The sequence below is a fragment of the Rhodoferax sp. genome, assembly GCF_030653815.1.
In the GTDB taxonomy this organism is placed as follows: domain Bacteria; phylum Pseudomonadota; class Gammaproteobacteria; order Burkholderiales; family Burkholderiaceae_C; genus Rhodoferax.
Genome location: NZ_JAURYQ010000003.1, coordinates 1 through 114378, shown reverse-complemented (window position 1 = coordinate 114378; position 114378 = coordinate 1). Strand labels below are relative to the sequence as shown.

The following is a 114378-nucleotide window of genomic DNA, read 5'->3' as shown; positions in this document are numbered from 1 at the left end:
ACTCGCCAAGGTACTCGATAACGTGGCCGCCCTGTTCTCCCAGAAAACCACAGCCAAGGGACTGGAACTGGTTTTTGACGTTGACCAGCATGTGCCAAGCCAACTGATCGGCGATCCGATGCGCTTGGGACAGATTCTGATCAACTACTGCAACAATGCGGTCAAGTTCACCGAGCGGGGGGAAATCGACATCCTGATTCGGCTCAAGGAGCAGACCGACCATGATGTGTTGCTTTATGGCGCCGTGCGCGATACCGGCATCGGCCTGTCCCAGGAGCAGATGGGGCGCTTGTTTCAGCGGTTTTCGCAGGCCGACACCTCAACCACCCGCGAATTTGGCGGCACCGGCCTGGGACTGGTCATTGCAAAAAAACTGGCCGAACTGATGGGCGGCGAGGTCGGCGTGGAAAGCGAACTCGGCAAAGGCAGCACCTTCTGGTTTACGGTGCGCCTGGATAAAGGTATTGGCCAGCAACGCAGGCGGGTGTTGTCGGGCGATCTGCAGGGCAAACGCGTGCTGGTGGTGGACGACAACCAGAACGCCCGCCTGGTGTTGGATGACCTGCTTAGCACGATGAGTTTCAGGGTGGATCAGGCGGATTCGGGATTGGCGGCCATTGAGGCGGTGGCGCAGGCCGAAGTGCAGGGCACGCCTTATGAGATCGTTTTTCTCGACTGGCAGATGCCGGGCCTGGACGGCATCGAGACCGCAGTGCGACTCAGGGCGCTGGCACTTGGCCATCCGCCGCGCATGATGATGGTGACCGCTGACGGCAGTGAAGAAGTTTTCAAAAGCGCGCAGGCCACAGGCATTGATGAGGTGCTGATCAAGCCGGTCAGTGCTTCGGTGCTGTTCGAAGGTGTGGTGCGTCTGCTTGGCGTCGTTGCGGATGGCGCTCGAACCGGTGATGACACACCAAGCGATGCTTTTACGCAACTCACCGGCATCAAGGGAGCCCGCATCCTTTTGGTAGAAGACAACGAGCTCAACCAGGAGGTTGCCGTCGACCTCCTGACGTATGCCGGATTTACCGTCGATTTGGCCGCGAATGGTCAGATCGCGTTGGAAAAGGTGAAAGTGACTGATTACGACCTCGTGCTGATGGATATGCAGATGCCGGTGATGGACGGCATCACCGCGACCCGGGAGATGCGCAAGGAGCTGCGTTTGCAGGCGCTGCCGATCGTGGCGATGACCGCCAATGCCATGCAGGGCGACCGCGACCACTGCATCGCTGCGGGTATGAACGATCATGTGGGCAAGCCGATCGAGCCCGAAACCTTGTGGTTGGCGCTGCTGAAATGGATCAAGCCGCACAGCGTAAGGCCAGCCATGGCCGCGCCCAAGTTGCTGATGGGGCCCGCTATCGACCTGCCCTCCGGCATCGACGGGCTGGACATGGTCAATGGCCTGCGCCGGGTACTTGGCAAGAAGTCCCTCTATCTCTCAATGTTGCGCAAATTTCGCGACGGCCAGAGGTCCGTGCTGTCAGAAATCCTCGCGGCGCTGAGCGCTCAGGACTGGAGTACGGCGGAACGACTCGCCCACACGCTCAAAGGTGTTTGCGGCAATGTTGGCGCCAACGGCTTACAGCAGTTGGCGGCGCTGCTGGAAGGCGCGATCAAGGAGCGCCGTGCGCGCCCGGAAGTCGATGCCCGGCTTGAGGCCTTGAAGGCCCCGCTGACCACGTTGATGGCACAACTGGACCAGCAGTTGCCCGGGGCACAGCACAAGACCATCGTCACGATCGATCCTGTCATGCTGAAGGCGGTTTGTGACAAGCTTGAGCGTCTGCTGGCCGACGACGACGCGCAGGCCAGTGATGTGCTGGAGGCGAATTCTGACCTGCTCTATGCCGCCTTCCCCAATCACTACCGCAAGATTGAGGATGCCGTCCGGTCATTCGACTTTGAAGTCGCATTGACGGCATTAAGGGCCGTCACTGGCACATCCGCCTGAAAGTGATTGCCATGGATGAACTCAATGCCACCAAAAAAGCCACCATCCTGGTGGTTGATGACACACCGGACAATGTGACCTTGATGAGTCACCTTCTGGCGGGTCTCTACAAAGTAAAAGTCGCCAACGGTGGCGAAAAGGCGCTGAAGATCGCCATGTCTGACGCGCCGCCGGACCTGATCCTGCTCGACATCATGATGCCCGGCATGGACGGCTATGAGGTCTGCCAGCGGCTCAAGTGCGACCCCAGGACGTTGAACATTCCCATCATTTTCCTCACCGCCAAGGCGGGCCTGGAGGACGAAAGGAAAGGGCTCGAACTGGGCGCGGTGGACTACATCACCAAACCGATCAGCCCGCCCATCGTGCTGGCGCGGGTGAAGAACCATCTGGCGCTCAAGGTCATGGATGACTTTTTGCGCGACAAAAACAGCTTCCTTGAGCTTGAAGTGGACAAGCGCACGCGCGAAGTCATGGCGATCCAGGACGTGACCATTCTCGCGATGGCCTCGCTCGCCGAGACGCGCGACACCGAAACCGGCAACCACATCCGGCGCACGCAGTTCTACGTCAAGGCGCTGGCTGAGCGCTTGCGTGGTCATCCGCGTTTTGCCTGGTTTCTGAGCGACAGCAACATCACCATGCTTTTCAAGTCGGCACCGCTGCACGATCTTGGCAAGGTGGGTATTCCGGATCGGATCCTGCTCAAGCCGGGCCGCTTGGAACCGGAAGAGTTCGAGATCATGAAGACACACACCACGCTCGGATACAACGCGCTCGTGCATGCCGAGGAGGCGCTGGGCATAGAGGTCGATTTTCTCTCCTTCGCCAAGACCATTGCCCTGTCGCACCAGGAAAAATGGGATGGCAGCGGCTATCCGCAGGGGCTCGCTGGCGACGACATCCCGATAGCGGCGCGCCTGATGGCGGTGGCCGATGTTTACGATGCCCTCATCAGCCGGCGCGTGTACAAAGCAGGTATGTCACACGAAAAAGCGGTGTTGATCATGAGAGAAGGCCGGGGCACACACTTCGATGCCGACATACTCGATGCCTTCCTGGATATTCAAGAGGAGTTCCGGGTCATTGCCATGCGTTTTCTCGATTCAGATGTCGATATGCTCAAGAAACAGGATTATTTGGTGCCAGCCGACGCGGCACCACCCGGAACGGTGGATTGATTATTCGCAATGCGATGACGTAGCGCATGGCCAGGGCGAAAACCAAGGCCCCCTGCCTGCGCTCAGCCGTGCCAGTACTGGATGACGGCGTTCAGCAAGTACAGGGCCAGCAGCGCCAGGCTGGACCAACTGGCGACATGCGCCACGCGCCGTGTGGGGCGGCTGGCGAGGGACACCATCACGATGCCGGTCATCAGGCAGGCCGTGACGGCCGTGGCCGCATGGACCGGCGATACCTGCGCATACAGGGGGCCTTTCACGTAGGCCACATCATCGAGCGTCAGCAGCAGCACGTCAAACAGGTTGCTGCCCAGCAAATTGCCCACCGCCATGTCCAGGGCGCCAATGCGCACGGCACCCCAGGTGGTGGCCAGTTCGGGGACAGTGGTGGCGAGGGCAATGAACAGGGTGCCGACAAAGGAGTTGCTCCAACCCATCAGTCGGGCCAGTTCGACGCCGATGATGGGCAGCCAGATGCCCGCACCGACGATCACAATGGATGCCATGCCATAACCCATCAGGGCGGACTTGAGCGGCATACCGGGTGGCTCGGTGGTCTCGATGCGCGCCTGGTGACGTTGTTCCATCACGTAAAGCGTGCGCATGGCCGCAACATAAATGCCGAGCAGCAGCACGCTGGCGACACTGATGTGACCCACGGCGGGCATCATGCCGCGCGCGCCCAGCAGCACCGCCAACCCGGCACCCGCGAGCAAGATGACGCCAAATCCGGCAGACACCATATGGCCCTGGCCCAGCCGCTGGTACAGGCTGTCCTTGCGGTAGAGGATGTCGATCAGGGCGAGGATGGCCAGATTGAACACGCAGGCGCCCAGCACATCGCCCACCGCAATATCGGGTGCCTCAGCCACTGTGACCGCGCTCAAACCGGTCACCAGTTCGGGCAGTGAGGTCACCGTGGCCAACAGGATCAGGCCCACCCAGTTGCGCGACAGGCCGGTGCGCGCGGCAATGGCGTCACCGTAACGGCTCAAACGCACGCCAGCAAAGCCGATCGCGCCGGCACACAGCACGAATTGCAGCCAGATCAGGGTGATCGGGGTCATGTTCAGGCTGGAACGTTTGATGCCCGCTTGCGGCGCCAGAGTTTTTCCAGCTCCACCACCACGCCCACCAGCGCCGCCGCGCCCAGGCAAATGCCCAACTCAATCAGGCTCAGCGGCTGGGTCTTGAAGATGGGGTTGAGTGCCGGCACGTAAATGGTGGCCATCTGCAGCACGAAAGTGAGCAGCACGGCGCCCAGCAAGGGCTTGTTGCTGCCCAGGCCCAGTTGCCACAGCGATTCACCCTCGGAGCGGATCGTCATCACATGAACCATTTGCGCCAGCGTCAGCACGGTGAACACCATGGTTTGCCAGTGGGCATGGCCGGTGGCCAGCGCCCAGGCCTGCACACCGAGGCACAGGCCGGCAATCAGCAGGCCAACGCCCAGAATGTGCTGCCACATGCCGTTGGCAAACATGCTCTCGGTGTGGGCGCGCGGCGGGCGCTGCATGATGCCGCGTTCAGCCGGTTCGGCTGCCAGTGCCAGGCCCGGCAGTCCGTCGGTGACCAGGTTGATCCACAGGATGTGGATCGGCAACAGCGGGATCGGCAGAAAAACGAGTGGCGCCAGAAACAGCGTCCAGATTTCACCCGAGTTGCTGGTCATGGTGTAGCGCACAAACTTGCGGATGTTGTCGTAAATGCGCCGACCCTCGCGCACCGCTTTCACGATGCTGGCAAAGTTGTCATCCAGCAGAATCATGCTGGCGGCCTCGCGCGCCACGTCAGTGCCGCCCTTGCCCATGGCCACGCCAATGTCGGCACGTTTCAGGGCCGGGGCATCGTTGACGCCGTCGCCGGTCATGGCCACGATCTCGCCTTGTGCCTGCAATGCCGCCACAATGCGGATTTTTTGCGCCGGGTCCACCCGCGCATAGACCTGCACTTGCGCTACGCGCTGCAGCAAGGCGGCGTCGTCCAGCGCGCTCAGGTCCTGGCCGGTCAGCACCTCGGCATCCTGGTCGGCCACGATGCCCAGGCGTCGGGCAATGGCGCGAGCCGTGGCCGGGTGGTCGCCGGTGATCATCACCGGCATGATGCCCGCGGTGATGCAGTCGCGCACGGCAGCGGCGGCCTCGGCGCGGGGTGGGTCGATCAGTGCGATCAGGCCCAGAAACTGCAGATGCTGCTCGATGCTGTCGGCCTGCAACGGGTCGGGCAGGGCGGCGTGGTCACGCCGCGCCAGCGCCAGCACGCGCAGACCCTGGGCCGCCAACGCGTCGGCCTGGTCGATCACGGCTTGGGTGTCCAGCGCGAGCGCGCCCTCGGGTGTCCATTGCGACTCGCAGCACAGCAGCACCGATTCGGGGGCGCCTTTGGTGTAGCCGGTAACCCCCTCAGCACTGGCATGCAGTGTGGTCATGCGCTTGCGCTCGGAGTCAAAGGGCAGCTCCTTCAAGCGCGGCGATTGGGCCTCTTGCGCTGCCTTGTCAATGCCGGCGGCTTGCGCTGCCACCACCAGCGCGGTCTCGGTGGGGTCGCCCTGCCAGTCGGATGCGGGGCTGGTGCCTTCGCGGGGTTGATTGCGGTGCGCATCGTTGCACAGCGTGGCAGCACGCAGGGTTTCCAGCAGCACCGGCCCCGGGGGCTGGTCGCCTGGCAGCCAGGCCTGACCCTGCGCCCAGACCAGTTCGGCATGCATTTTGTTTTGCGTCAGGGTGCCGGTTTTGTCCGAGCAAATGGTGGTGACCGAGCCCAGCGTTTCGACCGAGGGCAGGCGCTTCACCAGTGCGTTGACCGCCACCATGCGCCGCGCACCCAGCGCCAGCAACACCGACACCACGGCCGGCAGGGCTTCGGGGATGGCGGCCACGGCCAGGCTGATGGCGGTGAGCGCCATCAGCAGGGCTTGTTCGCCGCGCCAGATACCGGCGACAAAAATCACCACACAAATGCCAATCACCACCAACGCCAGGCGCTTGCCGAAGGCGGCCAGGCGCCGCTGCAGCGGGGTGGTGCGGTCTTCCGGGTCGAGCAATTGCGCCACCTTGCCGAGTTCGGTGTTCGAACCCGTGGCCACCACCAGGCCGCGCGCACGGCCATGGGTGGCGGTGGTGCCCTTGAAGGCCATGTTGAGGCGGTCACCCAGGGCGCTGTCGGCACCGCTTGACAGGGCGGCCGTGTGTTTGGCCACCGTGACCGATTCGCCGGTGAGTGCCGACTCGTCCACCTGCAGTTGCGCGCTGTGGATCAGGCGCAGGTCGGCGGGTACCTTATTGCCGGCCTCCAGCAACACAATGTCGCCCGGCACCAGATTGCTGGCGGCAACCTCCTGGGTTTGCTGGCTGCGCAGCACGGTGGCGCGGGCGGCGGCCAGTACCTTGAGTGCCGCCATGGCGCGGTCGGCGCGCCAGCTCTGCATGAATCCGATCACGGCGTTGAGCACCACAATCACCAGAATGGCCACGGTGTCGATCAGGTCGCCAATCAGGCCCGATACGACGGCGGCGGCCAGCAGCACCAACACCATGAAGTCGGTGAACTGGGCCACCAGAATGGCCAGCGGGCCGCGTTGCGCCACGCTGGGGAGTTCGTTGGGGCCATGGAGCTCCAGGCGCCGCTCGACTTCGTGGGACGCCAGTCCCTGCGCAGGGTCGACGTCGTGCTCACTGGCCAGTTCGTGCACTTCGCGCTGGTGCCAGGGACGCGGGTCGGGGTTGGCTTGGGGTGGGACCGGTGATGTTTCCATGTGTCTTCAGCGGCTCAGGTTGCGAGGTTTGCCGTCAGGCGCTGCCGGCGCTCAAGTCTGCCGCAGGTGCGAGGGTAACAGCGCCCGCAACGCCTCCAGTTGGCGCTGCAGCAGTTCGATCTGCACCAGTTGGCCCAGCAGAATCGCCACGGTGAACAAATCCAGATCAAAGTCAAGGCGCATTTTGGAGGCCGAGCGCAAGGGCGCCACCCAGCGGGCGCTGAAGGCGCGCTCGGGCGCGGCATCGGGCAGCGGCACCAGGGCGTTGTAGTCCACCAATTCATCCAGCTCGGCCGGGCTCATGCCGCAGCACTGGGCGAGTTCGGGCAGGCTGATGATCTCGGTCGTGTCGAGAATGAAGCATTCAACGGGGTCTTGGCTCATGCGGGTTCTCCTTGGGCTTGACGGTGCGCGGTTGGAAGCTTGACACCTTGGCCAGCTCCTCAAACAGCTCGTGCTCACGCGCCGACAGGCTGGCGGGCACGTCGATGTGAACCAGGGCATACAGGTCGCTGTGCGCGGCCAGGCCGCGTCCGCGCAGGCGCAGCTTGCGCCCGCTGCGCGTGCCCGGCGGAATGGTCAGCAGCACCGGGTCGTCCAGTGTGGGGACTTCAACTTCAGCGCCCAGCGCGGCTTCCCAGGGGCTCAGCATCAGGTCAAAGTACAGGTCATGGCGGTCGGGCCGAAACACCGCGTGCGGTGCCAGTTTGATCTGCAGGTAAATGTCGCCATCGGGTCCGCCGTTGCGGCCCTTGCCGCCCTGGCCGCGCAAACGCAATTTCTGGTCCTGGCAGACGCCTGGCGGAATGGTGACTTGCAAGGTGCGCTCAGCCGCGCCATCGGCCAGGGTCAGGTTGACGGTGCTGCCGCGCCGGGCGTCTTCCAGTGGAATGGTCACCGCGGTCTCGAAGTCGTTGCCCTTGAGGGGCATGGCCTGGCGCGGACGCCCCCTTTGACCCTGTCCCATGGCGGCCAGCAGATCGGCCAGGTCCAAGTCTTCGAAGGACATGCCACCCGGTGCAAAACCAGGTGCAAAGTCTTCCTGCCATTGCGGTGGCGGTTTGAACTCGGCGCCGGCCTGCGGGTGCCCCAATTCATCGTAGGCGGCACGTTTGGCGCTGTCCTTGAGGGTCGCGTAGGCTTCTCCGATGTCCTTGAAACGAAGCTCGGCGTCCGGCGACTTGGAGAGGTCAGGGTGGTGGGTGCGCGCCAGCTTGCGGTAGGCCTTTTTGATGTCATCCAGACTGGCTGTGCGCGGTACGCCCAGCGTGTCGTAGTAGTCTTTGTATTTCATGGTGCATTCAGTTTGCAGGCCGGCTCACCGCACTGCGTTGCGTTTGCGCAAGAAATGTTATCGTGTCTCGCTGAAAATTTGCCAGGCTGACAAGAACATGGCCGCGATCAGCGGGCCCAAAATAAACCCGTTGATACCGAAGACGGCCATGCCGCCCACGGTGGTGATCATCACCACGTAGTCGGGCATGCGGGTGTCTTTGCCCACCAGGATCGGGCGTAGCAGGTTGTCCACCAGGCCAATCACCAGCACCCCGTAGGCCATGAGTGCCAGGCCCTGCCACAGTGCGCCGGTCACCAGGAAATACAGGGCCACCGGTCCCCAGACGAGCGCTGCACCAATGGCAGGCAAAAGCGAAAAAGCCGCCATCAACACCGCCCACAACAAGGCACCGCTGACGCCCAGGGCCCAGAATGCCAGGCCACCCAGGGCGCCCTGGATCAGCGCCACCAGCAAATTTCCCTTGACAGTGGCACGCACCACGGTGGCAAACTTGTGCCATAGTTTTTGCCGGTGCACCGGGGCCAGCGGAATCATGCGCCCGATGGCGCGCACGGTGCTGTCGCCGTCGCGGATCAAAAAGAAGGCGAGGTAGAGCGAAATGCCCAGGCTGATGACAAATTCGAAGGTGTTTTGCCCGATGTTGAACACCTGGGTGGCGGCAAATTGCGAACCTTGCGCCAGCGAAGCCGTCAATCGGCGTTGCAGCGTGGGAAAGTTGACCAGACCAAAGCGGTCAAGGATGGCGCCCACCCAGTCCGGTAGCCGGTTGAAAGCACGGTGGAAATACAGCGCCGGATTGATGTCGCCCGATTGCAGGCCCTGGTACAACCAGGCCGCTTCCCGCGCCAGCAGCACCATCACCAGGGTCAGCGGCAAAATGACCATCAGCACAATCACCGTCAGCGTTCCGATCGCGGCCAACGTGCGCCGGTGACCGATCCGAGGCAGCAGCCAGCGGTTGAATGGGGTGAACAACAACGACAAAATGAGCCCCCACATGATGGCCGCATAAAACGGCAGCAAGATGCTGCCCAGCGCCACCGAGACGGCGACGAGCAGCAACAAAAGCGCCCAGTTTTCCCGCGTCGTGGCGTGCTCGCTGGCGCTTGCGGGTTCAAAGTTGGCCATGGGGATTACGGTTTTTCCCGGACAGCGAGTGCCTTGACGAGGGGTGGCACCAGCGCGCCCAGCAGGGCCGACACCGGCACCCAGCGCCAGACCTTGATGCGCACCAGCAGGGCACCCACCAACGCGGTACCCACAACCGACGCCAAGGGTCGGTTTTGAGCCAGGGTGGTGACGACGCCATAAGCTGTTTTTGCCATCAGTCCGATGTGCGATCCGCCCACTGGGTGGCTGCCCTGGCCCAGGGCCTGACGCAATCGGTCGCGCGACTGCGTCAAGCGGTCACAGGCGGTTTGTGTGTTGTTCATGGTGCTCTGGCTGCGCGCAGCATGGCTTTGTCGGCACGGATTTGTGCGCGCATCAGGTCAAACAAGGGAGGGGTGCCATTTTTCTTCGCCAGCGGCCAGCACACCGCGGCCACCGCCAGCGGCACCATGGGTGTGACCAGCAATAGCCAGCTTGCCTGCATCGGGCTGGGCGGTAGCATGGCCCACAGCATGAGCGCCATGCCCGCCAGAATGGCTGCCGAAAATAAACTGCAGAGGGTGATGGCGCGCCAGATGGCCCAGCGTTGCAGGGCAGCGCGCGCTTCGCCCATCTCCTCGGTAAAAAGCGCGCCGTAGGCTTGCGCGTGGTCGGCCAGCAATTGCGGCCGGGCCAGCAACAGTTCAAGCAGGGGATGCATGGACGACCAATGCGGTTTTAGTGCTGGCTGCGCGAACGGCTGATCAGGTTGATCAATGCCATCAGGGCGGCCCCCGTGGCGGCTGCCATCAGCATGGCCTTGACCGGCTCGTGCTGGATGTAGTGCACGGTATTGTCGGAGGCATGCTCGGCCTTGACGCGCACTTGGTGCGAGGTGTGGCGCACGCCTTCCAGCGCGCTGCTGGCCAGTTGCTGGCCTGTTTTGGCGACCTGCTCTGCGGCGTGGGTGGCCTGGTCAATCAGGGCGTTGGTCATTTCAGCGGGTTTGTTGTTGAACATGGGAGTGCTTTCGAAGTTGATGAAGGTAAAGGTGACGGGGTTTCGGCCTGCAAGGCCATTCAGCGCTTTTTGATCACGCCAAAGAGAAAGCTGGCAATCGCCAGCACAAGAAAGATGAAGAAAAGCGTCTTGGCGATGCTGACGGCACCGGCAGCAATGCCGCCGAAGCCAAACAGGGCCGCAATCAAGGCGATGACAAAAAATACGACGGCGTAGTGCAGCATGAAAGGTTCCTGGTGAAAGGCCCTGTGGCCTTGATGAACCCCAATTTAAGGGCATCGGGGCAGCCGGGTCTGTTCGCCATCGCACATACCCGGGGCCCTGTGGCCAGGGCTTTCCACCGAACCTGTCACAGATGCTTTATCGGCCCCTGGCAGTGCCCCGTTTTTTTCCGAGCACCACCAGGGCAATGCCGCCCAGAATCGCCACCGAGGTCAGTGCCAGGCGCATGGTGATCGGTTCGTGCAGGAAGGCGACACCTGCCAGCGCGGCAAGCACGGGCACGCTCAATTGAACCGACGCTGCGCTTGTCATCGTCAAGCCACGCAAGGCCGTGTACCAGACCGCGTAGCCGACACCGGAGGCCAGCGCGCCAGACAACACTGCGTACCACAGGCCCGTGCCGTCCAGGTTTTGCCGCGCCAGCAGGACGACACCCAGCAGCACGGACAGCAAGGAGGCCCGCAAGAAATTGCCGGCTGTGGCGCTGGTGGGGTCACGCACGCCGCGCCCGCGCAATGAGTAAACGCCCCAGGCGACGCCGGAAGCCAGCATCAACAAGGCGCTGCCCAGTGGCGGGGCAGTCAAGCCGGGCAGCAGCACCGCAACGAGTCCGGCCACTGCCAGCAACAAGCCCAGCATCTGGCGCCCGCTGAGCCGTTCGCCAGACCAGAGTCCGGCCAAAATCATGGTGGCTTGAACGGCGCCGAACAGCAGCAAGGCACCGGTGCCGGTAGCAAGCTTCACGTAGGCAAATGAAAATGCGCCTGCATAAACAAACAAGGCCAATGCCGAGGTCCAATTGCCACCCAGCGCGGGTTGGGGGTCGCTTGTTTTGCCTGCCGCTGGCGTCAACAGTTGCCGAAAATAAACCAGCAATATCAGCATCAGGGCGCCCGACAACAAGCGTACGGCTGTGAAACTGGCCGCATCGATGCCGGTATGGCTCAGGGCAAGACGGCAAAGCACCGAATTGCCGGCAAAGGCCAGCATGGCCAGCAAGGTGAGCAGCGCCGTCATGGCATTCGGTTAAATTACTCCGTCAAACATCATGACGCTGACCTCATCGCCCACGGCCACGTTGCCTTGCGCGTGGTGCAGCACGATGAGGCCGTTGGCCTGCACCATGGAGCTGAGCACGCCCGAGCCCTGGTTGCCGGTGATGGCCACTTGCAGCGTGCCGTCGGATGCCGTGCTGACGATGCCGCGCTGGTATTCGGTGCGGCCGGGTTTCTTGCGGATGGCTTCGGTGCTTCGGGCTTTGAGCAGCGGCGGCGCGCTGCGGCTGCAGCCCATCATCTGAAGCAGGGCAGGGCGGACAAAGGCCAGAAAAGTCACCATCACAGCGACCGGGTTGCCGGGCAGGCCAAACAGCACGGTGGGTTTGGGGTCGAGAATGCGGCCCACGGCCATGGGCCGCCCCGGGCGCATGGCAATCTTCCAGAAAGCCACGTCACCGAGTTTCTTCATCATGGCCTTGGTGTAGTCGGCCTCGCCCACGCTGACACCCCCGCTGGTGATGATGGCGTCGGCTTGCAGGGCGGCTTGCACAAATGCGGCTTCAAGTACTTCGGGCTGGTCGCGCACCACGCCCATGTCGATCACTTCGCAGCCCAGGCGGGTCAGCAGGCCAAACACGGTATAGCGGTTGCTATCAAAGACCGCGCCTTCGCGCGGCGGCTCACCCAGGCTCAGGATTTCGTCTCCGGTCGAAAAATAAGCCACTTTGAGGCGACGCAGCACCGGGATGCTTGGGATGCCGAGGCTGGCCACCAGTCCCAGGGCAGCCGGGGTGAGCAGCTCACCCTTGTGCAGCGCCGGCTGGCCTTGCATCAGGTCTTCGCCCAGGCAGCGGCGGTTGTCGCCGGCTTGCAGCAGTTTGGCTGGAATGGTGACCTGGTCGCCGACCACCGTGGTGAACTCTTGCGGTACCACGGTGTCCAGACCGGCGGGCATGATGGCCCCGGTCATGATCTTGACACACTCACCCGGCTGCACCGTGCCGCCCCAGGCTTTGCCCGCCAGCGCGGTACCGATGACTTTCAGGCTCAGCGGTGCGTCAAGCGTGAGCTGGGCGCCGTCAAAGGCGTAACCGTCCATGGCTGAGTTGTCGTGCGGTGGCACGCTGATGGGGCTGATGAGGTCGGCCGCCAGCACGCGCCCGAGCGCATTGAAAATGTCAACCTGTTCAACGTCGGTGACCGGTTCCACCAACTGGGTCAAAAAACTGTTGACCATGTCGGCGCTCAGGGCCTGCGGGTCGTAGCCGGCGAGTTCGCTGGCAATTTGCTCCAGCGTTTTCATGTGGCACGGTTTTCCAGTTGTTGCAGTTCAGCCAGGGTGTTGGCGTTGAAAAAGGCCTGCGGGTCGTCGCCGGGCGCATCAAACGCCACCACGGCAGTCGGGTGCAGGGCGGTCCAGGCGTCGATCTTGCGGCCGCCGTCCTGGGTAAAGCGCACCAGACTCTCCAGCAGCTCGGTGCGCAGCAGGCAAAACACCGGCTGGGTGCGAACCTGGAGGGTGCCGTCCTTGCCGGCCTCGGGGGCCGCTGCCATGGCAATGTCGGCGTCCTCGGCCTCCAGCGCCGCCGCCAGGCGCTGCGCCAGGTCCAGCGGCAGCAGCGGCGTGTCGCAGGGCACGGTCAGCAGGTAAGGGGTTTCGCAGCGCTCCAGGCCGGTCAGAAAACCCGCCAGGGGGCCGGCGTAATCAGCCAGCACATCGGGCCAGACCGCCACGCCGAACGACTCGTAAGCGGCCAGGTTGCGGTTGGCGTTGATCATGATCTCGCCCACCCCACCGCTGATCTGCAGGCGCGTCAGGGTGTGCAGCGCCAGCGGCATGCCATTGAAATTTTGCAGGCCCTTGTCGACCCCGCCCATGCGCGAACCGCGCCCGCCCGCCAGGATGAGAGCGGTGATGTCTGATGCGTTGATCATTTAGCCTCCGATGTAGCTCATTTCCACCCGTTTGACCGGGGCGCCCGAATCAAAGGGCATCTTGCTGCGCTGTTCGGAATAATTGTCATCCCTGTCCTTCCAGATGTGGCCGATGGCGCTGGCCAACTCGGCGTCCGAGGCGGTGCCGCGCACCAGGCTGCGCAGGTCGTAGCCCTGGCTGGCAAACAGGCACAGGTACAACTGGCCCTCGGTCGACAGGCGCGCGCGGTTGCATTCGCCGCAAAAGGCCTGGGTCACGCTGCTGATCACGCCAATTTCACCGGCCGCCTTGTCGTGCCGGCCTTGTGCGTCGGCATAACCCCAGCGCGAGGCGGTTTCGCCCGGGTTGCTTGGCTCCAGGGGCACCAGCGGCAGCTCCGACTGGATCAGCCGCACCACCTCAGCAGACGGCATGACCTCGTTCATGCGCCAGCCATTGGTGGCGCCCACGTCCATGTACTCGATGAAGCGCAGCACCATGCCGCTGCCCTTGAAATAACGCGCCATCGGCAGAATTTCCTGCTCGTTGGTGCCGCGCTTGACCACCATGTTGATCTTGATCGGCCCCAAGCCGACGGCGCGTGCCGCTTCGATGCCTTCAAGCACGTCGGCCACCGGAAAATCGACATCGTTCATGCTGCGAAAGACCGCGTCGTCGAGGCCGTCCAGGCTCACCGTGACGCGTTGCAGCCCGGCATCTTTCAAAGCCCTGGCCTTGCGCGCCAACAGCGAGCCGTTGGTGGTCAGCGTCAGATCCAGTGGCTGACCCTCGGGCGTGCGCAAGGCGGCGAGTTGTTCAACCAGTTGTTCGAGGTTTTTGCGCAGCAGCGGCTCACCGCCGGTCAAGCGAATCTTTTGCACGCCATGCGCCACGAAGACCCGCGCCATGCGGGTGATTTCCTCAAAACTCAGCAGGTCGGCGTGTTTGAGGTAAGGGTAGTCGGTGCCAAAAATCTCTTTGGGCATGCAGTAGTTGCAGCGAAAGTTGCAGCGGTCGGTGACGCTGATGCGCAGATCGCGCAAGGAGCGTCCACGGGTGTCGGCCAGCAAGCCGTTGGCGTCCAGGCGCCTGGCAAGATCAAAGCTTGCAGCGGGCACGGCCAGGCCATGGGGCCGCACATCCATCAGCGGGATGACGCGGTGTGTGTCTCGATCAGTCATTGTGTTCATGCAGGCAGGGGCCTCAAGTGGTGACGAATTTTGGCATGAATCGGACTGCCGCAAAATCGCCCCGGTGTTGTTGTCCCTCTTTGACGTGCGTCTGTACTGCCTGGGTCAGAACGCTGGTTGAATCAATTTGGCGTAAGTCATGATGCGGGATTTGTCACGCTGCTGGACCGAACTTTGCAGGACCGATTGACGACACCCCTCAGCGCACGGTTTTTAACGGTTCTTTGTCAGCAACGCAGCTTTACCAGTCTTAGGATTTCAGACCATGGCTTCATCTTGATGGCCAGTTGCAGTCGGTCACGAGTGACCGTTTTGGAGTCACCAAAATTCAAGTAACCGAAGTGCCAGACAGCAGACGGGTACCGACACCCGCTTGGTGCCCGTTTCGGGCATCGACGATCAAGGCGCTATTTTCTGCATTGCATCGTTCAGTTGGCGTAGGTAAGACAGTCACTCGAACGGAAGATTGAAGTTCTTGACCTGAGCGCAATGGGTTGAATGACCATTCAGCCACGTGATGACTCAAAGCATCGTGACGGTGCCCAGTCAAACCAACGAAGTCCATGCCATAAACCTGCTGCGCCCAGGTGTCCGCCACAAAGCAAGGACAAGAAACACGTTGTAGGGCAAGGTCGCAAAATGCACCATGGCAGCGACCCAAAGTTCACCGCCTTGCGCAGCAATCATCAGTGCAATGAACCCGGTGAACAGGTTGATGACGCTGCCGACGATCATCATGTCACGCCAATAAAGCTGGTTCAAATTCACTTCGCCACGCCACCGACTTCCAAAATACCCGGCTGCCTGAGACGTCTCTACCACAAAACCTGGCGCTGTTGTCACGATCTGTCTGCCTTGTTGCTCAACACGGTTTCAATGCACATGCTGGTGATGCGCATCGGGCACATGGGCATGGCTGTGCCGCACTTCCTCGTGATGATGCAAGTGGGAATGCGTGCCGATGACCGTCGGGTTGTGGAGATGGTTATGGTGACCGTCCGAATGGTCATGGGCGTGCTCATGGTCCATGGTCTCATGAACGTGCGCATGTCCATGGATTTCGGCAAGGTGCAGTGCGACACCGCACAGCATCAACACGCCACCCACCATCATCAGTCCGCCTGCTGAGCGGTCCCCCAGCGCAAATGCGAAAACCGCGCCAATAAAGGGCGCAAAAGCAAATACAGATCCGGTACGGGCCGCGCCAAATGCACGCTGAGCCAACAAGTACAGTCTCAAGCTCACACCATACCCGGTTGCGCCCACTGCAAGCAAGCCCAATGCCGCCATCCAACTGGGCAAGGGTTCATTGCTAAACCAGGCTAAAAAGGTGGTCAAGGTCGCACCCAGCGCCGCCTTGAGCATCACCACCTGGCTGGGGTCGCGCTCGGCAAGCGCCCGCGACAGGGTGTTGTCCACACCCCAGGCTGCGGTGGCCAGCATGACGACCAGCAGGCCCATCAATTGCACACCGCCCGCCAGTCCTTGATCCAGTACCAAGGCCATGCCACCGGCCAGCAGCAACAGCATGGCGAGCCAGACCCGTCGGTCCATGCTTTCGCCGTAGAGGCGCCAGGCCAATAGGGCGGTAAAAAGCGCTTCCAGCGTGAGCATGAGGGAAGCACTGGCGCCACTGGTGCGTTGCAGTCCCCAGGCCAGGGCGACCGGCCCAATGACGGCGCCAAAGAGTGCCATGGCCAGCAGCCGACCCGTGTCAGAGCGCCGCACCCGCGCTTCTTGTTCCTTGGGGCGCAGTGAGAATGCGCCCACCAGCGCGGCGCCACCATAGAGCAAGGCCGCTGTACTGAATGCACCCAGACCCACACCAAGCCTTTGCACCAAGGGTGTGCTGATGCCAAAGAGGGCCGCCGCCATCAGGGCCAGCAGCCCACCTCGAATGGCCGGAGCGTTACTTGACACGTTTGATGGCGCTGTATTCACCGCGCGTGCGCAGCACAAGTTGCACATCAGCCTCGCCACGGTTGCGCCAGTACCAGCCATGGTTACCCGTGAATGCAGCGATCAGATCGCCGTCATCGGAAGAGACTGCGCGGCCTTTCTCGTAGCTGATCGATCGGCCGATGCTGTCGCCATGGGTGTCATAGTTGACCATGCCACCTTCCACAGCCCAGGCGAAGACGGTTTTTTCGCCTTCCTTCATGCGCATCTTGACTTCCATGCCTTCACCAGGTTTCAGGGTGAAGCTCATTTCATCACGCCAGGAAGATGGTTGCGCTGCGGCAGCAACAGGGGTAGCTTCAGGTGTGGCAGTCTGAAAGGTGGGGCTGGCGGGTTGCGGATTGCTGACTGTGATGCCTGCGATTGAAGGTTCAGCCGCGGGCTTTTGACCTGCGGTTTCGACGGCTGCTTCAGCCGCGAGTCTTGCTTTGATTTGGCCCATCTCTGTCAGTCGCAGTACACGGCCCACCCCAGTGGGATCAATGCCGTATTCGGCCGGCTGAACAACGGTCACCAGGATGACTGCGGCAGAAAGAGCCGCCAAAATGGTCGAGCGCATCAGCTTCCTGGAGGAAGGCAGTTCAGCGCGAAGCGTAGTTTCACTGTTGTACATGGTCAAAATTCCTTGGGTGTTCAGGACACAAAAAAACCGGTCAATTGGAGACCCACCAGCAAGAAGCCGGCGGACATCATGACCACATTGGCGGTGTAGGCATGTCGTAAAAAGCTGGCTGTGCGTCGCCAGTAGCTCATGCCGATCAAGATGACGGCCAAGGCCATCAACTGGCCGATTTCAACGCCCAGATTGAAGGCGAGCAGGTTAGGCACCAGGCCGTCGGGCGAAATCTCGTATTCAAGGATTTTGGTAGCCAGACCAAAACCATGGAACAGGCCAAACACCAGCGTGGCCATTTTGGTGTTGGGCTGGAAACCCAGCCAGCGCTGGAAGGCGCCGATGTTGTCGAGTGCCTTGTAGACTACCGAAAAACCGATGATCGCGTCGATCAGGTAGCTGCTGAACTGGACGTTGAAGTAGACGCCCAGGACCATGGTCGTGGAGTGGCCCAACGCAAAAAGGCTCACGTAGATGCCGATATGCGACAGTCGATAGAGGAAGAAGATCACCCCGAAGAGGAACAGGAGGTGGTCGTATCCCGTCATCATGTGTTTGGCACCCAGATACACGAAGGGCAGCAGGTTGACCCCCGATATTTCCTGGATATAGCCTTTGTCACCCTGAGTGACCGCATGGGCCAGGGCTTCGGTGGTGCCGAGCAGCAGCGATATAAAAATCGCTGCCAAGAAAAAGAGATGGTGGTGCCGAATCGCCCATGGCGGTCCCGGCAGCCTGCCGTAAGGTGAGCTGTTCATGAAGATTCCGGTGGATTGAGGGAGGCGCTACTTTGGGGAGCGCAGGACCAGAGGGAATCTCAAGCCATGGGAGGGCGTTCCAGCCGGAACGCCTCCACCAACTCGACCCACTGGCGAGCAGTGACTGGCCGGCTGGCTGCCATTGAAATGGCGATCGTCATCGCACTGAACGGTACGTGCGATTTGTCGTGGCTGTGGTCTGCACCATGGTGCGCATGATCAGCACCCGCATCTGAAAAGGAGGGCTTGGCGTCATCGTCGTCATGCGAGTGTCCGTGCGCATTGACCGAATTACCATCAACGTTGTGTTGGCCTGCTGCGAATTCGGCCAGGCCGTGAGACATCACGCCACCCATCGAAGAGATGAAGGCGCCGACGAGCATTCCCAATAGGATCAGCGCGCACACGCCCAGGGTAAACCTGGAGTGGCGCTGAACGGGAAAGGCGCTGCGTGGGTGCATTGAGGGGATGGGCTGCTTGAATAATTTTTGTGATTTTATCTGGATCATTGTTTTGATGGCTTGGCGGGGCTGCTTGGTAATGAACGGCGCCATGCCCTCGACGAATTCAAGGAAATTACGCACTGCCCGTGATAGTGCGTGTTTTTTTACCGCATTTAACTTATGTAATGCGGGGGGGGGGGGAGGGTTGAATGACAGTACATGAACGCCCCCTATGTCAAGCTCTCAATTCGTTCTGACTCAAAGGTAAAGATTGCACCAGTACATTCGGACTCTTAGTGTGACTTTTGGTCACGGTCCCTGATGGGATTCGCTGGTTGGTTCCCCATAGCTTTCGCGCACTTTGATGTGCTCTGACATTCTCGGGATTGTCCAACCACGGTCTTACCTGTCTTGCCATCACTTGATGATTGCTTGAGCAATCGGTAGTTCAGTTTCCCCCTGTCAATTCTCGTTGTCTTACTTTCCTTGCCGACCCGACTACACACCCACAGTCTCACGGGTGTAGTCAGGTCGGAACTCTCGATCATGTGTCAGCAACGCCCACACAATGCGGGCATTCTTGTTGGCCAGCGCCACGGCTGCCACGTTGTTATTACGTCGGCTCACGATTCCATTGATCCATTTGCACGTTGGATTGGTTTTATCTTTACCGTTGTAAATGACTGAGCGCGCCCCATGAATCAGAAGAGACCGCAGGTATGTGGCACCGCTCGATACGGTCTTTGTGCTGGCAATGCGAAGCCAGCGCGAATCAGGGTACAAAAATAACAGTTGAATAAAAAAACCCGCCGAGGCGGGTTCTTATCGGGCTGGCTTCCGCTTAGCCGCCGTGGATTTTCATCATCACCGGCACGATCAGCAGCGCCACGATGTTGATGATCTTGATCAGCGGGTTGATGGCCGGGCCGGCGGTGTCCTTGTAGGGGTCGCCCACGGTGTCGCCGGTCACGGCGGCCTTGTGCGCCTCCGATCCCTTGCCGCCAAAGTTGCCGTCTTCAATGTACTTCTTGGCATTGTCCCAGGCACCGCCGCCGGTGCACATGGAGATGGCCACAAACAGACCGGTCACGATGGTGCCCATCAGCAGGCCACCCAAAGCCGCCGGGCCGAGGATCAGGCCGACCAGGATCGGCACCACCACCGGCAACAGGCTCGGAATCATCATTTCCTTGATGGCCGCGGTGGTCAGCATGTCGACCGCGGTGTCGTATTCCGGCTTGCCGGTGCCGTCCATGATGCCCTTGATGTCGCGGAACTGGCGGCGCACTTCCACCACCACGGCGCCGGCTGCGCGGCCCACGGCTTCCATCGCCATGGCACCGAACAGGTAGGGAATCAGGCCGCCAATGAAGAGGCCGATGATGACCATCGGGTTGCTCAGGTCGAAGGTGATGTGGCTGCCATAGGCGTCGAGCTTGTGGGTGTAGTCGGCAAACAGCACCAGGGCCGCCAGGCCGGCCGAGCCAATCGCGTAACCCTTGGTGACAGCCTTGGTGGTGTTGCCCACCGCATCCAGCGGGTCGGTGATGTCGCGCACGCTCTTGGGCATCTCGCTCATTTCGGCAATGCCACCGGCGTTGTCGGTGATGGGGCCGTAGGCGTCGAGCGCCACCACAATACCCGCCATGCTGAGCATGGAGGTGGCGGCGATGGCAATGCCGTACAGGCCGGCCAGTGCGAAAGCGGTGTAAATGGCCACGCAGACAAACAGCACCGGCCAGGCGGTGGAGCGCATTGACACACCCAGGCCGGCAATGATGTTGGTGCCGTGGCCGGTGGTGGACGCTTCGGCGATGTGCTTCACCGGCGGGTACTGGGTGCCGGTGTAGTACTCGGTGATCACCACCAGCGCGGCCGTCAGCACCAGACCGACAGCGCAGGCGCCAAACAAGCGCATCTGGGTGCCGCTGGCCATGATGGCATCGTCTGGCATCAGCCATTGGGTGACGAAGAAGAAGGCAATCAGCGACAGGCCACCAGCCACAGCCAGGCCTTTGTACAGCGCCGGCATCACGTTCCTCATGCCGGGTGACGCCTTGACAAAGAAGCAGCCAATGATGGATGCCACGATCGACACCGCGCCAAGCGCCAGCGGGTACACCACGGCGTTCATGCTGGCGCCGGTGACCAGCAGGGCGCCCAGCACCATGGTGGCAATCAGCGTGACGGCGTAGGTTTCAAACAGGTCAGCGGCCATGCCGGCGCAGTCACCCACGTTGTCGCCCACGTTGTCGGCGATCACGGCCGGGTTGCGCGGGTCGTCTTCCGGAATGCCGGCTTCGACCTTGCCCACCAGGTCGGCGCCGACATCAGCGCCCTTGGTGAAAATGCCGCCGCCGAGCCGGGCGAAGATGGAGATCAGCGAGGAGCCGAAGGCAAAACCGATCAGCGGGTTGAGCAGTTGCGCCAGATTTTTGTCGGGCGTCAGGTTGCCGTTACCGACCAGGAACCAGAAGAACCCGGTGACGCCCAGCAGCCCCAGGCCCACCACCAGCATGCCGGTGATGGCGCCGCCGCGGAAGGCCACGTCCAGCGCCGGGCCAATGCCTTTGGTGGCGGCCTGCGCCGTGCGCACGTTGGCACGCACCGACACGTTCATGCCAATGAAGCCGCAGGCGCCGGAGAGCACCGCGCCGACCACAAAGCCGACCGCGCTTAAGGAGTCCAGAAATACCGCAATCAGCACCGCCAGAACCACGCCGACCATGGCAATGGTTTTGTACTGTCGTGCCAAATAGGCTGCCGCACCGGTCTGAATGGCGGCGGCGATTTCCTGCATGCGGGCGTTGCCCGCGTCCTGGGAAAGAATCCAGCTACGGGCCCAAAAGCCATAGCCGACGGCGATCAAGCCGCAGATGAGCGCCAAGATCAGCGCTGAGTTGCCTGTCATAGAAGAATCTCCAGTTTGTTGTTTCGCGAGATGGTGGTGCAACGCATGTCGGCATCACCGCTGCGTTGCTTCCTCACCGTGTGCCTCTTGGTGTGTGACAAGAGTGATTGGCCAACCGGGGCACTGTAACGCCAAAACATCGGCTTTTTTGAAATTCGCAAGTGGTGAGTAAGTAAAATCAGGGTTAATCCCGACAGTTTCTGACCCAACTCAAATCCCAAACCAACATAAGGCGACAAGCATGTCTTTAGATAACGTCACTCCCGGTAAAAATGCGCCCGAGCAATTCAACGTGATCATCGAAATCCCGATGAACGCCGACCCGGTGAAATACGAGGTCGATCATGAAACCCACGCCATTTTTGTCGATCGCTTCATGAGCACAGCGATGCATTACCCGACCAACTACGGCTATGTGCCGCAAACCATCAGCGGTGACGGCGACCCGGTGGATGTGCTGGTGATCACCCCCGTGCCGCTGATTCCCGGTGTCGTGGTGACTTGCCGCGCCATTGGCATTTTGAAGATGGAAGATGAAGCCGGCATGGACGGCAAGGTGCTGGCCGTGCCCATCGACAAGATTTTGTCGCTGTACACCCGCTGGCAAAAACCTGAAGATCTGCAACCGCTGCGCTTGAAGACCATCGCCCACTTCTTTGAGCACTACAAGGACCTCGAAGCCAACAAATGGGTCAAAATTTTGGGTTGGGAAGGTCCAGAGTCTGCCAAACAGGAAATTCTGGACGGCATTGCCAATTACCAGGCTTCGCTAAAGTAAGCAGCTTCGACCCCCCACAAAGGGCGCCTTGTGGGAGCGGCGCCCTCGCCGCGAATGAATTCCAGCAGCCATCGGCCCGAGGCGGGCCTTGTGCAAGGGGCGACTTCAATCCTCCCTGGCTGACGGGTCCGGCCGCAGGGGTTTTATCCCGGCAACACCGCTCGCACCGCGGCGACCAGGTTTGTGGCGAGTGTCTGGTCGCGGGAAAGGGCGGCGCTGAAGCGGGCATGGTCCAGAACCTCACCGCGCTTGCTGCTCACCAGAATCGCGGGAATGTGCTGGTTGCGCGTCTCGGTGGCTCGCAGGGCGGCCATCAGGGCCATGCCGTTGAGTACCCTGAGTTCACGTCCGACGATGACGAAATCAAAAGGTTCATGCAGCAGGCGCGCGAGCGCGGTCAGACCGTCGCCGACCACCGTCAGTTGCAGGGGCAAGGCCTCCAGCGTTTTTTGATAGAGACCGGTCATCACGGTCGAAGACTCTGCGATCAGGCCGCTCTTGCGGCGTTGCAGCGTCAACTGGCGCAGCCTCTCCAACCCGGTTTCGATGTCTGAATAGTCCGGCTTGTCCTGTTGCGCAACCGTCTCGACCCGGCGCATCAGGTCGACGTAGGCCAGCGCCCGGGTGGCAAAGGCGGTGCCAAATCCCTGCTGGGCATGGGTCTCGCTGAGGAGGTCCTCCATTTGCTGGCAGAGTGTCGTGATGATGGAGAGTCCATGGGTGCCACCCGAACCCTTCAGGCTGTGGACGCCCCGATACAGTTCGTTGAACGCGTCACGAACATCGGGTGAGGTCTCCAGGCTCAGAATCAAGGCCTCGAAGCGATCGCAGCGCTCCGGCAACTCGCTGAGAAACGCCAGACGCATTTCTTCAAGCAGTGCGTGAAAGGTATCCATATTCGCTGTCATGACGGACTTGCCTCCCGCACCTGATTGCGCCCGCCGCGCTTGGCGACATACAAGGCCTCGTCGGCGGCAACGAGCAGCGCCGCGCCATCGCTGTCCGGGTAGGCAAGAGAACAGGCCAGACCCACCGAAAGTGTGCAGCCAAAGTCTTTTCCTTCGTGGCTGAAGCGCAAAGAGGCAAATCGCTGGCGGATGTCCTCCATCAGCTCATGCGCGTACCCGGCATCGCATTCCGGCAACACTGCGACGAATTCCTCGCCGCCATAGCGGCCGACGATGTCGGACTGACGCAGGCGCTGGCGCAACAGCATGGCCACCGACGAGATAACGACGTCACCCACCGCATGCCCGTAGGTGTCGTTGACCGACTTGAAGTGATCAATATCGAGCATGGCCAGGCTGACGGGCTTGCCGCTGCGCCGCGCGCGGGTCACTTCGGTTCCAGCCGATTCCTTGATGCTGGCGTGCTTGAGCAGGCCAGTCAGGCTGTCGCGACTGATTTGCGCTTCCAACTGGCGGGCGCGCTCGACGCGCACACGCACGGCCGCAACGAGCTGGGCATCGGAAATCGGCTTGGTCAGGAAATCATCGGCACCGCGGCCCATGGCCTTGATCTGCAGGTCGAGATCGGTCTCGGCGGAAAGGTACACGATGGGCAGGCTCGACCAGTTGTCGTGCTGGCGGATCACCCCCGCCAGGTCCGGCCCCGAAAAACCCGGCATGTGCATGTCCATGAGCACCAGCTCCGGACGAAAAGCCGCAATCTTTTCCATGATGGCCGCAGGTTGCTCCAGCACGTCCGCCTCCATCCCGGCGGCCAGCAGGGCCAGCCGGTAATGCTCGGCCAGGTCCCTGTCGTCATCGACGATCAGCACCCGTTGTGACGGCGCGCGTTTCTGTTCGAAAATTTGCGACATCCGGCTCACCAGGCGGGGAATGTCCAGTGGCTTGAGAAAATAACCCAGGGCGCCCAGTTGCGCGGCGCGCACCCGCGACATGAAATCATCGTAGGAGGTGACAAACAGCAGCGGGCAGCCCAGCGCCCGCAGGTTGGGGTGCAGGGCAAACACCTCGGTGGCGTTTTCCCCTTCCTGCTCGAACATCACGTCCATCAACAGCATATCGGGGCATTCCGTTCGCGCGGCGCGCTCGGCATCGTCAATCCGCGTGAACCGACGCACCACATAGTTGAAGGACCCGAGCTGGCGCGCCAATTCCTCACCGAGCAGGATATCGTCTTCCACCAGCCACACCCGGATCGATTCGCCGGGTGCTGCCCTGGCGTCGCCAGCCTGGGTGACGCTCACCAGTGGGACATCGACCCCGCTCATGGTTGCGCCCAGTGCGGCCAGGTCCGCCGAAAAAGCCTGGCGCACCTGCGCGTCACCAAGCTCATCCAGTGAGTCGGCCAGCCAGCCCTTGACCCGCTGTTCCAGCGTATGTGCACCCGCACTCAGGGCAGCCAGGCCAAAGGTGCCGCCCGAGCCGGCCAGCTTGTGCAGGCGGTGGTGAAGTTCATCGAGACTGGCGCGATCGGGCTCGCCACCGCTCAGGCCTGCCCCCAGCGTCTGCAGCGCGGTCAGTTCCGCTGGCAGTCGCGCCAGATAATCATTGCGCAGTTGAGCCAGGCGCGCGGTCGCGGCCGCCTTGAGTTTGTCATCCATCCTACTGGCCCTCCCAGATCGCCCGCACCTGGCTGGCCAGGGTCATGGGGTCGAAGGGCTTGGGGATCACGTCGCGCGCGCCCAGTGTTTTGTAATGCGCCACTTCCGCCGTCTGCACCTTGGCAGTCATGAAGGCCACCGGCAATTCGGCCAGAGACGGCAATTCGCGCAGCGCCTTGAGCGTGCTGGGGCCGTCCATGCCCGGCATCATCACATCCAGCAGGATCATGTCGGGCGCGAAGGCCACCGCCTCGCGCAGCGCCTCCTCACCCGAGGAGCAGACCTTTACCGTGAAGCCGCCCACCATTTCCAGTGCCAGCTTGGCCACTGCCTGAATGTCAGGCTCATCTTCCACGTACAAAATGCGCTGCAAGGTGTTCATGAATGGATTCCTTTGGGTTTGGATGATTGAATACGGGTGTTGAGGGCATCAAGCAGTTCGCGCGGCGAGACCTGCGACTTGAGCAGCACCGCCTCCACCTTGCGTGCTTCGTCCGCCGTCATGTCGGCGCCGGACAGGATGACGACCCGTGTTTCCGGTTGTCGCTGCCGGATCTCCGGCAGCAGATCCCAGCCGGAACCGTCGGGCAGGCTGAGGTCGAGGATCACCACATCGAAGCGCTCCAGCGCCACGCGGGCGCGGGCCTCCTGCAGGGTGGTCGCCAGTTCGAAATCGAAACGCTTGCCGACCATGGCGCGGACGACCTGGTGCAGATCGGCATCATCCTCCACGTGCAGAACCCGCGGGTGCGGTGCGTTTGTCGTGGACAACTGGCGTTCGATCAGGGTCAGCAGGCGGTTCTCGTTGATCGGCTTGGCCAGCCAGTCGATGCCGGAAAAATCGCCGTTGATGGCCAGCCGCCCTTCTTCCATTTTGGCCGACACCACCACAATGGGGAGGTCGGCCGTTTCGGGACGCTGGCGCACCTGGCGAATGACCTCCAGGCCACTGATATCCGGCAACATCAGGTCCAGGCTCACGGCGGCGTAGGGCGTTTGTTGGAGGGCGGCCAGCGCCTCGGCGCCGCTGCCGACGACATCGACCTGATAGCCACCGCGGGTGAGCATCAGCCCCAGTACCTGCGCGACATCGGGTTCGTCCTCCACCACCAGGATGCGCGGCGCCCCGGCCTCTTCCGCGCCGAGGGCGCCCATCGCCGCACCCGTTGCGGCGGGATGCCACAAGGGCAGCTCGAAGAAAAAGCGCGCGCCGTCGCCTTGCACCGATTCAAAACCGATCGACCCGCCCATGCGTTCCACCAGTTCGCGGGTAATCGCCAGGCCCAGGCCGGTGCCGCCCTTCTGCCGGGTATCCGAGGCATCCGCCTGCGAGAATTTCTGAAAAATTCGGTCGCGGAATGCTGCGGGAATACCCGGGCCGTGATCGGCCACACTGACCGTGACCTTCTTCGCCGTCGTTTCCACGGTGACGTTCACCGTGCCGCCCTCGGGTGAAAACTTGATGGCATTGGACAGCAGGTTGGCCAGCACCTGCATCAGGCGCTGGCTGTCCACCCGCACCTCGGCGCTGGGGGCCGCGCCAGCCAGCACCAGTGTCACCCGGCGCTCGGCGCCATAGGCCCGGTTCGCTTCCAGCGCCTGTTCGATCAGCGGCATCAACGCCTGCGGCTGCATTTCGAAATGCAGCTTGCCGGCGGCGATCTTCTCCATGTCCAGCAGATCGTTGATGAGATGGGTGAGCCGCTGGCTGTTTTTCTGCGCGATCGCGATCATCTGCTGGGCCTGCGCGGGCAGCGCGCCGAGCGCGCCCCCCGCCACCAGGCCCAGCGCGCCGGAAATCGAGGTCAGCGGCGTGCGCAGCTCATGGCTGACCGTGGACACGAACTCGCTCTTCATGCGCTCCATGCGCTTGCGCTCGGTGATGTCGCGCACCATGCCCACATACAGGGGCTGCCCCTGACGGCTGACCTCCGAGATCGCCAGGTCCATCGGAAACAGATCGCCATCCTTGCGCTGCCCTTCCACCTCGCGGCCGATGCCGATGATGCGCGCCACCCCGGTGGCCCGGTAGTTGCGCAGGTAGCTGTCGTGGGCGTCGCGGTGCGGGTTGGGCATCAGCATGCGCACGTTGCGGCCCAGCACCTCGGCAGGCGTGTAGCCAAAAATCCGTTCGGCCGCCGGATTGAAGGAACCGATGATGCCCGCCTGGTCGATGGTGATAATGCCGTCCACCATGTTGTCGAGAACGGCCTGGGTGTGCTGCGCCTGCTCGCGCAGTGCAGTTTCAGCCTGCTTGCGCTCGGTGATGTCTTCGGCGATGCCGAGATAGCCTGTGATCTCGCCTGAATCGTCGCGCATGGTGGTCACCACCAGCGATACCGGAATGGGGCGACCATGCTTGTGAACGTAAGTCCATTCACGCGTTTCCGCGCCATCGTGCTCGGGTTTTTCGACAAAAACCCGGAACCCTTCGATAGGGCGGCCCAATTCGATGCTCAGCTCCGCCGCGCGTGCCATGGCTTCAGCGGGCACATGAAGAACAGCAGGCGTAAGCTTGCCCACCATTTCCCCCGCGCTATAGCCGAGCAGGCGCTCGGCGCCCTTGTTGAAGATCGTGATCAGCCCGTCGCGGTCGGTGGCGATGATGGCCACCTCGGATGCCGCCGCGAGCACGTCGGTGAGAAACTTCTGGGTTTTGCGAACGGCCAACTCTGCGGCCAGGGCCAGAGCCTGCTCGCGGCGGCCGAGCAGCGACAAAACCAGGGCGAACAGCAACAAGCTGATGCCTGTGCCCAGGCTGGGAATCAACCAGTCGATGGATGAGGCGAACTGCGCCTGGAAAGCCGGTCGACTGCGCAGCGAGAGCGTCCAGGTCTGGCCGAAGGCATCAATGCGCCGGGTCGACAGGTGCGAGGGCGGTACCGCGTATTCCTCTGTGTGTTCGGCGGCAGAGTCATACATCAGCGTATCCGCTAGCGTCGACTCACCGTTGTGGAGCGTAAAGTCGACGACCAGGTCGCGTCCGCCAAGAATGCCCTGCATCAGGTCATCCATCCGGTAAGGGCTGTAGACAAAGCCCAGCAATGCCTGCCAACGCGCCTCAACGCTGTTCAGGGGCATTCCCTGACGGTAGACAGGTACGTACATCAGAAATCCGGCCTGCTCCTTGCCATGGGTCTCCTGAACCAGCTTCACCCTGCCGCTGATGGCGGTTGTGTTGTTGTCCACGGACCGCTGCATGGCTTGGCGGCGGGTCGCGTCGGAGAACATGTCGTAGCCGAAGGCCGCAAGATTGCGGCCCATAAAGGGTTCCAGATAAATGATGGAGGTATGGAGCGCCCGGTCACCCTCGGGCCTGACCGTGTAATCAGGAAACCCCGTGGCACGCATGGCCGCGATATGGGGCGCCAGCGCATCCGGCGGGATTGCCTGGCTGAAGCCGACGCCCTGAATACCGGGGTAGCGCGCCTTCAGCGACAGGCGCTCAACATAGGTGCGCCACTGTGCCCGCGTGACCATGCCGTTGACATCGAAGAGGCCCGCCCCGCCGAGAAGAATCTGCTCATGGTCGAGCAGGCGCTTTTCGATTTCCGCCACCAGCTCCTTCACATGCAACTCGAATTGCTGATCGGCGCTGCGGGCGCGCTGTTCAGCCAAACCCATCGAGAGCAGCGCGGTCAGCAGCAAGCCCGCGAGCAGAACAATCCAGGCCAGGGTGCTCCGCCACGTGAAGAGTGCCGTTCCAAACAGGCTCATACCCGTTGCACCGCCGCCACCATGATCCATTGCGCTCATGCACCGTCTCCAGCGACTTGCCGAGACGGACAGAGCGGCAATTCGAAATAAAACGTGGCGCCTTCGCCAGCCACCGACTCGTAAGCGATTCGGCCGCCCATGCGCTCCACCAACTCGCGGCTGATCGCCAGCCCCAGCCCGCTGCCGCCTTTTTGCCGCGTGTCCGAGGCATCGGCTTGCGAGAATTTCTGGAAGATGCGGTCGCGGAATTCGGTCGGGATGCCGGGGCCATGGTCGGACACGGCGACACGCACGGTGTTTTCGACGCAGGTCGCGGTCACCGTCACTTCGCTTCCCGTGGGCGAGAACTTGGCGGCGTTGGAGAGCAGGTTGGCCAGCACCTGCTGCAGGCGCTGGGCGTCCACCTCGACCTGCACCGCGCCGGCGACGTGCGCCAGATGCAGCCGCACCCCGTGCCGAGCGGCGTAGGCCTGGTTGTCGCGCAGGGCGTGTTCGACCAGCGGCATCAGGGGCTGGATCTGCATGTCGAAGCGCAACTTGCCGGCCATGAGCTTTTCCATGTCGAGCAGGTCGTTGATGAGGAAGCCCAGGCGCTGGCTGTTCTTGAGCGCGATGGCGATCATCTGCTGCGCCTGCTCGGGCAGGGCCCCGAGCGCGCCCCCTGCCACCAGGCCCAGCGCGCCGGAAATCGAGGTCAGCGGCGTGCGCAGCTCATGGCTGACGGTGGACACGAACTCGCTCTTCATGCGCTCCATGCGCTTGCGCTCGGTGATGTCCTCGACGATCGACCAGATCAACTTTCTGCCTGAGGAATCGTATACGGTCATGCCGTTCAGCAGCACCGGATAGCGTGTGCCATCCTTGCGGACATACTCCTTTTCATAGTGGGTATAGCGACCGGTCTTTTCCAGGATTTCCAACTGCTGCAGTTCCTGGGGCTCGTATTCGTGGGGCGTAAGGTCCCAGTAGCTCAAGCCCATGAGTTCATCCCGGGTATAGCCGGTCGGAGTGAGCATCGCTTCGTTGACGTCGATGAAGGCCCCGGTCTCGTAGTCGCTGAGCGCGATCCCGACCGGTGACAATTCGAATAAACCGCGCAGGCGTGCTTCGCTTTGCTGCTGCGCCCACTCGGCCTGTTTGCGTTCGTCAATGTCGGACTGGATCGCCATGAAGCCTTGCAGTTCGCCATTCGCATCGCGCAGCGGATTGCAGCTGATGCGTATCCAGAAGGGCCTGCGCGATCGGGTGTAGTTGATGACGTCGACTTCGAAATACGCCTGGCGGGCCAGCGCATCGCGCATCAATTCGACCGTGGCCGGATCAGTCGCCTCGCCTTGCAATACCTCGCCGGGCTTGCGCCCAAGCACCTCGTCCAGCGTGTAGCCGGTGATGCGGACAAAGCCCTCGTTGACCCATTCCACCCGGCCGCCCGCGTCGGTGATCACCACCGCGTTGGTGGTCTGGCTGGCCACCCGCGACAATCGGGCCAGCTCAATCTGTCCTTCGCGGTGCTTTTTCTGGGCGCGCGCCACCTCGATCAGCTGGCCCAGGGTGACCAGCAGCGGATGCAGAAAATCGACCAGCGCCTGGTCGTAGCCGCCGGGCCGGTTGGCCATGCCCAGCATGGCCACCAGCTCACCGCCATGATGGATCGGAATCCCGAGGAAGGCATTCATCGCCGGGTGCCCCTCGGGCAGGCCGCCGCGACGCGGGTCGTGATAGGGATCGTTGGCGATCACCGGCCTGCCAGTGGTCATGGCCGCGCCGAACAGGGTGTTGAGATTGGTGAACGCCATGCCCTGCGGCGCATGGGCCTGGTAAAAGGCGCGGGTGGCATCATCCCAGGCGATGTTGGTAATGGCGTAGGTCTTGAGGTAGGGTGCGCCCTCGTCGCGATACAGCACCTCGCCGACAAAGCCGTATTCGCTCTCGGTCAGGGCGAGAATATCCGTCAGCAGCCCTTCAAAAGCTTTGCGTCGATCAGCCTCGCGGATGAATTGCGACTGGACCCGGGCGATCACCTCGCCGAGCTGGCGGGCCATTTCCAGGGCCTTGCTTTGCTGCTGCAGGTCGATCTGGTTGATTTCAGCCTCCACGCAGTCAGCAAGATCGCGCAGTGCGCTGCGCTGCGCTGCTGTCAGCGTTCTCGGCTGGCCATCGATGATGCACAGGGTACCGATACGGCTGCCATCGGCCGTGGCCAGCGGGGCGCCAGCGTAAAACCGGATATGCGGCGGCCCGCTGACCAGCGGGTTATCGGCAAAGCGCGGATCGAGTCGGGCATCGGTAATCTCGAAGATACCGTCCGCAAGAATGGCGTGCCCGCAGAACGAAATGTCCCGCGCGGTTTCGCAGGCGTCCAGTCCCTGGCGCGACTTGAACCATTGGCGTTCGGCATCCACCAGCGACACCAGGGCGATTTGGGTGCCGAACAGATGCCGGGCCAGCCGGGTCAGGCGGTCGAAGCGCTCCTCGTCCGGGGTATCCAGGATCGCGCGCGCGCGCAGCGCCCGCAGACGCTGTGCTTCATTGTCGGGAATGGCGGGCGCCTGCACAATCACATTCCCGGCTCGGCAAAACGCTCGCGGATGGCCACAATACCGGCCAGTTCCTGAAGCAGGACTTCAACCAGTTGCGGGTCGAAGTGCTGGCCGCTGTTTGCCTTGATCAGGTCCACTGCCGCCTCCACCGTCCAGGCCTTTTTGTAGGGCCGCACCGAGGTCAGCGCGTCGAACACGTCGGCCAGCGCCGCGATGCGCCCGGCCTGCGGAATCGCCTCGCCCGCCAAGCCATTGGGATAGCCGCTGCCGTCCCATTTCTCATGGTGGGTGACTGCAATCTCGCGTGCCATGCGCATGAGCGTGGAGTCGTCGCCGTCGAGCAATTTGGCACCGATGGTGGCATGGGTCTTCATGATGTCCCATTCGTGCGGCTCGAACTTGCCCGGCTTGAGCATGATGGCGTCGGGGATGCCGATCTTGCCGATGTCGTGCATCGGGCTGGCGCTGAGGATCAGATCGCAGTCAAGCTCGCTCCAGCCGACGGCGCGCGCCAGCAGCGCGCAGACATGGCTCATGCGCAGGATGTGGTAGCCAGTTTCCTCGTCGCGGTACTCCGCCGCCATGCCGAGTCGCTGCACCACCTGCAGGCGGGTGCGGTGCAGTTCCTCGGTACGCGCCCGAACCATCTCTTCAAGCACGGCCTTCTGGTCGTGCACCATGCGGTGGGCCAGTTGCGCGTCGAGCAGGTTGCGCACTCGCATCAGCAGTTCGTTGCGGTCAAAGGGCTTGCCGATGAAGTCACGCGCCCCGGCGGCCAGCGCCCGCAGCAGATAGTCCTTGCCGTGTTGGGCCGTGAGAATGACGATGGGCGGCAGCAGCGGATCGTTCAGCGCCTTCAGTTGCGCCATCACCTGGTAGCCGTCCAGATGCGGCATGTTGATGTCGAGCAGAATCAGATCAGGGCGTGCCGTCCGGTAACGGTCGATGACTTCGCGCGGATCGGCCACCAGAACCAGGTTCTGGTAACCCTGCCCGCCCAGCATCTTGTCGAGCAGTTTGAGGTTGGCCGGCTCGTCGTCGACGATGAGGATGCATTCAGTTCTCAGGTTTTGACCGTTCATCGCAGCGTCTCCGTGTTGTCTTTCATGGCGCGGTCAAGCAGATCGATAAACTTTCTCACATCCAGCGGCTTGGCGAGGTAGTCGAAAAAGCCTGCGGCCATGCCGCGCGCAATGTCGCGCGGCATGGCATTGGCGGCCACGGCCACCACCCGAATGTCGCGGGTGGCCGGGTTGGCCTTGAACTGGCGCAGCATTTGATTGCCGTCGATCCCCGGCAGGTCAATGTTCAGCAGGATCAGGTCGGGATGCGCCTGTATGGCCAGGTTCAGCCCGGCCTCGCCACTCGCGGCCGCGATGAAATCGATGTCCTGGCGCTTGGCAAGAATCTTCTCCACCAGGCGCAGGTTGGCCGGGTTGTCTTCCACATACAGCAGACGGCGGCGATCGCCAGCGACAGCCGGAGCGGCCGAAGTCGACGCGGCCGCTGGGGTGTCCTCGGGCGCATTTGGAGCCGATGCGCCGAGGGGCAACTCGAACCAGAAGGTGCTGCCCTCGCCAGGCACGCTGTGCAGGCCGATTTCGCCGTGCATCGCCTCGACCAGTTTCTTTGCCAGTGCCAGGCCGATGCCGGTGCCTTCGATGCCCTGGTAAGCCGACTCCAGGCGCTCGAAAGGCTTGAACAGCCGTGGCAGCGATTCGGCCGCAATGCCAAAACCGCTGTCCTGCACGCTGATGCGCACATGCTGGACCCCGGATGCGACGCAATGCAGCCGGACAGTGCCGCCTTCGCGGTTGTATTTGACGGCATTGGAAAGCAGGTTGAGCAACACCTGCTGGAGCCGTGTGAAATCGGCCTGCACCGTGCAGGGCGTGTGTGTTTCAAGCGTCATGCTGATGCCACGTTGCACGGCCAGCGGCCTGATCTGCGCCATGCAGGCCTCGATGAGCGGCTCGACCGCCACCGTTTCCATGCTGACGTCGAGCCGTCCGCTCTCGATGCGGGCCAGGTCCAGCACTTCGTTGACCAGTGCCAGCAGGTGCTTGCCGCCATGCAGAATCTCATGGACATGGTCGGCTTGCATCGCCGTCAGCGGATGCGCCGGATCGGTTTCCAGCAATTTTCCAAAACCGAGAATGGCGTTGAGCGGCGTGCGCAGTTCGTGGCTCATGCGCGACAGAAACTCCGACTTGGCGGCATTGGCGCGTTCGGCCTCTTCGCGCGCCGCGCTGAGTTCGGCCGTGCGCGCATCCACGCGGGCCTCGAGCGATTCATTGAGCGCCTTCAGTTCCCGCTCGCTGCGCTGCAGCGCTTCCAGCGATTCAAGGCGCTCGCTGATATCCCGGCCGACACCGGCCATACCGATGATCTTGCCCTGGGCATCATGCACAAGCACCCCGTTATAGTGGTAACCGACGGGGCCGTTGCGCGTGATCAGGCGTGCCTCGGTTTCGCCGTAACCGCTGACAAGGGCCTGGCCCAGGGCGTGCGCCACGACTGCGCGGTCCGCCTCGACAAAGAATTCAACCCCGGGCATGCCTTTGAGAATATCCGGCCCCAATCCCGTGATCGTCTCCAACTGCTGGTTCCACCAGATCAATCGCCCCGACTCGTCGAGCATGTACAGAATGTCATGAACGGCCTGGGTCACCGCCTGGTTTTCGCCATAAGCCTGACGCAGCTCCACTTCCATTTTCCGCTGCCCGGTCACGTCCAGCCCGATGGCGAGTAGCCCCGTGATCGCTCCCTTCGCATCGCGCAGAGGCTGGTCATTCCACTCGATCTCGCGTTCCTCGCCACTGCGGATGACGATGGGATTGACGTTGCCGCGCACCGGCGTTTCATGGGTGGACTGCTGGAACAGGGCACGGATGCGCTCCTGGTCGCGCGCGGGGATGAAGGTGGCAAACCATTCCTTGCCTTGTATCTCAGCCAGCGCGTAACCGGTGAGCCGCTCGAAATAGGGATTGACGTGCTGGATCATGCCGCGGGTGTCGAGCAGCAGGATGATCACCGGCGCGGTATCCACCAGACCGGTGGCGAAGTCGCGCTCGCGTTCCACCGCTTGGTTCAACTGCTTGATCTGGGAGAAAGGCTCGCGAATGGCCTCGGCGAAAATGGCGCGGCAAAGAAAGCCATAGGCAATCACCTTGTACACATGCCCCAGCAGATTGGCGGTGCTGGAGACCTGCACGTACAGGGTAAAGAACAACTCGCCCGCCGCCATGATCAGCAGCCCCAGCATCAGGCTTCTGGCATCGAAATGGGCGATGTCGTGGCGGCGTCGGTAGATCAAGGCTGCGGCCACAAGGTACAGGCCGACAATCCCCCACTCGAAGGCGACCTTGAGCGTGGTCAGCCCTTGCCAGGCAACATACATCGCGGGCAGGCTTGACGCGTGAAAGACAATCACCCAGGCCACCAGCGCAACCACGGCCAACGCGCCCGCCAGCAGGCTGAACCGCCACAGCGCCGTGACCGGGCGGGTATGCGGCCAGATGGCATAGGCCAGCAAGCCGAGTCCGGCACTGATGCGCGCCACCAGCCAGAAACCAATCATTTTGTCGGGCGTATTCGGGCTGATCAGGTCCGGCATCCCGCCATACGACAAGGTATGGAGGGTATCGAGGATCGCGGTCGCCAGGAAGAAGCACCCCAGGATCACAACCCGAATCGAGCGTTCGGTGTCCCGGGTGCCAAACGCAATGAAGAAAATCAGTCCGGATATGACAACGGAGATCATCTCCAGCACCGAATGCATCGACAGAAAAGCCGGCAGGGGAATTTCAATCTGATTGACCGGCGAGCCCTGCCACAGCAGCAAAGGCAGGCAAAGCAGCAACAAGGCCCCGGTGAGGAAATCCAGCTGGCGGGAGACGGGCTCAGGCATTGTTTTTTCCGGTGAGTGCCAGGCAGGCATCGACCATCGCATGAAAACGTGCGACATCCAGCGGCTTGGTGAGGTAGTCGGTAAAGCCCGCTGCCAGGCCGCGCTCGATGTCGCGCGTCATGGCGTTGGCGGTGACCGCCACCACCGGTATGGCTTTCAACCGCGCGTCGGCCTTGAATATCTCCAGCACCTGGTAGCCATCCATTCCCGGCATGCTGATGTCGAGCAGGATCAGCTCGGGGTGGTGCCCCAGCGCCAGTTCGATACCCAGCTCCGGGGTGTGCGCGGTGAGCAGCTGGATGTGTTTGCGACGGCCGAGGATCTGTGCCACCAGCTTGATGTTGGACGGGTTGTCCTCGATGTAGAGCACGGTCTGCTGCGGCATCTGCAAATGCCGCTCTGGTGCACCATCGGGCGTCCCTTCGTCGGGCTCACGCTGTGGCTGGCCAAGCTCTGGGTTGGGTGCGGACTCAAGCGGCAACTCAATCCAGAAGGTGCTGCCCACGCCGACCTCGCTCCTGACATCGACCGAACCGCCCATCATCTCGACAATGCGACGGGTGATGGTGAGCCCAATGCCGGTGCCTTCGGTGTTGCTGTTTTCGGCACCGAGGCGGTTGAACGGCTGGAACAGTTCGTTCAGGCGCGCGGCGGGAATTCCCGGGCCGGTGTCGGTGACCCGGATGCGCAGCCGGTCATCACCTTCGGTTTGCACATCGAGCAGCACACTGCCACCTTCGCGGTTGTATTTGATGGCATTGCCGAGCAAGTTGAGCAGCGCTTGTTTGAGTCGTGTGCGGTCAGCCCGCAGCATGGCCCCTGCCAGCCCGATCTGGCTCACCTGGATCCCCCGCTTGGCGGCCAGGGGGCCAACCAGGTCGAGGCATTCGGCGACCACCGGGCACACTTCCACCGGCTCCAGCGACAGGTCGATCTGGCCGGACTCAACCTTGACCAGGTCGAGCACCTCGTTGATCAGTTCGAGCAGGTGGTGACCCGCCTTGAGGATTTCACGCACGCTGTCCAGATGTTCGGCCGGCAGGGTGTTGTCGTATTCCATGAGTTGACCGAAGCCGAGCACGGCATTCATCGGCGTGCGCAACTCGTGGCTCATGCTGGAGAGAAAATCCGACTTGGCCTGGTTGGCGCGATCAGCCTCGTCGCGTGCAGCGACCATCGCCTGTTCGATCTCCACTTGGGCCGTGACGTCCTGCACGGTGCCGGTCAGGAACACCGGGCGGCCCGCTGCGTCGGCTTCCATCTGCGCCAGTTCGTGCACATGGCGCACCGTGCCGTCAGGCCGGACGATGCGGTGCACCACATCGTGGCGGCCGGTCTGCTCGGCCCGTTTTTCGCTTTCGCGAACCAGCGCCAGGTCATCGGGGTGCACCGCCGCACGAAAGGCGTCGACACTGGGCGCGAAGCTGCCTGGGGCGTAGCCGAAAATGCGGTAGATCTCGTCCGACCAGGTCAGCGTGCCGCTGCTCAGGTCGGCGGACCAGTTACCGATACAGGCCAGCGTCTGCGCCTCGCGCAACTGCCGCTCACGCTCGGCCAGCGCCATCTCGGCACGCTTGCGGTCGTCGATGTCCTGCACCACGCCCAGCATCTGCAGCGGCTTGCCGTCGGCATCGTAGGCGACGGCACCGCGCTCCAGCAGCCAGCGCACGGTTCCGTCCGGCCACACCACACGGTGTTCGAGCTCGTAAGGCCTGTCGCGCTCGATACAGGCCGCTACGGCATCGATCACCGCCTGCCGGTCGTCCGGGTGGATGGCGGCGAGGAAGTTGTCGTAAGACGTCTCAAGTTCCCCCACCGGATAGCCGAACAGCGGCGCAATGCGCTCGGTCCAGAATAATTCTCCGGTCTGGATGTTCCAGTCCCAGGTGCCGATGTTGGCGAACAACTGGCCGCGCCGCAGTCTTTCCTTGTGGGATTCGGCTGCGTGCTCGATGCGCTTGCGCTCGGTGATGTCCATCCAGTAGCCGATGATCTCGGACGGCTTGCCGGATTCGTCACGCACCAGCAGCAACTCGTCGTGCATCCAGCGGTAGCTGCCATCGTTCATGCGGAAGCGGTACTCGTGCTGGTGCTTGCCATGCTCGAACAACTGCGGCAACGCATCTAAAACCCGCTGCCGATCGTCGGGGTGAATGTTGTCCGCCCAGAAAGCGGGGTTGTCCGTGAACTGCTCAGGCTCGAATCCCATGAACTTCTTGACGTTCGGGCTGATATAGCTCGCGTCGAACGGCGGCGTCGCCGCAGAGGTGAAGATGGTGACCGGGCTGGACGACACCAGAAAACTCAGGCGGGCTTCGCTCGCCCGCAACGCCGCCTCGGCCGACTTCATGTGGGTGATGTCGGTCCGCATCGAGACATACTGGTAGGGAATGCCCTCGCCATCGAGGAAGGGCGTGATGGTGGATTCCACCCAGTAGAAGCTGCCGTCCTTGCGCCGGTTGCAGGTCTCGCCCTGCCAGACCATGCCACTGGTAATGGTGTGCCACAGGTTCTGGAAAAACTCAGGCGGGTGTTCGCCCGATTTGACGATGCGGTGGTCATGCCCCAGCAGCTCGCCGCGCGTGTAACCGCTGATGTCGCAGAATTTGTCGTTGACGTAGGTGATGCGGCCGGTCGCATCGGCAACGCTGACGATGGCATGGTGATCCAGCGCCAGGTGTTCGCGCTCGCGTTCGTAAAGTGTGGTCTGCAGCCGCTGCCGGATCGCGGCGTTTTGCCGCGCCCGCCGCGCCCGCGCGGTCACCGCGGACACCAGGTGGTCGGGTTGCACAGGTTTGACCAGAAAATCGTCGCCACCGAGATTGAGCGCCAGCAGTTGCTGCGCCATGTCGGATTCGGCGGAGAGAAACAGGATGGGCAGATGCAGATGCTCGTCGTGCTCGCGCAGCACCGCGGCCAGTTCGGGGCCGCTTGCCTCGGGCATGTAGACGTCGAGCACCAGCACATCAGGCGTCAGGCGGTTCAGCGCGTCCATGATCTGAAGTGGTTGCGACAGCGTATGCACCACCATGCCGGTGGCACGCAGCACGGCGGCATGGGCTTCGAGCATGAGCGGATCGTCGTCCACCAGCAGCACGCGGTAGGGCTGCTGCGGCTGACGACCGCTGAGCGCGTTCAGCAGGCTGATCAGGCGGGCGGGGTCCACCGGCTTGACCATGTAGCGGCAAGCGCCGGCGCGGTAGGCGGCCAGGCGTGCCGCCAGGTCATCGCGCACCGAAACGAACACCGCGGGCGGGCAGCGTGCCTGACCGGCGATAAATTCCGCCATCAGTTCGGCGCCGGCGGCGTCGCCCTCGGGAAAAACCATGTCCACCACCACAGCGGCCGGGCGTTCCGCATCCGTCACAGCGTACGCGGCGCGAAAATCGGACGGGGTGGTGAATACCTGTACCCGGTAGCCATCATCGCGCAGGATCCGGCTCAGGTGTTCAGCCTGGGTCGGATCGTCTTCGACCAGGTGGATAAGCGGGGAACGAGTGAAGCGCGGCACCTCTGCGGGTGGCGTCAGGCTGGGCGCATCGGATCTCAGTCGCATGCGCGCCAGACGATCGAGGCGCTCAAGTCCGGAATCAATGGCCTGCCAGGGCGCCTCATCGGGGGCAGTGCCGGCCTGGATCAGGGCTGCCAGCCGGATCTCCAACTGGCGCGCGGCGTCCGAAAGCGACTGCAAGCCGAATGTTCCGGCCGACCCGGTCAGGCCATGCAGCAGCCGGTGCAAGGCCTCAGCCTGCGCGGGTTGCCAGGCTGACAGGGACAGTTGCTGGTAATGAAAGCGCAACGCATCCAGCCGCACCGGGAGTTGGTCAAGATACTGCTGGCGCAGCTCGGCCAGGGGATTGAAAAGGGGGTGCATGCGGGCTGGAATGTAATATTTGCAGGTGTCGATCTAGCTTATCGGCAATTTTGCAGATTTCTTGAGGTCCCGCCCGAAGGCCTGCGTGTGCCACAGGCAGTGAGCCCGGGATCGGCGGGCAGGGCCTTGTCTTGCCTGAATGCCATAATCATTTGCCCTGTCAGTTGTTTTCTTGTTGTTCATTTTGCTGTACTTTCCATGACTCTCAAAATTTCCGTGGCCCAACTCAATCTGGTGGTGGGTGACATGGCTGGCAATGCCGAAAAAATTGTGGTGGCCGCCCGGACGGCCTACCAGCAGGGTGCTCGCCTGGTGCTGACCCCCGAGTTGTCTATTTGCGGCTATGCCGCCGAGGACCTGTTTTTGCGCCAGGCCTTCACCGATGCCTGCGATGAAGCTGTGACGGCGTTGGCCGCTGCGCTGGCCGATCTGAAAGACCTCAGTGTGGTGGTGGGGCACCCGACCGGGGGTGACCAGCGCACGCGCTCGGTGGCGGTGCAAAGCCGTTTTAACGCGGCCAGCGTGCTGTGCGAGGGCCGGGTGGTGGCGACCTATGCCAAGCGAGAGCTGCCCAATTACCAGGTGTTTGATGAACGACGTTATTTCGCACCGGGGCAGGGCACCTGTGTGTTCGAGGCGGGTGCGCCCGGTGCGCGGGTCAAGGTTGGGCTGCTGATTTGCGAGGATGCCTGGTTTGAACGCCCGGCATTGGATGCGGCGCGGGCCGGCGCCGAGTTGCTGGTGGTCGTCAACGCCTCGCCTTTTCATGTCGGCAAAGGCAATGAGCGTGAACAGATGATGCGCGAGCGGGTGCTGGCCTGCGGGCTGCCGCTGGTCTATGCCCACCTGGTGGGCGGGCAGGATGAGGTGGTCTTTGAAGGCCATTCATTTGCGCTCAATGCCGATGGTTCGCTGGCGGCGCGGGCGCCGAGCTTTGTCGAGGATTGCTTGCTGGTGCGGGTGCAGCGCACGCCAGCGGCGCTGCAAATGGCAGGTGCCGTGGCACCCGAGCGGTCCCTGGATGCCGATTTGTGGGACGCCCTGGTGTTGGGGGTGCGGGATTACATTGACAAAAATGGCTTTCCCAGCGTGCTGCTGGGTTTGTCAGGCGGGATTGACTCGGCGCTGGTGCTGGCCATTGCGGTGGATGCGCTGGGCCGGGACCGGGTGCGCGCGGTGATGATGCCGTCACCCTACACCGCCGACATCAGCTGGATTGATGCGCGCGACATGGCTGCGCGTTTGGGGGTGCGCTACGACGAGTTGTCGATCGTGCCGCAGTTTGATGCCTTCAAAGCCACGCTGTCAGAAGAGTTCAAGGGGCTGGCCGAGGACGCCACCGAAGAGAACATCCAGGCGCGTATTCGCGGCACCCTGCTGATGGCACTCTCCAACAAGTTCGGCAGCATTGTGCTGACTACCGGCAACAAGTCCGAGATGGCCACGGGCTACTGCACCCTGTATGGCGACATGGCGGGTGGCTTTGCCGTCATCAAGGACCTGGCCAAGACCACGGTGTTTCGCCTGGCGCGCTGGCGCAATGCCCATGACCCGTACGGCACCGGGCAGGCACCCATACCCGAGCGCATCATCACGCGCCCGCCCAGCGCCGAGCTGCGCCCTGACCAGACCGACCAGGACAGTCTGCCGCCCTACGAGGTGCTGGATGCGATTGTGGAGCGCTACATGGAAAACGACGAAAGCATCGAGCAGATCGTCGCGGCAGGTTTTGCCAGCGCTGACGTGGAGCGCGTGACGCGCCTGATCAAGATCAACGAGTACAAGCGGCGCCAGTCGCCGGTAGGGATTCGTGTGACGCACCGCAGTTTTGGCAAGGATTGGCGTTATCCTATTACCAACCGTTTTCGGGCGTGAGGCGTTGAAGCTTTTTGACTGCCGACCCTTCCCATTTTTAATTGAGGACCTCCATGAAACAAATCACCGCCATCGTCAAGCCTTTCAAGTTGGAAGAAGTGCGTGAAGCCCTGGCCGAATGCGGCGTGACCGGTCTGACGGTCACCGAAGTCAAGGGTTTTGGGCGCCAGAAAGGCCACACCGAACTTTACCGCGGCGCCGAATATGTGGTCGATTTCCTGCCCAAGGTCAAGATTGAGGTGGTGGTGAAGACCGACGATGTGGACCGTTGCGTTGACGCCATCGTCAAGGCCGCCCACACCGGCAAGATCGGCGACGGCAAGATTTTTGTCACGGCGGTCGAGCGTGTGGTGCGCATCCGCACCGGCGAGCTTGACGAAACCGCGATTTGAGCCTCGTGCGCTGACCGCGCTGGTTCAGGGCTTGGCCGGGCGCTCGTCCACCAGCTGCGTGCCGGCCAGCGCGTCATGCCAGAACTGTTGCCGGGGGTGAAAGCGGCTCAGGATAGCCCAGATGGCGATCCATCCGACGAAGATCACCAAGGCTTCACCGCCCTTGAGTTCGAAATACCAGGACGCCAGCAAGGGTGGCAGGAACCACAGCCAGCTGCACAGGTAGCGCACCATGGCCCGGCCTTGGCTCAGGGGTTGTCCCAAGCGATCGAGCACCCGGATGTGCCAGGTTTTCATCGCCAGGGTCTGGCCTTTGGACCAGAGCCAGACAAAATAAATGCCAAAAATCACAAACAGGAACGCTTGCAGCGCGTGGCGGTTGTCCATGGCGTTCCTGGTCTGGCTCAGGGCGCCAAACAGGTAGCCCGCAATAAACACCACACCAAAGAGCAGCATGCCTTCATAGAGCCAGCAGGCCATGCGCCGCAGGAGGCTGGGAGTGGTGGGGGGCAAGGGCATGGTGTTGGGAATTTGAGAGCAGTTGAAGCCAGTTTTCTGGGCGAAAAACGTTGGATTATTGCATTGCCATGTAGCGGGGCAAAAGAGAGGCGTGACAAGTGCGATAATGCCGCTTGCAAATTAACGCAAACGGGTCAAGGTCCGGCGCAAAAATCAATGCGCCCATGGTTTTGGCCTTAAGTTTCAATGTGACACCACAAGTGTTTGCAAAGAAGCACCCAAGGTATTTCGTTAGAGAAATTCACAAAGGTTCATCATGGAAATCGCAAAAGCCGAAGTCGCTTCGGTATCAAACACTACAAATCCGCATTCTTCTGCCAAAGCCAAGCCAGCGGCTGCTGAGCACGAGCTCCGGGGCGCAGAGATCCTGGTCAAGGCCTTGCAGGCCGAGGGCGTCAAGTACATCTGGGGTTACCCGGGTGGTGCTGTGCTGCACATTTACGACGCTTTTTTCAAGCAGGACACCATCCAGCATGTGCTGGTGCGCCACGAGCAAGCGGCTGTGCATGCGGCCGACGGCTACGCCCGCGCCACCGGTGACGTGGGTGTGGCGCTGGTCACCTCCGGCCCGGGCGTGACCAATGCCGTGACCGGCATTGCCACGGCCTACATGGACAGCATCCCGATGGTCATCGTGTGCGGCCAGGTGCCGACCCACGCCATCGGCATGGACGCTTTCCAGGAATGCGACACGGTGGGCATCACCCGCCCCATCGTCAAGCACAACTTTCTGGTCAAGGACGCGCGCGACCTGGCCGAAACCATGAAAAAGGCTTTCCACATTGCCCGCAGCGGCCGCCCCGGCCCGGTGGTGGTGGACATCCCCAAAGACGTGTCGTTCAAGAAGGTGCCCTACCACGGTTACCCGCAGACGGTGGAAATGCGCTCTTACAACCCGGTGCGCAAAGGCCACGGCGGCCAGATCCGCAAGGCGCTGCAGTTGCTGCTGGCCGCCAAGCGGCCCTACATCTACACCGGCGGTGGCGTGCTGCTGAGCAACGCCTCCGCCGAATTGCGCCAATTGGTCGACATGCTGGGCTACCCCTGCACCAACACCCTGATGGGCCTGGGCGCCTACCCCGCCAGCGACCGCAAGTTCCTCGGCATGCTCGGCATGCACGGCACGGTCGAAGCCAACAACGCCATGCAAAATTGCGATGTGCTGCTGGCCGTCGGCGCACGCTTCGATGACCGCGTCATTGGTAACCCCAAGCACTTTGCCCAGAACGAGCGCAAGATCATCCACATCGACATCGACCCTTCGAGCATTTCCAAGCGGGTCAAGGTGGACATCCCGATCGTGGGTGACGTCAAGGACGTGTTGACCGAGATGATCGCCATGATCAAGGAAGGCGCCATCAAGCCCGATGCCAATGCGCTGGGTGCCTGGTGGGACACCATCGAGGGCTGGCGCAAGCGCGATTGCCTGAAGTACAACCCGGGTCAAAACGACATCATCAAGCCGCAGTATGTGGTGGAGACGCTTTGGAACATGACCAAGGACGCCGACACCTACATCACCTCGGACGTGGGCCAGCACCAGATGTGGGCCGCGCAGTACTACCGCTTTGACGAACCCCGCCGCTGGATCAACTCCGGCGGTTTGGGCACCATGGGCGTGGGTATTCCCTACGCAATGGGCATCAAGCTGGCCAAGCCTGACAGCGAGGTCTATTGCGTGACCGGTGAGGGCTCGGTGCAGATGTGCATCCAGGAGCTGTCCACCTGCCTGCAGTACAACACGCCCATCAAGATTGTGGCGCTCAACAACCGCTACCTGGGCATGGTGCGGCAGTGGCAAGAGGTGGAATACGAAGGCCGCTACAGCCACAGTTACATGGACGCGCTGCCCAACTTTGTCAAGCTGGCCGAGGCCTATGGCCACGTCGGCATGCTGATCGAGCGGGCCTCGGATGTGGAGGGGGCGCTACGCGAGGCGCGCAAGCTGAAAGACCGCACGGTATTCATGGACTTCCGCACCGATCCCACTGAAAACGTGTTCCCGATGGTGCAAGCCGGCAAGGGCATCACTGAAATGCTGTTGAGCGCGGAGGACCTCTGATCATGAAACACATCATTGCTGTATTGCTGGAAAACGAAGCTGGTGCCCTGTCCCGTGTGGTGGGCCTGTTCTCGGCGCGTGGTTACAACATCGAGTCGCTCACCGTGGCGCCCACCGAAGACCCCAGTCTGTCGCGCATGACGATCCAGACCACCGGTTCTGACGAAGTCATCGAGCAGATCACCAAGCACCTGAACCGCCTGATCGAGGTGGTCAAGGTGGTGGACCTGACCGAAGGTGCCTATACCGAGCGTGAACTGATGATGGTCAAGGTGCGCGCGGTCGGCAAGGAGCGCGAGGAAATGAAACGCATGGCGGATATTTTCCGGGGTCGCATCATCGATGTGACCGAGAAAAGCTACACCATCGAACTGACCGGTGACCAGACCAAGAACGATGCGTTTCTGGACGCCATTGAGCGTGGCGCCATCCTGGAAACGGTGCGTACCGGCTCCAGCGGCATTGGTCGGGGTGAACGGATTTTGCGGGTCTAGTCAGTTGGGGACAGAACTAAAGATCTGTCCCGCAAAGTTGTTAGTTAGTTAGTTAGTTGGGGACAGAGCTAAAGATCTGTCCCGCAAGTTTTAGTCAGTTGAGGGCAGAGCAAATTTGCTGCGCAAATCTTGGTCTGTCCCGCAAGATTGTTAATTTTTTAAACGGAGTGAGCGATGAAAGTTTTTTACGATAAAGATTGTGATTTGAGCCTGATCAAGGGCAAGACGGTAGCCATCATTGGTTACGGCAGCCAGGGCCACGCCCATGCACAAAACCTGAACGACAGCGGCGTCAAGGTGGTGGTGGGGCTGCGCAAGGGTGGCGCGTCCTGGGACAAGGTTGGCAAGGCCGGTCTCAATGTGATGGAAGTCAATGACGCCGTCAAGAGCGCCGACGTGGTCATGATCCTGTTGCCCGACGAGCAAATCGCCGACGTTTACAACAACAATGTGGCCCCGAATATCAAGCAGGGTGCCTCACTGGTTTTTGCCCACGGCTTCAACGTGCATTACAACCAGGTCATTCCCCGTGCCGACCTGGACGTGTGGATGGTGGCGCCCAAGGCCCCCGGCCACACGGTGCGCAACACCTACACCCAGGGTGGCGGCGTGCCCCACCTGGTCGCCATCCACCAGGACAAGAGCGGCAAGGCGCGCGACCTGGCGCTGTCTTATGCCATGGCCAATGGTGGCGGCAAGGCCGGCATCATCGAGACCAACTTCAAGGAAGAGACCGAGACCGACCTGTTCGGCGAGCAGGCCGTGTTGTGCGGTGGTGCCGTTGAACTGATCAAGATGGGTTACGAGACCCTGGTCGAAGCCGGCTACGCCCCCGAGATGGCCTACTTCGAGTGCCTGCATGAGCTCAAGCTGATCGTCGATTTGATCTATGAAGGCGGCATCGCCAACATGAACTACTCGATCTCCAACAATGCCGAGTACGGCGAGTACGTGACCGGCCCCGAAGTCATCAACGCCCAAAGCCGCGAAGCCATGCGCAACGCACTCAAGCGCATCCAGAACGGCGACTACGCCAAGATGTTCATTCTGGAAGGCCGCACCAACTACCCCAGCATGACGGCGCGCCGTCGCAACACCGCCGATCACAGCATCGAGGTGGTGGGTGCCCAGTTGCGCGCCATGATGCCCTGGATTGCGAAGAACAAGCTGGTGGACCAGACCCGCAACTAAACACTGCGTTTTTTCCTGAACAAAGGCCACTTCTGTGGCCTTTGTTATTATGGGTGCCACCCCTGGACCACACGATTGGAAGAAGTGAACACACCCAACACAGACCACGTAGATGGCGTGATGCTGAAGAAGCGTCGCAAAGGCATTTACATCCTGCCCAACCTTTTTACGCTGGCAGCACTTTTTGGCGGCTTTTACGCCATTGTGATGGCGATCAACGGCCGTTTTGACCTGGCCGCGGTCGGCGTTTTTAGCGCGATGGTGCTCGACAGCCTGGACGGGCGCGTGGCCCGCATGACCAACACCCAGAGCGCCTTTGGCGAGCAAATGGACTCGCTGTCCGACATGGTGTCGTTTGGCGCGGCGCCCGCCCTGATTGCCTATGTGTGGGCGCTCAAGGGCCTGGGCCGCTGGGGCTGGATTGCCGCGTTTGTGTATTGCGCCTGCGCAGCCTTGCGGCTGGCCCGCTTCAACGTCAACACCGCAGTGGTCGACAAGCGCTATTTCCAGGGTTTGCCGTCACCCGCGGCCGCCGCCCTGGTGGCCGGTTTTATCTGGGTCATGACCGACCTGGGCAGCGCCGGCCCGCAATGGGCCTGGCCCATGTTTGCCGTGTGCCTGTATGCCGGGTTGACCATGGTGACCAATGTGCCGTTTTACAGCTTCAAGGATGTCCAGATGAAGCGCAGCGTGCCTTTTGTGGTGATTGTGCTCATCGCTATCGGCATTGCCATCATCAACATTGACCCGCCGATCGTGATGTTTGGCTTGTTTGTGCTGTATGGCCTGAGTGGTTATGTGATTTATTTCTGGCGCAAGGCCAAGGGCATTCCCACCAGCGTCATCAGCACCTCAACCGATGAACCCGACGAGCGCGGCCTGCATCAATGAGGCGGAGCTGTGGTATATTGAAGCCATGCACACTTCTTCACTACTGCTAATCCTGACGTCCTACGGGCGGAGTGGTTAGCGCGTGATCGCATCAACCCCAAAAGCCCGTCAGCATTCGCGACGGGCTTTTTTGTTGCCCCGACCTTCTTAATTGCCTTTGTAAATAGCCCAGGAGAAATGACATGTCAGACAAATTAATCATTTTTGACACCACCTTGCGTGATGGCGAGCAGTCGCCTGGTGCCTCCATGACCCGCGATGAAAAATTGCGCATTGCCCGGCAACTGGAACGGCTGAAAGTCGATGTCATCGAAGCCGGTTTTGCGGCCAGTTCCAACGGTGATTTCGAGGCCATCAAGGCCATTGCCCATGCCATCAAGGACTCTACCGTGTGTTCCCTGTCGCGCGCCAACGACCGCGACATCACGCTGGCAGCCGACGCGGTGCAAGGTGCCAACCGGGCGCGCATCCACACCTTCATTGCAACCTCGCCGGTGCACATGGAAAAGAAACTCCGCATGAGCCCCGAGCAAGTGCTGGAGCAGGCCAAACAGGCGGTGCGTTTTGCCCGCAACCGGGTGGCCGACATTGAATTCAGCGCTGAAGACGCTTACCGCAGCGAAGAGGACTTTTTGTGCCGGGTGATCGAAGCCGTGATCAAGGAAGGCGCCACCACCATCAACGTGCCCGATACCGTGGGGTATGCCATTCCCGAGTTGTACGGCAACTTCATCAAGCGCCTGCGTGAACGTGTGCCCAATGCTGACAAAGCCATCTGGTCAGTGCATTGCCACAACGACCTGGGTATGGCGGTGGCCAACTCGCTGGCCGGTGTCATGATTGGCGGCGCACGCCAGGTGGAATGCACCATCAATGGTCTGGGTGAGCGCGCCGGCAATTGCAGTCTGGAAGAGGTGGTGATGGCCTTGCGCACGCGGCGTGACTATTTTGACCTCGACGTCGGCGTGGACTCCACCCAGATTCTGGCGGCCAGCCGCATGGTGAGCCAAACCACAGGTTTTGTGGTGCAGCCCAACAAGGCCATTGTGGGCGCCAACGCTTTTGCCCATGCCTCGGGCATTCATCAGGACGGCATGATGAAAGCGCGCGACACCTACGAGATCATGCGCGCCGAAGACGTGGGCTGGACCGCCAACAAGATCGTGTTGGGCAAGCTGAGTGGCCGCAATGCGTTCAAGCAGCGCCTGTTGGAGCTCGGTGTGCAAATGGACAGCGAAGCTGACGTCAACCTGGCCTTTGCCAAATTCAAGGAGCTCGCCGATCGCAAGAGCGAAATTTTTGATGAGGACATTTTGGCCTTGGTGAGCGAGGAAAACGTGGCGCAAAGCCATGACCAGTACGGTTTTGTCTCCCTGTCGCAGCACAGCGAGACTGGCGAAATCCCGCAAGCCACGGTGGTGATGACCATCGGCGGCAAGGAAGTGACGGGGACTGCCAACGGCAACGGGCCGGTGGACGCCTCGCTCAAGGCCATTGAATCCAACGTCAAGAGCGGCGCCGAGATGGTGCTGTATTCGGTGAATGCCATCAGCGGCTCGACTGAGAGCCAGGGTGAGGTGACCGTGCGCCTGCAAAGCAGTGGCCGCATTGTCAATGGTGTGGGCGCCGACCCGGACATCGTGGTGGCGTCGGCCAAAGCCTACCTGAGTGCCCTGAACAAGCTCCAGAGCCAGGCGGAGCGGGTGTCAGCCCAGGTCTGATGGATGCAAAAAGGTTTAACAAAGTTCAGTAAGTACTTGCTACGGCTAGACTTTTGTGGGTAAACTGTGTCCTCGCTATTTGGTTTCAAGGAGAGACATTCATGACCACCGATCTAAACCGCTTGTTGGGCAGAAAAGTTCGTGGTTTGATTTGTCTTTTAGGCCTGTTGAGCTGGTTTGCCTGGACCCCCGTGCTGCATGCTGCGCCTGCGAAAACGCAGGTCAGCAAGCACAAGAAAGCCCAGGTCGTGGCCAAGCACCGCGTGAAGAAACAGTTCGCTGTGGTCAAGCGCAAAGAGGTGCCGGTCAGACAAGCCAAGGCTGTCAAACGCAAGGCAGCCCCTGTCAGACAAGCCTATGTTGTCAAGCCGTCGGTGGGTCAAATGGCCGGCTTGCATCAGGCCAGCGACGATCTCAACCTCAAATCCAGCGTGGCCTACGTCATTGACCAGGACACCCATGAAGTCCTGATCAGCAAAAATGACAAGGCGGTGCTGCCTATTGCGTCACTCACCAAGTTGATGACCGGTTTGATCGTCAGCGAAGCCAATTTACCGATGGACGAAACCATCGCCATCACCCAGCAGGATGTCGACACCGAAAAGGGTAGCAGTTCCCGCCTGCGGGTCGGTGCCGAACTGAGCCGCGGCGAGTTGTTGCATCTGGCGCTGATGTCCAGTGAAAACCGTGCAGCCCATGCGTTGGGTCGGACTTACCCGGGTGGCCTGGCCGTCTTTACCCGGCTGATGAACGGCAAAGCCCTGATGCTGGGCATGAAAGACACCCGCTTTGTCGAGCCCACGGGTTTGTCCAGCAGCAACGTGTCCAGCGCGCGTGACCTGGCCAAGCTGGTGGACGTGGCTCACCAGCATCCGCTGTTGCGCGAGTTGAGCACCTCGACCGGCCACCAGGTGGCGGTGGGCAACCGGGTGTTGCAATACAACAATACCAACCGGCTGGTCAAAAACCCGAGCTGGGACATCGGTCTGCAAAAAACCGGTTATATCTCGGAGGCCGGTCGCTGCCTGGTGATGCAGACCAAGGTGGCGGGCCGCCAGCTGATCATGGTGTTTCTGGATTCGGCCGGCAAGCTGAGCCGTTTGGGCGATGCCGAGCGCGTGCGTCAATGGATCGAGTCGGCAGCCAATGCCGCTGTGTTCAAGCCAGAGCTTCAGCTGACCGGAGGCTGATCAGGCTGGGTTGCTGCCGCGGTAGCCCAGGTTGGCTGAAATTTCATGGGCAGTGGCTTTCAGTTTGGGTAGCCAGGACTCTTCCAGGCGACTCGCTGGTGCGGAAATTGACAAGCCCGCCACCAATTTCCCCTGGTCGTCCAAAATGCCGGCCGCCATGCAGCGCACCCCCAGTTCGAGTTCTTCGTTGTCACTGGCAAAGCTATCCCGGCGCACCTTGGCGAGTTCGCGCTCAAGCGCTGGCAGTTGCGTAAGGCTGTTGCGGGTGTGACCGCTGAGACCGGTGCGCAGGGCATAGGTTCGAACTTTTTGGGCGTCATCGGCGGCCAGAAACAGCTTGCCCACCGACGTCAGGTGCAAGGGCGCGCGGCCACCAATGGCCCGGATCACCTGCATGCCCGAGCGCTCGCTGTAGGCTCGTTCAACATAAATGATTTCATCGCCCTGGCGGATGCTCAGGTTGACCGGTTGTTGGATCAACCGGTGCAATTCGCGCATGGGCTCCAGCGCCGCGTCACGCACATTCAAACGGTTCTTGACGAGGTTGCCCAACTCCAGCAGGCGCATGCCCAGGCGGTAGCTGCCGGCCTGGGGATGGTCGACAAACCGGCCCAGCACCAGGTCGTTCAGGATGCGGTGCGCGGTGGACGGGTGCAGCCCGGTCTTGGCGCTGATTTCTTTCAGGGAAATTGCCTCTTCCTGGGAAGCCAGCACATCCATCAGCGTCATCATGCGTTCGATGACCTGGATCGTGGGTGTGGCGGGCAGGGGGGTGTCAATGTTTCGCATGCAAAAGCCTGAAGTGAAGCCTCATTTTATCTGGTGAAATTTTCTGTCGATAACGGGTTGAGACGCGTCATGTCGTTGAACGACTGCCATTGCTGGTTGAGCAAAAGCTGAAACGGTTTGAAGCGGGTTTTGTAAGACATTTTCCGGCTCGCTGCCACCCAATAGCCCAGGTAAAGGTAGCGCAAACCCCGGGCCTGGACTTGCCTGATCTGCCAGAGCACGTTGTAGGTGCCCAGGGACTGACCCGCTTCAGGTTCATAGAAGGTGTAGACCGCCGACATGCCATCGTCAAGCTGGTCAATGACGGACACCATCTTGAGAACACCGGGCTGGTCGCCTGCCGACGGCTCGCGGAATTCGACCAGCAAGGAGTTGGCGTGGCTTTCAATCAGAAAGTCCTGGTACTGGGCCCGGTCATCGGCATCCATGCTGCAGCCCGGGTGGCGTGCCTGCTGGTAGCGTTGGTACAGCGCAAAGTGCTCTGATGAAAAGAAGGGCGAGCGGGTGATGGTGGCGATCAAGTGCTGGTGCTGTGCCCAGGCGCGTTTCTGGCTGCGGTCCGGCTGGAACTCGGCCACCGGCAAACGCAGCGAGCGGCAGGCCTGGCATTGATCACAATGAGGGCGGTAATAAAACAGGCCGCTACGCCTGAAACCATGGCGCATCAGCACCGAGTAGCCCGCGGTGTCGATCAGATGCGCGGGCGTGGCCACCTGCGAGCGGGCGATCTGCCCATGCAGATAACTGCAGGGGTAGTCTGCCGTGGCATAAAACTGCAAAGTTTTGAGCGCTGTTTCCTGGGACTGATTCACGCTGGGGCCGTATTGAAAGCAAAGAGTTCCTGCCAGTATAGGGACTTGAAATGCCAGTCGGGCGCAGGGCGTCCGGACAAGTCGTCAACCCGTTTGACAAACTCAGCCCGGGAAATTTCGTGCGCACCCAACGACTTGAGATGTGCCGTGTTTTGCTGGCAATCGATCTGGCTGATCTGATGATGGCGGCACAGACTGACCAGGGCCGCCAGGGCAATTTTGGAGGCGTCGGGCTGGCGGTAAAACATCGACTCGCCAAACACCGACTGCCCGATCGCGACACAATACAGGCCGCCTGCCAATTCACCTTTGACCCAGGTCTCGATGCTGTGGGCAAAACCAGCCTGGTGCAGCGCGATGTAAGCATCGATCATGTCGGACACGATCCAGGTTCCGTGCGCGCCGTGCCTTGGGCTGGATGCACAGGACTGGATCACCCGGGCAAAGGCGCTGTCAATGCGGATCTCGCAAGCAGGATCACTGGCGAATTTTTTCAGGGTTTTTTTCAACGAGGGTGACAGCTTGAACTGATCGACTTCAAGCACCATGCGTGGCGCCGGGCTCCACCACAAAATAGGCTGTCCGGCACTGAACCAGGGAAAGATGCCGTTGCGGTAGGCTGCCTGGAGCGTACCGACGGACAAATCGGCGCCTGCGCACAACAGACCTGGCGCCACCGCGTCAAGACCCCACGCTGAATCCACCGGTGGAAAAGGCTCACCGCCAGCCAGCCAGGGCAATGGGGCAGCGTCGTCTGTCATTTAACTGTGGTGCAAGGGGTTTGCATGGCGGGTGGCATTCAAAAACGGCGGCGCCAGCGATTACAATACCTGAGTCGGGGCGTAGCGCAGCCTGGTAGCGCATCTGGTTTGGGACCAGAGGGTCGAAGGTTCGAATCCTTTCGCCCCGACCATTATTTCAAGGCTCGTCGGTTTTTGACCGATGAGCCTTTGTTTTTGGTGCTCAGCCCGGCGCTTTGTTGGCAGCATGGCTCATTTTCTTTAATTGATAAAGTGCTTCCAAGGCTTCACGCGGGCTCAAGTCATCGGGGTTGATGGCTTCGAGCGCATTCTCTACCGCGCTACTGGTCACGATTTCGGTCACCGCGGGCAGGGCAAACAAATCGATCTGCGCCTGCTGGGTTGACGCCTGCGCCTCCAGCGCCGCCAGTGTCTGGCGGGCCTGGTTCAGCACGGTAGCCGGCATGCCCGCCAGTCGCGCCACCTGAACCCCATAACTTTTACTCGCCGGACCGGGCTGGATTTCGTGCAGAAAAATAATGTTGCGGCCCGATTCGGCCGCGCTCACATGCACGTTGATGGCGCCATGGTGTGTCGTGGGGAATTCGGTCAACTCGAAGTAATGCGTGGCAAACAGGGTGTAAGCCTGGGTCTTGTCATGCAGCTGGGTGGCGATGGCCGAGGCCAGCGCCAGGCCATCAAAGGTGCTGGTGCCGCGGCCGATTTCATCCATCAGCACCAGCGAGTTGGGCGTGGCCGCATGCAAGATTTGCGCGGCCTCGGTCATCTCCAGCATGAAGGTCGACTGGGCGTTGGCCAGATCGTCGGCCGCGCCAATGCGGGTGTGGATGGCATCGATCGGTCCCAGCCGGCAACGTTTGGCTGGCACATAACTGCCCATGCTGGCCAGCAGCGTGATCACCGCGATCTGGCGCATGTAGGTGGATTTGCCGCCCATGTTGGGCCCGGTGATGATCTGCATGCGCTGCTTGGGGCCCAGATGCGTGTCGTTGGCAATAAAGGCCCCGGCGCTGGTCTCGGCCAGCCGCGCCTGCACCACCGGGTGGCGACCGGCCTCGATGTCCAGGCAGGGCTCTTTGGCCAACTGGGGCGCGCACCAGTCCAGCGTCAGGCTGCGCTCACTCAAAGCGCACAGCGCGTCGAGCGTGGCCAGCGCGCGCGCCAGCTCAGTCAATGCAGGCACAAAGGGCTGCAAGGCATCGAGCACCTGCTCGTAAAGAAATTTCTCGCGCGCCAGGGCGCGCTCCTGGGCGCTGAGCGCCTTGTCTTCAAAGGCCTTGAGTTCGGGCGTGATGAAGCGCTCGGCGTTTTTCAGGGTCTGGCGGCGCCGGTAGTCGTCGGGCACCTTGTCAAGCTGGCCTTGCGACACCTCGATGAAAAAACCGTGCACGCGGTTGAACTGCACGCGCAGATTGGCAATGCCGGTGCGCGCTTTCTCGCGGGTTTCCAGGTCCAGTAAAAAGCTGTCGCAGTTGGTCTGGATGGCGCGCAGTTCGTCGAGGTCGGCGTCAAAGCCTACGGCAATGACACCGCCGTCGCGCACCAGCGCCGCGGGCTCGGGGGCGATGGCGCGCTGCAGCAACTCGGCGCAACCGCTTGGCGGCAGCAGGTTGTTGGCCAGGCTCGTCAAGTAGGTCTCAAGGCCCTGCAAGGCCGGGGCCAGCAACTGGGTTCTTTGCAGGGTCAACTGCAGGCCGACCAGTTCGCGCGGGCGCACCTGGCGTAGCGCGATGCGCGCGGTGATGCGCTCGACGTCAGTGCTGCCCTTGAGCTTGTCACGCAGCCTGGCCCAGGGTCCGGTGCCCGCTGTCAGGGCGGGGCCGTCGCGCAGGGCGGCAATGGCGCCCAGGCGTTGCCGGGCCTCGGTGCGGTCGCGCTTGGGCGACACCAGCCAGCTTTTCAGCAGCCGGCTGCCCATGCCGGTCATGCAGGTGTCGAGCAGGGAAAACAGGGTGGGGCTGTCTTCACCGCGCAGGGTTTGCAGCAGTTCCAGGTTGCGCCGGGTGCTGGGTGGCAGGTCGATGAGTTCGCCCGCGCGTTGCACCCGCACGCGGTGGACGTGGGTGAGCGCGCGGCCCTGGGTGTGCTCGGCGTAGGCCAGCAGCGCGCTGGCGGCGGCTTGCGCCTGCATCAGGTCCTGCGCTTGCCAGGGCGCCAGACTGGCGGCCTGCAAATGCTCCAGCAGCTTGCGCTGGCCCAGACCGGCGTCAAATTGCCAGTCGGGGCGCACCGAGATCGACACCGCGCCGGCCACGGGCAGCGCGCGCAGCCGGGCCTCGAAGGCGGGCGTGGCACCGGCGCTGAAGATCAGCTCGCCCGGCGCAATGCGGCCCACCCAGTCGGCGAGTTCGTCGGGCGTGCACTCGGCCAAGTGCACCTCGCCCTGGGTGACGCTCAGCCAGGCCAGGCCGCAGCTGTTGCGCGCGCCCTGGTGCACCGCCAGCAACATCGACTCGGTTTTGTCACCCAGCAGTTCCAGGTCGGTCAGCGTGCCGGGCGTCACCACCCGCACCACCTTGCGCTCTACCGGGCCTTTGCTGGTGGCCACATCGCCCACCTGCTCGCAAATGGCCACCGATTCACCCAGCTTGATAAGCCGTGCCAGGTAGGTGTCGACAGAATGAAAAGGCACGCCCGCCATCACCACCGGCGCACCCGCCGACTGGCCGCGCTGCGTCAGCGTGATGTTGAGCAGCCGCGCGGCTTTTTCGGCATCGGCAAAAAACAGCTCGTAGAAGTCGCCCATGCGGTAGAACAGCAGGGTGTCGGGGTAATCTGCTTTCAGGCCCAGGTACTGGGCCATCATGGGGGTGTGCTTTTCTGTATCGGTCATCGCTTGGAGTCTAGCAACTTCAACTGCACAACATCAATGTTCCCCAATAAAGCGTGAACGTCATCGCATTCGTTGACTTCAGACTTTAAGAGTCACGTAGATGGGAGTCCGAATTGCTGATACGGGGACTGCAGTCATCGAAATCCTTCTCACGCGGCTGAAGGTCAAGCGACTGAGCCGATGTTGGGACCCATCTCAATGTGCCCTGCAGTCCGACAAATCAAACCATGCCCGGGAGACAGCCACGATAATATATGTCATGGCTGATCGAAAAATTGTCGACGATACGCACCACATCACGCAAAAGCGTGGGAATGATCAGCTTCGACGTGAAATTTGGGTTGATGCGCAAGGTCAGGTGACTCGTTACAACCTTGCCTATGTCAATCATGCAATGCACGGTGCTGATAACGGACGCGTGGTCGGTTATGACAACCAGCATGGGTATCACCACCGGCACTATTTCGGTGTTGTGGCTGCGGTTGAATTCACGAGTTTTGACGACATCGAAGATCAGTTTCAGACCGATTGGACTGCACTCAGGAGCACAGGATGAAAAATGTCACCCTTAAAGCAAGCAACGAACAAGATTTCTTTCGCCGAGGGAAGGTCTTGGCACGATTGGCTGACGCTGGTCAACCGATGCCAGAGGAACGCACTGTCAGCTTTGAAGAGCCTGCCGATCTCCTGCGCCTGCTGACTGCCAGCCGACTTGACGTGTTCCGCAGTGTCAAGGGTGAACCGGGTTCGATCACAGCCATCGCCGGGCGACTGCATCGCGATCGCAGCGCCGTCAAACGTGATGTAGACCAGTTGGCACAAGTCGGACTTGTGACGATAGAAACCAAGATTCTTCCAGGTCATGGTCACATGAAAGAGATTCGAGCATCTGCAGGCATTTTCCGCCTCGAAGCGATGGTGATGTGAAGTACTTGTGCTGACAAGATGTTGACTGCCACCTATCAGGCGACGAATTGGGATGGCCATACTTCTGCTTCAGGGCACTGACCGGTCCGTTTAGTTCGACTGAAATGAGGTTGGAAAGCGGTGTGAAGCGGGTGCGACCCTGGCGATCAATTGCCGAACGTCGGTTTCAAGCTGCGGCGCCTGGAATAAAAAAATTCAAAGTTGCAACGGGCTCGCATACCCCGTCATCTCCAGATACCCGCGCCCAACCACCGTGCCGCGGCTGTCTCGCAACTCGCTCAGGCCTTCCCAGTAAATGGCGCCGGTGGACTGACGGCTATCGAGTTCCTGGTTGTCGATGACGGCGCTGACGGTGTAGCGCTCGGGTTCTTTCAAACCTGTCTTGGGCTGTGCGCGCCTGATCTGCACTAACCACTGCACCGGGTAGCTGGTGCCGCTGGCCGGGCTTTTCCATTGGCGCTGCGGCGTGAAGATGACATCTTCGGGGCCAAAAATTTCGGCTTGGGTTGACCCCGGCGCACGCAGCGAGCCGCCGGCCCACAGCGCGGTGCCGTCTTTGGTGCGTAATCTGAAGGCCGTCAGCGCGCTGCCATCCAGCAGATTCATGCCGATCCAGTCCCAACCCACCGCATCCGGGTGCATCAGCGACCGGCTCCACTCGTGGTCGAGCCACGCCTGTCCCTGCACTGGCAGCGTTTGCTCGCCCAGGCTCAGTTGACCGTTGACCTGTAACTGCGGCAGGCTGTAGTAATAACTCGCCTGGCTGGCCTCGGGTCCCTTGCGCGACCAGCCCTGGTCGCCTTGCAGCAGCAGCGGCTGGGTCTCGCGCAGCTTCAGTTGAAACGAGAAGTCCGACCCGCTGGCCTGCGTCTGGTAGGTGCCGCCATTGCCATCGCGCTTGAGCAGCCAGTTGCCCAGGCGCAGGTCAGTGTCTGTTTCGCTGGCTGTGGCCTGATCGATTTGGGCGTTGCCCGAGGCGCGGGCAATGCGCTGGTCGTGCAACAGGCGCTTGCCCGCCACGTCGGTCACGGCGGCATGGGCAAAGATCAGTTGTTTGGCGGCAAAGCTGGAGCGCATGTCCTGTGTGACCGGCACACGCGACCTGAAAAAAGTGATCTGAAAACCAAACTCGCGCTGCCCCGCCTGCAGGTGCCCGGTGATGTACCACCACTCGATGGCAAAGTCGGGGTGGCTGCCAAGGTCACGCGGGAACTGCAAGGCCTGCCTGGCCTGGGCTTGCGCCGCCCCAGGCCAAAGCGGCAGGCTCAAACTTGCGATCAGGCAATCTCGACGGTTCATGCGTTGGATGGGGTTGTCAGGCAGCTGCGAGTATGGCGCAAAAATCCGGGTGCTGACGCGACTTGGAAGCTTCATGGTTTTCCGGGTGAATCAACACGAACAGGTCTTTCGGGTTGACCAGTTCGGGAATCAGCGACACCACCTGGCCCAGGCCGAGTTCCCTGGCGGCGTCCCGCATGAAGCGCAGGGCGGAGTAGTCCTGCAAGGCGAAACCGACCGAATCAAACAGCGTGATCTGGTCGGCGTCACGGCGACCGGGGGCCTGGCGCGCCAGCACCTGCCAGAGCTCAGTGACTTCAAAATCAGCCGGCAGGTGTTGCAAGTCGCCCTCGATACGGGTTTGCGGCTCGTACTCGACAAACACCGCGCTGCGGTGCAACACGTCGGAATGCAGTTCGGTTTTGCCCGGGCAGTCGCCACCCACGCCATTGATGTGCATGCCGGCCTCAATATCTTCGGCGGTCAGGATGGCGGCATTGGTCTTGTCTGCGGTCACGGTGGTCACGATGTCGGCACCACGCACGGCCTCAGCAATGCTGCTGCACACCGTCAGGCGCAGCGCCGTTGACTTCAGGTTGGCGATCAGCTTTTCCGTGGCCTTGGGGTCGGTGTCGAACAGACGGAGTTCCTCGATGCCGAGCAGGTAGTGGAACGCCAGCGCCTGGAATTCGCTCTGGGCGCCGTTGCCGATCAAGGCCATTGATTTGCTGTCAGGGCGCGCCAGTTCCTGCGCTGCCACCGCCGACATGGCCGCCGTGCGCAAAGCCGTGCTGAGGGTCAACTCACTGAGGAATTCGGGAATGCCGGTGTCGACATCGGCCAGCACGCCAAAGGCCATCACGCAGGGCAGGCCGTTGATGGTGTTCTTGGGGTGGCCGTTGACGTACTTGAAAGCGTAACTTTTGGCATCCGAGATCGGCATCAATTCGATCACGCCGTCTTTCGAGTGGTTGGCCACACGGGCGCATTTTTCAAAATCGTGCCAGCGCAGGTAGTCGGCGCGGATGTAGTCGGCCATGCGCATGAACACAGTTTTGAGGCCCATCTTGTTGATGATGGTGGCCACGTCCTGGACGCTGAGAAATTGGGTTTGGACGAGTTGAGGGAGTTTCATGATGGGCTGGTTTCCTTGGTTGGAAAGCAGTATCTCAAGCCCTCATGCCAATGTAAATCGGCAGGTTTAATTCAAAATAGTCAAAATGTTATCAAAAAGGGATCGCTTTCTATCACATTGACAGAACCGATCCTGATGCTGGCTAATTTGTTGCGTCACTCGGGCCGGTCGAGCTTGGTCGACAGCATGATGGTTGAAAACGTGTCCACCACGCCCTTGATGACGCGAATTTTGTCCAGCACCGCATCGAGTTCCTGGGTCGATTCAGTGAGCAGCATGGCGCACAGGTCGTAGCGGCCACTGACCGAGTACAGCTTGGTGATTTCATGCCGCTTGGACAGCGCGCGCACCACGTCGGGCTCGTTCTGGGATTCCATCGAAATCAGCACCATGGCCCGCAAGCCACGGGACACGCGCGGGCTGCTGACGCCCACGGTATAACCGGTGATGACGCCAGCGTCTTCCAGTGCCTTGAGCCGCAGTTGGGCGGTGCTGCGCGCACAACCCAGGGCCTTGGCCAGGTTGACCATGGGCAACCGGGCATTGACCTTGAGCAGTTCGATCAATTGGTAATCCAGCGCGTCAAGATTGGGTTTTTGAGGTGGATGAGTCATAGTGTTTTAAAAACAAGCAATATGACTGAATTTTCACATTAATTTCAGGCGATTTGCTTGTTTTCAGCGGCGGCGTGACTCCATAGACTTGAACCACCAATCAGGAGACCTCCCATGCTGCAAGCCGTCGAATTCGCCACCCCCAAAGTTTTCATGAGTTATGACGAACTGCAAGCCTACGACCCGGAGTCCGAGTCCTGGCAGAAGCAGTTTGCCAGGCGTTACACCCACCATGCGCAACTGAAGGGCGTGTTGAACCATGTCGAGGACGTCAACGACACCGTTTACAACAAGTTCGCGATTGCGGTCACGCCCTACATGGCCCGGCTGATGGACCGCAACGACCCCAATTGCCCGATCCGCATGCAGTACCTGCCGTCGTTTCATGAGGAAACCAAGCCCGGCTTTGCCACCATGCTCGACCAGTTGGGGGAGGAGGGTGACACCATTCCCGGCACCAGCATCGTGCACCGTTACCCGCGTCGGGTGTTGTTTCTGGTGAGCAACACCTGCGCCACGCTGTGCCGTTTCTGCACCCGCAAGCGCATGGTGTCGCAGCCTTCCGGCTCGGTGCACAAGGACGAAATCGAGGCATCGATCGACTACATTGCCAACAACAAGAACATCGAAGACGTGTTGTTGTCCGGCGGCGACCCGCTGACCTTCACCGACGAGCGCCTCGACGAAATCCTGGGCATGATCCGCAGCCGGGCACCGCATGTGCGCTTCCTGCGCATCGGCTCGCGCATGGTGGTGCAATTGCCCACGCGTGTCACGGCCGAACTCTGCGCGGTGCTGGAGCGTCACCGCGTGCAGATGGTCAATATCCACATCAACCACCCCAAGGAAATCACGCCGCTGCTTCGCCAGCGTGTCAAGATGTTGCAGAAGGCCGGCATCATGATGGGGCTGCAAACCGTGTGCCTCAAGGGCGTGAATGACAGCGTCGAAGTGATGCGCGAGCTGTTCATGCAAAGCGTCGAGATGGGCGTGCGTCCCTATTACGTGTATTCGACCGACATGGTCGAAGGTGCGCACCATTTCATCGTGCCGCACCGCCGCATGCTCGAACTGTACGAAGGTCTGCGCGGCTGGATCAGCGGCCCGGCCGTGCCCACCTTTATCGTCGATGGCCTGGGTGGCCTGGGCAAGTTGCCGATTATCCCGAGTTATGTGCGCGAAGAAGCCTTGCCCGATGGCAGTGGCACCACGGTGAAGTGCCGCAACTACGCCGGCAAAACGGTCGAAATGCCTGGCCTGGGGCAGGACTTCAGTCTGCCCAGTGTGAGCAATTAACCATGAAACACGGCTCCCCCTACGGCACACACCGTGTGCTCGAACCGCTTGGCGTGTTGCCCCAGCCCGCCTGGAAGCTCGACAACACCATGGCCATTTATGACAACGAGATCCTGATTGACGTGTCGGCGCTCAACATCGACTCGGCCAGTTTCACCCAGATCAAAAGCGCCACCGGCAGCGACGAAGCCGCCGTGGCAGCCATGGTCAAGGACATCGTGGCCCGGCGCGGCAAACACCACAACCCGGTGACCGGGTCGGGCGGCATGCTGATTGGCACGGTGGCCCAGATCGGCCCGGCCTTGCTCGGCAAGATCGACCTGAAGGTGGGCGACAGGATCGCCACGCTGGTGTCGCTGTCACTCACTCCCTTGCGCATTGACGAAATCACCAAGATCCATATGGACAAGGACCAGATCGAGATCAAGGGCCGCGCCATCCTGTTCGAAACCGGTCTGTACGCCAAACTGCCTGCGGACATCGACAAAAAGCTGGCGCTGGCCATTCTGGATGTCGCCGGGGCTCCGGCCCAGACGGCCCGTCTGGTCAAGGAGGGCGACACCGTGGTGGTGATTGGCGGCGGTGGCAAGTCAGGCACGCTGTGTGTTTATGAGGCCAAAAAGCGCGCGGGTGCGGGTGGTTGTGTGATCGGCGTGTCGCCATTTGCCAAGGATTGCCAGCGCATGCTTGATCTGGGCTGGGTCGATCATGCGCTGCAGGTGGATGCCACCGACGCATTGGCCTTGATGGACGCTGTATCAAAGGTGACCGGCGGCAAGCTGGCCGACGTGGTGATCAACTGTGTCAACATTCAAAACACCGAGATGGGCAGCATCCTGGCCACGAAACAGCACGGCAAGATTTACTTCTTTTCCATGGCGACCAGCTTCACCGCAGCCGCGCTGGGCGCGGAGGGCGTGGGCAAGGATGTGGAAATGATCGTGGGCAACGGCTATGCCACCGGGCACGCCGAATTTGCGCTGAACCTGCTGCGCGAGAGTGCCAAGCTGCGCGCCCTGTTTGAACAACTCTACGTATGACCGCAGGACAAAGCCCGCTGTGGCAACGCATCCAGGCCAGTGGCATGAGCACGCTGGCCGTCATGGGCATGACCAAGAACACCGGGAAAACAGTGGCGCTGAACCACTTGTTGGCGCAGGCTGCGGCATCTGGCGTGGCGCTCGGGGTTACGTCGATCGGGCGTGACGGGGAAGATCGCGATGCGGTGTTTTTTGTACCCAAGCCAGCCATTGTGGTGTGGCCTGGCAACCTGGTGGCCACCGCGCGTTCCACCTTGGAGCGCGCCAAGGTGCGCACCAAACTTATCGCTGCCACCAGCATCGACAGCCCGATGGGTGAAATCCTGGTGGTCAAGGTGCTGGAGCACGGCGAGATGGAAATTGCCGGTGCCTCGCGCAGTTCGGACCAGCTCACCGTGATTGCCCGCCTCAAGCAATGTGGCGCCACGCTGGTGATGCTGGACGGCGCGCTGGGGCGCAGCCACCATGCCTCGCCGGCCGTTGCCAACGGCGTGATTCTGGCGACCGGTGCCGCCATCGGCGGCGGCATGGGCGACGTGATCCGCAAGACACGCGACCGCCTGGCCATTTTGGGCATCCCGCAAGCCGACGAGGCCACGCGCCGCCTGTGCGAACCTGTTTTTGCGCGGGGTGGCGTGGGCCTGTGGAACAGCGCGGGCCAGCCCCTGCTGCTGGCCGAGATCGCGACGCTGAACGCGGCCGCCACTTTGCTGCAGCACCAGCAGGCCGATGTGGCCACGGTGGCGCTCAGCGGCGCAGTGGGCCGCTCCCTGTGGCGCGCGCTGGTGACACTGGCAAACCACAAGCCGGGACTGCGCGTGGTGGTTAACGATGGCACGCGCCTGTTTGTCGAGGCGGCCGATCTGACAGCATTTGACAAGCAGGGCGCGCGCCTGATGGCCTACCGTGGCATCCACATGACCGGCATCACGCTCAATCCGTTTTCACCCCTGGGCGGGAGTTTTGATGCCACCGAATTTTTGGAGATCGCTCGCGCCGCCTTTGTGGGTTATGGCGTCAGCGATGTGATGTTGGAGAACACAATGAATGAAACCAAGGAAGCAATATGAGCCACTTGAACCTGGACCAGGCGCAAATTGACCGCGCCCGCGATTCGGCACGACGCATTGCGCGCCAGGTCTTTGACGACATGTCGGGCTTCACCACCACCACCGTGGAGCGTGCCACGCTGCGCCTCATGGGGGTGGACGGTGTCGACGAGGTCGGCGTCCCGCTGCCCAATCGGCTGGTCAGCCATTTGCAGGATCAAAATCTGCTGCAGCACGGTGCCGCCACAGTGCTGGCGGGTGCCATGGAAAAGCTTGGCCTGACGGCGCAACAGGTCGCCGAGGCCGTGGCAAGCGGCAGCCTGACCTTGGCGCGCCCTGACGATGAAACTGCGGCCCGCGTTTGCGCGCAGGCGCAGGCCCGCACCATGTGTGACCACATTGCCGCGCAGCGCGCCCAGCGCACCGAGAAAATCAAGAACAGCGGCGAAGCCCCAACGCCCTGGCTCTACCTGATCGTGGCCACCGGCAACATCCATGAAGACGTGGTGCAGGCCCGTGCCGCCGCCGAGCAGGGGGCCGACATCATTGCGGTGATCCGTTCCACCGGCCAGAGCCTGCTCGACTACGTGCCCCATGGCGCCACCACCGAGGGTTTTGGCGGCACCTATGCCACGCAGGAAAACTTCCGGCTGATGCGCGCCGCGCTGGACGAGGTCGGCAACCGGCTGGGCCGCTACATCCGCCTGACCAATTACTGCTCGGGCCTGTGCATGCCCGAGATTGCCGCCATGGGCGCCATCGAGCGGCTCGACATGATGCTTAACGACGCGATGTACGGCATCATCTTTCGCGACATCAACATGAAGCGCACCTTCATCGACCAGTTTTTTTCGCGCATGGTCAATGCCTATGCGGGCATCATCATCAACACCGGCGAAGACAATTACCTCACCACGGCGGACGCCTTTGAGGCGGCGCACACGGTGCTGGCGTCACAGCTCATCAACGAGCAGTTTGCCGGGTTGTCGGGACTGAAGCCGGAACAGATGGGCCTGGGCCATGCCTTCGAGATTCATCCGGAGCTGGAAAACGGCTTTTTGTGGGAACTGGCGCATGCGCAACTGGTGCGCCAGGTCTTTCCCGAGGCCTGCCTGAAATACATGCCGCCCACCAAACACATGACCGGCAATATCTTCAAGGGCCATGTGCAGGACGCGCTGTTCAACATCGTGAGCACCGTCACCAACCAGAACATCCACCTGCTGGGCATGATGACCGAGGCCATCCACACGCCCTTCATCCACGACCGTTTTCTGGCGATCCAGAACGCCCGGTACGTGTTTGGCACCATGAAGGATCTGCACTCGGAAATTGAATTCAAGCGCGGCGGCAAGATCGAGCAACGTGCCCAGGAAGTGCTGGCACAAGCGGAGACCATGCTGGCCGAGATCGAGGCCACAGGTCTGCCGGGCGCCATTGGCAAGGGCCTGTTTGCCGAAATTTCGCGCACGCCGAGCGGAGGCAAGGGACTCGATGGCGTGATCGCCAAAGCACCTGACTACTTCAACCCGTTCCCTGAACTGATGCTGCCAACTCAAGGAGCAGACCATGCTTGAAACCAAACAACCCGAACAATGGGTCAAGCCCTACGGCGACACGCTCGGTGACGGCCGCGTGCAGCTCTCGTTCACCCTGCCGGTCGCACTGGATGAGCGCGCCAAGGAGGGTGCCAAACGTCTGGCAGCGCAAATGGGGCTGGACGAGCCGGCGGTGGTGCACTGCGAGGACATGGGCCAGGGTTTCAGCTTTTACGTGGTCTATGGTCAGTGCAAACACCAGGTCGACCTGAACAGCTACACGGTGGTCAAGCCCGAGTACGAGGTGATGGACAAGGATGGCATCAACGCGCTGATCGCCGAAAAAATGAAACGGCGCATGGTGGTGGTCGGCGCGTGCATCGAGACCGACGCCCACACCGTGGGCATTGACGCCATCATGAACATGAAGGGCTACAACGGCCACAAGGGGCTGGAGAGTTACCACGAGATCCGCGCCATCAACCTGGGCGCGCAGGTGGACTCCGAAGACCTGGTGACGCGTGCGATTGAAGAAAACGCCGACGTGATTTTGGTGTCGCAGGTGGTGACGCAAAAGAACATCCACCTCGACAACCTGACCAAACTTGCTGATTTGCTGGAAGCCGAGGGGCTGCGCGACAAGGTGATTTTGGTGGTGGGCGGACCGCGGATCAGCCACGAGCTGGCCAAGGAACTGGGCTACGATGCCGGTTTTGGCGTCAAGAGTTATGCCGAGGACGTGGCCTCTTTTGCCATTCATGAGTGGATCAAAAGACATTGAAGGAAAGAACATGGAAAACTACACCAGCTTGATCCGCCTGCGCATCAGTGCACATGACGCCCATTACGCCGGCGGCCTGGTCGACGGCGCCAAAATGCTGCACCTGTTTGGCGACGTGGCCACCGAGTTGCTGATTCGCAGCGATGGCGACGAAGGTCTGTTTGTGGCCTATGACAGCGTGCAGTTTCTGGCGCCGGTCTACGCAGGTGACTACATCGAGGCCACCGGTCGCATCGTGGCCATGGGCAAGACCTCGCGCACGATGGCCTTTGAAGCGCGCAAGGTCATTGCCTCGGCCGGTGTCGCCGGTCAGGCGTCTGCGGCCGATGTGCTGGCCGAGCCGATCCTGGTATGCCAGGCCTCAGGCACCTGCGTGGTACCCGCCGCGTGTCAGCGCATCACGCACCCCACCATCACCTGCTGACATGAACAAGCTCATCATCACGGCCGCGTTGACCGGTGCCGAAGTGACCCGCGCACAGCAACCAGCCTTGCCCATCTCGCCGGAGGAAATTGCCGACGCGGCCTATGCATGCGCCCAGGCTGGGGCGGCCATGGTCCATGTGCACGCTCGCTTGCCCGATGGCACGCCGACACAGGACAAGGAGATGTATCGCCAGATCATTGCGGCGGTCAAGGCGCGCTGCAACGTGATCGTTCAGGTGTCCACCGGCGGTGCCGTGGGCATGACGCCGCAGGAGCGCCTGGCCCCGCTCACCCTCAAACCGGAGATGGCGACGCTGTCCATGGGCTCGGTCAACTTTGGTGGCGACGTGTTCATGAACCCGCCGGCCGAGATGGAAATGTTTGCCGCGGCCATGCGTGACCATGGCGTGAAACCCGAGCTGGAGATTTTTGATTCCGGCATGCTGAGCACCGCGCAACGTTGGCTGAAAAAAGGCCTGCTGAGTGGCCCGCAGCATTTCGACTTTGTGCTGGGCATTCCTGGTGGCATGGCCGGCACGCCCGAGGCGCTGATGTACCTGCGGTCCCAGTTGCCGGCGCAGTCCAGTTGGACCGTGGCCGGCATCGGCCCGGCGCAACTGCCACTGGGCACACTGGCCATCGTGCTGGGCGGCCATGTGCGTGTGGGTTTTGAGGACAACGTGTATTACCGCAAGGGGGAACTCGCCACCAGCAATGCGCAATTGGTGGCGCGCATGGCCCGCATCAGCCAGGAATTGGACCGGCCTGTCGCCACACCCGATGAGGCCCGTGCAATGCTCGGCCTGAGCTGATCCTTATTTGAGGCTACCCGACAAGAACTGCGCCAGCCGCACACTCTTGGGGCTGGCCAGCACCTGGGCCGGGACACCCTGTTCTTCGATCTGGCCCTTGTGCAAGAAGATCAGGTGGTTGGAAACCTCACGGGCAAAGCCCATTTCGTGGGTCACGACCACCATGGTGCGGCCTTCCAGCGCCAGGTTTTTCATGACCTTGAGCACCTCGGACACCAGTTCGGGGTCGAGCGCACTGGTGGGTTCGTCGAACAGCATCACCTCGGGTTCCATGGCCAGGGCGCGGGCAATGGCCACGCGCTGCTGCTGGCCGCCGCTGAGGTGCGCCGGGTAAGCGTCTTCCTTGCCTTCCAGGCCCACTTTGGCCAGGTACTTGCGGGCCGTTTCAATGGCCTGGTCACGCGGCACGCCCATCACATGCACCGGTGCTTCGATGATGTTTTGCAGCACCGTCATGTGCGCCCACAGGTTGAAATGCTGGAACACCATGGCCAGCTTGGTGCGCATGCGTGCCAGTTGTTTGGGGTTGGCGGCGTGCAACTCGCCATGCTTGTCGGGGTTCAGGTGCAGCTCTTCGTCCCCCACCATGATGCGGCCCTGGTTGGGCTTTTCCAGCAGGTTGATGCAGCGCAAAAATGTGCTTTTGCCAGACCCGGAACTGCCAATGATGCTGATCACATCGCCGGCGTGGGCCGTGAGCGACACGCCCTTGAGCACCTCATTGGCGCCAAAGCGCTTGTGGATGTTTTCAACCTGCAGTTTGAGTGGGGTGGTGGTCATATCAATCCTCAGGCACCCAGCAGTTCGCCGCTGCGAAAAGCCGTGGCGCCGGCAATTTTGCCGAGTTCACCGCCGGCGGTGATGTAGCGGTCGCGAATGCGCGCATAAAGCACACCGGCAACACCGGCCGTGATGCGCTGCGTGGTGTTGGCAATGGGGTCAATGATTTCGACGACCAGATCACCCACCTGCAACTGCTGGCCCACTTCGGCGGCAAACACCACGATGCCGGGGCTGGGGGCTGTCAGAGTTTGCGAGCCTGCCAGCGGCGTGGCAGCGCAGCGGGGCGCGGGCACTTCGGGGGGCTGCGGGCAGGCCAAGACGCCGATGAACTGTAGCCAGCTTACGATGGCCTGCGCATCGGTGGCCGCCCAGGCGTGGCTGACGTCCAGCTCGCCACGCAACTCGATGGTGGTGCTGCAGCAGGCTTGCGGCAGGGGCACGTCCAGCCCGCGGGCCTTGAGCCGGTCAGCCAGTTGCCACCAGGCACCCGACAGGCATTCGTCGATGGGTCGGTTGCCCGAGCTTTTGGCCAGCAAAATCGCCTGTGCGCCCAAGAAGTGCGCCAGTTCCTGCATCTGGGACCAGCAGGCCTCCTCGGTGTAGAAGTGCAGCACCCCTTCGCAGTCGCAATGCAAATCCAGCATGAAGTCGGCATCATGCGCCAGCAGCAACAGGGTGCGGCGCAGGCTTTGCAGTTCGGTGGCAGGCGCCCATTGTTGCAGGTGGTTCCGCATGGCCTGACGCACCAAAGCCACATTGGTCACCGCGTTGTCACCCAGCTGAGTGACGACAACCGGTGCCACGGCGGCAGCCAGGTCGGGGTAATGGCGGTTGAAGTTTTCCGAGGTGTCCAGCTCAAAGCGGCCCATGGGTTTGTGGTCCAGCCGCTGCGCCAGACCGATCGGGTTGGCCACCGGCACCAGCACAATTTCGCCGTGGATGTGCCCGGCCGCTTCCAAGGTGTCAAACAGCGCGCGCAAATGGTGCGCCACCAACATGCCGGGCAACTCCTCGGCGTGCAGGCTGGCCTGGATATAAATCTTGCGGACGCGTCCGGGCTGACCAAAGTGAAAACTGGTCAGGGCTTTATGGCTGCCCAGGCTGGGCGAGAGCAGCGGGTGGTCAATGCGTTGCATGGTTCAACAGTTTTTGTGTCAATCTCTGCGCGGCGACAGGTACGCCAGCAGACGCCCCTCGGAGAAGCGGAAAAAGCCGATCAGGCAAAACGACGCCGCGAGGTAAATGGCGGCGGCGGCCAGATAAGCCTCGAACGGCAGATAGTAGGTGGCATAAATTCGGCTCGCTGCCGAGGTCACGTCGAGCATGTTGGGCACCGCGCTGGCCAGGCTGGTGGCATGCAGCATCATCACCACCTCGTTGCTGTAAGCGGGCAGGGTGCGGCGCATGGCGCTGGGCAGCACCACCCGCAGCATGGTCTGGAAGCGGTTCATGCCGTAAGCGTGGGCGGCCTCAATTTCGCCGGCGCTGGTCTCGCGGATGGCGCCTGCCAGCATCTCGGCGGTGTAGCCGGCGGTGTTCAGGCTGAAGGCCAGCAGCGCGCAAAAGAAAGGTTCCTTGAAATGCGTCCAGGGCCAGACCGAGTCCCAACGCGCCTGAATCCACTCCAATTGACCCAGACCGTAATAGATCAGATAGACCTGAATCAGCAGCGGCGTGCCGCGAATCACAAAGGTGTAGGCACCGACCAGCCAGCGCAGCGGCGCCCACGGGCCGGTCAGCATCAGGGCAAAAATGAGCGCCAGCACGGCCCCCACGGCCAGCGACGAAAACAACAACCACAGCGTGATGACCATCCCGTTGCCAAACAGGGCCAGGTTATCGGGCTCGAAAATGACGGCCCATTCCATTACAGCTGCACCTTTTTCGTACCCAGGCTGTAGCGGGCGTTGAGCTTTTTCAGAGCCACCAGGCTGATCGAGGTGTAGACCAGAAACAAGGCGCCGGTGAACAAAAAGAAGGCAAAAGGCGAGCGGGTGGCGGCGCTGGCCTGCTTGGCCAGATAGGTCATTTCCTGCAAGCCGATCAGGCTCACCAGCGCGGTGGACTTGATCAGCACCAGCCAGTTGTTGGTGAAGCCGGGCAGGGCGTAGCGCACCATTTGCGGCAGCGTGATGCGCAGGAAGGTTTGCGAGCGGCTCATGCCAAAGGCCCAGGCGGCTTCCATCTGGCCTTTGGGAATGCTCAGAATGGCGCCGCGAAAGGTCTCGGTCATGTAGGCGCCGTAGATGAAGCCGATGGTAATGACGCCGGCGGCAAAGGGTTCGATGTCGATGGTGGCCTCACTGCCCATCTTTTCAAGCAAGGTGTTGATGCCGATGGTGCCACCGTAAAACACCAGCAGCATCAGCACCAGGTCCGGGATGCCGCGAATGATGGTGGTGTAAAAGGTGCCCACCGCCACCAGCACCGGGCGTCCCGAGAGCTTGGCGGCAGCACCGGCCAAGCCCAGGACGATAGCCACCAGCAGCGCGCCCAGCGACACGCCAACCGTGAGCAGGGAGCCCTGCAAGATCACAAGAAGGTAGGACTGCGTGGTGGATGTCATGGAGGCGCCAGTCAACCGGCCCTGCGCGCGTGCTCAGAAGGCCGGCTGTTTGCGGATGAATTACTTGCCGTAAACGTCAAACTTGAAGTACTTGTCGTTGATGGCCTTGTACTTGCCATTGGCGCGAATGGCCACAATGGCCGCGTTGAGTTCTTTTTTGAGGTCGCCCTGGCCTTTGCGTAAAGCGACGCCGGCACCGGTACCGAAGTACTTCGGAATGTAGAGTTCTTCACCGACGAAATGGTAGTTTTCAGCGCCCGGCTTGTCCAGGAAGCCGCCACCGACTTCCATCACGTCAGCCACGGTGCCGTCCAGACGGCCGGCCTTGATGTCCAGGTAGACCTGGTCCTGGGCGTCATACGACACCACTTCCACACCCTTGGTCTTGAGCTCGCCCAAGGCATATTTTTCCTGGGTGCTGGCTTTCAGCACGCCAATCTTTTTGCCTTTGATGGAGGCTGGGCCGTCAAACTTGATGTCCTTTTTCAGCACGAGTTTGCTGGGGGTGTTGTAGTACTTGTCGGTAAAGTCCACCACTTTCAGGCGGTCTGCGGTGATCGACATCGAGCTGATGATGACGTCGTATTTCTTGGCCTGCAGACCGGGGATCATGCCGTCCCAGGCTTGTTCGACAAACACGCATTTGCGCTTGATTTGTTCGCACAAGGCGCTGGCAATATCCACGTCAAAGCCGGTGGGTTTGCCGTCAGCGGTCTTGAAGGTAAAGGGTTCGTAGGTGGCGTCGATGGCCACCTTGAGGTCTTTGCCCTGGGCAAAGCTTGAGGCGCACAAGGCGCTGATGGCAGCAGCGAGCAGAAGTTTTTTCATAAGCAGCTTTCTCAAAAATGCCTGGGCGTAGCCCGGCGGGTTAATAAAAAATTAAAAACTGATTCTACGGTCTGGCCGGCGCTTGGCGGGGGTTGGTTTCTACTAAGTCACGCAAACATCGTGCCCATAATGCGTTCATTCGAGGTCAAATCTGGCATCATGACAGACATGCTTGCCGATTTGCCACCGCTGATTCACGCTTTGCTTGATCCTGCACGTTATCCGGATGGCGTGACGCGCGTTGAATGGATGCAAACCCACATCTCCTGGGTGCTGCTGGCCGGGGACTTCGCCTACAAGATCAAGAAACCGGTCACGCTGTCATTTCTGGACTTCAGCACGCTGGCGCTCCGGAAGAAATATTGCCAGGAGGAATTGCGCCTGAACCGCCGTTTTGCGCCTGAGCTTTATCTGGACGTGGTCGGTATTTACAACACCTCGCAAGATCCGCAATGGCATGGTTCTGGTGCGCCGATCGAATATGCCGTCAAGATGCACCGTTTTGAGGAGTCATGCAGGCTGGACCATGTGTGTGCGCGCGGCGAATTACAGGCCCGACACGTGTCCGCGCTGGCCGATACCGTGGTGGCGTTTCATCAAGCGGCAGCGGTGGCGCTGGCGGGCTCGCGCTTCGGCTCGGGCCGGCACATCCTGCAACCCGCGCTCGACAACTTCACTGACTTGTTGCGTGCGCTGCCTGATCCAGGCTTTCAGGCCCGGTTGTCGGCCTTGCGCAAATGGACCCAAACCCGGTTTGAACAATTGGCGCCGCTGATGCAGGCGCGCCAGCAGGCGGGCCGGGTGCGGGAGTGCCATGGCGACCTGCACCTGGCCAACATGGTGCTGATGGACGGGCGGGTGCAGCTGTTCGACTGCATCGAGTTCAACGAGGACCTGCGCTGGATGGACGTGGCCAGCGAAATCGCCTTCATTTACATCGACCTGCTGGCGCACGACAAGCCGGGCCTGGCCAACTGGCTGCTCGACGAGGTGCTGAGCCGCAGCGGCGACTACGAAGCGGCACGCGTGCTGCGCTTTTACGCGGTGTACCGCGCCATGGTGCGGGCCAAGGTGGCGGCATTGCGTCAGGTGCAAACGGGTGATGATGCGGGCGAAGTTGAAGCCTATGTGGCGCTGGCCGAGCGCTTGCTGCGGCCCGTGCCGTTGCGTCTGGTGATCACCCACGGCTTGTCGGGTTGCGGCAAAACCGTGGCGTCGAACGCGCTGTTACAAGCCGACCCGCAGGCCGCCACCTTGCGCCTGCGCTCGGACGTGCAGCGCAAGCGCCTGTACGGGCTGGCACCCACTGCGGCCAGCGGCTCGGGCGTGGGCGCTGGCATTTACGCTCTTGATGCGCATCGGCGCACCTATGCGCACTTGCTTGAGCAGGCTGAGATCTTGTTGCAGGCCGGCTGGTCGGTGGTGGTGGATGCCGCCTTCTTGAAGCGTGCCGATCGCGATGCGTTTCGCGCGCTGGCACAGCAGATGGGCGCCAGTTTCAGCATCCTGGCGCCGCAGGCCAGCCTTGGTCAGTTGCGCCAGCGCATCGTGGCGCGCACCGCTGCCGGGCATGACGCGTCAGAAGCCACGCTGACCGTGCTCGATGAGCAGCTGCAAACCATCGAGCCTCTGGGCCCGGATGAAATCGGCGTTACCAATCCTCCTTGACCGCCAGCACCGCGTCCTGCCCGGCGGCGGCCTGCGCGGCCAGCCAGGCAGTCAATGTGCCGGCCGTCACCACCGCCAGGCACAGGCCCAGCAACTTGAGCCAGGGCAGCATCAGGTCCATGGTCCAGTGAAAACTTTGCGGGTTCACCACATGCACCAGCACGCCTGAGACCACCAGGCCCAGCGCCAACCCGGCCAGGGCACCCAGCAGCGTCCAGGCGGCACCCTCAAAGGCGACCACGGTCAGGATTTGCCGCCGCGTCAGCCCCAGGTGCGCCAGCAGGCCAAACTCCTTGCGCCGGGCCAGCACCTGGGCGCTGAAGCTGGCCGCCACACCAAACAGGCCAATCGCAATCGCCACCGCCTGCAGCCAGTAAGTCACGGCAAAGCTGCGGTCAAAAATACGCAGCGAGGTGGCGCGGATCTGCCCCGGCGTGCCGAACTCCATCAGCTCTCCCGCGCCCGAGCCAATGCCATCCGCCAGCGCGCGCAAGGCCGCCTGCACCTGGGGAGCGTCCGCGGGCTGGGTCAGCCACAGTGCCAGGTCGTTGGCGCGCTGGTCGCCGGTGAGGCGCTCAAAAGCGGCCTTGTCGATGGCAATGGCGCCGGTTTGGCGGGCGTAGTCGCGCCAGACACCGGCCACAAAATAAGTTGCGTCAGGCGCTTGTCCGGCGTGGGTCAAGGGTTTGAACGCCTTGCCCATGGGCGCAAACGCCTGGCCTGAAACAGCGCCATGCAGGTCCACCACCGCTTCGCTCACATAAATGCCGATCTGTCCGGCCGGCACCGGCAGGGGTGCATTCACCATGGGCAGGTTTTTGGCGGGGTCCGACATGTCGCGGGCGAGCAAAGCCACCGGCGGCAGGCTGGCTTGCAGCAGCAGCGGCAGCACGCGCTGGGCCTGCAATTGTTTGACACCTTTCAAAGTCGCTGCGGCCTGGACATATTCCGGGCTGAAATACACCGTATCGCTGGCATTTAGGTTGCCGGCGCTGCGCACGTACAAATCGGCGGGCAGCACCTGCTCCAGCCACTGCGTGACCGACTCCCGAAAACTCGCCACCATCACCGTCAGTGCCACCGCCAGACTCAGCGAAGCCACCACGCCGCTCACGGCCACCGCCGCCGTCTCGCGCTGGTGCCGGGCGCGCGCCACGGCCAATAAAGGCAGGGTTTGGCGCGCCACCAGAGGCGCCAAGCGGTCCAGCAGCAGGCCAATCAGCCACGGCAGGGCGGTGATGCCACCCACCAGCAGCAAGGCCACCGACACATAGGCTGCCACCGGAATGCCCCACAGCGGGGGTGCCTGGGTCAGCGCGGCGCCCAGCAGAATCAGCATCAGGCTGAGCCAATGGCTGTGCGGATTGACCCGCCCGCCGCCCAACCCCTTGAGGGTTTGTGCTGGCGGCAGCGCCTGTGCCGCCCGGGCCGGCCACCAGCCGCCCACCAGCGCGGCGGCCACGCCCATGGCACCGTAGAGCAGCGCGGCCCAGGCACTGAACTGCAACCGGGGTGCGCTGCCGGCAAAAAAACCACCGCCCAGGTCGCCACCCAGCCATTTCAAGGCCAGTGCTGCCAGCGCCGTGCCCAGCGCAATGCCGACGGCGCTGCCCAGCAAGCCCAGAAAAAGCGACTCCCACAACACCAGGCTCAGCCGTTTGTGCCCACTCAGGCCCAGCACCCCGAGCAGCGCAAACTGCTGCGCCCGTTTGGCCACGCTCAGGGACAGCACCGAGAACACCAGAAAGGCCCCGGTGAACAGGGCGATGAAAGCCAGCACCGTGAGGTTGACGCGGTAGGCGCGCGAGAGCTTGTTGATTTGCGACTGTGCGTCACCCGGTACCGTCAGGCTCAGGTTGGCGGGCCAGTCGGGTGCGCTGGCCAGACTGCGAACAAAGTCGTCGCGGTTGACGCCGGCCCTCAAGCGCAAGTCGATGCGGCTGAGCTGCCCCTGCTTGCCAAACAGCTCCTGCGCGGCGCCAAGGTCCATCACCGCCAGTGCCCGTCCCGAGGCGCGCACGCTACCGGCCACGCTGACCGTGACCGGCTCCAGGCCGCTCTGCAGTTGCAGCCTTGCGCCCGCCAGGGCAAGTGCGGCCGGGTTCAAAAACACCTGCCCCGGGGCAAACAGCACATATCGGTCGGGCGCGGTCTGGTCGCCGCGGCGGGCGGGCAGCGGCATCAGGTCGGGCGCCACAAAGGCCACCACCAGCGCATCCACACCGACCACTTGCAAGCTGCGCTTGCCTTCTGGCAACAGGGCGTAGGTGCCCACTTCAAGCACGGGTGAGGCCAGCGCCACTTCAGGCAGCCGCGCCACGCGGGCAAACAAGGCCTCGTCAAACTGGCCCTGCACGCCGCGCAATTCCAGGTCGGGCTGGCCACTCACCGAGCGTGCCGCCTGCGAAAACTCATCGAGTGCGCTGGCGTTGATCAAATGCACCGAAAACGCCAGCGCCACGCCCAGCATCACCGCCATCACGGCGGCCGCGTTGCGCCACGGGTGGTGCCGGAGTTCTTGCCAGGAGAAGGTTTTGAGCAGGTCAAGCATGGGGTGGGTAAGCCATCAAACCTGACGTGCAGGGGATGCCATATTGTGAGCGGTTTTCAATGGCTCAGCTACGAAGCGGGCACTGCCAAACTGCGCACTTGCAGTGATGTTGACGCCACCTCAAGCTTGCCCCGCATGCAGGGAGGGTGTATTGTTCGGGTCCACCATTGTCTGTTCCACTGTCACTGCATCTCATGCGCGATTCTATAAATGCTTCCGAAACGGACAAGAAAATTCAGCCGCCTTCAGTGAAAGCCCACGCCGACGACCTTCCCCTGCTGAGCGAGGTGAACGCCGCCTTCGTCCAGCGTTTTACCTCCATGAACGTCGCCGGGCGTGACGCGCTGCACCGGCCTGCGCTGGCGCGCGGGCTCGGCATCCGCGTATCTCCCGACCGACGCACGTTGACGGTGTTCCTGAGCGAGACGCATTCGAGCCGGGTATTGGCATGCCTGCGCGAGAACGGTGCCATCGCTCTGGCGGTCACGCGACCCAAGACCCACCAGACGCTGCAGTTCAAAGGGCAGGTGCGGGAGGTCGGGCCGCTGTCGGACGAAGACCGGCGGGAGATGGTGGCGTACCAGGAATCTTTCGTCGCCGAGCTGGAGCAACTGGCTTATTCGGCCGAATTCACCCGCCAGCTTCTCGCCGGTTCTGAAAGCGCCGTCGCGGTCGTGTTTGAGCCGGAGGCCATGTTCGATCAGACCCCGGGCCCGAATGCGGGCGAGAAACTGGGGTCGAAGTCATGAACATCACGCTCGAATCCTTGCGCCACTGCTTCGAGGGTGCCCAGCCGGCACAGATCGCTACTTGCGCATCCGACGGGACGCCCAATGTGGCCTATCTTTCGCAGGTGCATTACGTGGACAGCGACCACGTGGCCTTGTCCTTCCAGTTCTTCAGCAAGACGCGCGAGAACGTGCTGGCCAATCCCTTTGCCCAGGCCCAGGTCATCGACCCGGCCACCGGCATCCAGTACCAGCTGGCGCTGCAATACATGCGCACCGAGACCGAGGGCCCGCTGTTTGAGTACATGAAGGCGCGGCTCGCTGGCGTGGCTTCGCTGACGGGCATGAGCAAAGTATTCAGGTTGCGCGGTTCCGATGTCTACCGCGTGCTCGACGTCGCGTGCACCGATCCCGTTGCCCCGGAATGCGGCTCCATGCCGACGAACCGCATGCCGGCCTTGCGTGCCTGCTCGGAGCGCATGGCGCAATGCGCTGATTTGTCGTCGCTGCTGGACGAGCTGCTGGCAGGCCTTGCACGGCATTTCGGCATCGAACACGCCATGGTGCTGGTGCTCGATGCTGCCAATGATCGCCTCTATACCGTGGCGAGCCGGGGCTACGCGAAATCCGGCGCCGGTTCGGAAGTGGCGCTGGGTGCAGGCGTGATCGGGGTGGCCGCACAGCAGCAGACGCCGATTCGCATCGCCTTCCTGACCGGCGACTACGCCTATAGCCTGGCCCTGCGCGACAGCTTGGGTGAGGGTGGAGAAAAGGAAATTCCTTTTCCGGGTTTGGCCGAGCCGCACAGCCAGGTGGCGCTGCCCATCATGGCCAGCGGCCGCTTGCTCGGTGTGCTGTACGCGGAAAGCGAGCAGAAGCTGCGTTTCACCTACGAAGACGAGGATGCGTTGATGGCGATCACAGGCCAGCTGGGTTTCGCCATGCAGCTTTTCGAGCAGAACAGCGAAAGCGGCGACGACCAGCCTGACGCGCCTGAGGCCATTGTGTCGAGCGGCGCGGAAGTGATGGTCAAGATCTACCCCGCCGACAACAGCGTGTTTGTCGACGGCGAGTATCTGATCAAGGGCGTGGCCGGGGCCATCTTGTGGAAACTCCTGTTCGGCCATGCCCGGGGGCGCAGCGAATTTTCCAACCGCGAACTGCGGCTCGATGCTTCGCTGCGCTTGCCAGACATCAGCGACAACCTGGAAGCGCGGCTGATTCTTTTGCAACGCCGTCTGGCTGAGCGTTGCCCCTATCTGCGCATCGAAAAAACCGGGCGCGGCCGCTTCAGGCTGGCGGTGGACCGGCCGGTAAAGCTGGACTGCTAGCCTGCATTCACGGCCAGCGCAGGTTCGGCTTTGTTAGTGGATTGCACCAACAGGCTTTCAGCGGCGGCCATGATGGCATCCGCCTGCGGCGCGAACGCGAGTTCCAGTGGATAGCTCGAGGGTGCCGGCACATCCGGGCTGGTGAGGCGCAGCACCGGTGCCTTGAGCGCATCGAATGCCTTCTCTGCAACAATCGCGGCGACTTCAGCGCCCACACCACACATGCGGTTGGCTTCGTGCACCACCAGCACGCGGCCGGTCTTGCGCACTGAAGCGAGAATCGCATCTTCGTCCAGCGGCTTGAGCGAGCGCAGGTCGATGACTTCGGCGAACACACCCTTTTCGGCGAGCAGCGACGTTGCCTTCTCGCAGGCGCGCACGGTCTTGCCGTAGGAGATGAGCGTGATGTCACTGCCGGTGCGGCGCACGGCGGCGCGGCCCAATGGCACGAGGTGCTCGCCGTCAGGCACGTCACCGGTCTCGTAAGTCATGGCCATTTCCACAAAGAACAGCACCGGGTTGTCGTCGCGGATGGCAGTTTTCATCAGGCCTTTGAAGTCGGCGGCGGTGGAGGGCATCACCACCTTGAGGCCGGGACTGTGCACGAACCAGGCTTCCAGGTTGTGGTTGTGCTGCGCACCCACGGCCCAGCCGGTGCCGGTCATGGCCATGGCCACCAGCGGAAATTTGAACTGACCGCCCGATAGGTAGCGCAGCTTGCCGGCGCTGTTGACGAGTTCGTCCATGGCTAGCGTGAGAAAGGGCGCGAACAGCAGGTCGATCACCGGGCGCATGCCCATGGCGGAAGCACCCACGGCCGCGCCGGCGATGATGCCTTCGGCGAGCGGTGTGTTGCGAATGCGCTTGTTGCCGAATTCCTGCAGAAGGTCGCCGCGCTTGGTGGCGACACCTTCGCCGAACATCATCACGCTAGGATCGCGGCGCATTTCCTCGGCGATGGCCTGGCCGATGGCGTCGTGGATGGTGAGGGTTTGCATGGTGTTGTTCTCCTTAGGCGTAGACATCGGTGGTCAGTTCAGAGAAGCTGGGATAGGGCGCGGCCACGGCCGTGTCCCAGGCGGCCTCGATGCGCTCAAGCACGCGTTGGTTGACGGCCTGGAACTCCGCCGCATTCAATTGCAATTTTTGCTGCAGGCGATCGATCGGGTCCTTCGCGCGCCAGGCGGCGAGTTCGCTCTTGTCCACATAAGCCTGGTCGTCCGGCTCGAAATGGCCGCGCGTGCGGTAGGTGCAGGTTTCGAGGAAATACGGCTGTCCGGTGGCCTTGACGTGGGCGATGCCGACTTGCGCGGCGCGGTACACCGCTTCCACGTCGTTGCCGTCCACGGTGGCTACGGGCATGCCGTGCGACGCGGCCCAGGTGCTGACGTGGTCCATGGGCATGGTCTCGCGTCGATGCACGAAGGCCTGCCACTGGTTGTTTTCGCACACGTACAGAATCGGCAGCTTCCACACGGAGGCAAGGTTGAGCGACTCGTGGAACGAACCCTCGCAGGCGGCGCCGTCGCCAAAAAAGCAGGCCACCACGTTGTTGCGTTCCTGCATGGAGGCGGCCAGGCCCACGCCGGCGGCGAGCGAGAGTTCCGCGCCGACGATGGTGGACGTGAGCACCACGCCAAGTTCCTTCGCCGAAACGTGCAACGAACCACTCTTGCCCTTGCAGTAGCCAGTGGCCTTGCCGAGCACTTCGGCATAGATGCGCGCCGGGTCGGCGCCGCGCGCGAGCAGGTGGCCGGCGCTGCGGTGGTTGGTGAGGATGAAGTCGTCAGCGCCCAATGCCGCGACCACGCCGACGGCGGCGGCTTCCTGGCCAACCGAGGTGCAGGTGCCGGCGGCTTGACCGGCAGCCTGCATGGCAGCGGCCTTTTCCTCGTAGGTGCGGATCGTCAGCATGGTTTCCAGCATGGCGCGCAAGGCGTCGTTGTCGATGACTTCGTTCATGGTGGATTCCTTGCTCATCGGGCGGCTGTCTGCTTGGGCAGATTTTTGGGCGTCAAATCCAAATAGGGGGTGGCGACCTGCCCGCCCGGCGGCACATAGGCCGGCGACGGACCACCCTTGACCGGCAAACTTTTCACGTAGTGGTAGATGGCCTTGAGGTCGGCGTCGGTCATCGCGCGCAGGTTGAAGCCCGGCATGGGCGGACGGAACGCGCCGCGAGCACGGTCGAGCCATTGCGGCTCCGTCAGTTGACTGAGCGAAAGACGCAGGTTGGCCGGATAGGTCGTGCCCCATGGTCCTTGCCATCCGATGCCCTCGCCGGTCAGCCATTCGGACTCTGGCACGTTGCCGTCCTTTTGCATGTAACCGGGCGTATGGCAGTCGTTGCAGCCGCTCGTGGCGATGATGTAGCGGCCGCGTTCGACCATGTTGGTGTTGAGTGTGTCGCTGGCCGAAACCGGTGCAGCGAGCAAGGCGGCAAAGCCGAAGCCCAGTAACGAATGCGCAAATTTCATGGATCTCTCCTTGGTTGATTAACGAAGGAGAATGGTAGGCCGGCCAAAAAAAACTGTTTGCTAAATGATGCTTAAGTGAACCCTAAAAGTTTCTTAAAGCCTGGATTTGTATTCCCGGGTGATTTCGGCCACTTGCACCACATAGGATTCGTACCAGCGTTCGCGGCCAAGTTGCTGGGCCAGCACATGCTCAGCGTGTGACTTCCAGGCCCGGATGTGTTCCTCGGAAGGCCAATAAGACAGGGCAATTTCGTCCTGGCCTTCGGTCACTGCGGTAAATTCAAGGCAGCCGAACTGACCCAGTGCCAGCTCGCGCATGCGCGCTGCGACCTGGGTGTATTCGCTGTCAGTGCTGCGAACCTTGGCGCGAAAAATGACGACGAACATGTCTGTTTCCTCGGAATTTTTAGGGTGATCTGCGCTGACATTATCTGAGCAGCCGGGCGTCCAGCCAGCCGCGCAAGCTGTTGATGAAGGCCAGCGCTTGCACGCGCGGCAGGTCGTCAACCCGTACCACGGCTTCATGCAGGCGGCCTTCCTTCAAATACAACTCGCGCCCGATGCCGTCGAGCAAGCCGCAGCGCAGTGGCGGTGTCACCCAGCGGCCATCAATCCGCAAGGCGATATTGCCGCGCGTGCATTCGGTCAGCTCGCCGGCGTCGTTGTAGAGCAGGGTGTCGAAGACGGCCGGGTCGGTCGGGGCAAAGGCCTCGTAATGGGCGCGGTGCGTGGTTTTGAAACGCGTGAACTCGCTGTGCGCGTGATCAAAAGGCCGGTCTGCCAATTGCAGCGTCACCGGCGCTGGAGAAGGTGGTAGCGCAAAGGTCTGAGCTCGTGGGTAGCCTTGGTCGTCGAGCAAAAGACGGACCCGCCAGGCTGATTCATCGGTTATCAGATTACGCAAGACCTGGCGGATGTCGGATTCGTCGAACGGATAGGCGAAGTGTGACGCCGCCCGCTTCAATCGCGCCAAGTGCGCCTCCAAGTGGTGAAAAACGCCAGCTTCCAGCCGCAGAGTTTCCAGCAACTGGAAGGGTTCGCTGGCGCGCTCCAGAAAGCCGCGTTTGACGCGCCATTCCTGCCACTCGGCCTCTGCCGTGGCGTCAAAGGTGATGCCGCTGCCAATGCCACACGTTGCCTTTGCGCCTTGCAAAGTGACGCTGCGGATCGCCACGTTGAAAGTGGCGTGGCCACCCGGGCGCACCACCCCGATGGCACCGCAGTAAATGCCGCGCGGGGCGGGTTCCAGGTCTTGAATCATGCGCATGGCCTGCACCTTGGGTGCGCCGGTGACCGAACCGCACGGAAACAGCGCGCTGAACACATCGCATAAGCTGGTGCCGGGTCGGGTGACGGCGGTCACGTCGGACACCATTTGCAGCACCGTGGGCAGCGTTTGCACAGTAAAAAGACGCGGCACCTTGACACTGTGCGGCTGCGCCACGCGCGACACGTCATTGCGCAGCAAATCGACAATCATGACGTTCTCGGCGCGCTCCTTGGGCGAGGCTACCAGCGCGGCGGCCAGCGTTTTGTCATGTTCCACGCTGTCGCCACGCGGCGCCGTGCCCTTCATCGGGCGAGTCAGCAGCTGACCGTCCTGCCAGTCAAAAAACAGCTCGGGCGAGACCGACAGCACTTGCTCGAAACCGCTGTCGATGTAGGCCGCGTAGCCTTGCGGTTGGGCCCGGTGCAGGCGCTTGAAAAGCGTTTGCGCAGCGCCAGAAAACTCACCATATAGCGGCGCGGTGTAGTTGACCTGGTACAGGTCACCGGCCGCGATGGCCTGGTGGATGTTGTTCATGGCTGCATCAAAGTTTGCCCGGTCCAGGCTGCCTTGCCATAACACGCGGGTGGCGTCATTTTTATCGGCGTCATTGGCCGCCTCGTCGGGCCACGGCAGGGTTTGGGCATAGACGCCGAACCAGGCCAGCGGGCCGTCTGATGCATGCACTTTGAGCGCGGCATCAAACGCCGGCGCAGCCTCGTAACGCACATAACCCACGCACCACAAGCCTTGTTGGGACAGCGCGTCGACGGCGTCCAGCAGCGGCTTGACCTGGTGGGGCGTGTGCGCTACCAGGGTCTGCACAGGCGCGTCGAAAGCACAGCGCAAGGCGGCCTGTTGACCGTGCGGGTCGCAAAAATCAATCAGGACTTGCATTTGAAACCAGCCCCTCGGGGGTGAGTTTGAGCACCCGGTCGGCGCGCTCTGCCGCCGCCAGCGAATGCGTCACCAGCACCATGGCAGCACCGTGCTGTCGCGTTTGCCCGACCAGCGCATTCATCACCAGCGCGGCGGTGCTGGGGTCGAGGTTGCCGGTGGGTTCGTCCGCCAGCAGCAGTATGGGGCGGTGCACCAGGGCCCGGGCGATCGCCACGCGCTGCAACTGGCCGCCGCTGAGTTGCTGTGGCAAGCGTTCGCCCAAGCCGCCCAGGCCCACGGCATCCAGCATGGCCTGGACCCGCGCGTCGTCATGCTGGCCCAGCAGCATTAACGGCAAGGCCACGTTTTGCGCCACGCTCAGGTGCGGCAACACGTGAAAGGCCTGAAAGACAAAACCGTTTTTCTCCCGGCGCAGGCGCGCCAGTTGCTCGTCGCTGAGCGCGCCCAGGTCCTGCCCGTCGAGCAGCACGCTGCCACTGTCCCACGCGTCCAGCCCCGCCATGCAGTTGAGCAAGGTGGACTTGCCCACGCCCGACTCGCCGACGATGGCGACAAATTCACCGGGGGCCACACGCAGAGAAACCTGGCTGAAGACTGGCGTCTGGTCGTAGCGCTTGCTCAATTTGTTGATGGTCAAGGTCATGGTGGGCCTTCAATAAAACATTTCGTCCGCGCCAACACCTGCTCCAGGGCATCGGGCGCATCGCAGGCCACCACCTGGCGCTGATGGGTGGAGCGCAGCCAGGTGATCTGGCGCTTGGCGAGCTGGCGTGTGGCGGCAATGCCCTTGTCACGCAGTTCGCTCATGGGCCATAAACCATCCAATGCTTCCCAAGCCTGGCGGTAGCCGACGCAGCGCATCGAGGGCAGGTCAGGGTGCAAGTCGCCGCGTGCACGCAAGGCCCGGACCTCGTCCAGAAAACCGCTCGCCAGCATGGCATCGAAGCGCTGTGCAATGCGCTGGTGCAGCCAGGCGCGGTCTTGTGGTTCCAGGGAAATCAGCAGGTGGTCTGGATCGTGCACCGGGGCCTCGTCTTGGGCAGCCAGTCTGGTTTGAAATGAGGACAGCGGTCGCCCGCTGATGCGGTACACCTCCAGTGCCCGGGAAATGCGCTGGGAGTCTGCCGGGGCCAGCCGTGCGGCCGTGACCGGGTCAAGCTGCGCCAGCTCGGCGTGCAGGGCAGGCCAGCCCACACCAAGTGCCCGCGCTTCGATGTCGGCACGAATGGCCGGGTCGGCACGGGGCATGTCGTCCAGACCCTCGCGCAGCGCCTTGAAGTACAGCATGGTGCCGCCCACCAGCAGCGGCAGTCGGCCGCGCGTCGTGATGTCGGCCATCAACTGCCGGGCGTCAGTCACAAACTCGGCGGCGCTGTAGGCCTGCCGTGGGTCGCGGATGTTGATCAGGTGGTGCGGCACGGCGGCCAGTTCGGCCGCGCTGGGTTTGGCCGTGCCAATGTCCATGCCCCGGTACACCAGCGCCGAATCGACACTGATGATCTCCACCGGCCAGGCTTGTGCAATGGCCAGCGCAGCCGCTGTTTTGCCAGACGCGGTGGGGCCGGCCAATGCCAGGTGGCGGGGCAGGGCGGACCGTGAAGCAGTGGAAGTCATGGATTCAGGCTGCATGGGGTTCCCCGTATTTTTGCACCAGGGTCCAGGCCGACAGCGCAATCAGGGCGCTCCAGAACCACACGCCCAGCGTGAGCGGCAGCACGGTGCCGTCCATGTGGTTCCCGAGCCAACTGCCCATGGCAAAGGCGGCGAGCATCATCAAAAATCCGTTCAAGGCCGACGCCGCACCGGCCGCGTGCGGGAACGGCCCCACCGCGCCGCTTTGGCCACAGGGTTGGTGAATGCCATGCCCCACGATAAACAGCAACTGCGGCAGCATGATGGCCCACACGTTTTGCATGCCAGCCAGGCTGAGCCCAGCCATCAGCGTGCCGCCAGCCAGCGACAGTACACCGGCCCATTTGAGTGAGCGGCGCACGCCAAAGCGGGGCAGCCAATGGCGGCACAAAAAAGTGCCGCCAATATAGGCCAGCGAGTTCAGTGCCATGAGCGCGCCGTAATGCGTCTTGCTCAAACCCAGCACGTTCATGAAAACGAACGACGAGGTCGCCAAAAACGTGAATAGACCGCCGTAGGATGACGCAGACAGTGCCGAGAATGCCAGAAAGGTCGGATGGCGCAGGATGCTTTTCCAGGTGCTCATCAAGGTGGCGGTTTGCAGCGCCGCTGGGTTTTTGCGCTGCAAGGTTTCTTCAAAACGCCAAGCGATCAGCCCCAGAGCGACCGCACCAAAGACCGCCAGCGACAGCAGGGCAAACCGCCAGTTGAACGCCTCGGTCATCAGTCCGCCCAAGGGGGCACTCAAAAAAGCAATCACGCCCAGGCCGCTCAAACCCTTGCTCATCACGCCCGCGCCTTGTGCCGGGGCGTACAGGTCGCGCACGATGGCGCGTGCGCACATGACCCCCGCGCCCATGGCCGCACCTTGCACCGTGCGCCACACAATCAAGGCAGTCATGCTGGGCGCCAGCGCGCTGCCCACGGCCGCCAGCACGTAAGCGCTCAGGCCAATGAGCAAAATGGGTCGTCTGCCAAAGCGGTCGGACAGTGGCCCCCACACCAGTTGCGAGACCCCAAACGCCAGCAGCAGTGCCGTCAGCGTCAATTGCGCCTGCTGCATGGGCGCGCCAAAGCCGGCGGTGAGCACCGGCAGTGCAGGCAAATACAGGTCGGTGGTGATGGGCTGCAGTCCGAGCAGCAGCGACAACAGCAGGACGATCACAGCGGGTGGCATGGCTGTGGCAGTGGCGTGGTTTGGCATGCCTTCAAGCGTAGCAGATGGCACGGCTGTTTTCCCATCCGTCAGGCACCAGCACCTCATGCCGTCTGGCTTTGTATGCTGGCGCACAGACACAAACCCAGGGGGCAACGACAGTCTGCCTTGTGTCACTTGAATCCCACGGTGGCAGGACATAGCAGCCGTAACTTGGCAGCTGACCCTAACTTTCTGGAGAAACGACCAATGAAATCCTATTTGAAAAACGCCCTGGCACTGACGGCTGTGGCGCTCGCCAGCCAGGCCATGGCACAGGTTACCTTTTATGAGCGGGACGGCTTTCAAGGCCGGTCCTTCACCACCGAGAGCCAGATCGGGAATTTCGAGCGTTACGGCTTCAACGACCGTGCTTCATCTGTGGTGGTGACCAAAGACAACTGGGAGGTTTGTGAAAATAACCAGTTCGGTGGTCGTTGTGCCGTCCTGCAACCGGGCCAGTATCCTTCCCTGGCCGCGATGGGCTTGAACGACCGCGTGTCGTCGGTGCGGGCGGTGCGCAACAATGCGCCCCCTGCGGTCACACCGCAAATCACCTTCTACGAAAACGAAAGCTTTAGCGGCCGCTCTTTCCTGACCAACACGCAGGTCAGGAACCTCAATCGCAACCAGTTCAATGACCGTGCGTCCTCGGTGGTTGTGGTGGGTGGTCCCTGGGAGCTGTGTGAAGACAACCAGTTCAGGGGACGTTGTGTCGTCCTGCGTCAGGGACAGTACCCCTCCATGACCGCCATGCGCCTGAACGACCGTGTTTCGTCGGTGCGGCTGGCCAGCCGGGAAGCACGTGCGGATGAAGACCGTTATGCGCCCGCTGCGGCCAGCGGACAGGTCACTTTTTATGAAAACGATGGTTTTACCGGCCGTTCGTTCACCACGCTTCAGCCAGTTGACAACTTTGTGCAAAAAAACTTCAATGACCGCGCTTCTTCGGTGGTGGTCACCGGCGGACCTTGGGAGTTGTGTGACGATGTTCGCTACGGCGGCCGATGCGTTGTGTTGCGCCCGGGACAATATCCTTCGATGTCGGCCATGGGCTTGAATGACCGTGTCTCGTCGGTTCGCGCCGTCAGCCAGGACGCACGCAATGATGACAATCGCTACCAGCCTGTTGCCGGACCTGACTACCGTCAGCGCAGCAATGAGCGGCTCTATGAGGCCAATGTAACCTCGGTGCGTGCCGTGGTCGGAACCCCTGAGCAGCGCTGCTGGGTCGAGCCCGGGCAAGTCGCCCAGACGCAAGGCAGCGCCAATATTCCTGGTGCGATTGCAGGTGCCCTCATTGGTGGCATTCTGGGTCACCAGGTGGGTGGCGGTAGCGGCAAGGACATCGCCACTGCCGGTGGCCTGATCGCCGGGGCCGCCCTTGGCGCCAACATGGGTCGGACCGAAACCGCGACCCAGGATGTGCAGCGTTGCGAAAGCATCCCGAACCGGGCCCAGGCCCAGTATTGGGATGTCAGTTACACCTTTCGGGGTCAGGAACACCGCACCCAGATGAGCGCTCCGCCCGGAGCCACCGTGACCGTCAACGAGCGGGGTGAGCCCCGTAACTAGGGCCTGTACCATCGACCATGCAAAAGCGGCCCTTCGGGGTCGCTTTTGCATGGTGCGCAGCGGCGCTAACGATTTGCAGCAGATAAGCCAGGCGCCGAGCGCTTAAACTCAGCGCACAAGAGACACTGTTTATTACTAAGGGATCGCCGTTGAGTCCGCATTGGAAAATTCGTCTGCCGCATCTGGTGGCATGGAGTTTGGCTGTGGTCGTTGTGTTGGCGTTGTTGCTGCTGACGCGCCAGGTCACGCAAGCCCATTTGCAGGAGTCTGAGCGCAGCGCCCGGCGTGAACTGGCCAACCTGTCACAGCTGAGCCAGCAGCATGCCAACCGCACGCTGCACGCGGCTGACCAGACGCTGCAAATTATTCGCGCGCTTTACCTGCGCGATGGCATGGCGCTTGATCTGGCCGCCTTGGTGCGTGAAGGTGCCGTGGATGTGGATTTGTTGCACCAGGTGGGCATCATCGATGCCCAAGGTATTTTTCGCTTGAGCAACTTGCCCCAAACCCCGGCTGTCAATTTGGCCGACCGGGAGTACTTCAAGGTGCATGTGGCACGCGCAGGCAATGAACTTTTTGTTTCGCAACCGATGCTGGGGCGGGTCTCCAATAAATGGACGATTCAGCTCACCCGGCGCATCAGTCAACCTGATGGCGGCTTTGCCGGGGTGGCGGTGGTGTCGCTGGACGCCGGTTACTTTGCCAGTTTTTACGCCAGTCTGGATTTGGGGCAGCAAGGCAATGCGATGCTGCTCGGGCGTGATGGCAGGGTCCTGGCGCAGCGCGACAAGCTGCCAACAGGGGGGGTGATCGAAATGGCTTTTCCGCAAGCGCCAGCGGAAGGTTTTTTTGATGGGGACACCGTGACCGTGCCGCGCTTGTACCACTTCAGGCAGGTGTCCGATTTTCCACTCTATGTGTCGGTGGCCTTGGGCAAACAAGAGTACCTTCAGGCGGGGCAGCAGACGAATCGACTGAACTGGCTGCTGGCAAGCCTGGGCAGCTTGTTGTTGCTGGGTTTCGCTGCATTTTTTTCCTGGGATCGTTACCTCGTCCAGCAGCAACATCAACAATTGGCGCAGAGTCACAAGCAGATGACCCTGGCGCTTGACAGTGGCGGACTGGCGCTGTGGACCTGGGATTTGGTTACCGGCAAGATGGCGATGGATGATCGCTTGTGGGCCATGCTGGGCGTTGTGCCCGGCGAGCGGACACTTGACAACAATCTGTTTGCCGAACTCCTGCACCCGGACGACAGGCCGATGTTGGCCGAGCGCTTGCCGCCAGTGCTTAGAGGAGAAGTACCGCGTTTGCTGCTGGAGCACCGGTTGCGCCACCAGGATGGGCATTGGGTGCATTTGATGGCGCGCGGGCAGGTGGTTGCGCGTGATGCGGCAGGACGGGCCTTGCGGATGATGGGTACCGAAGTCGATCGCAGCGAACAAAAACGGCTGGAGCTGGCCGTGCAGCAAAGCCAGGCTTTGTTACGAGACCTCACCGACCAGGTGCCTGCCGAGTTGTTTCAGTTCACGGTGGACACCGACGGGCGTATGCACTTTTCGTATTTGTCCAAGCATTTTCTGGATTTTTATGGGCTGACGCTGGAGCAGGTGCAGCGCGATGCGTCGCTGGTTTTTGCCTGGCAACATCCAGACGATGTCGCCAGGGTCAAGCAGTCGATCCAGCAGGCCGCGACCCACTTGACACACTGGCAAACGGAATACCGATTGAAGCTGCCTGACGGCACCGTGCGTTGGCGCGGTGGCCGCGCCGTGCCGCAAAAGCGTGAGGATGGCAGTGTGGTCTTTCATGGGGCAATTTTTGACATCACCGAGCGCATCCAGGCCGAAGAAGCGCAGCGGGTGGCGGCCGTGGCGTTTGAGTCCAGCGCCTCCATGGTGGTCAGTTCGGCAGATTTACGTATTTTGCGGGTGAATCACGCTTTTGTGGCCTTGACCGGGTACGGTTTTGACGAGGCGGTCGGGCAATCCAGCAACATACTCAGGTCTGGCCGCCATGACCCGGTGTTTTACCAGGCCATGTGGCACAGTCTGACGCAGACCGGCCATTGGGAGGGGGAGGTCTGGAACCGGCGTAAGAATGGCGATATGTACCCGGACTGGTTGTCGATCACCGCGGTGAAAAATCCGCAGGGCCAGGTCACGCACTATGTGTCGATGCATACCGACGTCACCTTGCGCAAGCGGTTCGACGAAGATATTCGCAAACTGGCGTTTTTTGATCCGTTGACGCAACTGCCCAATCGCCGCCTGCTGCTGGATCGCTTGCAGCAATTGAGCGCGATGCGGGCGCGCAACAACCAGGTGGCGGCGGTGCTGTTTCTGGATCTGGACCGGTTCAAACTGCTCAATGACAGCTACGGCCACGACCAGGGCGATGAGTTGTTGATTCAGGTGGCGCAGCGCCTGCAGGCCTGCGTGCGTGAGATCGATACGGTCGCGCGCCTGGGGGGCGACGAGTTTGTGGTGGCCTTGGCGCAGTTGAGCGACGATGCCGATCTGGCGCATGCCGGGGCGCAAGCGGTGGCCAACAAGATTTTGCAGGCCATGGCACAGCCATTTGTCTTGCCTGATGTCACCTGGAGCCTGTCAGCCAGCATTGGCGTGGCGCTGCTGGTCAATGACAAGGCGTTGCCCGAAGACCTATTGAAGCAGGCCGATATGGCCATGTACCAGGCCAAAGCCGCAGGCCGCAATAGAGTCCACTTTTTCAGTCAACGATCACGCCCAGACGCCGGGTAGGTCGTCCCGGCAAGTGGGGTCACTGCCGTTGTGCCGTGTCAGGGCAGTATTTCACTTGCACAGTGTGAGCGAAATCGGATAATTCAGGGGAGCCGTCTATCTCGGTTGCATTCTTCACCAGGCCCAGCAAAATTTGGTTATGCATATGCAACCATATACACCCGTATAGCCATTGTGCGTATAGTCCTTGAGACTTCTGTTTTGGTGGTTGCCGCGCGTTCGCGCAACGGAGCCAGTTACCAGCTCGTGTCCATGCGGCCAACGCCACGCTTTGACTTTGCGCTGACCATTGCCCTCTACACCGAGTGGCAGGCTGCCTTGACCAGGCCGGAGCACATGCCGCCCGGAGTGTCTGTGGATGCTGCGCTGGCCTACCTACGCTACCTGGCATCTCTGGCGCACTTGCAAGACGTGCATTTTTTGTGGCGTCCGTTTTTGCATGACCCCGACGATGACATGGTGCTGGAATGTGCCGTGGCCTCGGGCAGTCAGTACATCGTGACCCACAATGTCAAAGACTTTCGACGGGTGCCCGAACTGAAGGTGCAGGCCATCAAACCTGCTGATTTCTTGAATCTGTTGAGGAACTGACCATGACCGCAATAACCATTCGTTTGCCGAACTCTGTTCACCAGAAGATCAAAGAGCTGGCCGCCCGGGATGACGTTTCCGTGAACCAGTTCATTGCCAGTGCTGCGTCCGAAAAGATGGCATCGGTTATGACGCTGGACTTCCTCAAGGCGGAAGCCGCCAAAGGCAAACGCAGTGACTTCGATCACTATCTGAGCATGGTGCCGGATGTAACGGCGCAGGTGGGAGACGAGCGGGTGTAAAGCTGGTTCGATAACCCCTGATGGCCACTTCAAATTCCCCCAGGCAGGACGGCTAAATTATCGACTTTGTGGCCTGCCTGGTTCTGTCAGAAGCACCGCCAAATAACTTCGCCAGTAAACAGGATTAGCGCTGTTTCCCAATGGAGAAGTCATTTTTCAAGTCACCAGCATCCACGCTGAGCATCCGTTCAACATAGCGCGCGATCAGGTCGATTTCCAGGTTCACGCTTGAACCGACCTTGAGCGAACCCAGCGCGGTGTTTTGCACGGTGTGCGGGATCAGGTTGATGGACATTTCGCAGCCCTCAGCGCGGTCTTGAATCTGGTTGACGGTCAGGCTGACACCGTTGACGGTGATCGAGCCCTTGTAGGCCAGGTACTTGGCCAGGGCGGGCGGCGCCATCACGCGCAATTGCCAGCTTTCGCCGATTTCAGCAAAGTAGGTGACGTGACCCATGCCGTCGACATGGCCCGAGACGATGTGGCCACCCAAGCGGTCATGGGCGCGCAGCGCCTTTTCCAGGTTCACGGGTCCCGGCTGGTCAAGCCCGGCGGTTTTGTCGAGCGACTCGGCTGAGATGTCGATGGTGAACTGCTGTTGGGTTGCATCAAGCGTGGTGACGGTCATGCAGGCGCCATTGAGCGCGATGCTGTCGCCCAGGCCCACGTCGTCGAGGTAGCCGGTGGGGCAGGTCAGGGTGAGGCGCTTGCCATGGATGGCGGTGTCGCCCAAGGGGGTCACGGCGCTGATGTGGCCGATGCCGGTGATGATGCCTGTGAACATGTTTTTCCAGTTAAAAAATGTCGCGACCACTGATGCGGGCGATGATACGCAGGTCGGGTCCCAGCATGGCTGTGGACCTGAATTCCAGTGACACGGCCTGCGCCAGATCCTGCAGCGGGCCAAAGTGTGCCATGCCGCGGCCCAGGCCGATCAGCTTGGGGGCCAGATAAACCACAAATTCATCGACCAGGCCCTCGCGAATCAGCGAGCCATTGAGCTTCTCGCCGGCTTCCACATGCAACTCGTTGATTTCGCGGCGAGCCAGGTCGCGCAGCATGGCGGCCAGATCGACCTTGCCCCCGGGTCCGGGCAGCAGCACGACGGTGGCACCGCGTGCGGCCAGTTCCGCTTGTTTGGCCGCATCGGGAACAGCGGCGTAAATGATCAGCGTGCGACCCGGAATGAACAGCGCGGCGTCCAGCGGCGTCTCCAGGCGGCTGTCAATGACTACCAGGCTCGGCTGGCGCGGTGTGTCCACCAGCCGCACGTCGAGTTTGGGGTTGTCCGCCAGTACCGTGCCAATGCCGGTGAGCACGGCACAGGCGCGGGCACGCCAGGCGTGGCCGTCGGTGCGCGCTTCGGGCGAGGTGATCCATTGGCTGAGGCCGTTGTCGAGCGCGGTTTTTCCGTCGAGCGAGGCCGCCAGCTTCATGCGCACCCAGGGCGTTTGGCGCAGCATGCGGCTGAAAAAACCGATGTTGAGTTCGCGCGATTCAGCACCACCGGGACCGATGTCGACGTCAACGCCGGCGGCACGCAACCTGGCGAAGCCATGGCCGATGACCAGGGGGTTGGGGTCGCCAATGGCGGCCACCACTTTTTTGATGCCCGCAGCCACCAGGGCATCGCAGCACGGCCCGGTGCGCCCCTGATGTGAACAGGGCTCCAGCGTCACATAAGCCGTGGCTCCGATCACGCTGTGGCCATGGGCAGCGGCGTTGCGCAGCGCCATCACTTCGGCATGGGCCTCACCAGCGCGCTGGGTGGCGCCCTGGCCCAGCAGCTCGCCGTCGGGCGTGGTGATGACGCAGCCCACGCGGGGGTTGGGGGACGTGAGCAGCAGGCCTTGCGCAGCCAGTGCCAGCGCCTGCTGCATGAAGGTGTTGGATTGCGGCAGGATCATGTGGTGCGGGCTGCCTGCTGTCAAACGGCCGCTTCAAGGCCGTTTGAAAAATGCTCTTGCATGCGCTGGGTGCACAGCTGCGGGTCGCGTGCTGCCAGCGCGGCCATGATGGCGCGGTGTTCAGCCAGGGACTCCTGAATGCGGCCGGATTTCAGCAGCGAGTTGTGGCGGTTGAGCTTCATGACCTTGCGCAGGTCGGCCACCATCTGGTTGCGCCAGCGGTTGTCGGCAATTTCCAGCAGGCGCATGTGAAAACGCTCGTTGATTTCAAAGAAACGTTCGCGATCCACCTGTTCTGGCCGGGCGGCGTCTTCGAGCGCCTGGTGCAGCGCCTGCAACTCAGCCATCTGGACATCGGCGGCGGTGTGTGCCACGACGCCCGCGGCATCGGATTCGAGCAGGCTCAGCAGGTGGTAGACGTCGGCCAGGTCGCGCTCGGAGACTTCGGTGACATAGGCACCGCGGCGCACCTTCATGGTCACCAGGCCCTCGGTGGCCAGCACCTTGAGCGCTTCGCGCATGGGCGTGCGGCTGATGCCGTAGTCATGGGCAATCTTGAGTTCGTCGATCCAGCTGCCGGGTTCCAGCTCACGGCTGAAGATGCGCTGACGCAGCAATTCAGCCACTTCTTCGTAAAGTGCGCGGGGGGCTAGGGAAGGTGCAGACATGGGGCAAATTGTAAGCTGGATGGAATTTTTTGCATCAATAATTATAAATAATGTAAACTCATTGGCTCTAAATTGCGCATCGCTGTACAGTGGCGTGCGTCGACCATCCAACCCTTAACCGTTTGCCATCATGACCCAAAAAAATCCTGAATTTCAGTCAGCGAACTTGGAGGCCTGGGCCAAAGCTGCAGCCAAATCTGCGCCTGGGGGGGATGTGAGCGCGCTGAATTGGCTCACGCCCGATGGCATTTCGGTCAAGCCTTTATACACCGCAGAGGATACGAAAAACCTGCCCTACGCCAACACGCTGCCGGGCTTCGAGCCCTACCTGCGTGGCCCGCAAGCCACCATGTACGCGGTGCGGCCCTGGACCATTCGCCAGTACGCCGGGTTTTCCACCGCCGAAGAGTCCAACGCCTTTTACCGCAAGGCACTGGCCGCTGGCGGTCAGGGTGTGAGTGTGGCGTTCGACCTGGCCACACACCGTGGCTATGACTCGGACCACCCGCGTGTCACCGGTGACGTCGGCAAGGCCGGTGTCGCGATCGACTCGGTGGAGGACATGAAGATCCTGTTCGACCAGATCCCGCTCGACAAGGTGAGTGTCTCGATGACCATGAACGGCGCGGTGCTGCCGGTGCTGGCGGGTTATGTGGTGGCGGCCGAAGAGCAGGGCGTTTCACAAGACAAGCTCAGCGGCACCATTCAGAACGACATTCTGAAAGAATTCATGGTGCGCAACACCTACATTTACCCGCCCGAGCCCAGCATGCGCATCATTGGCGACATCATCGAGTACACGGCCAAACACATGCCGAAATTCAACTCGATCAGCATCTCGGGCTACCACATGCAGGAAGCTGGCGCCAACCAGGCGCTGGAACTGGCGTTCACGCTGGCTGACGGCAAGGAGTACGTCAAGACCGCCATTGCCAAGGGTATGGATGTCGACGGCTTTGCCGGCCGTTTGAGCTTTTTCTGGGCCATTGGCATGAACTTCTATTTGGAGGTGGCCAAGATGCGCGCCGCGCGCCTGCTGTGGTGCCGCATCATGAAAGGCTTCAACGCCAAGAATCCCAAATCGCTGATGTTGCGCACCCACTGCCAGACCAGCGGCTGGAGCCTGACCGAGCAGGACCCGTATAACAACGTGGTGCGTACCACCATCGAGGCCATGGCGGCGGTGTTTGGCGGCACGCAGAGCCTGCACACCAACTCGTTCGACGAGGCCATCGCGCTGCCGACCGAGTTCAGTTCGCGCATCGCGCGTAACACCCAACTCATCATCCAGGAAGAAACCCACATCACCAACGTGATCGACCCCTGGGCTGGTTCCTACATGATGGAAAAACTGACGCAGGACATGGCTGATGCCGCCTGGACCATCATCGAAGAGGTCGAAGCCATGGGCGGCATGACCAAGGCCGTGGATTCGGGTTGGGCCAAGCTCAAGATCGAGGCAGCTGCGGCCGACAAGCAGGCGCGCATCGACTCCGGCCGCGACGTGATCGTGGGTGTCAACAAATACAAGCTCAAAACCGAGGATGCGATTGACGCCCGTGACATCGACAACGTCGCGGTGCGCGACTCGCAAATCGCCCGGCTCAATGCCATCAAGCAGAAACGCGATGCCGCGCAAGTGCAACAAGCCCTGGAAGCGATCGAGGCCGCCGCTGCCAGTGGCCAGGGCAACCTGCTCGACTTGAGCATCAAGGCAGTGCGCGCCCGTGCCACCGTGGGTGAGATCAGCGACGCCATGGAAAAAACCTTTGGCCGTCACCGTGCCGACACGCAAAAAGTGACCGGTGTGTATGCCGCCGCTTACGATACCGACGCCACCGACGGGGACACCATGGACTACTGGAACGCACTCAAGGCAGAAATCGCCGACTTTGCCACCGAGCAAGGCCGCCGCCCGCGCGTCATGATCAGCAAGTTGGGCCAGGACGGCCATGACCGCGGTGCCAAGGTGGTGGCCACGGCCTTTGCCGACCTCGGCTTTGACGTCGACATGGGGCCGCTGTTCCAGACCCCCGAGGAATGCGCACGCCAGGCGATTGAGAACGATGTCCATGCCGTGGGGGTCAGCACGCTGGCTGCCGGCCACAAGACGCTGGTGCCCGCCATCATTGCCGAGCTCAAGAAGCAGGGCGCCGACGACATCATCGTGTTTGTCGGCGGTGTCATCCCGCGCCAGGACTACGACATGCTGTATGCCGCCGGTGTCAAGGGCATTTACGGCCCCGGCACGCCGATCCCGGTGAGCGCCAAGGATGTGCTCAAGCAAATCAAGGCTGCGCTGAAGTGATTCCCGGCGCTCTGGTGGAGGCCGTGCTGCAGGGTGATGCCGCCATGCAGCGTCGCGCCATGGCCAAGGCCATCACGCTACTCGAATCCACCCGGGCTGACCACCGCCTGCAGGCCGACGAGTTGCTCACAAACCTGTTGCCGCACACCGGCCAGTCGTTTCGCTTGGGCATCAGTGGCGTGCCGGGCGTGGGCAAATCGACTTTTATCGAGGCGCTGGGCTTGTACCTGATTGGCCAGGGCCACCGTGTGGCGGTGCTGACGATCGACCCCTCCAGCACGGTGTCGGGGGGCTCGATTCTGGGCGACAAGACGCGCATGGAACTGCTGTCCGTTCATGAGAAAGCCTACATCCGCCCCAGCCCCAGCAGCGGCACGCTCGGTGGCGTGGCCGAAAAAACCCGCGAGGCCATGCTGGTTTGCGAGGCGGCGGGTTATGACGTGGTGATCGTGGAAACCGTGGGGGTGGGACAAAGCGAAACGGCCGTGGCCAACATGACCGACATGTTTGTGCTGATGCAGTTGCCCAATGCGGGTGACGATTTGCAGGCCATCAAGAAAGGCGTGATGGAGCTGGCCGACCTGGTGGTCATCAACAAGGCCGACATTGACCCCGACGCCGCCACCCGCGCCCGCGCCCAAATCAGCTCCAGCTTGCGTTTGCTGGGCCTGCATGGCAGCCCGGACCACGCGCACCATGATGAAAAAATATGGCACCCGCAGGTCATGCAGCTCAGCGCTTTGCGCGCCCAGGGGGTCGATACCTTTTGGGCCAGGGTGCTTGAGTTCAAGGCCCTGCAAACTGCCAATGGCAAGTTTGATGTGCGGCGCCAGAAGCAGGCGCTGGCGTGGATGTGGGAACGCATCGACGCCGGCCTCAAGACCGCGTTTGCCCAGCATCCGCAGGTCAAAACCCTGTTGCCTCAGCTGACCCAAGACGTGCTGACAGGCCGGCTGGCGGCCTCCACGGCCGCCAGAAACCTGCTGTCGGTCCATGCCGAAAAAGCCTGATTCGACCATCCATTTAAAACACGACTAACTCACTATTTCCTGACCAAAGAAAGACCAAGCCATGCACGATATTCTTGAACAACTGGAAAAAAAGCGCGAACTCGCCCGTTTGGGCGGGGGCCAGAACCGCATTGATGCGCAGCACAAAAAGGGCAAGCTCACGGCCCGTGAACGGCTGGACGTGCTGCTCGACGAAGGCACCTTTGAAGAATGGGACATGTTTGTCGAGCACCGCTGCGCCGACTTTGGCATGCAGGACAACAAGATCCCGGGCGACGGTGTGGTCACCGGCTACGGCATGATCAATGGCCGCCTGGTGTTTGTCTTCAGTCAGGACTTCACCGTGTTCGGCGGTGCGCTGAGTGAAGCCCATGCCGAAAAAATCTGCAAGATCATGGACCAGGCCATGAAGGTCGGCGCCCCGGTGATTGGTCTCAATGACTCGGGTGGTGCGCGTATTCAGGAAGGCGTGGCCTCGCTCGGTGGTTATGCCGACGTGTTCCAGCGCAACGTGATGGCCAGCGGCGTGGTGCCGCAAATCAGCATGATCATGGGGCCGTCAGCCGGTGGTGCGGTCTATTCGCCCGCCATGACCGACTTTATCTTCATGGTGAAAGACTCGAGCTACATGTTTGTCACCGGCCCGGAGGTGGTCAAGACCGTGACGCACGAAGAAGTGACGGCCGAAGAGCTTGGCGGTGCCATCAGCCACACCACCAAGAGCGGTGTCGCCGACCTGGCATTCGAGAACGACGTCGAGGCGCTGCTGATGCTGCGCCGCCTGTACAACTACCTGCCGCTGAACAACCGTGAAAAAGCCCCGGTGCGCCAGAGTGGTGACCCAGCCGGGCGCATGGAGCACAGCCTGGACACGCTGGTGCCCGACAACCCGAACAAGGCTTACGACATGAAGGAGCTGATCATCAAGACCGTCGACGACGGCGACTTCTTTGAATTGCAGCCTGAGTACGCCAAAAACATTTTGATTGGCTTCGCCCGCATGGACGGTCAGACCATCGGTATCGTGGCCAATCAGCCGCTGGTGCTGGCGGGCTGCCTGGACATCAAGAGCAGCATCAAGGCCGCGCGTTTTGTGCGCTTTTGTGATGCCTTCAACATCCCGGTGATCACGTTTGTCGATGTGCCCGGTTTCATGCCCGGCACCGCCCAGGAGTTCGGCGGCATCATCAAGCACGGGGCCAAGTTGCTCTATGCCTACGCCGAGTGCACGGTGCCCAAGATCACCGTGATCACCCGCAAGGCCTACGGTGGTGCCTACGACGTGATGGCCTCCAAACACCTGCGTGGTGACGTCAACTTTGCCTGGCCCAACGCTGAAATTGCGGTGATGGGTGCCAAGGGTGCGGTCGAGATCATCTTCCGCGAGGACAAGGGCCACCCGGAAAAACTGGCGGCCAAGGAAGCCGAGTACAAGGCCCGTTTTGCCAATCCGTTTGTGGCCGGCGCGCGCGGTTTTATCGACGACGTGATTTTGCCGTCAGAGACCCGCAAGCGCATTTGCCGCAGCCTGGTCATGCTGAAGGACAAAAAGCTTGAGAACCCGTGGCGTAAACACGGCAACATTCCACTTTGAGTGTTTGTGGAATACAGCATGACTGTGTATCGCGCTGGATCGGGTTGCCCGGGCGCTTTGCTCCGTGTCCCCCGGCCTGCGGCCTCCTCCTTGACCTGCGCAAAACGCCCGGGCAGCCCGATCCTGAAATGGCTGCTTGAGTTCAATCGCACAAAGAACACAAACTGAATCCCGAATAGGAGAACTCTATGTTTACCAAAATACTGATTGCAAACCGCGGTGAAATCGCCTGCCGTGTCATCACCACCGCCAAGAAAATGGGCATCAAGACCGTGGCCGTTTATTCGGACGCGGACAAGGACGCGCGTTTTGTGCTGATGGCTGACGAAGCCGTGCATATTGGCGCGCCGCCAAGCCGTGAGAGTTACCTGGTGGGTGAAAAAATCATTGCCGCCTGCAAACAAACCGGCGCGCAAGCCCTGCACCCGGGTTACGGTTTCTTGAGCGAAAACGCCGAGTTTGCCAAGCGTGTCGAAGAAGAAGGCATTGTCTTCATCGGTCCCAAACACTATTCCATGGCGGCCATGGGCGACAAGATCGAGTCCAAAAAGCTGGCCGGTGCAGCGGGTGTCAATTGCATCCCCGGTGTCAACAGCGCCATCGAAACAGCCGAGTCGGCGGTTGAAATTGCCCAGGGTATAGGCTACCCGGTCATGATCAAGGCCAGCGCCGGCGGTGGCGGCAAGGGGCTGCGCGTGGCTTACAACGACAAGGAAGCGTTTGAGGGTTTCACCAGTTGCCGCAATGAAGCACGCAACAGCTTTGGTGACGACCGCGTGTTTGTCGAGAAGTTCGTCGAAGAGCCGCGCCACATCGAAATCCAGCTCATTGGTGACAGTTTTGGCAACGTGGTGTACCTCAATGAGCGTGAGTGCTCGATCCAGCGCCGCCACCAGAAGGTGATTGAAGAAGCTCCAAGTCCATTCATCAGCGACGCGACGCGCAAGGCCATGGGCGAGCAGGCGGTGGCCCTGGCCAAGGCGGTCAAGTACCAGAGCGCCGGCACCGTGGAATTTGTGGTCGGCAAGGACCAGAGCTTTTATTTCCTGGAGATGAACACGCGCCTGCAGGTGGAGCACCCGGTGACCGAATGCATCACCGGGCTGGACCTGGTCGAACTGATGATTCGCGTCGCCGCTGGCGAAAAGCTGCCGCTCACCCAGGCCGAGGTCAAACGCAACGGTTGGGCCATGGAGTGCCGCATCAATGCCGAAGACCCGTACCGCAACTTCTTGCCCAGCACCGGTCGCCTGGTGCGCTTCTCGCCACCGACCCAGACCATGGAACAGGGCAACACCATTGATTGGTTTGGCGTACGGGTCGACACCGGGGTGCAGGACGGTGGCGAGATCCCGATGTACTACGACTCGATGATTGCCAAGCTCATCGTGCACGGGGTGGATCGGCGCGATGCGATCGCCAAGATGCGCGAGGCGCTCAACGGTTTCGTGATTCGCGGCATCAGCAGCAACATCCCGTTCCAGGCGGCTTTGCTGGCGCACCCCAAGTTTGTTTCGGGCGACTTCAACACCGGCTTCATTGCCGAAAACTATGCGCACGGCTTCAGGGCAGCCGACGTCCCGCACGAAGACCCCCACTTCATGCTGGCGCTGGCGGCCTTTGTGCGGCGCAAGTCGCGCGAGCGTGCGGCTGGTATCAGTGGCCAGTTGCCCGGTTATGCCGTCAATGTGGGCAGTGATTACGTGGTGGTGACCCTGGGCGAGGATGGGGCGAATGCCTATACCCCGGTGCATGTTGATGAGTTTGCCGGCAAGACCGGTTTTGCCCGCGTCAAGATGGGTGCCAGTACGTATGAGTTATGCAGTGACTCGCGTCTCAACGATGTTTGCATCACCGGCACGGTGAACGGCACGCCTTTCACCGCTCAGGTCGAGCGCGGCACCCCCAAGAACCCGCTGGCCTTGCGCCTGCAGCACAACGGCACGCGCATCGATGTGCTGGTGATTTCACCGCGCATGGCCGAGTTGCACGCGCTGATGCCGTTCAAGGCGCCGCCGGACATGAGCCGTTATGTGCTGTCGCCGATGCCCGGTCTGCTCGCCGAGGTGGCGGTGCAGGTGGGCCAGAAGGTGCAGGCTGGTGAACGCGTCGCCGTGATCGAGGCCATGAAGATGGAAAACGTGTTGTTTGCTGCCGCGGATGGGGTGGTGGGCAAGGTGCTGGCCGCCAAGGGCGAAAGCCTCACCGTGGACCAGCCGATTGTGGAGTTTGTATGAGCCCGCGCCCGTTCAAGGTGCTGGGCATCCAGCAAATCGCCATTGGCGGCACCAGCAAGACGCGCCTGCAAAAGCTCTGGGTCGACATGCTGGGCCTGGAAATCACCGGCACGTTTCAGAGCGAGCGTGAAAACGTCGATGAAGACATCTGCGCCATGGGCGTGGGCCCGTTCAAGGTCGAGGTTGACCTGATGCAGCCGATGGACATCGACAAAAAGCCCGCCGTGCACGCCACGCCGCTGAACCATGTGGGTCTGTGGATTGACGACCTGCCCAATGCGGTGGAATGGCTCACGGCGCAGGGTGTGCGATTTGCACCGGGCGGCATCCGCAAGGGGGCAGCGGGCTTTGACATCTGCTTTTTGCACCCCAAGGCCAATGACGAATTCCCGATTGCGGGCGAGGGCGTGTTGATCGAGATGGTGCAGGCGCCACCCGAGGTGGTAGCGGCGTTTGCCAGACTGGCGGCTTAGGGCGCTGCTTCGCGCTTGGCCCGGGCCCGGGCCAGCGCGGCTTCGATCACGGCGCGTTTCTTGTCCAGCACGACCGGGTCGGTGTGCTGCGAGTGGGCGGCCAGGTCGGACAGCTTCAGCAGCGCTTTTTCTTCCAGCCTTTTGTCATTTTCAAGCGCTTCACGCTGGCTGTTGAGCGTGTGGAATTCGTAGCGCTGACGAGCTTCCTCTGCTTGCTGCTGTGACCACGCGGCCCAACCGGTGGCGCTGCCAGTGACATTCTCAACTTCAATGCAGTCCACCGGGCACACTGGCAGGCACAATTCGCAGCCGGTGCAATAGGGCTCCATCACCGTGTGCATGAGCTTGTTGGCACCCACGATGGCATCGACCGGACAGGCCTTGATGCACAGCGTGCAGCCGATGCACCAGGCCTCGTCGATAAAGACCACGGTGCGTGGTCCCTCAAGGCCGTTTTCCGGATTCAGCGGTTTGGCTGCGCGCCCGGTCAGCCTGGCGAGGCGCTCGACCCCAGCAGCCCCGCCGGGCGGACACTGGTTGATGTCGGCGCTGCCTTCATGCAAGGCCTGGGCATAAGCCGCACAGTCCGGGTAGCCGCAGCGGGTGCACTGGGTTTGCGGCAATGCCGCCAGGATGTCGGCTACGCAGGGTTTCATCCGTGGCGTTGGGTCGGTCGCTTGCGGGCCGGTTTGGCGGGTTCGGCCACACTGATCACGGTTTTGCTCGCAGCCGCCTTGCTGGCGGTAGCAGGGGCGGCAGGCTTGGCTTTAGCCGGCGCAGTCTTCGCCTTGACCACAGCTTTGCGGATGGGTTCGGGGCGCTTGTCGCGCAACTGAATTTCAGCCGTGGCGGGTGCTTCGGGCAAGACAAAGGCCGGTGCCGGCTCGGTCAGTTCAGGTTCCGGATGGGTCAACACGGGTGCGGACGGACTGGCCGCCACCACTGGGGTTTCGACCAAGGGTTTGGGCTGGTAGGACAAAATAAAGTCCTTGACCTGCGGGTAAACCACGTCGCGCCAGCGACGACCGGCAAAAATGCCATAGTGGCCCGCGCCCTCCACCTCCAGGTGGCGCTGGTCTTTCTTGTCGACACCGGTGCAAATGGTGTGCACTGCCGCGGTTTGACCAGAGCCGGAAATGTCGTCGAGCTCACCCTCAACCGACAACAGGGCGGTGTTGTGGATGTCTTCGGGGCGCACGCGTTCCACGGTGCCATCGACACCCTTGACGTCCCAGGTGCCGTTGACCAGGTTGAACTCCTGGAACACGACCTTGATGGTGTCGAGGTAGTACTGCGCATCCATGTCGAGCACGGCGTTGTACTCGTCATAAAACTTGCGGTGGGCATCGGCACTGGCGTCGTCTCCCTTGATCAGGTCCTTGAAGTAGTCGTAATGGCTGCGCGCATGGTTGCTCGGGTTCATGGCGACAAAGCCGGAGTGCTGCAAGAAGCCGGGGTAAACCTTGCGCCCGGCACCCGGGAAGCGGGTGGGCACGCGGTAAATCACGTTGTGCTCAAACCACTCGATGCTCTTGTTCATGGCCAGGTTGTTGACCGCGGTGGGAGACAGGCGGGCGTCAATCGGGCCGCCCATCATGACCATGCTCAAGGGCGTCAGTTCACCCCGGCTGGCCATCAGCGACACCGCGGCGAGTACTGGCACGGTGGGCTGGCAGACACTCATGACGTGGCAGTTGCCATAGCGGCTTTGCACGTGACGAATGAACTCCTGCACGTAGTTGATGTAGTCGTCCAGGCTGAAACCGCCCTCGGACGTGGGCACCAGACGGGCGTTGGTCCAGTCGGTGATATAGACCTTGTGGTCCTTCAGCATGGTTTTTACGGTGTCGCGCAGCAAGGTGGCATAGTGGCCCGACAGCGGCGCCACGATCAGCACCGCAGGCTGGTCCTTGAGCTTGGTCAGCGTGTCTTGATCGTCGGTGAAACGTTTGAAACGGCGCAATTCGCAAAAGGGCTTCTTGAGCTCGATGCGCTCATGAATCGCCACCTCGACGCCGTCCACATCGACGGTACGCAGACCAAATTCAGGCTTCTCGTAGTCCTTGCCCAAGCGGTGCATCAAGTCGTAACCGGCGGAAATTCGCTGTGCCAGAGGATGCTGGCCAAACACCGACAGCGGATTGCCGTACACCTTGGCGGCAGACTGCGCCAAATCAGTGAATGGCTCCATCAAAGAACGTTGCGCTTCGTAAAATTTGTACAGCACGGGGATTCACCTTGTAAGAAAATGTTGCAGTGCAATATAACAGGTCTTGAGATGTTGCGTCTGTGACCTGCCGAACGATCCAGAGCCGCGAATGATAAATGTTCAAAGACGCCACTGAACCCCCATTCCTGTGCTCAGGAAACAAAGGGCTTGCGCTGCGCCAGTTGTCGGGCCAATGCACTCAGGGCCTGGTAGGCCTGGCCTGCACTGGCGTTCCACTGTTGCACAGCCTGACCCTGCGCAGCCACCAGTGCCGTGTCGCCACGGGCAGCCGGACCGGTCAGGGCAGCTTGCGGCCCCAGGCGGGTGATGTTGTCGACAGCATTCTGCAGCAGGCTGGCGCGCAAGTGCTGCACCATGGGCTGGGGCATGCCGCTGTGCTGCCAAAGCTGTTCCGCCAGGTCTTGCAGCACCGGCAAAAAGTTGGTGGCAAAGATGGCGCCGGCGTGGTAGAGCATCTTGTCCTGCGTTCGAACATCAAAGCATTGGGCCCCCAGGCGGGTAAAAAGAGTCCGCAATTCAGCCAGGGTCTGTGCATCGCCTTCCAGGGCGCAGGGCGTGCCGGCGAACTGCTGTAGCGCCAGAGCCGGGCTGGCAAAGCTCAGCAGGCAGTGCGCACTGGCCACGCGCCAGCCTTTGTCCTGCAGGGGTTTGAGCAGGTCGGCGCTCAAGGCGCCGCTGGCGTGAAAAACCGTGGCTGGTGGCAAGCCGTCACAAGCGGCCAGCGCCGCCGCGACGGGCGCGATCTGCGCGTCCGGCACCGCGACCAGCCACAAGTCGGCTGGGCGCATGTCCGACACGTGCTGCGCGGCGCGACCCGAGCCAATAAAAGCCAGCGCCAGCTCGGCCGAGGCCTGGGTACGGGTTAGCAGGTCCTGCACTATGACCTGGCCGTCCTGGGCCAGCAGTCGCCCCAGCGTTTGACCGACCCGGCCACCACCAATCAGGTTGATGGTTTTCAAGGGCTTTGGCCTCAGAGGACTTTGGCAATGCTGGCGCAGACGTAGTCGATGTTTTTGCTGTTCAAGGCGGCCACGCACATGCGGCCGGTGTCGGTGCCATAAACGCCAAACTCATTGCGCAGGCGCACCATCTGGTCCTTGTTGAGGCCCGAGTAGCTGAACATGCCGATTTGCTGGGTGATGAAACTCATGTCCTGCTTGACGCCGGCGGCCTTGAGGCCGTCCACCAGTTTTTGCCGCATCGCCTTGATGCGCACGCGCATCTCGCCCAACTCGGCTTCCCACTGGGCACGCAGTTCAGGCGAGTTCAGCACGGCGGTCACGATGGCGCCGCCGTGGGTCGGCGGGTTGCTGTAGTTGGTGCGGATCACGATCTTGAGCTGGCTCAGCACGCGGCCCATTTCTTCCTTGTTCTCGCACACCACGCTCAGGGCGCCAACACGCTCACCGTACAGGCTGAAGCTCTTGCTGAAGCTGGTGGCCACAAAAAACAGCAGGCCGGCGGCGACAAACTTGCCGATCACGGCGCCGTCTTCTTTCAGGCCGTAGCCAAAGCCCTGGTAAGCCATGTCAAGGAAAGGCACCAGGTTTTTGGCCTTGACCACGGCAATCACCTGGTCCCATTGGGCCGGGGTGATGTCGTAGCCGGTGGGGTTGTGGCAGCAGGCGTGCAACACCACGACGGTGCCGGCGCTGGCTGCGTTCAGGTCGGCCAGCATGCCGTCGAAGTTGAGGGCGCGGGTGGCAGCGTCGTAATAGCGGTAAGACTCGACGGTGAAGCCGGCGTTGGTGAACAGTGCGCGGTGGTTTTCCCAGCTCGGGTCACTGATCAGCACCTTGGCGCCAGGGCTGACGTGTTTCAAAAAGTCGGCGCCGACCTTGAGGCCACCGGTGCCACCGATCGCCTGAATGGTGGCCACGCGGCCCGAGGTGACAGGCTCGCTGTCCGCACCAAAAACCAGCGCCTTGACGGCGGCATCATAGGCGGCAATGCCGTCGATGGGCAGGTAGCCATGTGGCTTGGGGGCGTCCATCATGGCTTTCTCAGCAGCCAGCACACAGCCTAGCAAAGGCAGCTTGCCGTTGTCGTCGAAGTACACGCCCACGCCCAGGTTGACCTTGGCGGGGTTGGTGTCGGCGTTGAATTGTTCGTTCAAACCCAGAATCGGGTCGCGCGGGGCCATTTCGACAGCGGAAAAAAGTGACATGACAAAAGTCCTGTGGTGGGTTGTGAAAGTGACCCTTCGGCCACTGGTAGAAACCCTTTATTTTACCGACGACCGGGTGCTGTCGGCGTCTTGGCTAAACTCATTTGGTGGCGAGTGTGTCTTGAAGAGCTTGGAGATGACAGATGGAACAAGTGGATTGTGTGGTGGTGGGCGCCGGTGTGGTGGGCCTGGCGGTGGCGCGTGCGCTGGCGTTGCAGGGGCGCGAGGTACTGGTGCTGGAAGCGGCCAACGCCTTTGGCACCGGCACCAGTTCACGCAACAGCGAGGTCATCCACGCCGGCATTTACTACCCGCCGGGGTCGCTCAAAGCGCGTTTGTGTGTGCAGGGCAGGGCGCTGTTGTATGACTATTGCCAGGCGCGCGGCATCAGTCACCGCCGTTGCGGCAAACTGCTGGTGGCGACCGACCAGGCACAAGTAGCGCAGTTGCAGGGCATTGCTGACCAGGCACGGCGCAACGGCGTGACCGATCTGGCATTCCTGAGCGCCGATGAAGCACACCAACTGGAGCCCGCACTGCACTGCCATGCCGCCCTGCTGTCACCCAGCACCGGCATCATTGACAGCCACGGCCTCATGCTCGCGCTGCTGGGCGACCTGGAAAACGCGGGCGGTGTGCTGGCGCTCAATTCACCGCTGGCGAGTGCGCGGGTCGGTCCGTCCGGTCTTGAACTACAGGCCGCTGATGGCACCCGATTGCAGGCCAAAACCGTCATCAACGCAGCGGGTTTGCAGGCGCCTGCTTTGGCCGCCCGTTTTGCCGGACTGGACCCGCAGTTCGTGCCGCAAGCCTTTTACGCCAAGGGCAACTATTTCACCCTGGCCACAAGGGCACCGTTCTCGCATTTGATCTACCCGGTACCCCAAGCCGCCGGGCTGGGTGTGCACCTGACGCTGGACCTGGGCGGCCAGGCCAAGTTTGGCCCCGATGTGCAGTGGGTCGACTCTCCGGATGACCTGACGGTCGACCCCGCGCGCGGTGACGCCTTTTACGCCGAAGTGCGCAAGTACTGGCCCGGGCTGCAGGACGGCGCGCTGCTGCCCGGTTATGCCGGCATTCGCCCCAAGATCAACGCCCCGGGCGCGCCTGCCAGTGACTTCGTGATTCAGACCCCGCGCGAGCACGGCGTGCCGGGCCTGGTCAACCTGTTCGGCATCGAGTCACCCGGCCTCACCAGTTGCCTCGCCATCGCTGACCTGGTCAAACAATGGGGGTCAGATTCCAATTAATTTCACCTGATCAGCTCCAAGAGTTAATTGGAATCTGACCCCCATTAAAAGGTTTTCTTGATCAGGGCGGCGGCCTGTTTGACCAAGGTGGGTCCCTGGTAAATCAGGCCGGTGTAGATTTGCACCAAATCGGCGCCGGCCCTGATTTTGCTCACCGCATTTTCGGCGTTCATGATGCCGCCAACACCGATGATCGGGAACCGCGGTCCCAGGGCGGCGCGCAACTGGCTGATCACCTGGTTGCTCATGGCCAACACCGGTGCGCCCGACAGGCCGCCGGCCTCATCGGCATGGGCCAGTCCCTTGACGGCCTCGCGGCCCAGGGTGGTGTTGGTGGCCACCACGCCCCAGGCGTTGTTGACTTGGCCAGACGCGTCAAGCCCGTAGCGTTTCAGGGTTTCGGCGATCACCTGGATCTGGTCTGCGTCCAGGTCGGGTGCAATTTTGAGGAAGATCGGGATGCGCCTGCCATGTTGCAGTGCCAGCGCCTCACGCCGCTCTGAAATGGCGCCCAGCAAGCCATCCAGCGCCTCGTCACTTTGCAGGCTGCGCAGGTTTTTGGTGTTGGGGCTGGAAATATTGACCGTGACGTAGTCGGCGTAAGGGTAGACCCCGTCCAGGCAGGTCAGGTAGTCGTCGGTGGCGCGCTCGATGGGCGTGGCAGCATTTTTGCCAATGTTCAGGCCCAGCAGCATGGGCGAGGCGTCAGGCGAGCCGGACTGGCGTGTCTGGTACAACCTGGAGCGCTTCACGTTGGCAATAAAAGCCGCCAAGCCGTCATTGTTGAAACCCAGCCGGTTGATCAGCGCCTGCGCCTGTGGCAGGCGGAACATGCGTGGCTTGGGGTTGCCGGGCTGTGCCAGCGGCGTGACGGTGCCGACCTCGACAAAACCAAAGCCCATGGCGCCCAGACCATCGATGCAGCGGGCGTTTTTGTCCAGTCCGGCGGCCATGCCGACCCGGTTGGGGAAATTCAGCCCGGCCAGCACCACCGGATCGTTCACACGCGTGCTGCCATAAGCCCATTTCAGGGCGTTGCCCTGGGTGCGCGCCAGCGAATGCAGTGTGACTTCGTGGGCAACTTCGGGGTCGAGGCTGAATAAAAAGGGACGGGTGAGGGCGTAGGGGACGAGAGCCATTGGATAATTCCATCAAGTTTCAGGTATTTTCCCCGATCAACCCCCCCAAGGACACCGTTATGGCAACACTTTCTCAAGACGAACTCAAAACCCTGGTGGGTCAGGCGGCGCTTAAATTTGTGGTCCCCGGCGAGATCGTGGGCGTGGGCACCGGCTCCACGGTGAACAAATTCATCGACGCGCTGGCCAGCATCAAGGACCAGATCAAGGGGGCGGTGTCAAGCTCCGTGGCCAGCACCGAGCGCTTGCAGGCGCTGGGCATCCGGGTCTTCGATGCCAATGAGGTGGACCAACTGGCGGTCTACATCGACGGCGCCGACGAGATCGACCACCACGGCCACATGATCAAGGGCGGCGGTGCCGCGCTCACGCGCGAAAAAATTGTGGCGGCGCAGTCGCGCCAGTTTGTCTGCATTGCCGACGAGTCCAAGCTGGTGCAAACGCTGGGCAACTACCCGCTGCCGGTGGAAGTGATCCCCATGGCAGCACAGCGTGTGATGCGCCAGTTCGCCGCCATGGGCGGGCAAGCAACGTTGCGCCTGCGCTATGACTCGCCGCTCGTCACCGACAACGGCCAGTACCTGATCGATGTGACCGGCTTGCAGATCAGCGACCCGCTGGCCTTCGAGGCGCAAGTGAACCAATGGCCGGGCGTGGTGACCGTGGGCGTGTTTGCTTTTCAAAAAGCACAGATTTGTCTGCTGGGCACCGCCGACGGCGTCAAAACGCTGACGTTTTGAGGGTAAACCCGGGCGCTTGTCACGGGTGCTGCGCAGCGGATCAAGCGCATACTTAAGACAAGCGTTATTCATCACTTTTCAGGAACCGCCATGAGCCAGCAAACCAAGTACCTGTTAAACGAAAACCAGATGCCCAGGTTCTGGTACAACCTGCAGGCTGACCTGCCCAAGCCCTTGCCTGCCGTGCTGCACCCCGGCACCATGAAGCCGGTGGGCCCCGACGATCTGGCGCCGCTGTTCCCGATGTCCCTCATCATGCAGGAGGTGAGCGTGGAGCGCGAGATTGAAATCCCCGAGCCCGTGCGCGAGGTGTTCCAGCTGTGGCGCCCGGCGCCGTTGTTTCGTGCCCACCGCCTGGAAAAAGCGCTGGGCACGCCAGCCAAAATTTTCTACAAGTACGAAGGCGGCAGCCCCGCCGGCAGCCACAAGCCCAACACCGCGGTGCCGCAGGCTTTTTACAACAAGGAGGCCGGCATCAAGCGCCTGGTGACCGAGACCGGCGCCGGTCAGTGGGGCACCTCGCTGGCGTTCGCTGGCCAGATTTACGGCCTGGAGGTCGAGGTGTTTCAGGTACGCGTGTCCTACGACCAGAAGCCCTACCGCCGTGCTGTCATGGAAACCTATGGCGCCCGCTGCTTTGCCTCCCCGTCCACCGAAACCGCTTACGGCCGCTCGGTGCTGGCCAAAGACCCGCACCACCCCGGCAGCCTGGGCATTGCCATCTCGGAAGCGGTCGAGCTGGCCGTGCAGCGTGACGACACCAAATATGCGCTCGGCTCGGTCCTCAACCATGTGCTGCTGCACCAGACCATCATCGGCCAGGAAGCCATGCTGCAGATGGAAATGGCCGACGCCTGGCCCGACGTGGTAGTGGGCTGCACTGGTGGTGGCTCCAACTTTGCCGGCATTGCCTTCCCGTTCATTGGCCATGGCCTGCGCGGTGGCCCCAAGCCGCGTATCGTGGCGGTCGAGCCCGCCGCCTGCCCGTCATTGACGCGCGGAAAATACGCCTACGACTTCGGCGACACCGGCCACATGACGCCGCTGACCAAAATGCACACGCTGGGCAGCCAGTTCACGCCGCCCGGTTTTCACGCCGGCGGCCTGCGCTACCACGGCATGGCGCCGATGGTGTCGCACGTCAAGGAACTCGGCTTGCTGGAGGCGGTGTCGTACAACCAGGTCGAGTGCTTCGAGGCCGGTGTGCTGTTTGCGCGCCATGAGGGCATCGTGCCCGCCCCGGAGGCCAACCACGCCATCAAGGGCGCGATTGTCGAAGCGTTGCGCTGCAAAGCCGAAGGCAAGACCGAGACCATTCTGTTCAACCTCTGCGGCCACGGCCACTTCGACATGACCTCGTACCAAAAGTACTTTGCCGGTGAATTGACCGACGAGCACTATTCCGAAAGCGAACTGGCCATGGCGCTGGCAGGCCTGCCCAGCGTGCCCGAGCCGGTGTGAGCCTGTATAGAGCTGCTTGTGTAACTGCCGTGCCGACCTGGCTTGTGGGGACGATGTGTCGTTCTTCTCCCGCCTGATTTTCAGACTTGATTCATGACTTCTTCCCATCGTATTTTCCACGGCCGACGTTTGCTGGTTTTGCTCAGCATATTGCTGTCACTGGGTTTTTTTGCCACCACCCTGGGCAGCTACCTTGTCTCCAAGGACGCGATCCGTGAGGCCATTCTGGGGCGCGAGTTGCCACTGGCCTCCAGCAATATCTACGTCGAACTGCAGAAGGACCTGGTCCAGCCCGTGGTGATTTCATCCACCATGGCGCACGACACGTTCTTGCGCGATTGGGTTCTTCGGGGTGAGCGTGACGTCAGTGAAATGAACCGTTACCTGCAGGAAGTGAAGACACGCCATGGGGCGTTCAGCAGTTTTTTTGTCTCCGACCGCTCTTTGAGCTATTACACCGGCGGTGGTGTCCTCAAAAAAGTGTCTCCCACCGAACCGCGCGATGCCTGGTATTACCGCGTGCGTGATCTCAAGGAAGACTACGAGATCAATGTGGACCCCGACTTGGCCAACCAGGATGCCCTGACAATTTTCATCAATTACCGGGCATTTGATTTTGAGGGGAACTACCTGGGTGCGACCGGCATTGGCCTGACGATGGATGCCATGTATCGCCGCATCAAGGAATACCAGCAACGTTACCAGCGCACGATTTACTTTGTGAATCACCAGGGGCGGGTGGTTTTGCGGGGCCAAAACGCGGCATCGCAGGTTGACGATCTGCGCACCAGCCCCGGGCTTCGCGACATCATCGACCAGATTCTTGAGGCCAAGAGCGGCGGCTACCAGTACGAAGCCAACGGCACCAACCACCTGCTCAATGTGCATTACATCCCGGAGCTCAAGTGGTATCTGTTCGTTGAAAAGGACGAGTCCGAGGCACTTGTCAAGATCCGCCAGACGCTCTATATCAATCTTGGTATTTGTCTGGTCATCACCCTGATCGTTCTGATGCTCACCAACCTGTCCCTGGCCCGCTACCAGCGCCGCATCGAAGACATGGCCTCCACCGACAAACTCACCGGCATGCTGAACCGACAGGCTTTTACCATCCTGATGGACAAACTGATGGCCGACTGCGCGCGCTCACCCCGTCCTTTATCCATCCTGATGATCGATCTGGATCATTTCAAGCGGATCAACGACCAGCATGGTCACGCCGTGGGCGACCAGGTGCTGTGCCTGGTGGCCGATGTGTTGCAGCAGTCTCTTCGCAAGTCGGACGTTGCGGTGCGCTGGGGTGGCGAAGAGTTTTTGGTGGTGCTGAACAACTGTGCCCTCGATGAAGCCGGGCTCATTGCCGAGAAGATTCGGGAGCGCATTGCCCGGGCTCCTCTGGCTGTGGCTGACAAAGTGCTGGTGGTGGAAGCCAGTGTGGGTGTGAGTCAACTCCGGCCCGATGAAACGCTTGATCAGGCCATCCAGCGTGCTGATGGCGGACTTTACCAAGCCAAGCGCAGTGGTCGTAACCAGGTGGGTGTCTTCGCCGAGGTCGCACCTTCCATTTAGTGCAAGGCGCTGCGTGCCGGGCTGCCAAAGTCTTCCGCAAGTGGAACCGCTGGGTAGTGAAAGCGCACCGGGCCATCCGGGCGTTCGTTGATGTACTGGAACACCAGCGGGTCGGTGCTGGCGCGTACCTCGGTCACGGTGCCCTGGAACGCGAGCTTGCCCTGGTCGAGAATGATCACATGATCGGCAATCTCAAGAGTTTCGGTCAGTTCATGTGAGGCAAAAATGCTGGTCAGCCCCATGGAGTCGTTGAGCTGGCGAATCAGCCGCGCCGCGACGCGCAGGGAAATCGGATCGAGCCCGGAAAAAGGCTCGTCGTACATCACCAGTTCCGGGTCCAGCGCAATGGCCCGCGCAATGCCGATCCGCTTGGCCATGCCGCCCGAGACCTCGCTGGGCATGAGATCCCGCGCATTGCGCAGGCCCACGGCATTGAGCTTCATCAGCACAATGTCACGGATCAGGGCTTCGGGCAGGTCGGTGTGCTCGCGCAGCGGGAAGGCCACGTTCTCGAACACGCTCATGTCGGCAAACAAGGCACCGAACTGAAACAGCATGCCCATGCGGCGCCTGACGGCGTAAAGCTGTTGCTGGTTCATCGGCCCCAGGTCCTGCCCGTCAAACAACATTTGCCCCGACCAGGCCCGGCTCTGGCCGCCCATCAGGCGCAGCGTGGTCGACTTGCCGCCGCCCATCGGCCCGATGAGTGCCGTCACCTTGCCTCGGGGGATGTGCATTGAAACATCCGTCAGCACGGGGCGCTCGGCGTAGCCAAAGCTCAGTTGACGTAATTCAACAAGTGATGGATTGATGGTGGGTGACATAAATACTCGATCCGGGGAACGACCGGCACACAAATGATAGGGGATCCGGCGCGGGAGGTGCGCAGTGCATGGCGGCGGTCAGTCCTGGAACAGCGTCAGTAGCCGATCCAGCCCGCCGGACTCGATCGACACATTGGCCAGTTCACGCACCGCCGGTTTGGCGTGAAAGGCCACCGACAAGCCGGACTCCGCCATCATGGGCAGGTCGTTGGCGCCGTCGCCAACCGTGATCGCCTGGCTTGGGCCAATGCCCAGGGCTGCGCAGGTTTGCAGCAGCATGGTGCGTTTTTCAGCGCCATCGCAAATATCGCCCCAGGGCTGGTCCACCATGTGACCGGTCAAGACGCCCTTGTCGAGCTCCAGCACATTGGCGCGGCTGTAATCGATACCCAGCCGGTCGCGAATGCGGTCGGTAAAAAAAGTAAAGCCGCCCGACACCAGCAGCACCTTGAGCCCGGCTTGCTGGCAGGCGCGCACCAGTTCGGCCGCGCCCGGGTTGAGCTGCAGGTGGTTCTGGTAAATGCGCTCCATGTCAGCCACCGTGACGCCCTTGAGCAGCGCCACGCGCTGGCGCAGGCTTTCCTTGTAGTCACTGATCTCGCCGCGCATGGCGGCCTCGGTGATGGCCGCCACTTCTTCCTTGCGACCCACGGCAGCGGCAATTTCATCGACACACTCGATGTCAATCAGGGTTGAGTCCATATCGAAGGCGATCAGCTTGAAATCGCTCAAGCGCAGCGGTGGGGTGATGCCTGCAATGATCAGGCCGGGGGCAAACTCGGAGGGTTTCATGGAGAGGACGTGGTAATGTTTTTTCTAACGACTTTGCGCGATGTTAGCCAGCTTGGGAATTCATTTTTGTGCCGCGGTTGACAGTAACCAGTTTTCAACGGTGAGCCCGGGAATGCGGGCAAATTCTGCGTCTGCAGTGACCAGCGTGGCACCCAGCGCCAGCGCGTGGGCGGCGATGAACATGTCGTTGGGGCCGATGGGGGTGCCTTGGCGTTCCAGGTGGGCGCGGGTGTTGGTGTAGTGCGGTATCACTCGGCTATCAATTTCAAGGACACGAATGAATCGCAACAAAATTTCAACTTTCGATGCGAGATGGTCCGCATCCCTTTTGGTGATGCCGAATTGCAGTTCACAAACAACGATGACGCTTGTGCAAAGACAGGTCGGGTTTCCTGCGCTAAGAAACTGGATGTGCTTGGCCAATGGCGCATGTGGATAGCGAACGGCGTGTGAAATGATGTTGGTGTCAAGCAAATAAAGCTTGGGTACGTTATTGCTCACAGCACAATGTCGTCCAGTGGGAGCAGTCCTTCGTCCACGTCAGGGAACGGTTCATCGATGTTTTCCCAGCCGTTCATCAACTCGGCCAAGGTTTGGCCGTCGCCGTGGGTTGGTTCGATGATCAGCCGGTTACCTTCACGGTACATGATGGCCTCCTTGCTCGGCAGTTCGAACTCTTTGGGAATACGCACCGCCTGGTTGGCGCCGTTGCGAAACAGGCGCACATGGCGGACCGGTGACTCTGGCGAATAGTCGGCGGATTTTTCCGAGACGATGGGCATGGTGCTTCTCCCGAGGCGATGATGGCTTGAGTTTAGCCTATGCCGAGGCATATGTCATCGCAATGTGGTCTGACGGCTCAAGGTGCACTGAAAAGTCGTTGTGACTTGCCGGGTGCCAATGCTGCCATCGGCATCAAAGCTCTGCTCCAGAAATGCGATCTGACCTGCCTCAAACCGCACCACGCTGCAGGCCCGGGTGCCGTAGTCGGGCAGGGCAACAAAAGCGGCTGAGAGCGCACGCTCCAGCGCCATCGGGATGCCGGTGACCGGCAAGTCGGCGTCAAGGGCGGGCACCGGGTTGTGCAGCAGCGCCAGCAACTCGGCATCGCTGGGATGGGCCTGGGCCAGCAGCGTTTGCAGGTCGCCGCTCAAGCGCGTCAGCTTGGGCCAGGGCGTTAAAAAATCGGCATTGGACACCGCGCCAATGCCGGGCTGGATAGGCATCACTTTGGCGTGCCGGCTCTCCAGGCCCATCAGGCGGGTGCCATCAAAGACCAGCAGGTTGAACGGGTTGTAGTCGGCGGCGTGCCCGGCCAGTTCGCCCAGGTAGTCCTCGGCGCTGACCTCCGATTGCAGAAACCCGCTGACCAACGCACCGCGCGACGGCGCGTCAGCCCGCTGGCTTTCGGGCGCGCGGTGGTTGGTCAACGCCGCCAGCCGCCCGCTGTGGCTCACGCCCAGCCAAGTGCCACCCGCCTGCAAGTCGCGCCCGGCCAGGATGGGCGCGTCCTGCCACCAGTCCAGCGGGGCGGTTGGCCGCGCATAAAACTCGTCGCGGTTGGCAATCAGCAGCAGTGGGGCCGGGTTGTCCGGCTGCCAGTTCCAGGCGATCAGGCACACGGCAGATACTCCCTCATCACGCCACAGCCGCGGCCGCTGCCACCACCGGCTGCCCCAGATTGCGCAGCACATCGCGCACCATCTTGGCGCGGTCGGCGGCCTCGGGCAGGGCGCGTTCGATGCGCAGTTTTTCGTTGCCCGCCAGGCGGATGTGCTTGTTTTTCTGGATCAGCGCAATGATCTTCATGGCATCGATCGGCGGGTCTTTCTTGAAGGTGATGGTGATGATGCCCGGCGCGGCGTCCACCTTGAGCACGCCATACGGCTGGCTGATCACGCGCAGGCGGTGCACGTCGATCAGCGTTTGCGCCTGTGGCGGCAACTTGCCAAAGCGGTCGATGATTTCCTCCATCAGGCCATCGATCTGCTCGCTGGTCTTGGCCGTGGCCAGCTTTTTGTAGAACGACAGGCGCAGGTGCACGTCGCCGCAAAAGTCGTCGGGCAACAGCGCCGGCGCATGCAGGTTGATGTCGGTCGCCACGTTCATCGGGTTCAGCAGGTCGGGCTCGATGCCGGCTTTCAGGCAGCGCACCGCCTCCGACAGCATTTCGTTGTACAGCTGAAACCCCACTTCCAGCATGTTGCCGCTCTGGTTTTCACCCAGCACCTCACCGGCACCGCGAATCTCCAGGTCGTGCATGGCCAGGTAAAAACCGCTGCCGAGTTCTTCCATGGCCTGAATCGCGTCAAGCCGCTGCTTGGCGTGTTTGGTCAGGCCTTCCAGGTCGGGCACCAGCAGGTAGGCATAGGCCTGGTGGTGGCTGCGGCCCACACGTCCGCGCAACTGGTGCAACTGGGCCAGACCAAACTTGTCGGCCCGGCTCATGACAATGGTGTTGGCGGTGGGCACGTCAATGCCGGTCTCGATGATGGTCGAGCACAGCAGCAAATTGGTGCGCTGGGCCACAAAGTCGCGCATCACACTTTCCAGCTGGCGCTCGGGCATCTGGCCGTGGGCCACGGCAATGCGGGCTTCGGGCAGCAATTCTTCGAGCTTGGCCCGGCGGTTCTCGATGGTCTCGACCTCGTTGTGCAAAAAGTAGATCTGGCCGCCGCGCTTGAGCTCGCGCAGCACCGCTTCGCGGATGACGCCGTTGCCTTCCGTGCGCACAAAGGTCTTGATGGCGAGGCGGCGCTGTGGCGCGGTGGCAATCACGCTCAGGTCGCGCAGGCCCTCCAGTGCCATGCCCAGCGTGCGCGGAATCGGCGTGGCGGTGAGCGTCAGCACATCCACCTCGGCGCGCAGGGCTTTCATCTGCTCCTTGTGGCGCACGCCAAAGCGGTGCTCCTCGTCGATGATCAACAGCCCGAGGTTTTTGAAGTGGGTGTTTTGGCTCAGCAGCTTGTGCGTGCCCACCACGATGTCAATGGTGCCGTCCGCCACGCCCTTCAAAGCGGCCGTGATCTCTTTGCCGGATCTGAAGCGGCTCATCTCGGCCACTTTCACCGGCCACTTGGCAAAACGGTCCACCAGCGTCTGGTAATGCTGCTCTGCCAGCAGCGTGGTGGGGGCCAAAAAGGCCACCTGGCGCCCGCCGGTCACCGCCACAAACGCGGCACGCAGCGCCACCTCGGTCTTGCCGAAACCGACGTCGCCACACACCAGCCGATCCATGGGGCGCGGGCTGATCATGTCCTGGATGACGGCGTGGATGGCGCCGCGCTGGTCGGCGGTTTCTTCAAAGCCGAAGTCGTTGGCAAAAATTTCGTAGTCTTGTGCCGAGAAACGGAATGCATGGCCCTGGCGGGCAGCGCGGCGGGCGTAGATGTTGAGCAGTTCGGCGGCGGCGTCGCGCACCTGTTCAGCCGCTTTGCGCTTGGCCTTGTCCCACTGGCCGCTGCCCAGGCGGTGCAGCGGCGCTTCGTCGGCGCTCACGCCGGTGTAGCGGCCGATCAGCTGCAACTGGCTCACCGGCACGTACAGCACCGCCTTGTCGGCGTATTCCAGGTGCAAAAACTCCATCAGCGCGGGCGAGCCGTCCGGGTTTTTCTCGCCCATGTCCATCTCGACCAGGCCCCGGTAGCGGCCAATACCGTGTGCGTTGTGCACCACCGGGTCGCCCACGTTGAGCTCGCTCAGGTCTTTGATCAGCGCGTCCACATCGCTGACCTGCTCCTGCTTCTTGCGCCGGCGCGTGGTCGGGCCAGCGGCAAACAGCTCGGTTTC

The 114378-nt window shown here is 61.6% G+C and carries 99 protein-coding genes, 1 tRNA gene and 1 pseudogene (1 of these 101 only partly in view); 37 read left to right on the top strand and 64 right to left on the bottom strand.

Annotated features, from left to right (window positions below):
* Window positions 1-1960, top strand: part of the annotated coding region (locus Q7U49_RS00725; protein WP_304761769.1) for a response regulator (this coding region is incomplete at its 5' end). The annotated region extends 1284 nt beyond the left edge of the window; 1960 of its 3244 annotated nt are in view.
* An 11-nt stretch (window positions 1961-1971) separates the two neighbouring features.
* On the top strand, window positions 1972-3141 hold the full coding sequence (locus Q7U49_RS00720; protein WP_304761767.1) for a two-component system response regulator: 1170 nt from the start codon (window positions 1972-1974) through the stop codon (window positions 3139-3141).
* Window positions 3142-3203: 62 nt separating this feature from the next.
* Here Q7U49_RS00720 and Q7U49_RS00715 read toward each other — a convergent pair whose 3' ends face one another.
* The 20 genes and pseudogenes from Q7U49_RS00715 to Q7U49_RS00620 all read right to left on the bottom strand — a co-directional run bounded on the left by Q7U49_RS00715 (window position 3204) and on the right by Q7U49_RS00620 (window position 21310).
* Window positions 3204-4208, bottom strand: a complete 1005-nt coding sequence (locus Q7U49_RS00715; protein ID WP_304761765.1) for a sodium:calcium antiporter — start codon at window positions 4206-4208, stop codon at window positions 3204-3206.
* 2 nt (window positions 4209-4210) lie between these two features.
* A complete protein-coding gene (locus Q7U49_RS00710) occupies window positions 4211-6895 on the bottom strand; it encodes a cation-translocating P-type ATPase (protein WP_304761763.1) in 2685 nt (894 codons plus the stop codon).
* A gap of 51 nt (window positions 6896-6946) precedes the next feature.
* Window positions 6947-7279, bottom strand: a complete 333-nt coding sequence (locus tag Q7U49_RS00705) for a chaperone modulator CbpM (protein WP_304761761.1) — start codon at window positions 7277-7279, stop codon at window positions 6947-6949.
* Entirely contained in the window at window positions 7260-8189 is a 930-nt protein-coding gene (locus tag Q7U49_RS00700; protein ID WP_304761760.1) for a J domain-containing protein, read from the bottom strand. The genes Q7U49_RS00705 and Q7U49_RS00700 overlap by 20 nt, the downstream gene beginning before the upstream one ends.
* Window positions 8190-8246: 57 nt before the next feature.
* Window positions 8247-9320 (bottom strand): AI-2E family transporter, encoded by a 1074-nt coding sequence (locus Q7U49_RS00695; protein ID WP_304761758.1) that lies wholly within the window; start codon window positions 9318-9320, stop codon window positions 8247-8249.
* 5 nt (window positions 9321-9325) lie between these two features.
* Entirely contained in the window at window positions 9326-9625 is a 300-nt protein-coding gene (locus Q7U49_RS00690) for a hypothetical protein (protein WP_304761756.1), read from the bottom strand.
* Window positions 9622-10002 carry a hypothetical protein gene (locus tag Q7U49_RS00685; protein ID WP_304761754.1) on the bottom strand — a complete coding sequence of 127 codons (381 nt, stop codon included), beginning with the start codon at window positions 10000-10002 and terminating at the stop codon, window positions 9622-9624. Before Q7U49_RS00685 ends, Q7U49_RS00690 begins: the two co-directional genes overlap by 4 nt.
* Before the next feature lie 17 nt (window positions 10003-10019).
* The gene (locus Q7U49_RS00680; RefSeq protein ID WP_304761752.1) at window positions 10020-10301 is read right to left on the bottom strand and encodes a hypothetical protein; all 282 of its coding nucleotides are present in this window, start codon (window positions 10299-10301) and stop codon (window positions 10020-10022) included.
* Window positions 10302-10360: 59 nt separating this feature from the next.
* Window positions 10361-10525, bottom strand: coding sequence for a DUF1328 domain-containing protein (locus Q7U49_RS00675; RefSeq protein ID WP_304761750.1), 165 nt, complete (start codon window positions 10523-10525; stop codon window positions 10361-10363).
* A gap of 136 nt (window positions 10526-10661) precedes the next feature.
* On the bottom strand, window positions 10662-11540 hold the full coding sequence (locus Q7U49_RS00670; RefSeq protein ID WP_304761748.1) for a DMT family transporter: 879 nt from the start codon (window positions 11538-11540) through the stop codon (window positions 10662-10664).
* A 9-nt stretch (window positions 11541-11549) separates the two neighbouring features.
* Window positions 11550-12824 (bottom strand): gephyrin-like molybdotransferase Glp, encoded by a 1275-nt coding sequence (gene glp / locus Q7U49_RS00665; RefSeq protein ID WP_304761746.1) that lies wholly within the window; start codon window positions 12822-12824, stop codon window positions 11550-11552.
* Window positions 12821-13456 (bottom strand): molybdenum cofactor guanylyltransferase MobA, encoded by a 636-nt coding sequence (gene mobA, locus Q7U49_RS00660; protein ID WP_304761744.1) that lies wholly within the window; start codon window positions 13454-13456, stop codon window positions 12821-12823. Before mobA ends, glp begins: the two co-directional genes overlap by 4 nt.
* Window positions 13457-14617 (bottom strand): GTP 3',8-cyclase MoaA, encoded by a 1161-nt coding sequence (gene moaA, locus Q7U49_RS00655; RefSeq protein WP_304761742.1) that lies wholly within the window; start codon window positions 14615-14617, stop codon window positions 13457-13459.
* Between the two features lie 555 nt (window positions 14618-15172).
* On the bottom strand, window positions 15173-15469 hold the full coding sequence (locus tag Q7U49_RS00650; protein ID WP_304761740.1) for a hypothetical protein: 297 nt from the start codon (window positions 15467-15469) through the stop codon (window positions 15173-15175).
* 30 nt (window positions 15470-15499) lie between these two features.
* On the bottom strand, window positions 15500-16546 hold the full coding sequence (locus Q7U49_RS00645; RefSeq protein WP_304761738.1) for a DMT family transporter: 1047 nt from the start codon (window positions 16544-16546) through the stop codon (window positions 15500-15502).
* Window positions 16536-17198, bottom strand: coding sequence for a transmembrane anchor protein (locus Q7U49_RS00640; RefSeq protein ID WP_304761736.1), 663 nt, complete (start codon window positions 17196-17198; stop codon window positions 16536-16538). The genes Q7U49_RS00645 and Q7U49_RS00640 overlap by 11 nt, the downstream gene beginning before the upstream one ends.
* Window positions 17199-17218: 20 nt before the next feature.
* Window positions 17219-17956: a HupE/UreJ family protein gene (locus Q7U49_RS00635; RefSeq protein ID WP_305235988.1), complete on the bottom strand. Its 738-nt coding sequence runs from the start codon at window positions 17954-17956 to the stop codon at window positions 17219-17221.
* A 59-nt stretch (window positions 17957-18015) separates the two neighbouring features.
* A complete protein-coding gene (locus Q7U49_RS00630; RefSeq protein ID WP_304761734.1) occupies window positions 18016-18540 on the bottom strand; it encodes a hypothetical protein in 525 nt (174 codons plus the stop codon).
* A gap of 357 nt (window positions 18541-18897) precedes the next feature.
* Window positions 18898-19128: pseudogene (locus tag Q7U49_RS00625) on the bottom strand (IS110 family transposase); the annotation flags it as partial.
* 112 nt (window positions 19129-19240) lie between these two features.
* The gene (locus tag Q7U49_RS00620) at window positions 19241-21310 is read right to left on the bottom strand and encodes a sodium-translocating pyrophosphatase (protein ID WP_304761732.1); all 2070 of its coding nucleotides are present in this window, start codon (window positions 21308-21310) and stop codon (window positions 19241-19243) included.
* 241 nt (window positions 21311-21551) lie between these two features.
* Here Q7U49_RS00620 and ppa point away from each other — a divergent pair, with 241 nt between their 5' ends.
* Window positions 21552-22088, top strand: a complete 537-nt coding sequence (gene ppa, locus Q7U49_RS00615; RefSeq protein WP_304761730.1) for an inorganic diphosphatase — start codon at window positions 21552-21554, stop codon at window positions 22086-22088.
* A 143-nt stretch (window positions 22089-22231) separates the two neighbouring features.
* Here ppa and Q7U49_RS00610 read toward each other — a convergent pair whose 3' ends face one another.
* Genes Q7U49_RS00610 through Q7U49_RS00570 form a run of 8 tightly spaced genes read right to left on the bottom strand, consistent with a single transcriptional unit; the run spans window position 22232 to window position 38698 of the window.
* Window positions 22232-22984: a hybrid sensor histidine kinase/response regulator gene (locus tag Q7U49_RS00610; RefSeq protein WP_304761728.1), complete on the bottom strand. Its 753-nt coding sequence runs from the start codon at window positions 22982-22984 to the stop codon at window positions 22232-22234.
* A gap of 8 nt (window positions 22985-22992) precedes the next feature.
* The gene (locus Q7U49_RS00605) at window positions 22993-24657 is read right to left on the bottom strand and encodes a diguanylate cyclase (RefSeq protein WP_304761726.1); all 1665 of its coding nucleotides are present in this window, start codon (window positions 24655-24657) and stop codon (window positions 22993-22995) included.
* Window position 24658: 1 nt separating this feature from the next.
* Window positions 24659-25039, bottom strand: a complete 381-nt coding sequence (locus Q7U49_RS00600; RefSeq protein WP_304761724.1) for a response regulator — start codon at window positions 25037-25039, stop codon at window positions 24659-24661.
* Window positions 25036-28413, bottom strand: a complete 3378-nt coding sequence (locus Q7U49_RS00595) for a CHASE domain-containing protein (protein ID WP_304761722.1) — start codon at window positions 28411-28413, stop codon at window positions 25036-25038. The genes Q7U49_RS00600 and Q7U49_RS00595 overlap by 4 nt, the downstream gene beginning before the upstream one ends.
* The gene (locus tag Q7U49_RS00590; protein WP_370653944.1) at window positions 28410-30929 is read right to left on the bottom strand and encodes a PAS domain S-box protein; all 2520 of its coding nucleotides are present in this window, start codon (window positions 30927-30929) and stop codon (window positions 28410-28412) included. Before Q7U49_RS00590 ends, Q7U49_RS00595 begins: the two co-directional genes overlap by 4 nt.
* 2 nt (window positions 30930-30931) lie before the next feature.
* Window positions 30932-31996 (bottom strand): HD-GYP domain-containing protein, encoded by a 1065-nt coding sequence (locus tag Q7U49_RS00580; RefSeq protein ID WP_304761720.1) that lies wholly within the window; start codon window positions 31994-31996, stop codon window positions 30932-30934.
* Window positions 31993-34824, bottom strand: a complete 2832-nt coding sequence (locus tag Q7U49_RS00575; RefSeq protein WP_304761719.1) for an MASE3 domain-containing protein — start codon at window positions 34822-34824, stop codon at window positions 31993-31995. The genes Q7U49_RS00580 and Q7U49_RS00575 overlap by 4 nt, the downstream gene beginning before the upstream one ends.
* Window positions 34817-38698 (bottom strand): PAS domain-containing protein, encoded by a 3882-nt coding sequence (locus Q7U49_RS00570; RefSeq protein WP_304761717.1) that lies wholly within the window; start codon window positions 38696-38698, stop codon window positions 34817-34819. The genes Q7U49_RS00575 and Q7U49_RS00570 overlap by 8 nt, the downstream gene beginning before the upstream one ends.
* A 198-nt stretch (window positions 38699-38896) precedes the next feature.
* On the opposite strand from Q7U49_RS00570, the gene Q7U49_RS00565 reads away from it, so the two are divergent.
* Together Q7U49_RS00565 and Q7U49_RS00560 are read left to right on the top strand one after the other, a co-directional pair.
* The gene (locus tag Q7U49_RS00565; RefSeq protein ID WP_304761716.1) at window positions 38897-40573 is read left to right on the top strand and encodes an NAD+ synthase; all 1677 of its coding nucleotides are present in this window, start codon (window positions 38897-38899) and stop codon (window positions 40571-40573) included.
* A gap of 53 nt (window positions 40574-40626) precedes the next feature.
* Window positions 40627-40965 carry a P-II family nitrogen regulator gene (locus Q7U49_RS00560; RefSeq protein WP_304729908.1) on the top strand — a complete coding sequence of 113 codons (339 nt, stop codon included), beginning with the start codon at window positions 40627-40629 and terminating at the stop codon, window positions 40963-40965.
* Between the two features lie 24 nt (window positions 40966-40989).
* Here Q7U49_RS00560 and Q7U49_RS00555 read toward each other — a convergent pair whose 3' ends face one another.
* Complete coding sequence (locus Q7U49_RS00555) at window positions 40990-41484, bottom strand: RDD family protein (RefSeq protein WP_304761715.1); 495 nt, start codon at window positions 41482-41484, stop codon at window positions 40990-40992.
* Between the two features lie 256 nt (window positions 41485-41740).
* Here Q7U49_RS00555 and Q7U49_RS00550 point away from each other — a divergent pair, with 256 nt between their 5' ends.
* The 6 genes from Q7U49_RS00550 to pbpG all read left to right on the top strand — a co-directional run bounded on the left by Q7U49_RS00550 (window position 41741) and on the right by pbpG (window position 49033).
* On the top strand, window positions 41741-43546 hold the full coding sequence (locus tag Q7U49_RS00550; RefSeq protein ID WP_304761713.1) for an acetolactate synthase 3 catalytic subunit: 1806 nt from the start codon (window positions 41741-41743) through the stop codon (window positions 43544-43546).
* Window positions 43547-43548: 2 nt separating this feature from the next.
* Window positions 43549-44040 (top strand): acetolactate synthase small subunit, encoded by a 492-nt coding sequence (gene ilvN / locus Q7U49_RS00545; protein ID WP_304729904.1) that lies wholly within the window; start codon window positions 43549-43551, stop codon window positions 44038-44040.
* 174 nt (window positions 44041-44214) lie between these two features.
* The gene (ilvC, locus tag Q7U49_RS00540; protein ID WP_304761711.1) at window positions 44215-45231 is read left to right on the top strand and encodes a ketol-acid reductoisomerase; all 1017 of its coding nucleotides are present in this window, start codon (window positions 44215-44217) and stop codon (window positions 45229-45231) included.
* 120 nt (window positions 45232-45351) lie between these two features.
* Window positions 45352-46122, top strand: coding sequence for a CDP-diacylglycerol--serine O-phosphatidyltransferase (gene pssA, locus Q7U49_RS00535; protein WP_304761771.1), 771 nt, complete (start codon window positions 45352-45354; stop codon window positions 46120-46122).
* 182 nt (window positions 46123-46304) lie between these two features.
* The gene (locus Q7U49_RS00530) at window positions 46305-47843 is read left to right on the top strand and encodes a 2-isopropylmalate synthase (protein WP_304761709.1); all 1539 of its coding nucleotides are present in this window, start codon (window positions 46305-46307) and stop codon (window positions 47841-47843) included.
* Between the two features lie 101 nt (window positions 47844-47944).
* Window positions 47945-49033, top strand: a complete 1089-nt coding sequence (gene pbpG, locus Q7U49_RS00525) for a D-alanyl-D-alanine endopeptidase (protein WP_304761707.1) — start codon at window positions 47945-47947, stop codon at window positions 49031-49033.
* Here pbpG and Q7U49_RS00520 read toward each other — a convergent pair whose 3' ends face one another.
* Genes Q7U49_RS00520 through aat form a run of 3 tightly spaced genes read right to left on the bottom strand, consistent with a single transcriptional unit; the run spans window position 49034 to window position 51395 of the window.
* Window positions 49034-49822, bottom strand: a complete 789-nt coding sequence (locus Q7U49_RS00520) for an IclR family transcriptional regulator (RefSeq protein ID WP_304761705.1) — start codon at window positions 49820-49822, stop codon at window positions 49034-49036.
* A gap of 26 nt (window positions 49823-49848) precedes the next feature.
* Window positions 49849-50634 (bottom strand): arginyltransferase, encoded by a 786-nt coding sequence (locus Q7U49_RS00515; protein ID WP_304761703.1) that lies wholly within the window; start codon window positions 50632-50634, stop codon window positions 49849-49851.
* Complete coding sequence (gene aat / locus Q7U49_RS00510; RefSeq protein ID WP_304761701.1) at window positions 50631-51395, bottom strand: leucyl/phenylalanyl-tRNA--protein transferase; 765 nt, start codon at window positions 51393-51395, stop codon at window positions 50631-50633. Before aat ends, Q7U49_RS00515 begins: the two co-directional genes overlap by 4 nt.
* Before the next feature lie 75 nt (window positions 51396-51470).
* Here aat and Q7U49_RS00505 point away from each other — a divergent pair.
* Window positions 51471-51547 (top strand) — tRNA-Pro (locus Q7U49_RS00505).
* 50 nt (window positions 51548-51597) lie between these two features.
* Here Q7U49_RS00505 and mutS read toward each other — a convergent pair.
* Window positions 51598-54228 carry a DNA mismatch repair protein MutS gene (gene mutS / locus Q7U49_RS00500; RefSeq protein WP_304761700.1) on the bottom strand — a complete coding sequence of 877 codons (2631 nt, stop codon included), beginning with the start codon at window positions 54226-54228 and terminating at the stop codon, window positions 51598-51600.
* Between the two features lie 259 nt (window positions 54229-54487).
* On the opposite strand from mutS, the gene Q7U49_RS00495 reads away from it, so the two are divergent.
* Window positions 54488-54784, top strand: a complete 297-nt coding sequence (locus Q7U49_RS00495; protein WP_304761698.1) for a DUF6516 family protein — start codon at window positions 54488-54490, stop codon at window positions 54782-54784.
* A complete protein-coding gene (locus Q7U49_RS00490) occupies window positions 54781-55155 on the top strand; it encodes a MarR family transcriptional regulator (RefSeq protein ID WP_304761696.1) in 375 nt (124 codons plus the stop codon). Before Q7U49_RS00495 ends, Q7U49_RS00490 begins: the two co-directional genes overlap by 4 nt.
* A 195-nt stretch (window positions 55156-55350) precedes the next feature.
* Here Q7U49_RS00490 and Q7U49_RS00485 read toward each other — a convergent pair whose 3' ends face one another.
* The 3 genes from Q7U49_RS00485 to Q7U49_RS00475 form a co-directional block, all read right to left on the bottom strand.
* Complete coding sequence (locus Q7U49_RS00485) at window positions 55351-56454, bottom strand: carotenoid 1,2-hydratase (protein WP_304761694.1); 1104 nt, start codon at window positions 56452-56454, stop codon at window positions 55351-55353.
* A 16-nt stretch (window positions 56455-56470) separates the two neighbouring features.
* Entirely contained in the window at window positions 56471-57568 is a 1098-nt protein-coding gene (locus tag Q7U49_RS00480; RefSeq protein WP_304761693.1) for an ornithine cyclodeaminase, read from the bottom strand.
* Window positions 57569-57723: 155 nt separating this feature from the next.
* The gene (locus Q7U49_RS00475; protein WP_304761691.1) at window positions 57724-58182 is read right to left on the bottom strand and encodes an Lrp/AsnC family transcriptional regulator; all 459 of its coding nucleotides are present in this window, start codon (window positions 58180-58182) and stop codon (window positions 57724-57726) included.
* Window positions 58183-58296: 114 nt separating this feature from the next.
* On the opposite strand from Q7U49_RS00475, the gene Q7U49_RS00470 reads away from it, so the two are divergent.
* Genes Q7U49_RS00470 through Q7U49_RS00440 form a run of 7 tightly spaced genes read left to right on the top strand, consistent with a single transcriptional unit; the run spans window position 58297 to window position 65124 of the window.
* Complete coding sequence (locus Q7U49_RS00470; protein ID WP_304761689.1) at window positions 58297-59478, top strand: KamA family radical SAM protein; 1182 nt, start codon at window positions 58297-58299, stop codon at window positions 59476-59478.
* A 2-nt stretch (window positions 59479-59480) separates the two neighbouring features.
* Complete coding sequence (locus tag Q7U49_RS00465; protein WP_304761688.1) at window positions 59481-60518, top strand: L-erythro-3,5-diaminohexanoate dehydrogenase; 1038 nt, start codon at window positions 59481-59483, stop codon at window positions 60516-60518.
* Complete coding sequence (locus Q7U49_RS00460; protein WP_304761686.1) at window positions 60515-61588, top strand: hypothetical protein; 1074 nt, start codon at window positions 60515-60517, stop codon at window positions 61586-61588. Before Q7U49_RS00465 ends, Q7U49_RS00460 begins: the two co-directional genes overlap by 4 nt.
* Window positions 61585-63144, top strand: a complete 1560-nt coding sequence (locus Q7U49_RS00455) for a lysine 5,6-aminomutase subunit alpha (protein ID WP_304761684.1) — start codon at window positions 61585-61587, stop codon at window positions 63142-63144. Before Q7U49_RS00460 ends, Q7U49_RS00455 begins: the two co-directional genes overlap by 4 nt.
* On the top strand, window positions 63137-63886 hold the full coding sequence (locus Q7U49_RS00450) for an OAM dimerization domain-containing protein (protein ID WP_304761682.1): 750 nt from the start codon (window positions 63137-63139) through the stop codon (window positions 63884-63886). The genes Q7U49_RS00455 and Q7U49_RS00450 overlap by 8 nt, the downstream gene beginning before the upstream one ends.
* Window positions 63887-63896: 10 nt before the next feature.
* Window positions 63897-64310: a hotdog domain-containing protein gene (locus tag Q7U49_RS00445; protein ID WP_304761680.1), complete on the top strand. Its 414-nt coding sequence runs from the start codon at window positions 63897-63899 to the stop codon at window positions 64308-64310.
* A 1-nt stretch (window position 64311) separates the two neighbouring features.
* The gene (locus Q7U49_RS00440) at window positions 64312-65124 is read left to right on the top strand and encodes a 3-keto-5-aminohexanoate cleavage protein (RefSeq protein ID WP_304761678.1); all 813 of its coding nucleotides are present in this window, start codon (window positions 64312-64314) and stop codon (window positions 65122-65124) included.
* 3 nt (window positions 65125-65127) lie between these two features.
* Here Q7U49_RS00440 and Q7U49_RS00435 read toward each other — a convergent pair whose 3' ends face one another.
* From Q7U49_RS00435 to Q7U49_RS00415, 5 genes are read right to left on the bottom strand one after another with little or no spacing between them, the layout of a single operon-like run.
* Entirely contained in the window at window positions 65128-65904 is a 777-nt protein-coding gene (locus tag Q7U49_RS00435; RefSeq protein WP_304761677.1) for an ABC transporter ATP-binding protein, read from the bottom strand.
* 8 nt (window positions 65905-65912) lie between these two features.
* Window positions 65913-67043 carry a M14 family metallopeptidase gene (locus Q7U49_RS00430; RefSeq protein WP_304761675.1) on the bottom strand — a complete coding sequence of 377 codons (1131 nt, stop codon included), beginning with the start codon at window positions 67041-67043 and terminating at the stop codon, window positions 65913-65915.
* 18 nt (window positions 67044-67061) lie between these two features.
* Entirely contained in the window at window positions 67062-67775 is a 714-nt protein-coding gene (locus tag Q7U49_RS00425) for an ABC transporter permease (RefSeq protein WP_304761673.1), read from the bottom strand.
* A complete protein-coding gene (locus tag Q7U49_RS00420; protein WP_304761671.1) occupies window positions 67775-68473 on the bottom strand; it encodes an ABC transporter permease in 699 nt (232 codons plus the stop codon). The genes Q7U49_RS00425 and Q7U49_RS00420 overlap by 1 nt, the downstream gene beginning before the upstream one ends.
* 60 nt (window positions 68474-68533) lie before the next feature.
* Window positions 68534-69301 carry a transporter substrate-binding domain-containing protein gene (locus Q7U49_RS00415; RefSeq protein WP_304761669.1) on the bottom strand — a complete coding sequence of 256 codons (768 nt, stop codon included), beginning with the start codon at window positions 69299-69301 and terminating at the stop codon, window positions 68534-68536.
* 159 nt (window positions 69302-69460) lie between these two features.
* Between Q7U49_RS00415 and Q7U49_RS00410 the strand changes: the two genes are divergently transcribed.
* Complete coding sequence (locus Q7U49_RS00410; RefSeq protein WP_304761667.1) at window positions 69461-70969, top strand: bifunctional aminoglycoside phosphotransferase/ATP-binding protein; 1509 nt, start codon at window positions 69461-69463, stop codon at window positions 70967-70969.
* Here the strand turns inward: Q7U49_RS00410 and Q7U49_RS00405 are convergent.
* Window positions 70953-73520 carry an ABC transporter permease gene (locus Q7U49_RS00405; protein WP_304761665.1) on the bottom strand — a complete coding sequence of 856 codons (2568 nt, stop codon included), beginning with the start codon at window positions 73518-73520 and terminating at the stop codon, window positions 70953-70955. The two genes, Q7U49_RS00410 and Q7U49_RS00405, sit on opposite strands and share 17 nt — an antisense overlap.
* A gap of 194 nt (window positions 73521-73714) precedes the next feature.
* On the opposite strand from Q7U49_RS00405, the gene Q7U49_RS00400 reads away from it, so the two are divergent.
* Together Q7U49_RS00400 and Q7U49_RS00395 are read left to right on the top strand one after the other, a co-directional pair.
* Window positions 73715-74269 carry a hypothetical protein gene (locus tag Q7U49_RS00400; protein WP_304761663.1) on the top strand — a complete coding sequence of 185 codons (555 nt, stop codon included), beginning with the start codon at window positions 73715-73717 and terminating at the stop codon, window positions 74267-74269.
* A complete protein-coding gene (locus Q7U49_RS00395; RefSeq protein WP_304761661.1) occupies window positions 74266-75579 on the top strand; it encodes a GAF domain-containing protein in 1314 nt (437 codons plus the stop codon). Before Q7U49_RS00400 ends, Q7U49_RS00395 begins: the two co-directional genes overlap by 4 nt.
* Here the strand turns inward: Q7U49_RS00395 and Q7U49_RS00390 are convergent.
* The 8 genes from Q7U49_RS00390 to Q7U49_RS00355 all read right to left on the bottom strand — a co-directional run bounded on the left by Q7U49_RS00390 (window position 75576) and on the right by Q7U49_RS00355 (window position 83059).
* Window positions 75576-76577 (bottom strand): alpha-ketoacid dehydrogenase subunit beta, encoded by a 1002-nt coding sequence (locus Q7U49_RS00390; protein WP_304761660.1) that lies wholly within the window; start codon window positions 76575-76577, stop codon window positions 75576-75578. The genes Q7U49_RS00395 and Q7U49_RS00390 overlap by 4 nt on opposite strands.
* A gap of 13 nt (window positions 76578-76590) precedes the next feature.
* A complete protein-coding gene (locus Q7U49_RS00385) occupies window positions 76591-77541 on the bottom strand; it encodes a thiamine pyrophosphate-dependent dehydrogenase E1 component subunit alpha (protein WP_304761658.1) in 951 nt (316 codons plus the stop codon).
* A gap of 14 nt (window positions 77542-77555) precedes the next feature.
* Complete coding sequence (locus tag Q7U49_RS00380) at window positions 77556-78056, bottom strand: c-type cytochrome (RefSeq protein ID WP_304761656.1); 501 nt, start codon at window positions 78054-78056, stop codon at window positions 77556-77558.
* Window positions 78057-78149: 93 nt separating this feature from the next.
* Window positions 78150-78443: an antibiotic biosynthesis monooxygenase gene (locus Q7U49_RS00375; protein ID WP_304761654.1), complete on the bottom strand. Its 294-nt coding sequence runs from the start codon at window positions 78441-78443 to the stop codon at window positions 78150-78152.
* 40 nt (window positions 78444-78483) lie between these two features.
* On the bottom strand, window positions 78484-80220 hold the full coding sequence (pabB, locus tag Q7U49_RS00370; RefSeq protein ID WP_304761653.1) for an aminodeoxychorismate synthase component I: 1737 nt from the start codon (window positions 80218-80220) through the stop codon (window positions 78484-78486).
* Window positions 80204-80866, bottom strand: coding sequence for an ABC transporter ATP-binding protein (locus Q7U49_RS00365; protein WP_304761651.1), 663 nt, complete (start codon window positions 80864-80866; stop codon window positions 80204-80206). Before Q7U49_RS00365 ends, pabB begins: the two co-directional genes overlap by 17 nt.
* Window positions 80863-81837 carry a tRNA (adenosine(37)-N6)-dimethylallyltransferase MiaA gene (miaA, locus tag Q7U49_RS00360; protein WP_304761649.1) on the bottom strand — a complete coding sequence of 325 codons (975 nt, stop codon included), beginning with the start codon at window positions 81835-81837 and terminating at the stop codon, window positions 80863-80865. Before miaA ends, Q7U49_RS00365 begins: the two co-directional genes overlap by 4 nt.
* A 4-nt stretch (window positions 81838-81841) precedes the next feature.
* Window positions 81842-83059, bottom strand: a complete 1218-nt coding sequence (locus Q7U49_RS00355) for a multidrug effflux MFS transporter (RefSeq protein WP_304761648.1) — start codon at window positions 83057-83059, stop codon at window positions 81842-81844.
* Between the two features lie 201 nt (window positions 83060-83260).
* Between Q7U49_RS00355 and Q7U49_RS00350 the strand changes: the two genes are divergently transcribed.
* The 4 genes from Q7U49_RS00350 (at window position 83261) to Q7U49_RS00335 (ending at window position 88220) form a co-directional block, all read left to right on the top strand.
* Window positions 83261-84625: a beta/gamma crystallin-related protein gene (locus Q7U49_RS00350; RefSeq protein ID WP_304761646.1), complete on the top strand. Its 1365-nt coding sequence runs from the start codon at window positions 83261-83263 to the stop codon at window positions 84623-84625.
* A gap of 149 nt (window positions 84626-84774) precedes the next feature.
* A complete protein-coding gene (locus Q7U49_RS00345; RefSeq protein ID WP_304761644.1) occupies window positions 84775-87387 on the top strand; it encodes a diguanylate cyclase domain-containing protein in 2613 nt (870 codons plus the stop codon).
* 30 nt (window positions 87388-87417) lie between these two features.
* Window positions 87418-87978 (top strand): putative toxin-antitoxin system toxin component, PIN family, encoded by a 561-nt coding sequence (locus tag Q7U49_RS00340; RefSeq protein ID WP_370653943.1) that lies wholly within the window; start codon window positions 87418-87420, stop codon window positions 87976-87978.
* A 2-nt stretch (window positions 87979-87980) separates the two neighbouring features.
* Window positions 87981-88220 (top strand): YlcI/YnfO family protein, encoded by a 240-nt coding sequence (locus tag Q7U49_RS00335; protein ID WP_304761640.1) that lies wholly within the window; start codon window positions 87981-87983, stop codon window positions 88218-88220.
* A 124-nt stretch (window positions 88221-88344) separates the two neighbouring features.
* Here Q7U49_RS00335 and Q7U49_RS00330 read toward each other — a convergent pair whose 3' ends face one another.
* Genes Q7U49_RS00330 through Q7U49_RS00320 form a run of 3 tightly spaced genes read right to left on the bottom strand, consistent with a single transcriptional unit; the run spans window position 88345 to window position 90795 of the window.
* Window positions 88345-89004, bottom strand: coding sequence for a riboflavin synthase (locus tag Q7U49_RS00330; protein ID WP_304761638.1), 660 nt, complete (start codon window positions 89002-89004; stop codon window positions 88345-88347).
* 10 nt (window positions 89005-89014) lie between these two features.
* Window positions 89015-90127 (bottom strand): bifunctional diaminohydroxyphosphoribosylaminopyrimidine deaminase/5-amino-6-(5-phosphoribosylamino)uracil reductase RibD, encoded by a 1113-nt coding sequence (gene ribD / locus Q7U49_RS00325; RefSeq protein WP_304761637.1) that lies wholly within the window; start codon window positions 90125-90127, stop codon window positions 89015-89017.
* 20 nt (window positions 90128-90147) lie between these two features.
* The gene (locus tag Q7U49_RS00320; RefSeq protein ID WP_304761635.1) at window positions 90148-90795 is read right to left on the bottom strand and encodes a GntR family transcriptional regulator; all 648 of its coding nucleotides are present in this window, start codon (window positions 90793-90795) and stop codon (window positions 90148-90150) included.
* A 130-nt stretch (window positions 90796-90925) separates the two neighbouring features.
* Between Q7U49_RS00320 and scpA the strand changes: the two genes are divergently transcribed.
* From scpA to Q7U49_RS00295, 5 genes are all read left to right on the top strand, one after another.
* Window positions 90926-93103: a methylmalonyl-CoA mutase gene (scpA, locus tag Q7U49_RS00315; RefSeq protein WP_304761633.1), complete on the top strand. Its 2178-nt coding sequence runs from the start codon at window positions 90926-90928 to the stop codon at window positions 93101-93103.
* Window positions 93100-94113: a methylmalonyl Co-A mutase-associated GTPase MeaB gene (meaB, locus tag Q7U49_RS00310; protein WP_304761631.1), complete on the top strand. Its 1014-nt coding sequence runs from the start codon at window positions 93100-93102 to the stop codon at window positions 94111-94113. Before scpA ends, meaB begins: the two co-directional genes overlap by 4 nt.
* A gap of 61 nt (window positions 94114-94174) precedes the next feature.
* Complete coding sequence (locus Q7U49_RS00305; protein ID WP_304761629.1) at window positions 94175-95707, top strand: acyl-CoA carboxylase subunit beta; 1533 nt, start codon at window positions 94175-94177, stop codon at window positions 95705-95707.
* A 188-nt stretch (window positions 95708-95895) separates the two neighbouring features.
* Entirely contained in the window at window positions 95896-97944 is a 2049-nt protein-coding gene (locus Q7U49_RS00300; protein ID WP_304761627.1) for an acetyl/propionyl/methylcrotonyl-CoA carboxylase subunit alpha, read from the top strand.
* Entirely contained in the window at window positions 97941-98417 is a 477-nt protein-coding gene (locus Q7U49_RS00295) for a VOC family protein (RefSeq protein ID WP_304761625.1), read from the top strand. The genes Q7U49_RS00300 and Q7U49_RS00295 overlap by 4 nt, the downstream gene beginning before the upstream one ends.
* Here the strand turns inward: Q7U49_RS00295 and rsxB are convergent.
* The 4 genes from rsxB to Q7U49_RS00275 form a co-directional block, all read right to left on the bottom strand.
* Complete coding sequence (rsxB, locus tag Q7U49_RS00290; RefSeq protein WP_304761624.1) at window positions 98414-99073, bottom strand: electron transport complex subunit RsxB; 660 nt, start codon at window positions 99071-99073, stop codon at window positions 98414-98416. The genes Q7U49_RS00295 and rsxB overlap by 4 nt on opposite strands.
* Window positions 99070-100644 (bottom strand): polyhydroxyalkanoate depolymerase, encoded by a 1575-nt coding sequence (locus Q7U49_RS00285; protein ID WP_304761623.1) that lies wholly within the window; start codon window positions 100642-100644, stop codon window positions 99070-99072. Before Q7U49_RS00285 ends, rsxB begins: the two co-directional genes overlap by 4 nt.
* A gap of 134 nt (window positions 100645-100778) precedes the next feature.
* Window positions 100779-101606, bottom strand: coding sequence for a Rossmann-like and DUF2520 domain-containing protein (locus Q7U49_RS00280; protein ID WP_304761621.1), 828 nt, complete (start codon window positions 101604-101606; stop codon window positions 100779-100781).
* 11 nt (window positions 101607-101617) lie between these two features.
* A complete protein-coding gene (locus Q7U49_RS00275) occupies window positions 101618-102814 on the bottom strand; it encodes an amino acid aminotransferase (protein WP_304761619.1) in 1197 nt (398 codons plus the stop codon).
* Between the two features lie 143 nt (window positions 102815-102957).
* On the opposite strand from Q7U49_RS00275, the gene Q7U49_RS00270 reads away from it, so the two are divergent.
* Window positions 102958-104064 carry an NAD(P)/FAD-dependent oxidoreductase gene (locus tag Q7U49_RS00270; protein ID WP_304761618.1) on the top strand — a complete coding sequence of 369 codons (1107 nt, stop codon included), beginning with the start codon at window positions 102958-102960 and terminating at the stop codon, window positions 104062-104064.
* Between the two features lie 44 nt (window positions 104065-104108).
* Here the strand turns inward: Q7U49_RS00270 and Q7U49_RS00265 are convergent, their stop codons facing one another.
* Window positions 104109-105203, bottom strand: coding sequence for a quinone-dependent dihydroorotate dehydrogenase (locus Q7U49_RS00265; RefSeq protein WP_304761616.1), 1095 nt, complete (start codon window positions 105201-105203; stop codon window positions 104109-104111).
* Between the two features lie 59 nt (window positions 105204-105262).
* Here Q7U49_RS00265 and rpiA point away from each other — a divergent pair, with 59 nt between their 5' ends.
* From rpiA to Q7U49_RS00250, 3 genes are all read left to right on the top strand, one after another.
* The gene (gene rpiA / locus Q7U49_RS00260; RefSeq protein ID WP_304761615.1) at window positions 105263-105943 is read left to right on the top strand and encodes a ribose-5-phosphate isomerase RpiA; all 681 of its coding nucleotides are present in this window, start codon (window positions 105263-105265) and stop codon (window positions 105941-105943) included.
* 90 nt (window positions 105944-106033) lie between these two features.
* A complete protein-coding gene (locus tag Q7U49_RS00255; protein WP_304761613.1) occupies window positions 106034-107404 on the top strand; it encodes a TrpB-like pyridoxal phosphate-dependent enzyme in 1371 nt (456 codons plus the stop codon).
* Window positions 107405-107497: 93 nt separating this feature from the next.
* Window positions 107498-108973, top strand: a complete 1476-nt coding sequence (locus Q7U49_RS00250) for a sensor domain-containing diguanylate cyclase (protein WP_304761611.1) — start codon at window positions 107498-107500, stop codon at window positions 108971-108973.
* Here Q7U49_RS00250 and Q7U49_RS00245 read toward each other — a convergent pair.
* The 6 genes from Q7U49_RS00245 to mfd form a co-directional block, all read right to left on the bottom strand.
* A complete protein-coding gene (locus Q7U49_RS00245; RefSeq protein ID WP_304761609.1) occupies window positions 108970-109797 on the bottom strand; it encodes an ABC transporter ATP-binding protein in 828 nt (275 codons plus the stop codon). The genes Q7U49_RS00250 and Q7U49_RS00245 overlap by 4 nt on opposite strands.
* A gap of 78 nt (window positions 109798-109875) precedes the next feature.
* Window positions 109876-110589 carry a phosphoserine phosphatase SerB gene (gene serB, locus Q7U49_RS00240; protein ID WP_304761607.1) on the bottom strand — a complete coding sequence of 238 codons (714 nt, stop codon included), beginning with the start codon at window positions 110587-110589 and terminating at the stop codon, window positions 109876-109878.
* Window positions 110590-110649: 60 nt separating this feature from the next.
* Window positions 110650-111063 carry a type II toxin-antitoxin system VapC family toxin gene (locus Q7U49_RS00235; RefSeq protein WP_304761605.1) on the bottom strand — a complete coding sequence of 138 codons (414 nt, stop codon included), beginning with the start codon at window positions 111061-111063 and terminating at the stop codon, window positions 110650-110652.
* Between the two features lie 23 nt (window positions 111064-111086).
* Entirely contained in the window at window positions 111087-111371 is a 285-nt protein-coding gene (locus tag Q7U49_RS00230; RefSeq protein ID WP_304761603.1) for an antitoxin, read from the bottom strand.
* 54 nt (window positions 111372-111425) lie between these two features.
* On the bottom strand, window positions 111426-112211 hold the full coding sequence (locus Q7U49_RS00225) for an NRDE family protein (protein ID WP_304761601.1): 786 nt from the start codon (window positions 112209-112211) through the stop codon (window positions 111426-111428).
* 16 nt (window positions 112212-112227) lie between these two features.
* A partial coding sequence (mfd, locus tag Q7U49_RS00220) for a transcription-repair coupling factor (protein ID WP_304761599.1) occupies window positions 112228-114378 on the bottom strand: 2151 nt, incomplete at its 5' end.

What these genes read in the sequence shown, in the direction of transcription:
- Q7U49_RS00720 (WP_304761767.1), top strand. Translation starts at nt 1,972, where the DNA reads ATGGATGAACTCAATGCCACCAAAAAAGCCACCATCCTGGTGGTTGAT.
- Q7U49_RS00715 (WP_304761765.1), bottom strand. Translation starts at nt 4,208, where the DNA reads ATGACCCCGATCACCCTGATCTGGCTGCAATTCGTGCTGTGTGCCGGC.
- Q7U49_RS00710 (WP_304761763.1), bottom strand. Translation starts at nt 6,895, where the DNA reads ATGGAAACATCACCGGTCCCACCCCAAGCCAACCCCGACCCGCGTCCC.
- Q7U49_RS00705 (WP_304761761.1), bottom strand. Translation starts at nt 7,279, where the DNA reads ATGAGCCAAGACCCCGTTGAATGCTTCATTCTCGACACGACCGAGATC.
- Q7U49_RS00700 (WP_304761760.1), bottom strand. Translation starts at nt 8,189, where the DNA reads ATGAAATACAAAGACTACTACGACACGCTGGGCGTACCGCGCACAGCC.
- Q7U49_RS00695 (WP_304761758.1), bottom strand. Translation starts at nt 9,320, where the DNA reads ATGGCCAACTTTGAACCCGCAAGCGCCAGCGAGCACGCCACGACGCGG.
- Q7U49_RS00690 (WP_304761756.1), bottom strand. Translation starts at nt 9,625, where the DNA reads ATGAACAACACACAAACCGCCTGTGACCGCTTGACGCAGTCGCGCGAC.
- Q7U49_RS00685 (WP_304761754.1), bottom strand. Translation starts at nt 10,002, where the DNA reads ATGCATCCCCTGCTTGAACTGTTGCTGGCCCGGCCGCAATTGCTGGCC.
- Q7U49_RS00680 (WP_304761752.1), bottom strand. Translation starts at nt 10,301, where the DNA reads ATGTTCAACAACAAACCCGCTGAAATGACCAACGCCCTGATTGACCAG.
- Q7U49_RS00675 (WP_304761750.1), bottom strand. Translation starts at nt 10,525, where the DNA reads ATGCTGCACTACGCCGTCGTATTTTTTGTCATCGCCTTGATTGCGGCC.
- Q7U49_RS00670 (WP_304761748.1), bottom strand. Translation starts at nt 11,540, where the DNA reads ATGACGGCGCTGCTCACCTTGCTGGCCATGCTGGCCTTTGCCGGCAAT.
- glp (WP_304761746.1), bottom strand. Translation starts at nt 12,824, where the DNA reads ATGAAAACGCTGGAGCAAATTGCCAGCGAACTCGCCGGCTACGACCCG.
- mobA (WP_304761744.1), bottom strand. Translation starts at nt 13,456, where the DNA reads ATGATCAACGCATCAGACATCACCGCTCTCATCCTGGCGGGCGGGCGC.
- moaA (WP_304761742.1), bottom strand. Translation starts at nt 14,617, where the DNA reads ATGACTGATCGAGACACACACCGCGTCATCCCGCTGATGGATGTGCGG.
- Q7U49_RS00640 (WP_304761736.1), bottom strand. Translation starts at nt 17,198, where the DNA reads ATGTACAACAGTGAAACTACGCTTCGCGCTGAACTGCCTTCCTCCAGG.
- Q7U49_RS00635 (WP_305235988.1), bottom strand. Translation starts at nt 17,956, where the DNA reads ATGAACAGCTCACCTTACGGCAGGCTGCCGGGACCGCCATGGGCGATT.
- Q7U49_RS00620 (WP_304761732.1), bottom strand. Translation starts at nt 21,310, where the DNA reads ATGACAGGCAACTCAGCGCTGATCTTGGCGCTCATCTGCGGCTTGATC.
- ppa (WP_304761730.1), top strand. Translation starts at nt 21,552, where the DNA reads ATGTCTTTAGATAACGTCACTCCCGGTAAAAATGCGCCCGAGCAATTC.
- Q7U49_RS00610 (WP_304761728.1), bottom strand. Translation starts at nt 22,984, where the DNA reads ATGGATACCTTTCACGCACTGCTTGAAGAAATGCGTCTGGCGTTTCTC.
- Q7U49_RS00605 (WP_304761726.1), bottom strand. Translation starts at nt 24,657, where the DNA reads ATGGATGACAAACTCAAGGCGGCCGCGACCGCGCGCCTGGCTCAACTG.
- Q7U49_RS00600 (WP_304761724.1), bottom strand. Translation starts at nt 25,039, where the DNA reads ATGAACACCTTGCAGCGCATTTTGTACGTGGAAGATGAGCCTGACATT.
- Q7U49_RS00595 (WP_304761722.1), bottom strand. Translation starts at nt 28,413, where the DNA reads ATGAGCGCAATGGATCATGGTGGCGGCGGTGCAACGGGTATGAGCCTG.
- Q7U49_RS00580 (WP_304761720.1), bottom strand. Translation starts at nt 31,996, where the DNA reads ATGAACGGTCAAAACCTGAGAACTGAATGCATCCTCATCGTCGACGAC.
- Q7U49_RS00575 (WP_304761719.1), bottom strand. Translation starts at nt 34,824, where the DNA reads ATGCCTGAGCCCGTCTCCCGCCAGCTGGATTTCCTCACCGGGGCCTTG.
- Q7U49_RS00570 (WP_304761717.1), bottom strand. Translation starts at nt 38,698, where the DNA reads ATGCACCCCCTTTTCAATCCCCTGGCCGAGCTGCGCCAGCAGTATCTT.
- Q7U49_RS00565 (WP_304761716.1), top strand. Translation starts at nt 38,897, where the DNA reads ATGACTCTCAAAATTTCCGTGGCCCAACTCAATCTGGTGGTGGGTGAC.
- Q7U49_RS00560 (WP_304729908.1), top strand. Translation starts at nt 40,627, where the DNA reads ATGAAACAAATCACCGCCATCGTCAAGCCTTTCAAGTTGGAAGAAGTG.
- Q7U49_RS00555 (WP_304761715.1), bottom strand. Translation starts at nt 41,484, where the DNA reads ATGCCCTTGCCCCCCACCACTCCCAGCCTCCTGCGGCGCATGGCCTGC.
- Q7U49_RS00550 (WP_304761713.1), top strand. Translation starts at nt 41,741, where the DNA reads ATGGAAATCGCAAAAGCCGAAGTCGCTTCGGTATCAAACACTACAAAT.
- ilvN (WP_304729904.1), top strand. Translation starts at nt 43,549, where the DNA reads ATGAAACACATCATTGCTGTATTGCTGGAAAACGAAGCTGGTGCCCTG.
- ilvC (WP_304761711.1), top strand. Translation starts at nt 44,215, where the DNA reads ATGAAAGTTTTTTACGATAAAGATTGTGATTTGAGCCTGATCAAGGGC.
- pssA (WP_304761771.1), top strand. Translation starts at nt 45,352, where the DNA reads ATGCTGAAGAAGCGTCGCAAAGGCATTTACATCCTGCCCAACCTTTTT.
- Q7U49_RS00530 (WP_304761709.1), top strand. Translation starts at nt 46,305, where the DNA reads ATGTCAGACAAATTAATCATTTTTGACACCACCTTGCGTGATGGCGAG.
- pbpG (WP_304761707.1), top strand. Translation starts at nt 47,945, where the DNA reads ATGACCACCGATCTAAACCGCTTGTTGGGCAGAAAAGTTCGTGGTTTG.
- Q7U49_RS00520 (WP_304761705.1), bottom strand. Translation starts at nt 49,822, where the DNA reads ATGCGAAACATTGACACCCCCCTGCCCGCCACACCCACGATCCAGGTC.
- aat (WP_304761701.1), bottom strand. Translation starts at nt 51,395, where the DNA reads ATGACAGACGACGCTGCCCCATTGCCCTGGCTGGCTGGCGGTGAGCCT.
- mutS (WP_304761700.1), bottom strand. Translation starts at nt 54,228, where the DNA reads ATGACCGATACAGAAAAGCACACCCCCATGATGGCCCAGTACCTGGGC.
- Q7U49_RS00495 (WP_304761698.1), top strand. Translation starts at nt 54,488, where the DNA reads ATGGCTGATCGAAAAATTGTCGACGATACGCACCACATCACGCAAAAG.
- Q7U49_RS00490 (WP_304761696.1), top strand. Translation starts at nt 54,781, where the DNA reads ATGAAAAATGTCACCCTTAAAGCAAGCAACGAACAAGATTTCTTTCGC.
- Q7U49_RS00485 (WP_304761694.1), bottom strand. Translation starts at nt 56,454, where the DNA reads ATGAACCGTCGAGATTGCCTGATCGCAAGTTTGAGCCTGCCGCTTTGG.
- Q7U49_RS00480 (WP_304761693.1), bottom strand. Translation starts at nt 57,568, where the DNA reads ATGAAACTCCCTCAACTCGTCCAAACCCAATTTCTCAGCGTCCAGGAC.
- Q7U49_RS00475 (WP_304761691.1), bottom strand. Translation starts at nt 58,182, where the DNA reads ATGACTCATCCACCTCAAAAACCCAATCTTGACGCGCTGGATTACCAA.
- Q7U49_RS00470 (WP_304761689.1), top strand. Translation starts at nt 58,297, where the DNA reads ATGCTGCAAGCCGTCGAATTCGCCACCCCCAAAGTTTTCATGAGTTAT.
- Q7U49_RS00465 (WP_304761688.1), top strand. Translation starts at nt 59,481, where the DNA reads ATGAAACACGGCTCCCCCTACGGCACACACCGTGTGCTCGAACCGCTT.
- Q7U49_RS00460 (WP_304761686.1), top strand. Translation starts at nt 60,515, where the DNA reads ATGACCGCAGGACAAAGCCCGCTGTGGCAACGCATCCAGGCCAGTGGC.
- Q7U49_RS00455 (WP_304761684.1), top strand. Translation starts at nt 61,585, where the DNA reads ATGAGCCACTTGAACCTGGACCAGGCGCAAATTGACCGCGCCCGCGAT.
- Q7U49_RS00450 (WP_304761682.1), top strand. Translation starts at nt 63,137, where the DNA reads ATGCTTGAAACCAAACAACCCGAACAATGGGTCAAGCCCTACGGCGAC.
- Q7U49_RS00445 (WP_304761680.1), top strand. Translation starts at nt 63,897, where the DNA reads ATGGAAAACTACACCAGCTTGATCCGCCTGCGCATCAGTGCACATGAC.
- Q7U49_RS00440 (WP_304761678.1), top strand. Translation starts at nt 64,312, where the DNA reads ATGAACAAGCTCATCATCACGGCCGCGTTGACCGGTGCCGAAGTGACC.
- Q7U49_RS00435 (WP_304761677.1), bottom strand. Translation starts at nt 65,904, where the DNA reads ATGACCACCACCCCACTCAAACTGCAGGTTGAAAACATCCACAAGCGC.
- Q7U49_RS00430 (WP_304761675.1), bottom strand. Translation starts at nt 67,043, where the DNA reads ATGCAACGCATTGACCACCCGCTGCTCTCGCCCAGCCTGGGCAGCCAT.
- Q7U49_RS00425 (WP_304761673.1), bottom strand. Translation starts at nt 67,775, where the DNA reads ATGGAATGGGCCGTCATTTTCGAGCCCGATAACCTGGCCCTGTTTGGC.
- Q7U49_RS00420 (WP_304761671.1), bottom strand. Translation starts at nt 68,473, where the DNA reads ATGACATCCACCACGCAGTCCTACCTTCTTGTGATCTTGCAGGGCTCC.
- Q7U49_RS00415 (WP_304761669.1), bottom strand. Translation starts at nt 69,301, where the DNA reads ATGAAAAAACTTCTGCTCGCTGCTGCCATCAGCGCCTTGTGCGCCTCA.
- Q7U49_RS00410 (WP_304761667.1), top strand. Translation starts at nt 69,461, where the DNA reads ATGACAGACATGCTTGCCGATTTGCCACCGCTGATTCACGCTTTGCTT.
- Q7U49_RS00405 (WP_304761665.1), bottom strand. Translation starts at nt 73,520, where the DNA reads ATGCTTGACCTGCTCAAAACCTTCTCCTGGCAAGAACTCCGGCACCAC.
- Q7U49_RS00400 (WP_304761663.1), top strand. Translation starts at nt 73,715, where the DNA reads ATGCGCGATTCTATAAATGCTTCCGAAACGGACAAGAAAATTCAGCCG.
- Q7U49_RS00395 (WP_304761661.1), top strand. Translation starts at nt 74,266, where the DNA reads ATGAACATCACGCTCGAATCCTTGCGCCACTGCTTCGAGGGTGCCCAG.
- Q7U49_RS00390 (WP_304761660.1), bottom strand. Translation starts at nt 76,577, where the DNA reads ATGCAAACCCTCACCATCCACGACGCCATCGGCCAGGCCATCGCCGAG.
- Q7U49_RS00385 (WP_304761658.1), bottom strand. Translation starts at nt 77,541, where the DNA reads ATGAACGAAGTCATCGACAACGACGCCTTGCGCGCCATGCTGGAAACC.
- Q7U49_RS00380 (WP_304761656.1), bottom strand. Translation starts at nt 78,056, where the DNA reads ATGAAATTTGCGCATTCGTTACTGGGCTTCGGCTTTGCCGCCTTGCTC.
- Q7U49_RS00375 (WP_304761654.1), bottom strand. Translation starts at nt 78,443, where the DNA reads ATGTTCGTCGTCATTTTTCGCGCCAAGGTTCGCAGCACTGACAGCGAA.
- pabB (WP_304761653.1), bottom strand. Translation starts at nt 80,220, where the DNA reads ATGCAAGTCCTGATTGATTTTTGCGACCCGCACGGTCAACAGGCCGCC.
- Q7U49_RS00365 (WP_304761651.1), bottom strand. Translation starts at nt 80,866, where the DNA reads ATGACCTTGACCATCAACAAATTGAGCAAGCGCTACGACCAGACGCCA.
- miaA (WP_304761649.1), bottom strand. Translation starts at nt 81,837, where the DNA reads ATGACTTCCACTGCTTCACGGTCCGCCCTGCCCCGCCACCTGGCATTG.
- Q7U49_RS00355 (WP_304761648.1), bottom strand. Translation starts at nt 83,059, where the DNA reads ATGCCAAACCACGCCACTGCCACAGCCATGCCACCCGCTGTGATCGTC.
- Q7U49_RS00350 (WP_304761646.1), top strand. Translation starts at nt 83,261, where the DNA reads ATGAAATCCTATTTGAAAAACGCCCTGGCACTGACGGCTGTGGCGCTC.
- Q7U49_RS00335 (WP_304761640.1), top strand. Translation starts at nt 87,981, where the DNA reads ATGACCGCAATAACCATTCGTTTGCCGAACTCTGTTCACCAGAAGATC.
- Q7U49_RS00330 (WP_304761638.1), bottom strand. Translation starts at nt 89,004, where the DNA reads ATGTTCACAGGCATCATCACCGGCATCGGCCACATCAGCGCCGTGACC.
- ribD (WP_304761637.1), bottom strand. Translation starts at nt 90,127, where the DNA reads ATGATCCTGCCGCAATCCAACACCTTCATGCAGCAGGCGCTGGCACTG.
- Q7U49_RS00320 (WP_304761635.1), bottom strand. Translation starts at nt 90,795, where the DNA reads ATGTCTGCACCTTCCCTAGCCCCCCGCGCACTTTACGAAGAAGTGGCT.
- scpA (WP_304761633.1), top strand. Translation starts at nt 90,926, where the DNA reads ATGACCCAAAAAAATCCTGAATTTCAGTCAGCGAACTTGGAGGCCTGG.
- Q7U49_RS00305 (WP_304761629.1), top strand. Translation starts at nt 94,175, where the DNA reads ATGCACGATATTCTTGAACAACTGGAAAAAAAGCGCGAACTCGCCCGT.
- Q7U49_RS00300 (WP_304761627.1), top strand. Translation starts at nt 95,896, where the DNA reads ATGTTTACCAAAATACTGATTGCAAACCGCGGTGAAATCGCCTGCCGT.
- Q7U49_RS00295 (WP_304761625.1), top strand. Translation starts at nt 97,941, where the DNA reads ATGAGCCCGCGCCCGTTCAAGGTGCTGGGCATCCAGCAAATCGCCATT.
- rsxB (WP_304761624.1), bottom strand. Translation starts at nt 99,073, where the DNA reads ATGAAACCCTGCGTAGCCGACATCCTGGCGGCATTGCCGCAAACCCAG.
- Q7U49_RS00275 (WP_304761619.1), bottom strand. Translation starts at nt 102,814, where the DNA reads ATGTCACTTTTTTCCGCTGTCGAAATGGCCCCGCGCGACCCGATTCTG.
- Q7U49_RS00270 (WP_304761618.1), top strand. Translation starts at nt 102,958, where the DNA reads ATGGAACAAGTGGATTGTGTGGTGGTGGGCGCCGGTGTGGTGGGCCTG.
- Q7U49_RS00265 (WP_304761616.1), bottom strand. Translation starts at nt 105,203, where the DNA reads ATGGCTCTCGTCCCCTACGCCCTCACCCGTCCCTTTTTATTCAGCCTC.
- rpiA (WP_304761615.1), top strand. Translation starts at nt 105,263, where the DNA reads ATGGCAACACTTTCTCAAGACGAACTCAAAACCCTGGTGGGTCAGGCG.
- Q7U49_RS00255 (WP_304761613.1), top strand. Translation starts at nt 106,034, where the DNA reads ATGAGCCAGCAAACCAAGTACCTGTTAAACGAAAACCAGATGCCCAGG.
- Q7U49_RS00250 (WP_304761611.1), top strand. Translation starts at nt 107,498, where the DNA reads ATGACTTCTTCCCATCGTATTTTCCACGGCCGACGTTTGCTGGTTTTG.
- Q7U49_RS00245 (WP_304761609.1), bottom strand. Translation starts at nt 109,797, where the DNA reads ATGTCACCCACCATCAATCCATCACTTGTTGAATTACGTCAACTGAGC.
- serB (WP_304761607.1), bottom strand. Translation starts at nt 110,589, where the DNA reads ATGAAACCCTCCGAGTTTGCCCCCGGCCTGATCATTGCAGGCATCACC.
- Q7U49_RS00230 (WP_304761603.1), bottom strand. Translation starts at nt 111,371, where the DNA reads ATGCCCATCGTCTCGGAAAAATCCGCCGACTATTCGCCAGAGTCACCG.